Raw genomic sequence first — 114,664 nt, 5'->3', positions numbered from 1 at the left:
GCGACGTCTTCGGACTGGCCGAACATCTCGGCGCGACCGGATTCGTCCAGGCGCTCGAACGGATCGGCGAGGTTGTCGGGCTCGCGCCGAGCGCACCGACTTGGGAACGACCTGCGCGGGACCGGCCGCCAGCCACTCTCGCCGGGCGCTGGCAAGCCCGCCCGGTTCCCCGGCCGGGGTCGCCGACCTGGCGCTACCTTGACCGAACGCGCGGCCTCCCCGATACCATCATCCGAGCCGCCATCGATCAGAATGTCCTGCGCGAGGGCCCGCATGGCAGCATGTGGGCCGCGCACACCGATGCCGCCGGGCGTTTGATCGGATGGGAAGAGCGTGGCCCCAAGTGGCGGGGCTTCTCGACCGGCGGCGGCAAGGAGCTGTTCAGGTTCGGCGATCTTGACCCCCTTCGCGTCTGCATTACCGAGGCCGCGATCGACGCGATGAGCCTTGCCGCCATCGCGGGTCCGGAGACGCGCACTCTCTATGTCAGCACCGGGGGCGGGTGGTCGCCGATGACCGATGCCGCCATCGCCGACCTGGCGCGCCGCCGGGACCGAATGCTCGTCGCGGCGACCGACGCCAACCGGCAGGGCGATGCCTATGCTGAGCGCATCCGCGGCCATGCGGCGGACGGTGGTTGCCGGTTCTCACGGCTGACCCCTAGCTCCGAGGACTGGAACGACCAGCAACGTGCGCGTCGCGGCGAGATGACGGGGAAATAGGAGCGAAGAAGAGGGATGAAATAGCTGCCGCATGCCAGGCCGGCGCGTCAAGGGAAGCTGCGCCCGCTTCGCGGCCCTTGACCCGCCGGACCGGAGAGGCGGCCGCGAGAAGGGGTGATGAGAAGGCATGAAGAGGATGGTCCGGTCGGGTGGACAGGATCGCGCTTGATGCCGACGGACGACAGGAGCCGCAATGATCACCCAATCTTCCTCTCGCAAGATATTCGAGGGCGTCGCGACGCGCCGGGAGATGTTCCAGATGTTCGACCGCCACGGCCAGGCGCCGATGAGGAAGGCACGCCTCACGAGCCGTCTCTATGACGGGGAATGGTTCGAGATCGGTAGGGCCGAGCACGACTATATGTTCGAGATTCTGCCGCCGCTCTGGATGCGCGGGGATATGTTCGCCCTGCGCGAGTTCATGACGGGATCGGTCACCAGCGTGTTCTTCACGCTCTCGATCGACGGGCGCGCCCGGTATTTCCACGGCTATCGCGATCTCTCGGCAAAGGGTTCGCCCGATCGCATGCGCGATGTGATCGTCGAGCGGGAATCCCGCCCGGTGCGGGCCATGACGCGCACCGAGCGCCTCGACCACATCTGGAGCGCGACCCATGGCGACTACCGGGGCTATGCGGACGACAGATGGCCCGAGGCTGACCAGGGCAAGCGAACCGTGCTGGTTTATGGCGGCGGCCGGGGCACGATCCTGAAACTGCTCGACGACCTGACCCACGCCGAGATCGAGGCCAAGCTGCCTGTGCAGCTCAGGCATCTCCCCGAGCCGCTCGCGGCCTGAGGGGAGGGAAAGATGGCGGATTACCACTCTCCGACCGTCGTGCAGCCGGTTATTTCGGGCACGGACATGACGCCGCTTGAACGCCTGTTGCGCGGGCTCGTGTTCGACACCGACGAGCAGGACGGCGGCATGTACCTCCATTCCTGGTGCGGGCCAAGCGATGTCGTCACCCTGCCGATCGGCGATCTGCACGCGGCTTGGGAAGCCGCGCCGTTGAACGAAAACACCTGCGTCGGGACACACGTCGCGGCGTTGCTCGCAAAGCACGACGCGGAAGCCGGCGACGATCCACTGGGCGATATCGACATCGATCTCACTGAGTCCGGCAACGGCTGGGACCGGATGTTCCAGGACATTGTGCGCCGTTCGGCGACGATCGACGAGATCGTCGTGACGACCTCGTTTACCTGCACGAAGATGCGGCCTGACGGATTTGGCGGCAGCGTCATGCTGATCACCGCCGACGCCATACGCTACCGTTCAACGACCGAGATTCTCGAAGAGTTCTAGGTCGAGGCGGCGAGGGCCGGCGCTCTCGGCCAGACACTGCCTGCCAAGGGCGCATAGACCGCACCGCCCCTGCAATCTGCGACAGCCCGGCCACGGGCCGGGCTTCGTATGTCCGCTCCTCCCAACTTCGCGATCGCCACCCCGCCGGACCTCTCCGGTGGGGCGGCGGCGCGCGCCATCACCTCAAGGAGATACTTTCCATGAGCCACGACGATCCCTTCACGCTCGACCTCTTCGGCAACACCGCACTCTCGTCCGGCCTCAGCCTTGACGTTACCGCCCTTTCCGCGACGTTCGAGGACGGCCCGAACGATGACGATCCCTCTCCGCTCTCGCCGGCGCCGGCCGCGCTGGCCACGCCGGCGGCGCAGCCGACGAGGCTTCCGGCCACAAAGGCCGAGAACTTCCATCTCTCCGGCACGCGCGGCCTTGCAAAGTCGTGGCGCGATCGCGCCCGCGACAATCTCGCGGCGATCCGGCTCGCCGCCGATCTCCTTGAGGAGCAGCGCCCGGCGACAGCCCAGGAGCAGGCGGCGCTGATCAAATTCACCGGCTTCGGGGCGTCGGACCTCGCCAATGGCGTGTTTCGCCGGCCGGGGAAGACGGTTTCCGCAAGGGCTGGGAGGAGATCGGCGCAGCGCTGGAAAGCGCCGTCGACGCCGGCGACTATGCCTCGCTCTCACGCTGCACCCAATATGCCCATTTCACGCCCGAATACATCATCCGGGCGATCTGGGCCGGGATGCAGCGACTCGGCTGGCGTGGCGGGTGCGTGCTCGAGCCAGGGATCGGAACCGGCCTGTTCCCGGCGCTGATGCCCGAGGGCCTGCGCGACGTCAGCCAAGTGACGGGGATTGAGATCGATCCCGTCACCGCCCCCGAATCGCGCGGCTTCTGCAGCCACGCGCCAAAATCCTCACCGGCGATTTCGCCCGCGCGAACCTGCCACGGCATTTCGATCTGGCGATCGGCAATCCGCCATTTTCCGACCGGATCGTGCGCAGCGACCGGGCTTTCCGGACGCTCTCGCTCAGGCTGCACGACTTCTTCATCGTCAAGGCGATCGACCGGCTGAAGCCCGGAGGCCTCGCCGCTTTCGTCACCTCGAGCGGCACGATGGACAAGGCGGACGCCCGCGCCCGCGAGGAGATCGCCGGCATGGCCGACCTCGTTGGAGCGATCCGCCTGCCCGAGGGCAGTTTCCGCGCTGAGGCCGGCACGGACGTCGTGGTCGATGTCCTGTTCTTCCGCAAGCGCCGGGACGATGAAGCCGCCGGCCCCGCCTCCTGGCTCGATCTTGTCGAGGTCCGTCCCGCAACGGAAGACGAGGGCGCCATCCGCGTCAATCGCTGGTTTGCCGACCACCCCCACCTGGTGCTTGGAGACCACGCCCTGCGGCGCGGTATCTACGGTCCCGACGAGACCTATGCCTGCCTGCCGCGCGCCGGCGTCGATCTCGACGCGGCATTGTCCGCAGCCATCCTCGCCCTTCCGGAAGCACTTTACGATGGCGAGCCTGAAATCATCGAGGCCGACGCCGGGGACGAGGATGCTTGCGCGTCCGATCTCGCCACTGGGGCCGCGGACATTTCAATCCGCGAAGGCAGCTACTTTGTGGCCAAGAACACCGCCCTGATGCAGATGGTCGACGGCGAGGCCGTGACGATCACCGTCCGCAAGGGCAGGGGTTCGGACGGCGTCCCGGAGAAACACGCCCGCATCATCCGCAAGCTGATCCCGATCCGGGACGCGCTGCGCGAGGTGCTGAAGCTTCAGGAGTTCGACCGGCCGTGGAAGCCGGCGCAGGTGAAACTCCGAATTGCATGGTCGAACTTCGTGCGCGCGTTCGGCCCGATCAATTTCACCACCGTCTCGACCAGCGATGACGAGGAGACCGGCGAGGTGCGCGAGACGCACCGCCGTCCCAACCTCCAGCCGTTCCTCGACGATCCCGATTGCTGGCTGGTGGCGTCGATCGAGGACTACGACCTCGAAACCAATACGGCCAGGCCCGGACCGATCTTCACCGAGCGCGTGATCGCGCCTCCGCCTCCGCCCGTCATCGCCAGCGCCGCCGATGCCCTTGCCGTGGTGCTGAACGAGCGCGGGGCTGTCGATCCGGACCACATAGCCGAGTTGCTGCACCGCGACGCCGGCGAGGTGATCACTGAGCTGGGCGACGCCATCTTCCGCGATCCCGCCGATGGCTCATGGCAGATGGCGGACGCCTATCTCTCCGGCGCCGTGCGCTCGAAGCTGGAAACAGCCAAGGCCGCCGCGGCGCTCGATCCGGGCTTCGCTCGCAATGTCACCGCGTTGCAGGCGGTTCAGCCGGCCGACCTTCGTCCCTCCGATATCACCGCCCGGCTCGGGGCGCCGTGGATTCCGGCCGCCGATATCGTCGCCTTCGTCAAGGAGATGATGGATACCGACATCACCATCCATCACACGCCGGAACTGGCGTGCTGGACGGTGACCGCCTACGGCCTGCAATATTCGGCCGCCGGCACGACCCAATGGGGCACGCATCGCCGCAATGCCGGGCAGTTGCTGTCGGATGCCCTCAATTCGTCCATTCCGCAGATTTTCGACACCGTGAAGGACGGCGATGTCGAGCGGCGCGTCCTCAACACGGTCGAGACGGAAGCGGCGAAGGAGAAGCTGCAAAGAATCAAGACGGCGTTCCAGAACTGGATCTGGTCCGATCCCGACCGCACCGACCGGCTGGCGCGGCTCTACAACGACACATTCAACAATATCGTCCCCCGGCATTTCGACGGGAACCATCTCCAGCTTCCAGGCGCCTCGGGCGCCTTTTCTCTTTACGGGCACCAGAAGCGGGCGATCTGGCGCATCATCTCGGCCGGCTCGACCTATGTCGCCCATGCCGTCGGCGCCGGCAAGACGCTCTCGATTGCCGCCGCGGTCATGGAGCAGCGCCGGCTCGGGCTCATCAACAAGGCGATGCTGGTCGTTCCCGGCCACTGCCTGGCGCAGGCTGCGCGCGAGTTCCTGGCGCTCTATCCGAATGCCCGGATCCTCGTTGCCGACGAGGCCAATTTCGTCAGGGAGAAGCGCCATCGCTTCCTTTCGCGCGCCGCGACCGCCAACTGGGACGCGATCATCATCACGCACTCTGCATTTCGGTTCATCTCGATTCCCTCGGCCTTCGAGAGCCAAATGATCCAGGACGAACTCGAAGCCTATGCCGAGCTGTTGACCAAGGTCGACCGCGAGGACCGGCTGTCGCGCAAGCGGGTCGAGCGGATGATGGAGGGACACAGGGAGCGGCTCCAGGCGCTCTCCACCCGCAAGGACGATCTGCTGACCATCTCCGAGATCGGCATCGACCAGATCATCGTAGACGAGACGCAGGAGTTCAGGAAACTCTCATTCGCCACCAATATGTCGACGCTGAAGGGCGTCGATCCGAACGGTTCGCAACGCGCCTGGGACCTGTTTGTCAAATCCCGCTTCGTCGAGACGAAGAACCCGGGCAGGGCGCTCGTGCTCGCTTCCGGCACACCCATCACCAACACGCTGGGCGAGATGTTCACCGTGCAGCGGCTGATGGACCATGCGGCCCTCGCGACACGCGGACTGCACGAGTTCGATGCCTGGGCGTCGACCTTCGGCGATGCCTCGACGGAACTCGAATTGCAGCCATCGGGCAAATACAAGCCGGTCACGCGCTTCGCCCAGTTCGTCAACGTCTCCGAGCTGATCACGATGTTCCGCTCGTTCGCCGACGTGGTGCAGCCGGCCGATCTTCGCACCTATGTGAAGGTGCCGGAGGTCATGGGCGGCAAGCGCCAGATCATCACCGCCGAGCCGACGCCGGCGTTCAAGGCCTATCAGCGTCTGCTCGATCAGCGCATCAAGGCCATCGAGGAGCGCGAAGGCCCGCCGCAACCGGGTGACGACATTCTCCTCTCCGTCATCACCGACGGCCGCCATGCCGCGATCGACCTGCGCCTGGTCATGCAGGCCATGGACAATGAAGAAGGCAACAAGCTCAACGCGCTTGTCAAAAACACCTTCCGAATCTGGCGGGAAACGGCCGAGACCGAATATGCCCGCAAGGACGGCAAGCCCTTCGACAAGCCGGGCGCCGGGCAACTCATCTTCTCCGACCTCGGCACCATCAATGTCGAGACCTCGCGCGGCTTCTCGGCCTATCGCTGGATCCGAGACGAACTGGTCCGTCTCGGCGTACCGCCGTCCGAAATCGCCTACATGCAGGACTTCAAGAAGTCGGAGGCCAAGCAACGGCTGTTCAACGATTTCAACGCCGGTAAGGTCCGCATCCTGATCGGGTCGTCGGAAACCATGGGCACCGGCGTCAATCTGCAGGCGCGCCTGAAGGCGCTCCACCATCTCGACGTTCCGTGGCTCCCGTCGCAAATCGAGCAGCGCGAGGGCCGCATCGTGCGCCAGGGCAACCAGCATGAGGAGATCGGGCTCTACGCCTATGCGACGCTCGGTTCGCTCGACGCTACCATGTGGCAGAACAACGAGCGCAAGGCCCGCTTCATCGCGGCGGCGCTCTCCGGCGACACCTCCATTCGCAGGCTTGAGGACATGGGCGAGGGGCAGGCAAACCAGTTCGCCATGGCCAAGGCGATCGCATCGGGCGATCAGCGCCTGATGCAGAAGGCCGGGCTCGAGGCCGAGATCGCCCGTCTCGACCGGCTCCATGGGGTGGGAACAAGAACTGTTCCCGCAGACACGCTAAGACCGAACGAAGCACGAACGCGCGTGATTGATCTGTAGATGAAGCTTCCCGGCCGGTTGAAAACATTCGGCTGATGGCGACCAATTTCCCTTGAAGTCGGTGTGTGGCAAGGGAGAACGCAAATGGGGAGAAGACGGCTTGTCAGCTCAAAGGAAGCGGCGATACTTCTGGCCATAGCGACAGACGAGGATAGTCTGATCCGCCACTTTACACTCGACCCGGCAGATCGGTTGGAATGCGAACTCCGCCGCCGACCGCAGAACAAGCTGGGCTTCGCGGTCCAACTCTGCACTATGCGCCAAACGGGGCGGCTCTTGTGGGATAATGAGGAGCCACCCGCGGCTGTGCTTACCTATCTTGCGGATCAGCTCGGCATCGACGCGCGCCTCTACGCCTTGTATGCGAACCGAATACAGACGCGTTTCGATCACAGTCGGTCTTTGATGGCCTATCTCGGTCTCCGGACCGCCTCTAGGGCCGATCGTCGCGCGGCTCTTGTGGCTGCAGTCGATGCGGCGGCCAATGGCGATCACGGGTTACCGATCGCGACAGCAGTCATTGCCGAGTTCCGGAAGCGACACGCCCTCCTTCCCTCGCTGCATTCCATCGAGAAGATCGGTCTCGGCGGTCGCGCGATAGCCCGCCGACGAGCTGAGAAAGAACTCGTCGAACGTATCCCGCCCGATCAGCTTAGATCATTGGACAGGCTGTTGGAGGTTGACTCGTCGATCGGCCAAACGCGCTTTCATTGGCTGCGCTCGGCGCCGGAAGCACCGGGCGCGTCGAACCTGATCGGGCTGACCGAACGGATTGCCTTCCTGCGCACGCTGGAAATCGATCCGACACTGCAGATGCGCATATCATCCGGACGGTGGGACCAGATGATCCGTGAGGGGAACGCCACGCCAGCCTGGCTGGCCAGCGATTTCAACTCTAGCCGCCGGCACGCTCTGATCGTGGCGCAGGTCATCAAGCTCGGACAAAAGCTCACCGACGATGCCGTGACGATGTTCATCAAGCTGATGGGTCGGCTGTTCTCGCGAGCCAATAACCGCAAGAAACAGCGACACATGGAGTGTAGGCCGGATACCGCCAAGGCGCTGCGCATGTTCCTCGACACGATTACCGCTCTGCAGTCTGCGAATGACTATGGCCGGAACGCATTGGAGGTTCTCGACCAGAAAGTCGGCTGGCATCGGCTGCTGAGCATGAAGCCTGAACTCGAGTCGATGGTCGAGGGTAACGAGGCGTCACCCTTGGCCTTGGCGGCCGAGCAATATGCGACCGTCAACAAGTACGCAGGGGCGTTCCTGCAGGCGTTCACGTTCGAATCGGCGCGGCGACACGATCCGCTTCTTGCGGCAATTTCGCTGCTGAAACGGCTCCATGCCGAGAGGCGTCGGACACTCCCGGATCGCGTCCCGATCACCCATTTCAGCCGAGCTGATCGTCGGCTCATCTTCGAACACGGAAAGCCTGATCGCCGTCTCTACGAGATTGCGACGCTCGCGGCTTTGCGAGACCGGCTTCGATCTGCGGATATCTGGGTCGATGGCAGCCGATCGTTCCGACCGATCGACGAGCATCTGATGCCTCGGTCAACGTTCACAACCATGAAGGAAGAGGATCGGCTCGGATTGGGCGTCCAGGGTGACGGCGCGGCTTGGCTTGCCGAAGCGCGCCAGATGCTCGACTTCAACCTGAAGCGCCTCGCGCATAGAGCACGGTCCGGAAAGCTCGAAGGTGTTCGTCTTGAAGCCGGGACGTTGATTGTGACGCCGACTGCCGGCGAAGTCCCTGCTGCCGCCGAGGACCTGAATGCCGAAATCAGCGATATGTATCCAATGGTCGAGGTTCCCGACCTGTTGAGGGAAGTGCATGAATGGACCGGCTTTGCGGATTGCTTCACGCATGTTCGCACCGGCGACGTCCCAAGAAATGTCTCGGCCATGCTGGCCGGCGTACTGGCGGATGCGACCAACCTTGGTCCGAAACGGATGGCCGGCGCGTCCAAAGGCATCAGCGCTCACCAGATCAGTTGGATGCGAACCTTCCATGCTCGGTCGGAGACCTACCGCGCGGCGCAGGCCTGCGTGACGGACGCACACAGCCGCCATCCGCATTCTCGCCTTTGGGGCAATGGCACGACGTCATCATCTGATGGCCAATTCTTTCGCGCGAGCGACCGAGCCGCAAAGCGCGGCGACGTCAATCTGCATTACGGCAGCGAACCCGGCTCAAAGTTCTACAGTCATCTTTCCGATCAGTACGGCTACTTCAGCATCTTGCCCATCAGCCCGACCGAAAGTGAGGCGGCTTATGTGCTCGATGGGCTATTCGATCAGGACACGGTCCTCGACATCCAGGAACACTTCACCGATACGGGTGGCGCGAGTGATCACATCTTCGGCCTGTTCGCCCTCATAGGCAAACGCTTCGCGCCGCGACTGCGCAACCTCAAGGACCGGAAATTGCACACCTTCGAGAAAGGCGATGCACATCCGGCACTATCCAGCCACATTGGCGCCCCGATCAACACCACACTGATACTCGATCACTGGGATGATCTCCTCCATCTGGCGGCGTCGATCACCACGCGATCCGTGGTGCCGTCCACAATCCTGAAGAAGCTGTCCGCATCTCCGAAGGGGAAAGCCAACTCGCACGAGCGCTGCGCGAGCTCGGCTCGCATCGAGCGCTCGCTCTTCATGATCGAGTGGTACTCAAGTCCCGCACTACGCCGGCGTTGCCAGGCCGGCCTCAACAAGGGTGAGGCGGCACATAAGCTGAAGCGCGCCGTCTTCTTCCACGAGCGTGGTGAAATCCGTGATCGGTCGTTCGAAAGCCAGGCCTTCCGCGCCTCCGGCCTCAACCTCGTCGTCAGTGCGATCGTCCATTGGAACACGGTTTACATCGAACGGGCCGTCACCCACTTGCGCAGCATGCGTCGCGAGATTCGGGATCACCTGCTCAGGCACATCTCGCCCCTGAGCTGGGAGCACATCAACCTGACCGGCATCTACACCTGGGATGCAGAACATCAGATGCCCGAAGGCTTCCGGTCGCTCCGACTTCCGGCTCGGTTACGCCACGCCGCATGACGTTCACGCTCCGTTCGACCTTAGCGTGTCGCGGGGAACAGTTCTTGTTCCTGCCCCAAAGCGCCACTGTATCGCGGCTGGGGCCGTGACCACCCGCCGCGCTTATGGTGATATCGAGACGCTGCTTAATTCCGGGAATGCGGAGCGAATGGCCGAGCCGCTGGCAGGCTAGGATAGCAAGATCACCACTTTGACCGACTGGCACAAAACCGCGCCTTAAGTCACCCGGGAAACACTCCCGCGAACAGCCCCATCAGCGCCGTGACCAACGCGGTCGCACCTAGCACAACCAACAACGGCAGCGCGACCTCTGCCCGAACCGCTTCGCCATCGCGCGCCTGATACATCGGCACCACGATGCGCAGATAGACCGCCAGCGCCAGCACGCTGTTAAGGATCCCGATCACCGCCAGCCAAAGATAGCCCGCCTCGATCGCGGCTCCGAACAGCAGCACCTTGCCGACAAAGCCGAAGAGCGGCGGAATACCGGTCAGCGACAGCAGGAACACGACCATCGCCACACCGATCAATGGGCGCGCGCGGCCGAAGCCCTTGAAGTCGTCCAGATTGCGGCCCGCGATCACTATGACTGCAAAGGCTCCAAGGTTCATCGCCACATAGGCCGCGCCGAACACGATCACCGAAGGCAGGGCCAACGGACTGGTGCCAAGCGCCACAATCCCCAGCATGAAATAGCCCGCCTGCGCCACCGAGGAATAGGCCAGCAGCCGCACGACATTGCTCTGCACCAGGGCGGCCAGATAGCCGAATGACATCGTCACCGCCGCGATCAGCGCGACGACGACGGGCCAGCCGGTAGCGACAGGCAGATCGCGCAGCACCTGCGCAAAGGCAAAAATCGCCGCCACCTTGGTGATCACCGACAGAAAAGCCGCGACCGATACCGGCGCGCCGTCATAGGCGTCGGGTGCCCAGAACTGGAACGGCACCAGCGCCGCCTTGTAGCCCAGTCCGATCAGCACCGCGACCAGCCCCGCCAGCGCGATCAGCGGCTTGCTTTGAAGCGCACCAAGCTCGGAAAAAGCGTCGATCCGGCACCACCGAACCAGAAGGTCAGCCCGTAGATCATCACCGATCCGGTGACGGCGCCGAACACCAGATATTTCATCGCCGCCTCGGTCGCCGCATCGTCGCGCGGCCAGGCTACCATCGCGAAGGAGCCCAGACCCGTCAGCACCACGCCCAGCACCAGCAGCATCATGTCGCCACCGCCCGCCAGCATCAGCGCCCCAAGCGTCACAAGACAAAGCAGCGTATAGACACTTCCCTCGCGGTCCTTCCCGGCAATCTCGGCCCGCGTCATCAGAAGCGCCAGCGCGGTGCCTGGCAGCAGGATCAGCTTGGCCCAGCCCGACAGCAGATCGACTCGGTAGGTGCCGCCAAAGACGCTGGTGTCGGCCTCCAGCAGCGGCAACGTCAGCGCGGTGGACAGGCCCAGCCCGATCAGCCCGAATGTCAGTGCCAGACGCGGCGCACGCAGCATCTCGGCCACCAGCATCAGCACGACCGTCGAGGCCAACATCAGTTCGGGAAACAGAAAGGACAGGTCGCGCGCCATCAGAGTTGCAGCGCCCGCATCGTCACGTCGATCATGTTCAGCAACCAAGACGGCGCCACCCCGATCAGGATGATGAGGACAAGCAGCGGCACGATGGCCAGCATCTCGCCCCGGTCCAGATCGGGCATCGCCGCCCATTTCTCGTTTCGCTCGCCCAGAAATACCGCCGCGATCGCGCGCAGATAAAGCCCCGCCGTCACCACGATGGCGATGATCGCCACGATGGCCCAGGGCTGGGCATTCAGTGTGGCCAGGAAGATCTGAAATTCAGCCGGGAAATGCGCCAACCCCGGCAGCCCGAGCGAGGCAAAGGCCGACAGCACGAAGGCCCAGCCCAGCCATGGCACCTGCCCCAGCAGCCCGCCGAACGCGGTCATCTCGCGTTCGTGGGCGCGCGACTGCAACATGCCGACGAGAAAGAACAACGCCCCGGTGACGATGCCGTGGCTGACCATCTGCAAGGTCGCACCATTGAGCGCGACCGCCCGCAAGTCAGGGTCCAGCGTCAGCGCCGCCACCGCGACGCCGATCACCACATAGCCCATGTGGTTCACCGACGTATAGGCGATCATCTTCTTCAGATCTGACTGCGCCAGCGCCACGAAGGCACCGTAAAGGGCGCTGAATACGCCAAAGGCCAGCACCACCTGACCGGCCTGCGCAAAGGCGTCGGGCGTCATCTGTAAGGCGAAACGCACAAGGCCGTATGTGCCGAATTTCAGCATCACCCCGGCGAGGATCACGCTGCCCACGGTCGGGGCCTGCACGTGGGCCGCGGGCAGCCAAGTATGCACTGGAAAGGACGGGATCTTGACCGCGAAGGTGAACAGCATCGCGATCAGCGCCAGCATCGCCGCCAGCCCAGTCAGTGGCGGCGCCTCGATCCACAGCCGCATGTCAAAACTTCCCGTGGCCAGATACAGCCCGATGATCGCCAGCAACAGCGGCAGCGAGCCTAGCAGCGTGTAGATGAAGAACATCAGCCCGGCGCGCTGGCGTTCTTCATAGCCCCAGCCGACGATCATGAAGTACATGCCGACCAGCGACACTTCAAAGAAGACGTAGAACAGGAGCGCGTCCAGCGCCGCGAAGGTGCCGATCGACGCGGTCTCCAGCATCAGCATCAGCGCGACAAAGACCGCCGGGCGGTCGGTGATCCGCGCCGCATAGATTGCCGACAGGAAAAACAGCAGCGAGGTCAGCAGGATCAGCGGCAGGCTCAGCCCGTCGACGCCAACCCGGAAGGCGGCACCAATGGCCGGGATCCAGGCGATTTCCTCGACCTGCGCGAAACCGTCCGGCAGCGTGCCCCGCGCCCAGATCGCCAGCGTCACAACGAAGGTCAGCCCGGTGGTGGCGATGGAAACGCCATGGGCGATGCGCGCCGACTTGTTTGGCAGGGCCATCAGCAGCACGCCACCAAGAAGCGGTAGAAAGACGGAGATCGAGAGAAGGGGCATGGCGGGGTCGTCTTTCTTCAGGAGGACATCGGTAAGATCAGCAGCACCGCCGCGATGACGGCAATGCCCATGACTGTCAGGGCGAGTTCGCGGTGGATCAGCCCGCTTTGCAGCAGGCGCAGGCGGCGGCCGGCGGCGATTGTCCGGGCGACAAGGCCGAAGATCAGCCCGTCGATGCCATGGGTGTCGGTGTTTTCGGCGCCGTCGCCAAGGCGCAGGTTCATCCGGCCCACCTGAAGGGTCGCGGCATAAAGCCGTTTGTCTGAACGCTCGGCACTGGATGCGGTGCCAAGGCTCAAGATCCGCACAAGGCCAAGTTGCGACGCCAGCAGACGCCGTTCGAATCCTTCACAGGCGGCGGCAAAAGCCAGCGACGGGCGCAGCACCAGCCCGTCCATACCGCCCGCGACGGCAAAGCCGCGCTGCGCCATCGGCAGAACCGGCCCCATCAGGCGGGCAGGTTGGATGAACCAGCCCAGCACCAGGCCGCTCAGCGCGGCGGCAAGCCCGAGGATCATCGCGGCCCCTTCCGTCGGCAGCTCGGACTCCAGCAGATGTTCCAGCGGCGCGAAGGCGAACCCAAGCCCCGCCGCCAGCGCCGTCAGCACCGCCATGCCCGCAGACATCCAGCCCATGCCCTTGCCGGAAACCGGCTGTGCCTCGCCGCCCCACAACACCCGCAGTGCGCGCGCCATATAGGCGCCGGTCAAAACTGTACCCGCCAGCGCTAGGGGCGCCAGCCAGATCGCACCCGGAGCGGCCAGAGCGGCGGCGATGATCGCGTCCTTGGAAAAGAACCCGGCCAGCGGCGGAATACCCGCCAGCGCCAGCGCGGCAATGCCGAAGGCAGCAAGGATCAGCGGGCGCGTCCGGCCCGCGCCCGCGACCGCCTCCATATCGGTGCCGTCGCGATCATGCTGGAACACGCCCGCGCCCAGAAACAGCGTGCTCTTGATCGCCGCGTGGGCAATCAGGTGCAGCAGCGCCGCCGCCGGCACACCCGCGCCAATGGCCAACAACATCAGCCCGTACTGGCTGGAGGTCGAGGCCGCCAGCAGCCGCTTCAGGTCCCGCTCGGCCAGCGCGATCAGCCCGGTGACAACCGCCGTTATGCCGCCCACCAGGCCAACGGCCAGAAGCGCACCCGACGGCAGCATCGGCGCCACGCGGATCAGCAGGATCGCCCCCGCCGCCACCAGAGTCGCGGAATGCAGCAAAGCGGAGACCGGCGTCGGGCCGGCCATGGCGCGCTGCAACCAGTCCTGCAACGGCACCTGCGCCGACTTGCCCATCGCGCCGATCAGCAACAGCAACCCGGCGACCAGTGCGGGCGTGCCGCTAATCGCCAATGTAGCCGAGATTTCCGAGGTGCCGGCCCAGCCGATCAGCACAAAAATCCCCAGATAAAGGCCCAGATCGGCGCTGCGGGTGTACAGAAACGCCCGTATCGCGGCATTGGGCACGCCGTCGCGGCCATGCCAGAAGCCGATCAGCAGATAGCTGGAAAAGCCGATCAGTTCCCACGCGGCCAGCACGGTGATCCAGTCGCCCGCCAGCACCAGCGCCTGCATCGCCGCGACAAACAGCAGCAGGATGCCGAAAAAGCGCGGCCTTTCGGGGTCGCTGCGCATGTAACCCACGGCATAGACCACCACAAAAGCCGCCACCGTCGCCACCATGGCCGAAACGATCGCCGTCAGCGGCGTCGCGACCAGCCGCAGCGGCATTTGCGGCAGGCCCGGCAGGACCATCTGCACCGCATTGCCCGCAATCGCACCCGCTAGAACCGCCATCGCCGCGAGGAACCCGAGGCCGACGCCCGCAAGCGCAATCGCTTCGGGTGCGCGGCGCAGCGCCAGCGCCACAAGCCCCGCCAGAAGCGGCGCGAGGAGGGTGAGTGCCAGCATCGTCATCCCTTCAACTCCCGCGCTTCTTCCATCTCGACCGATCCGCGCACCCGGAACCGCGCGATGGCAATGGCAAAGCCGACCGCCATTTCGACCGCCATCACCGCCATCACGATCAGCACGAACATCTGACCGGCAGGTTCATCGGGGTGCAGATAGCGCCAGAAGGCCACCAGATTGACCAGTGCTGCGGCCAAAATCAGCTCGACCCCCATGATGATCATCACCAGGTTGGTCTGGCTGAGCGCGCCGTAGAGCCCGACACCAAACAGCCCCGCGCCGACGCCGAGCGCGATCATCAGCTCCAGGATCATTTGCGCTGCTCCGCGTTGGGGACAATGGCCACCATCGTGGCCGCGATCATCGCCGTGAGGATGGTCAGCCCCGCCGACTGGAAAATGAACATCGACCGGCCCAGCAATTCGCGCCCCAGATCGGCGGCCTGTTCATGCGCGCCGGGCACCGACAGGGCGACCGGACCCCAATCTGGCAGCCAGACCAGCAGCAAGGCGGCCAGCAGCCCAATGCCCCCGGCCCAGAGCGACAGGCGTTTCTGGTGGGTCATGTCCATCTTGCCCAGGCCACCCGGATCCATCATGAACACATCACCATGAAAATCGCCATCACGCTCATTTCCGTGGCCATCATCATGATCTGCAACACGCCCAGAAACTCGGCCTGCATGACCAGGAACATCGCCCCGATCGCGGTCTGCGAGAACAGCAGAGCCAACGCCGAGCGCACCATCGAATGGGTGCGAAAGACCACGACGCCGAACCACATCGCCGCGCCGCCGAAGAACGCCAGAAAGATCATCTGAACCGTCATATCGGCACCACCAGGGCGATCACGCCCACGACAAAGACATTGGCCAGCGCCAGCGAGATCCCTAGCTTCCAGCTCAGCGCCAGATAGCGCGCCTCGCGGATGCGCGGCATGTAGCGTCCGACACTCAGCATAGCCGCAGCCACGGCCAGGATCTTGATCGCGCTCCAGGCCCAGGCGGGCAGCCACGGGCCCAGCCAGCCGCCCAAATAGAAGGTCACCGTCGCCCCCGCCAGCGCCAGGATAATGACCATCCGCGCCAGCCGCAGCACCGCCAGCCGCACGCCGGTATATTCTGCCTCGACCCCGCCGGCCAATTCGCCGGTAGCATCGGGCAGGTCCAGCGGCGGCAGCCAGGCCAGCCCCATCGCCGCCACGACGAACAGGACAAACCCCATCGGCTGGTACAGCACGTTCCAGAGCTGCGCCTGCGAGGCGACGATCTCAACCGTCGAGAGCGACTCCGCCCGCATGGCGACGGCGGTGATCGGCATCACGATCAGCATGGCATAGGCAATGAACTGGCCCAGGAACCGCCAGCCCGCAATCATTGCGTAGGCCCCGTTCGGCCCCCAGCCCGCCATGATCAGCGCCACCAGCACATAGGCCAGCGCAGCGTTCAAAAACAGCGCCCCGGTGGCCAGATCGGTAATGATAAGCTCCGGTGCCAGCGGGATCACCGCCACCGCCATCAGCCCCGCCACCAACAGCAGCACCGGCCCAAGCTCAAAGAACAACCAGTCAGATTTGCGCGCCAGCAGCGATTCCTGCCCCATAAGCGCCAGGGCGGCCCAGGCCGGACCCGTCAGGCTCAGGTGTCCATGCACGGCCCATCGTTCGATGACGGCCAGCGCATAGGCCCCGGCGGCGAGCGACAGGAGAACGACAAGAATGCTCATCCACGCACCTCCCAGGGCGACAGGTCGAGCGAGGCGACGGCGCTCAGGGCATCGCCCAGTTCCCGCTGCGCCGTCACCGTTTCGACAAGGGCGATGTTCACGTCTGTCGGCGTGTCGAGATCGGCCTCGACCACCTTGCCATTGGCCAGCTTCACGCGCAGCGACGCCGTGCCGCGCGGTGTTTCGATGCGAGCCTCGCCCTCGCCCGACACCCTGTCCACATCCGGCACCTGCGGCACAGCAATCATCCCGGCGGCCGCGATCAGGTCGAGGCTTTGGGCGATCTCGTCGCAGCGCAGCCGCAGCCGCGCCAGCGCATCGCCGCCGTTGCGGACGCGCATTTCGAACCCGAGATCCTTCAGCGTTGGATCACCCGTACGGGCATCCGATCCGCCACCCCGCGCCCGGTCCACCGGGCCGCTCGCCGGGGTGTCCTTGCCGATGCGCGCAATCCGTCCCAGCCGCATCCGCATCAGCGGCGCTGCCTCGACCCGGCGGATCAGCCGCCGGATCGCCAGGGCCTGCGCGGCGATCCCGTCAATGTCAGCGTCCCGCACCGCCAGTTGCAACGCCCCGGCCCGCGCGGCAAGCCAGAGAAACCCCGACTGCGTGCCGAACTCGGCCAGCCAGCCCAGATGGCTGACGATCCGCTCGCGTTCCCCGCGGCGGCGCGGCCACGGCGCGCGTTCTGGCCGGGGTCGACGCGGGCGGCCTCCTCGATCGATGCGCAGGCGAGAATGCGATAGGCCACGGGGCTGAGCGGCATCATCGCGGCCAGACGCTCGACGAAATCGACCACCGCCATCGGCGGACCATCCACCAGTTCCGCCCTGCCCACAAGGCTCCTGACCTCGCTGGCCGCCACGGTATCGCCGTCCAGCGTCAGGGTCAGGCGCAGCCCTGCGGGCAGGCCCGGAAAGAACGGCCCGAACGGCACCTCGATCCAGTCCATCTGCAACCCGTCGCTGCTGCGCGGCTGGCCTTCCGTCAGTTCGACCATCGACATGAAATGCGGCTCGATCCCGTCGATAGTGGCCTTGGAGTGGCCGCCATGTCCGGCATGCCCATCGTGGCCGGAATGGTCCTGCTGTTTGCCATGCCCGCCGTGACCGCCATGCCCGTGACCGTGACCGGGACCGTGGCTTTCCACCTCCTCCGCCTTCACCAGGTTCATGCCGCATTTAGGGCACTTGCCCGGTGCATCGCTGATCACCTCGGGGTGCATCGGGCAACTATATGCCCCCGACCCGCCCGCCTTGTCGTCGTGACCGGCATGATCGCCATGCGCGGAGGGCGCGTGGCTTGCGTGCCCATGCCCATGCCCGTGACCGTGGCTTTCCACCTCCTCCGCCTTCGCCAGGTTCATGCCGCATTTGGGGCACTTGCCTGATGCGTCGCTGATCACCTCGGGGTGCATCGGGCAAGTGTATGCCCCCGACCCGCCCGCGTCGTGAGCGTGGCCCGCATGTGCGTGATCGGCGGGGTTTGGCCTGTCCTCCCGGGGCATGTCGTGGCCACCGTGCCCACCATGTCCATCGGACGCTGTTTCGCGCGGCACCAGCGTCATGCCACATTTGGGGCAGTCTCCGGGGGCGTCGCGGACAATCTCGGGATGCATTGGGCAGGTGTATTCCACGCGCACCTCAAGAGCGGCGGCGGTAAACTCCCCGGTGTTTGCGCGAAACGCGCCTGCCGCGACAACGCGGCGCAGATCGGCCAACCCAGAGTGCAGCCCGGCCTGTGTCAGTGGTGCCGAGACGTCCGCATCGGGCAACGGGGCGATGTCGCCCGCGCCCAGTGCAAGGATCGTGCGCGGACGCGGCATCTGTGCATAGGCCACGGCGGCCGCATCGCGCAGCCCTACGTCCAAGGGGCCCGCAATAATCAGCACGTTCGCATGGCGCGGGGTGCCCACAATCCGCAGGTGCGCATTGGCAAGGTCGATCCCCATCGACCGCGCGACAGACGGGCCGGGCAGCACAAAGGCCGTCAGATCGCGCGCCATGGCCGCCGCGACCGCCCGCCTGATCCCGTACATCGCGCCCTCTCGCGCCCCGGCTATGGTCATTGCCGCCTCAACGCGCCCTGGCTCCAGCCATAGAGCAGGCCCAGGAACAGGATTGAGAGGAAAACGCCCATGTCGAGCAATGCGATCAGCCCTTCTTCGCGGTAGACGACCGCCCACGGATACATGAACGCCATCTCCATATCAAAGGCCAGAAACAGCAGCGCATAACCGGCATAGCGCGCATGATAGCGGACCCAGACCGGATCGCGCGACAAGGTACCGGCCGTGGCGGGCACGTCCTTGCCCGGTTCCGAGCGCGTGCGCCCGATGGCCCGGGCGAGCCCGTAGAGGCTGAGCACGAAACCGAACACACCGACACTCAGCCCGAAAAGGATCGCGTATTGGGAAAGCTCGCTCATCCGTGTTATCTCCTTCGGGTGCTCGACTCTCTAAAGTGTTAAGGGTTTAAGCAGAAAGGCACAATCAAACCAACGCCAGCGGCCATGCTGCCGTTATGCTAAGACGCTGCGCGCAACGGATTATTACAGCTCTCCGAAAATTCCGGGCTTGGGACTTCAAGAACACAGGTCTCCAATTGGTTTCTTCCAATTGGGTGGCCGGTGATTTAGCGTTGCATGATTGACGATCCGAAGAAACATGACAGAGGGAAGTCAAATGTGCCTGTCCGCTCAAGTCAGCTTTGCCGCCAGTGTTTTTCTTGTTGGCGGCGGCACGGCCATTTCAATTGTGGCTTGGCGGCGCAACAAACGCTATCTCCCGCTTGCCCTGATGCCGCTTTTTGCCGGACTGCAGCAGTTCACCGAGGGCTTCGTCTGGGTCGGCATGAACGGAAACGATCCCCTGACGGTCTTGTGGGGGGCGATGGGTTTCATCTTCTTCACATGGTTCATGTGGCCGATCTGGGTGCCGTTCTCGGTCTACGTGCTTGAACCGGATGACAGTCCGCGCAAGCGGTTGTTCCGCCTCATGGCGCTGATCGGGCTGGCCTTCGGGCTGTTGCTCTACATCCCGCACGGGCTGAACAGCAGCATGGTCGTGGTCGAGATCAACAACCAGTCACTGGCCTATGAAAAATCCATGTGGCTTGATTTCATGATGCCGCGCTGGCTGACTAATACGATCTATGTGACCCTCATCACCCTGCCACCGGCGCTGTCGCATTACAAACACATGCGCCATTTCGCCCTGACGCTGGGGGCGGTGATCGTGGTCGATATCGCCTTCCTGCAATTCGCATATATTTCGTTTTTCTGCCTGCTGGCGGGTCTCGCAACGCTGCATCTGGTCTACATTATCCTGACTAATAAATGCGCCCGTGAGTGCCCTGAACTATTTGCCTGACGCCGCGGTGCCGACAAGCACATCCCTGTCCCATTCCCGGTATCCAATACGCTGAACCTCGCGCAGCGGTGACCGCGTGCCGTTCGCGGCGCCGGTGCGCAGTTCCACTTCCACCTCCATGATCCGGGCGGCCGCATAGGCCAGCATCTCGCGCACCAGATCCCTTTCGGCCTGCTTTTTGGTCAGACGAACAGCGCCATTCTCTCGTCGGTCATCGTTATTCCATCTGGTTCAGGGTTTCGTAGCCCAAAAAATTGGACGTTGGGCCAAGTAGAACCCGAACGCATGGTTGTTCGTACCCGACGGCATGGGCTGGCATCGGTGACTCGCCCCAAAGCACCATTCTTTGTCTTTGGCCCTAGCCCTTAACGCTCCTACACTTTCACGAAATTTTTTACCGGGGCGCGCTAGGCGCACAGGTATCTATCCTGTTCGACCCAAAGGCGAAAAAGCATCGAGCATTAATTAGGCTGGCTGCTAATCCATTTCCTACACCACAATCGTGCTATCGACCTTCATTCAACAAGCGTGTCAGATTGCGGTTCATGCGGAAACATTTCGCCATCAACATGCCGGCCCTGCGTTTCGCGCGAAATGCACTCGTTTTCAGCCTCCTCGGCCTGATCCCGGTGCTTCTGGCTTACGTGATACTGCCCCCGGCTTCGGCACTCTTCTGCTGGGTGGTGGTCCGCCGCTCAGCAGGTTCTTGCGGCAGGTCGTGACGAACGGTCTTCCGGTTGTCTTCTTGTTGAACTACGTGAGTTTCTTTCTCTTTGCGTGGATTGTTGCAACTCCGGGTCGCAGCTACAAACTCAGTTCCATCGTTCTTGCAGACCTGCCCGTGCGTGTGCTCGGTTTTGTCGGGCTGCATGCCTTGATCTATTTCTTGTCAGCTGATTGGTTCGGATCCTTTGGGGGAGCCGTGCGACGGCCCTGCGGGTCGTTGCGCCGACGCTGGTGCGTTCGTTCCTTTTTGAGAACATCTCGGGCGTCTATCTCTACGCCACGCTGGTGAGCGCGCTGCCGCTCTATGTCACCCCGCATTATTCGCCGAGCCGGCTCGGCGGCGCGCTGGAGGCGGGTTGAAGCCGTTCTTGCCGGCTTCTGGGCACCAGCTTGTTGCCGATGAGGGGGTCGTTTGCGGGAGGGGGCGGAATCCTACGCTAAGGTTTCGGCCATCGGTATTCGCCGGTGAGATTGATGTGCTCCCAGCCGAGCGGCGAGACATGGGCCAGGAGATCGGCCGATAGCAGCTTTCCCTCGCGCTTCTGGGTGGCAACGACGCCGCCGAGCTTCATGGTGTTCCAGAAGATGATGATGGCGGCGAGCAGGTTCATGCCGGCAATACGGTAATGCTGGCCTTCAGCGGAACGATCGCGTATTTCGCCGCGCCGGTGGAAGCTGATGGCCCGTTTCAGCGCGTGATGGGCCTCGCCCTTGTTGAGGCCGATCTGGGCACGACGTTGCAAATCGGCGTCCAGAATCCAGTCGATCATGAACAGCGTGCGCTCGACGCGGCCGACTTCTCGGAGAGCTGTCGCCAGTTCGTTCTGCCGTGGATAGGAGGCGAGCTTGCGCAGGATCTGGCTGGGCGCGACACTTCCGGCCGCTATGGTGGCGGCGATACGCAGGATATCGGGCCAGTTGCGCTCAATCATGGCCTGGTTGATCTTTCCGCCGATCATGGCGCGCAAGTGCGCCGGCGCGGCAGACGGATTGAACGCATAGAGCCGTTTGGACGGCAGATCCCGGATGCGCGGAGCGAACCGGTAGCCGAGAATGGCGCAGGCGGCAAAGACGTGGTCGGTGAAGCCACCAGTATCGGCGAACTGCTCACGGATATGGCGGCCGGTATCGTTCATGAGCAGGCCGTCGAGGATGTAGGGCGCCTCGCTTGCTGTTGCGGGGATTACCCGGGTTGCGAACGGTGCGTATTGATCTGAGACGTGGGTGTAAGCTTTCAGGCCGGGGGTGTTGCCGTATTTCGCGTTGACCAGGTTCATGGCCTCGCCCTGCTCGGTCGCGGCGAAGAACTGACCGTCGCTCGATGCTGAGATACCAGCGCCCCAGAATTGAGCCATCGGTAAACGGGCCTGCGCCTCAACCACCATGGCCAGTGCCCGGTCGTAGGCTTCGCCTTCGGCATGCCACCGTGCGATACGGATCAGTTCCCAGAAGGTGTGGGTGTTTGTGGCGTCCGCCATCTTTCGCAGGCCGAGATTGACCCCTTCCGCGAGAATGACGTTCATCAGTCCGATCCGGTCGGCGCAGGGCGCACCGGTGCGCAAATGGGTGAAGGCCTCGCAGAAGCCGATCGCGGCGTCGACCTCCAACAAAAGATTGGTGATGCGTGTGAGCGGTATCTGCTTGTAAAGATCGAGCACCAGATCCTCGGCACCGTCCGGTGCAGCGGCTTCAAGTTTTTCAATATGCAGGATGCCGTTCTCGATCGACCCGCCGGGAATCGTGCCCATGCGCGCGGCGCGGCCAAGCTCGCGCAACCGGATATCGAGGCGCTCTTGCCGATCTGCCAGCCATTCCTCAGGCCGCAATGGTACAGCGAGACGGCTGCTTTCCGCCACGGCTTGCGCAGGAACGAGAACCTGTTTCAGATCACCGTAGCGCCGGGATCGTACCAGCCAGACATCCCCGAGCGGAACGCGTCGCGCAGATGGAACAGCACCGCGATCTCCCAAAGGCGGCCGTCGCCAGCCGCCTGGGCGCGAAGATGACGATGCCATTTCGAACTCGGCCGCAGGAAGTCGGTATGCGCTGTATCGTTCAAACCATTGCGCAGGATCATCACCGCTTCCACTAGCGGCCTCGCGACCGGCGCGGCCCGAAGGTCGAGTAAACGCAGCATCCGTGGGGCATAGCGCCGGAAGCGATGATAGCCGTCGAGCACATGATTGAGCGGGTCGTCCGCCATGATGGCGGTCAGGCTGGCGGCCGTGGCGACAAGGGCCCTGAAGCCGTCCCAGCCCGATCCATCCGCGATGACGGTTTCCAGCGGCTGGCCGTCATCCTGTGCATCGAGCAAGCTCCCACCGATTTCGGCGAAGGATTTCAAGGCGGCGCGCACCGCGTTCGCTTCATCCGCAACCTTCGCCTGGCAAATCCGTTCCGAGGCCCGGTATAGCCTGCCGACGATCCGATCATGGGTTTCGATCGCGGCGTCGGCGAGCATCGCCTGCCATTCCGACGCGCACACGGCCAGAATCGCAAGCCGCCTGTCCTCCGGGAGATCACGCATGCCGTCGGCATAGTACCGCTCGCCCTGCCTGCGCAGCCGCGTTGCGCGATGAGCGGGAACTCCAGTCAGCAGATCCTCGGGAAGATCGAGACGTTGCAGGTATTCTAGCCGGTCAAGAAGCCGATTCGCAGACAAAGAGTTCGAACCGGGCTCGAACTGCCGCAGCCAGACGAAACGGGTCACCCGATCGTCAACCGTGTCCTCGAGCAATGCCAACAACTGCTCCCGGATGGGCGGTGAAAGGCGGCCGGCAATTCTTGTCTCGATCCGCCGCTCAGCATCGACCAGAGCCGTGGCACAAAGCCGCTCGATCGTGGATGTCGCAGGGAGAACCGTGCGGGTGCGACGGCATTCGATTACGAAGCGACGGGCGATATCGTCGTTCGAAACCGCCAACTCGGCTTCCCGGAACAACCACTCCTTCAGTTCGCGCGCGCCGCGTCCGGCGAAGGTACGGAATCCGTAGAGCCCCCGCAATTCGGCAAGGTGCTCGTGTCGCGTCTCCTCGCGCGCGGCATAATCAACGAGATCGTCGGCGTGCAGACCAAGCTGCGCTCCGATGAACTCGATGACTTCCGCCGGAATCAGCTCACCCGGGGCCAGCACTCGCCCAGGATAACGGAGAACACATAATTGCAGGGCAAAGCCAAACCTGTTGTGCGGGCGGCGGCGCTGCCTGATATGCCCGAGATCCTCGTCGCTCAGCGTGTAGTGCTTGAGCAAATCCGCCTGCGAAGTCGGCAGGCGCAACAGCGCGTCCTTCTGCCGATCGGTTAAAGTGACACGACGCGGCATCCATGTTCCTTTTTCAAAATCAAATGATGTTCAAGATGCTTTGTTTATGAAGCTGGTTGAGATACATTTCCAGCGTACAGTCCAACCCCGGCTACTGCGCTGCCTCAAACCGCCGTTTAAGAAACATGCTGATTGGATACGCCCGTATCTCGAAGGCCGATGGTTCCCAGTCCCTTGACCTGCAGCACGATGCTCTGCGTGCCGCAGGCGTCGAACAGGACAATATCTATGAGGATCGCGCTTCAGGCAGCCGCGACGATCGTCCCGGACTGACCGCATGCCTCAAAGCGTTACGTGTCGGCGATGTACTGGTGGTCTGGAAGCTCGATCGCCTCGGGCGGTCGCTTGCCCATCTCGTCAACACCGTAAAGGGTCTATCAGACCAGAAGATCGGCCTGCGGGTGCTGACCGGAAAGGGCGCCGAAATCGACACTACGACCGCATCCGGCCGTATGGTCTTCGGCATCTTCGCAACCTTGGCCGAATTTGAGCGAGACCTGATCCGCGAGCGCACCATGGCCGGACTCGCAGCGGCCAGGGCGCGCGGCCGTAAAGGAGGCAGAAAATTCGCGCTCTCCAAGGCGCAGGTGCGCCTCGCTCAGGCCGCCATGGCGCAACGCGATACATCCGTCTCCGATCTCTGTAAGGAACTCGGGATCGAGCGCGTCACCCTTTATCGCTATGTCGGCCCCCAGGGCGAACTCAGGAGTTACGGAAAGCGTGTTCTCGGCTTAGCGTAGGATTCCGCCCCCTCCCGCAAACGACCCCTGGAACGGAAGCGCAGCGGCGGATCGTCGCCCTCTGTCAATTCGCACTCAGACTGGCGGACATCTGTTTCTCGGCAATGCGAAGGCGATCGGACGACACGACGATCTGTTCGAAACGGTGTCGAAGAAATGGCGGAGATACCGAAGGCTCGGGCCGACTGGCACGACCTTATCTACCATCCGCCTCTGCGGGCCCGCTGAACCGCGCATCATGGAGAAGCAATCGCCACCGTAATCCGAGCCACGCGCACCGGCAGACGAAGTGGCGCGGCGCGCGCTCCTGGAGCGTTGGCCCCGGCGTCAGTGCTGATCGACCGGAAAGGCCACGTTCTCTATTTCCATGGCACGACGAGAGATTATCTGGAACATCCCGCCGGCGAGCCGACCAGCGACCTGCTGACCTTGGCCCGCGACCGACTGGTGTCGAACTGCGCGCTGCAATCCGCGAGGCGTCGAGCGGGATCCGAGGCGTAACTGTCAACGCACGCATCCGGGAGGGCAAGACGGGCTGATCCGTCGCGATGACCGTCATGCCGCTGCTCGTCACCAAAGTGCGGCTTCCTCCTGGTAAGCTTCACGCCGACCGTGCCGCACCCCGATCCCTCTCCCGGCGAGCGCGCACTTCAGGAAGAGTTGAGGGCGGCCCGCGCCGAATTGCGACTGCATTAGAGTTCCTGCAACTCGCCGAATGCGGCGATGGCTGCCGTTTGGTTAGATGACTTCCGTTTGGTTATAAGGCTTTGCGAAAAACCACCCTCCGCCAAGTAGGCCTGTAGTTTCGCGACCCGGTGTTTTGGCCAAGCTGCTTGCGCTTGACGCGTTAAAACCGATCGGCATCTCGCGGTCCGTCGTGGCATTCGTCGTGGCCCCCAAATGCATGTCGCGATGCTAGCAGATCCACGGCGGGATTCAGCCAAACGACAGCCCGGGGGCGGTTCAAGCGAACGAACCACTACTGCGGGACACGCAACGTCTATCTGTCGAGGCGATCTGACGATTCCGATGTGCGAACCGAAGTTCAACCTCGTTCCAAATAGACCCAAAGTAATGCAGATAGAATGCCGCTTACGACCCCTATCTCAATGAAATTATTCCAAAATAGCATTAAAACATCCCACAGAAAGCTGGCCCCGATCAGCAAGCAAAGCTCACAAAAAGCACTCTGCGAATGACCCGACTGTCTACATACAGTGTGGGGAGAATCAAGCTCAAATTCACAGGCTGAGTAAATATTTTACCGGAGGAGCACGGCGTAATTGTGTTCACGGTTGGATCGAGCTCTCCGGAACGCCTTGGGCGCGGCGGTCAACCGGGCGTTAGAGCGCGATGGGGAGTGCTTTCGCGATAGGGATGGTTTCCGATCGGCCCTGCCGCCCTCGACCGGGTCGACCGGCGGGTTCGCCGCTGCCTGCTCCTGAGCTGGGCGCCTATCGGTGGGGACGCACTGACGGTCGCGGCGGGAGTATTGCGCGAGCCGATTTTGGAGCTTCGTCGTTCTGACGATCGCAACGACCGCGCGCTAAGTCGCGCTAACAGCCGCCCTGCAAGGCGACTTCGGATAATCGTTTTGCTTCAGGAAGTCTGCGCTGGCTTTTTCCCCTGACCGCCAGGCTGATTCACGTATCCCCGATCGGAAGCCGCACTATTGCGTCCAGCCCGCCTCCAGCCCGGTTCCGCAGCAGGACCGTTCCGCCATGCGCCTGAACAATGGTTCGGGCGATGGCCAGACCCAGACCAACCCCGCCCGTATCCCGGTTGCGAGACCCTTCCAGCCGCACGAAAGGCTCAAAGACGGCCTCAAGCTGATCCTTGGGCAATCCCGGACTCGAGTCGGCGATGGTGATGATGACCATTCCCGGTTCTTGCGTCAGGGTAACGTTTGCCACGTCGCCATAGCGGACGGCATTGTCGATCAGGTTGCGCAGGGCTCGGTTCAGCGCGTGAGGGCGAATGGTGACGGGCATCGGCTGCGATGGTGCGAGGTTCGCCCGATCCCCGCCCATATCGCTCACTATATTGGCCAGCAAAGCAGCAAGATCCACCGTGGCTTCGGGTTCCGCCCTGGCGACGCCGCGCGCAAATTCCAGCGTCGCCTCGACCATGGCCTGCATTTCCTCGACCAGCGACTTCAGGCGGACACTGTCCTCGGTTTCGTCCAACATCTCGATCCTGAGCCGCATCGCGGTAAGCGGAGAACGCAGATCATGGCTCAGCGCCGCGAGCATATGTGTGCGCTCGGTCACAAAGCGCGTCAGCCGGTCCTGCATCCGGTTGAAGGCCAGCGTGGTGTCGCGGACCTCTGATGGCCCGGTCATGGGCAGTGGACCAGCATCAAGGCCGCGCCCCAGCCGGTCGGCTCCTACGGCAAGCGCGCGCATCGGGCCCACGACACGCCGAGCCGTCCACCAAGCCACCAGGGCCACGGCAACGGCCATCAACAGCAGCGGCAACAGGGCCTTGGGCGAAAGTTGCGGACCCGGGCGATGGAACATCGTGCGCACATTCAGCCAATCGCCTCTGGCCAGGCGGATCGAAAGCGTCATTTCCACCGCTTCCGTCCGCCCGGCCATCATCGCGTCGTGCATGGGGCGCATTGCCGCTGGCATGCCGTCGGGCATCGGCATGCGAGTTATGGAAATGGCATGAATATCTGCCCGGATTTCACGTTCTGGACTGCCGAGGATTTGCCGGATCTGACCCAGAACAGAGTCTGCATCGTTACCATCGTGCGGTGCTTCAGGGGCAGGTGCCACTTCGAACCGAACCAGGGGTGAATCTGCCGCCCTCAGGATGGACGGGCGCAGATCTGCTGGCGCGTCGTCCAGCAGCAGCACGACATTCGCGGCGCGTCCCGCCACTTCGAAACCCAAGGCCGCCCGCACGGCGAGGTTGCGCTCGTCAGTCAGCAGCAGGAGGCCAAGCCCCTGCGTCGTGACGAGCGCCAAAAGCAGCATAGCCAGCAACTGGCCACCCAAGGACTGCGGGAACAGATTGCCCAAACGGGCGAAGCGCGCCTTCACGGCATCTCCCTTACATCGGCGGCGAGACTGTAGCCGCCTCCCCAGACGGTGGCGATAAGTACGGGCTTGGTTGGATCCGCCTCGATCTTGCGGCGCAATCGGCTGATCTGGTTGTCGATCGTGCGATCAAACACCTGTGCCGCCCGGCCAGAGGTGAGATCGAGTAGTTGATCGCGGCTGAGCACGAAGCGTGGGCGGGTCAGAAACACCGTCAGAAGGCGGAATTCGGATGTGGTCAGCGCGACTTCGGCGCCTTCGGTATCGATCAGTCTTCGCCTGTCGGTATCCAGAACCCATCGGTCGAAAGCCAGCCTGTTCCCGGCAATGTTGTCACCCGGCATCCGCGCCCGTTCGGACCGCCGCAGGATTGCCTTGATCCGGGCCAGGAGCTCGCGCGGGTTGAATGGCTTCGGCAGATAGTCATCGGCCCCGACCTCAAGTCCTACGATGCGGTCGGTATCATCCCCAAGTGCGGTCAGCATCAGGATCGGTATGCCACCCTGGGCGCGCAAACGGCGGCAGACCGATAGGCCGTCTTCGCCTGGCATCATTACATCCAGCACGATCAGATCGAACTGTCCCACCTTCATCGCCGCGTCCATCGCCAGGGCATTTGCCGCGGTCGTCGCACGCATGCCGTTCTTTTCCAGATACTTCGCCAAGGCATCGCGGATCTCGCGGTGATCATCGACAATCAGGATATGGGGCGGACTGGTCATCAGCATATCTCCTGGACCTGACCCTAGCCGATCCTGGGGGTCACGCGGGCGGAAGATTGTCGCAAACCTTCACCGGAACGGTGTTTGCGACAGTTTGATACAAATGGCCGTCCCGCCTGACAAACCTGTGGGACACCTGCACCCCAGATTGACCTCATCGCAGATCAATTCAGGAGTGATAATCATGAAACGTTCAACGAAGCTGACCCTCTCAATCGTTGCCGCCCTTGGGCTTGCGGCGGTTGCTGTGCCCGTCATCGCCCAGCAGGCGCAAATGCAGAATGGCGGTATGATGGGCGATGGCATGGGTATGATGCGTGGGCACGGCGGCATGAGGGATGCCGGCCATCACGGCATGATGGGCGGCGGTATGGGCATGATGATGGATGGGCACCAGAGCAATGCCATGGCCGCCTTTGATACCAACAAAGACGGTACGCTCAGCCCCGAAGAGATGACGGCAGGCATTCAGGCAGAACTCAAGACCTATGACACCGATACCAATGGCAAGTTGTCGTTGGAGGAATTCGCGGTGATGCATGCGGCCCACACCCGGCCGATGACGGTGCGCGCCTTCCAGATGCACGACGCCGACGGTGATGCGCAAGTGACCGAGGCTGAAGTGGCTGCCATGGCTGAAATGATGCAGAGCCACATGGCCGGGCAACAAGGCGGAATGCCGGCAACGGGCAAAGGCATGATGGACAACAACTGATATGAGTGCTGCCCCCGCCGCTTTGACGCAGGTCTGTTGTCGGGGGCAGAACCATCACGTGATAGGAAAATTCGATGATGAACGACTACGGTATGGGCTTGGGGATGGGGTTCGGCTGGCTTGGGACGATCGTCATTCTGGTCCTTGTGGGTCTAACAATCGCCGCCCTGATCAAGTATTTACGAAAATAACCTACAGGGAGAAATCGCCATGAATTATACGTTCAATCGGTTGGTAACCGGGGCGAACTTTGACGAGGTCGACGCCCGCACCCGGAAGGCGCTTGCGGACAAAGGCTTTGGCGTCCTGACCGAAATCGATGTCAAGGCGACTATGAAGAAGAAGCTCGACGTGGACATGCCACCCTATCGAATCCTTGGCGCCTGCAATCCTAAGATGGCGCATCAGGCCATCGGTATCGAGCCGCGCGTTGGCGCGATGCTGCCCTGCAATGTGATCCTGCGCGAGGTTGCAGGCGGGGTCGAGGTCAGCGCGATTGACCCGGTGGCCTCGATGCAGGCGATCGATAATCCTGCACTGCATGCGGTTGCGGGTCAGGTACGCGACCTGCTGGCCGAAGCGGTCGCTGCGATCTGACAGGCAGGCCCGCCGATCTCGGCGAGTCATAGCACGGCGGTAGCCGCGTCCGTTTCGAGCCCGAATTCGGCCGGCGCCTCAACGAGGTGACGGGGCGGCTCAAGGCTGCGGAGGTGCCATCGGTACGGTGTCTTTGGAGGGCGGCGTCCTCCACAAAGCAGGGCAGGGACGTCAAGAGTAGGATCCCGACAAGAAAAGTCCCTTGCGAAAAGCGGTTACGGCTGTGTTTCTCAATTCTGGCTTTGGTTTTGCCCGCGGGCGCCGAGACGGTCTCGGCACCCACGTTCGCGTATCAAGGGGTCTGGAAAGTAATCCCGTTCGGTCCCTTGCCGACTGTGTAGGTGTCGACGACCGACTGGCTTGCGACTGATATCCGCGAAACCGTGCCGTCGATGATATTGGTCACGAAAGCAAAGTCCCCGTCGCTGCTGACGGTCACCCTGTGCGCTCCCCGGCCAGTCCGAATCGTCTTGACGACCGTGTTGCTGGCGGTATCGATGACCGAAACCGCGTCGTCCGGCTCATCGTCGGTTCCCTGGTTGGCGACATAAACGAAGTGGCCGTCCGGCGTCCCATGCACCTGGATGGGTGACCGCCCGACATCAATACGCCCGGTCACCTCGCGCGTTACGGTATCAATGACCGCCATCTGGTTCGCGTCGCGCAGCGAAACGTGACGCGCCTGCCGTCCGGGACGAATCCCAACGGCCATGAGGATGGCCATGGCAAGGGCGAGCCATCGCGACGCATGAAATGCTCGCCTTCCAGATCGCCTACTGGACTGCCCAAAGCTATCGCATCCGAATTCAATCGATTTCGTCCTTCCTCGGGATGCGCAGGTTAAAATGTACGTTGCCATCATAAAAGGAACGCCAATGGTCCAGTTCGTCCAAGATCAAAGAGAGAACCGAATCCAAAAAAGGCAGGGTTGCGGCATGACCTTAAGAAAAGACGCAGCGATCAACCCCAACTCTGATTTACAGAAGAGGACCTGCCAGCCGCGCCAAGTTCTCGCAGATCTTGTAAGCGATCGTGCGCTTTTCCCAAGCGTCGAACGTGAGCGTCTCGCTGGCGCCGAAGCAGCGGATTTGTTCACGTTGCAGTTGAGCCGTGACGCCGCGGTCAAAAGCGACAAAGCTTATTTCAGCGTTCAGGACAAAGGAGCGGATGTCGACGTTGCTGGATCCAAGCAGTGCGATCTCGTTATCAAATGTGACATGCTTGGCATGCAGGAAACGGCCCTTGTAAAGATGCACTTGGATACCGGCCCGGAGGAGTTCGGAATAATAGGATCGCTGCGCGAAGTTCACCAGAATGTGATCCGTCAGGTACGAAACCACCAGGTGGACTTCGACTCCACGCAACACCGCGGTCTCGAGCGCCTGCAGGAAGGCCTCGTCGGGGACGAAGTAGGGGGTCGTGATGACGACACGTTCGCGCGCGCCGTGCACCAGCGCGGTCATGAGGTGTCCAACGCCGGCATCCGGGTAGTCGGGGCCGCTTGGCAGAACCTGCGCGACGACCCCGGCGTCGAGATGATGGTGCGGAAACAAGGCGGGCATGGCCAGCTCCTCGTCGGTTTCCATGAACCAGTCGGCGACAAAAACGGCTTGGAGTTCCGCCGTGATCGGACCGACCACTTGCGCGACCAGTTCTTCATTGGCGATGTTCCGGCCAGAAACGGCATTGGTGATGTTCTGCGAGCCAACATAGCCGATACGGCTGTCGATGATGGCAATCTTCCGGTGATTGCGCAGATCGGCGCGTGCTGACCTGCGCCGGAAAAGGCCGACCCGAAGGGCGAGCCGAACCTCCACCCCAGCCGGGGCGAGCAGCTTCGCCACGCGGTGCGCCCATTGTCGCGACCCGATGGCATCGATCAGAACCCGGCACTTGACACCTCGTCGCGCGGCCCGGTCCAGCGCGTCCATTACGCGCCGGCCGGTCTCGTCGTCGGCAAAGATGTAGAACAGAAGATGGACTGTTAGTTGTGCCTGGTCGATGTCGGCGACGATTCGGTCGATCACGTCCTCATACTCGGAGAGAAGCCTGACGTCGTTTCCGGCGAGCGCTGGGAATTGCCCGAGCTTTTCGATCAGAAGAGCTGGCCCTGCCAGTGTGCCCGGCAGGTCGGGACGGCGGCAGAAGCGGGAATGGGCAATTTCCCTGGACGCGGCCGCGAGGATGGCCGGCAATCTTACAAAGCGTTGGCGACGCCAGCGCGGGTAAGTCGGTCTTCCAATGAGAAGGTAAATGACAAGCGCCGGAATCGGCAGGAAAAATACCAGCAGAAGCCAACTCCGCGCAGCCTCGGGAGAACGCCGCAGGGGTACGACCACAATCATCACGAGACGAATCGACCATTCAACTGCCAGATAGGCGATTGCCCAGGCTTCTCCCCCAATGAACACCACCGTCGTTGTCCTGCCCGCTTTCTGTGCTCTCTCTCAGCCGCAATCGCCCTTGCTGCTGGTAGATCAGTTGCGCTTCCTTGACGTGTATCAACAAACCTTCCGCGATCCCGTGCTAGTCTGCCATATTCGTAACCTCTTATCCGGGTCGCGACTTGAACGGCGAGTGGCAACGGCGGTCACACGACGCCGTGAGCAAATTCCACATGCGTAGGGATCAGGCAGATGAAGGCAAAAGACGTCATGACCGTGGACGTGGTCAGCGTTTCGCCTGACCACAGTGTCAGGCATGCAGCGCGGATCATGCTGGACCACCGCATCAGCGGCCTGCCGGTGATTGACGATGATGGCCGCGTGGTCGGCATCGTGACCGAGGGCGACCTAATGCGCAGGTCGGAACTCGGTGTCCAGGCGCTGGCGCCGGTCGATCGGCAGTTCAGCACGGAGGAGAACAACGCCGGCGCTTACGTGAAAAGCCACAGCTGGAAAGTGGCGGATGTAATGACCTCGGATCCAGTCATGGTCGACGAGGAAACACCGTTGCCTCGAATTGCCGCGCTGATGGCGGAGCGCGGCATTAAGCGCGTACCGGTAATGAGAGGAGAGCACCTAGTTGGGATCGTAAGCCGAGCCGAACTCCTGCGAGTTATCATCACGGCCAAATTCGACGCTACGGCGCCCGGCGACGATGCGATCCGGCGCAGCATCCTTACACGACTGCGAGAGGATGCAGGCATCAAAGGAGATGAGCTGGCTCTCACTGTCGCCGACGGCCTGGTGCATGTATCGGGGGCGGTCTCCTCGCAGAGTGAGCGAGATGCCGTCCGCGTGGTTGCCGAGGGCGTAAGGGGCGTCAAGGGTGTCTTCGACCACCTGTCCCTTGCCTAGCTCCACACAGGCGGCCGATGCTAGGCGAAAGCATCCTTCGAAAATTTGTCAGATGACGTCGTGAGCAACTCCGCCATACATGACGACCTAGCAACGCTACAGCGGGAGACATTCGACTACTTCATCCGTGAAGCGAACCCTGCCAACGGCCTCATCCGCGATAAGACGTCGTTTGCCGGGAGCATGGTCGTCTCCGCGGTCGACATCGGTCGCCGCATCATGGTGCTTCGCGGGATGGGCCTTCCAATGTATGTCTCGCACGCTACGAGCAAACTCGGGTGCAACGGTCTTAACGGAATGGACCAGCCTCCGTCCCGGCAGGACACCTTTCACGCCACGGGCGCTGCAGAGCTCGATAGTTAGGCGGTGGCGGTGATCGGTTCACTCTTGAAGAGTTCGCCGGAGCGAGGCATCGCATGCATGATGACGGAGAGCTTCCGGGCGACAGCGACAGCCGAGCGTTTGAAGCCGATCTTCTCGCGTAGCCTGATACCCCAATTTGCGCAAATCACTCTCACCCCGACTGCGGGTCAGGGTCACGACGGCGGCTTCATAAAGAAGTGAACGCACGTGGGTATCTTCACGCCGGGAGATATGGCCGTCATAATCTACTTCGCCCGACTGATAGCGTCGCGTCGTCAATCCAAGCCAGGCGCGCCGACCGATCGCGATCACGCGTGAAGTTCGCCGAATCCTCGATGGCATTTAGGTAAGCAGTTGCTGTGATCGCCCCAACGCTCCGCAACGGATGCACTGCAGAGTTTCAAGCAAGGCGTTCGCCGAGCGAGCATGGATGCATGCAGCAGTTTTGCCTGTTCCGATTGTTCTCGGAGCGCCCATCATGTTGGGGGATGTAATCGCAGCGAGGGCGGATCTCGGCCACGACAGAAGCAAACGACGCCCCCGCACGGCCGCTTTGGTTAGCCGATGCGGACGATCGTGTCCGACGTAAACTCAAAAGTGGGGATGGCCAGGTTCTCGGGCGCGGGTCCCTTACGAATCCGGCCCGCTGTATCATAATGGGAGCCGTGGCAGGGGCAAAACCATCCCCCGAAGTCGCCAGCCTCACCCAGTGGCACACAACCGAGATGGGTGCAGACGCCGATCATCACGATCCAGTTTTCCCGTCCCTCGCCCGCCGAACGTGCAACGTCGGTGGCGGGTTGCTCACCGACAAGATCTCGCATTTCGGGCTACCGGGTCCTTGAGTTCCTGGAGTTCGACAGCCTGTGCGGCCTGGACCTCTTCTGGCGTTCGGTTGCGCACGAATATGGGGCGGCCTCTCCACTTGGCGGTGAGAGACATTCCTGGTTCCACAGAGGAGACGTCAATCTCGATCGTGGAAAGGGCGCGGGTCGAGGCATCAGGACGCATCTGATCGATGAATGGCCAGGCTGCGCCCGCAATGCCGACGACGCCCGCCATACCGGTCGCCACATAGAGGAAATCGCGTCGCGTTGGTTCACTTGTCGTGGTATCTGGCAAGACACACTCCCTTTGACGCTGCAAGTTCCTGGTTCCGGGCGGCAGATGTGCGGTTCGTAAGGAACTTTCCTAACTGGCAGAGTCTAGGGCTAGAATTAGGCTGAGCCAATAGTTCGGTAGTGCGGCAGCTGAACGCAGCCACCGCTCTATTTGTAAGGATCTTTGTCGAAGCTGATGGGACAGGACCCGGCAGCAGGAGTTTCGTCCGAAGCAGGGTACCGGGTTTTTCGGCTCCGGGGTTCCAACAGGCAGCCACAGAGCCATAGCACCCGCTATGGTCCAACAACCATACACGAATCGGGTGGCCGCAGCGTCGGGTTATCATGTGGGCCAGCGAATTTGATGACGGAGCGGTCCAGGGTTGATGCCGCGATCATCGCCAAGGGACTGGAGATTGAACCTCGCTCGTGCAGCCGCCCATCACGGATGATGCCTCTTGTCCGATCGGCATTCTAAACGCGCGCAGAGGCAAGTTCACCTGCGGCTACGGCGCGCCTCAGGCTCAGCAAGCCGTTAGCCGCAAGGCGCCATCTTAACGGCCTGCTAGACTTTCACTGGACCCTGCAACTCGGCTGGATCGGGTCGCCCGCTGGTCGTCATATAGCGTGCGCCTGTCGCCGTAAGTTGCGCTCTGCGCATAAATCTGCCCCTCCGCACCACACACTGGCGATGTGCCTGCTAGTCTGCAGATGCGACAGCACCCCATGTTGCCAGCCTTGACAGCGGAAGGTATGCCCTATGTTCTTGGACGTGTGCAGCACCGCAGCCGTGACGTTGTGTGGCTCGGATCCTTAAAGCAAAACCCTCGTTATTGCGGAAGTGGCGCATTCGAAAAAAGGTAAAAAATGTCTGGAAAGAAAAGTTTTGGCGGCTCCAAAGTGTCCTCTCGATTGATATCACGTCGCAGTCTGCTCGCTGGGAGCGCGGGGCTGACGGTAGCGGCGGCGATCGGCGGCGGCCGTTGGGCGAGCGCTCAGGAGAATGACTCGGGTCAAGCCTCTGCGGGCACCCAGACCCATGAGGTGCAGATGGTCAACAAGGACCGTGAAGGGCGTCCCATGCAGTTCGACCCGGCATACCTCAAGATCGCTCCAGGGGATTCCGTGAAGTTTGTGGCGACGGACAAAGGCCACAATTCGGAGCCGATCCTCGGAATGGTTCCTGAAGGCGCCGAAATGTGGAAGGGCAAGATCAATGAGGAGATCACATTGACCTTCGATGTAGAAGGGATCTACGGCTACAAGTGCTTGCCGCATTTCGCCCTCGGCATGGTCGGCATCATCCAGGTCGGCGATAGCACTGAAAACCTTGATTCGGCGGAAACAGCCAAACTGCCCGGCAAAGCTAAGCCCCGCATGGCTGAACTAATCGCCCAGGTTGGAGGTGGCGCCACCGCGCCCGCCGATTAGACAGGCCGACTTTCTGCCTTCGAGAGGCCGTGGGTTCGGCGGTCAGCGGGAGGCGAAGCCACCAACGCAACAAGGACCGAGGACAACAATGAACAGATCCGAACGAGATGCCTCCTGGGGACTGCCCAACGACGAGGCGGTGGCGCCTCCCCCAACGTCGGAAGTCAGCCAAGGGGAGGGAATAGAGGGCGCCCCGTCGATTTCCCGGCGGTCGCTTCTTGCCGGATCGGTAGGCCTGACGCTTGGTTCTCTCGCTGTTTCGCAGGAAGCTTCCGCGCAGAATGCTGATGGCACGATCCGTATAGCCGAACATGGAGCCCGCCACGCGAACCGCGCTGGCAGCCTCAGCCAGCGGTTATATTCGTTGCCCAGAGTTGTTGCCGACGATGTGGCTCATGATCCCTCTGTGGTCCCGGCTTCGATAGCGCGCCAAGAAACCGAGATCGTCCGTGTCGATTTGGAAACCGTTGAAAAGGAAGCGCTGCTCGACGAACGCGCCAGCTTCCGCTTCTGGACTTTCAACGGCACGGTGCCCGGCCCGCTCGTGCGGGTGCGGGTTGGAGATACAGTTGAAGTCTATCTCAAGAACCGGGAAGACAGCTGGCTGATGCACAATGTCGACTTTCACGCAGCCACGGGACCTGGTGGGGGAGCGGAACTGACTAGTTGCGCGCCTGGAGAAGCAAAGGCCTTCCGCTTTAAGGCGCTGAACCCGGGGCTCTACGTCTATCATTGCGCCGTTCCGCCCGTAGCCATGCATGTCGCAAACGGCATGTACGGGATGATTCTGGTCGAACCCGAAAGCGGCCTTCCGCCGGTTGATCGGGAATTCTATGTCATGCAGGGAGAGATCTATACCACTGAGCCTTTCGGGTCGGAGGGGCTCCTCAACGAGGATTATGACAAACTGCTCAACGAGCGGCCGGAATACTTCGTGCTCAACGGTCATGTGAGTGCGTTGACGGACCACTACCCGATGAAAGCGAATGTCGGCGAAACAATCCGGATCTTCTTCGGCAACGGCGGTCCCAACCACGTATCCTCATTCCACGTGATCGGCGAGATTTTCGACAGGGTTTATCTCAATGGAAGCGTGACGAAGCCGCCACAGACGGATGTCCAGACGGTCGTTGTTCCTGCCGGTGGATCCGCCATTGTGGAGCTCAAGCTCGAGGTACCCGGAAGATACGTTCTCGTGGACCATTCGCTGTCGAGGGTCGAGCGCGGTCTGGCAGGCTGGCTCGACGTCGAAGGCAAGGAGGCGCCAGACATCTTCGAACCAATTGCATCGTAATAACGCCGTGCGACAGAGTGGCGGCTCCTCCATGGCTGCCTGGGCGAAGGCGAAGGTGGCCTAGCCGCCGAACCTTGTTTGATGTTCTCAAAGTAGAGGGCTAGCCAAGCGCGCAAGGTTCTCAGCCAGCTTGCTTGCGACCGGGCGCTTTTCCCATTCTCTGAGACTCAGCACGTTGCTCGAGGCGAAATATCGACTTTGCTGGCGCCTGAGTTGCTCCACAACGCCCTTGTCAAAAGCGATGAGGCTTACCTCCGCATTGAGAACAAACGAGCGGATATCGACATTGCTGGAGCCAAGTATCGCGATTTCATCGTCAAACGTGATGTGTTTGGCGTGGAGGAAGGCTTGAGCATAAAGATGCACTTGAATGCCGGCGTGGAGAAGTTCGGAATAAAACGATCTTTGTGCAAGGTTCACCAGCATCTGGTCCGTCACATTTGAGACGACCAATCGAACCTCAACTCCGCGCAGAGCTGCTGTTTTGAGTGCCTGCAGAAGGGGCTCATCCGGCACGAAATAGGGGTCGTGATGATCACACGTTCGCGCGCGCCGTGCACGAGCGAAACGATAAGATGTCCAATGCCAGCATCCGGATAATCCGGGCCGCTGGGAAGCACCTGCGCCACAGCGCCACCTCCGGGCGGGTTGTGCGGAAACAGGACAGGGTTGGCCAACTTCTCGTTTGTTTCCATAAACCAGTCGGCGATAAATACAGTTTGGATTTCGGTCGTGACCGGGCCGACGACGCGGGCGACGAGTTCTTGGTTGGCGATACCGCCACCAAATTCGGCGTTGATAATATTTTGGGAACCTAAATAGCCGACGCGACTGTCGATCACAGCGATCTTGCGATGGTTACGAAGGTCGGCGCGGGCCGACCTTCGATGGAAGAGCCCGACGCGCAGCGCGAGCCGTACCTCCACACCGGCGGGAATGAGCAATCTAGCGACGCGGCGCGCCCACCGCCGCGATCCGATGGCATCAATCAGCACCCGGCACTTCACTTGGCGTTTTGCGGCGCGCTGGAGTGCGTCGATTACACGTAGACCAGTCTCGTCGTCGGCAAAAATATAGTAAAGTAGGTGAACCGTCTGTTGGGCCGCACCGATATCGGCAATCATGCGGTCGATGACCTCATCATATCCGGAGAGAAGCTCGAAGTCGTTGCCGGCGACGGTCGGGAACTGCCCAAGCCTTTCCACCAACAGAGCGGGCCCCGAAAGACTGCCCGGCAGCTCAGGGCGGCGACAGTAACGGGAATGAGAAATTTCCCTGGACGCAGCTGCAAGAACGGCCGGCAGTCTGAGAAATCGCTCGCGACGCCAGCGAGGGTAAGTCGGCCTTCCGATGAGGAGATAGATAAGGAGAGCCGGGATCGGCAGCAAAAACACGAGGATAAGCCAACTTCGCGCCGCCTCGGGAGAGCGCCGCATCGGCACGACCGCAACCATCGCCAAGCGGATTGACCACTCAGCCACCACGTACCCAACCGCCCAAGCCTCGCTGATGAGTGCTATCACGCGTCCGTCCTACACCGCTTTTGGCCGGTCCTTCCAGTCTTGGCATTTTGCCCTTCTCTTCATGGCGCCGATCCGGATGGAGTGCAGGGGCTGCGAAGCTCAGGGGCATGGACTCAATCCGGCTTACGCCGATCCTTGGGTCGCGTGTGCTGCTGCTCATATGATCCGCGCGTTATCTTCAGCGGGTCGCTCGCGGGAAAGGTCTGCTCCAGTTCGAGATTTAGTTCTTCGTCGGCTTCGCGCTTCAAGCGCTCGGCTTCTCTCGGGCTTTCCTTCGTCTGTCTTGCCATGTCCATCTCCGTAGGCACCTGGAGTTCCGCTCGAAATCTACCCTGCAGGATCTCTATCAGCGCCAGCGTAACAGCAATCGTAGCGGGACCAAGAACCAGTCCGGAAGCCCCGAACAGGATGATCCCGCCGACCGCGCCGATGAACATCACCATAGTATGCAGCTTCAGTCGGCTCCCCACCAAGGCCGGGTAGAGCAGATTGTCGATGGTCGCTATGATCACCCCGCCCCAAATGACCAGGATGAGCGCCCGGGTCCAGTCGCCTTGGAGGGCGAGAAGAAGAGCAGCCGGCAGCCAGATCACGAAGGCGCCAAGTACCGGCACGATCGCTAACAGCCCCATGACAAGGCCCCAAAAGACCGGTGTCGGCAGGCCAAGCCACCAGAATATCAGGCCTCCGAGCGTTCCCTGAACAGTCGCTACGACTATGGTCCCGATGATCGTGGCGTGAACCGTGTCCGCTAAGCGCCGTACCACGAGCCCCGTTTCTGTCGGCTGCAATGGCGAAAGCTTCGCCACCACGCGCATTGCCCTTTCACGGTCGCGCAGGAAGTAGAAGAGAATGTAGAAGGTGAGGATGAGGCCGATCACCTGACTGACCGAGCCGCGAAGAAGCGAGGTGCTCTGGCTCGTTAGCCAATGGGCAAGACCGCCGAGCGCACCGGCCGGATCGAACCGCTGCTCGAGCCAGGCCGCGGCTTCGGCCAACCTGGGGCGGTTACCGATGGTCTCACGCCAGTCCAGTGTCCGCACCGCGTTCTCCAGAGAGATCGCGCCGCCGGCGGCCTCGCGGACGAGTTGCTGTACCACCAGGAGGAGCATCCCAAGGATCACAATTGCTGCGGCCGCAACCGCGATGAATGCTGCGAGATCGCCGCTGCCAAGACGCGAGTGGAGCCAGCGATGAGCTGGCGCAAGAAGAATACCCAGCACCAGCGCCCAGGTGAGAGAGGGCAGAAAGGGCAGGGCCAACCGGTAGCAGAGAAACAGGCCTAGGCCCGTCAATGCAAGGATCAAGAACACTCTGACGACGCCTGCGTCCAACAATAAGCCTTTGCCGAGTTCGGCGCCAACGCGACGCTGTCTCGGACGTTTCTCCTCAATCGCCATTAGGCCATCTTGCCGTTTCGGCCAACGTTGTCACCCTTCTTGCATCAAAGAAATGCCGTGGACGGGTAGAGCAGCAAGGGGGCGGCAGGCGGCTTTCGTCAGGACGTGCCGTCTCGCTAGATTGAGAAGAAATTGCGCATACGCCGAATTACATCGTGATCGAGAGTTCGGTGTTCTTCCCATAGAGCCACTCTAAGAGGCCGTTTCGAAAAGGGTTGAGCGGTCGAGGTTCGCATGATTCCAAGCGGTTTGCTGACCTGCCTGGAGAATGTCATGTGGACCCCGACCACCCGAGAACAGCATAACCGTCGTGCCCCGCGTTACCAGACCGATCTGACGGATGCGGAATGGTACCTGATCCAGCCGCACCTTCCTGCGGCCTGCAAAATGGGACGGCCACGCGCCTGGCCCATGCGCGAGATCATCAATGCCATTTTCTACGTGCTGCGCGGCGGCATCACCTGGCGTCTCCTGCCCTCGGACTTTCCGCCATGGCCGACCGTCTATCGGTGGTTCGCCGCATTTCGCGACGGCTCGGTCTTCGAGAAGATCAACCACACCCTGGTCATGATGGATCGCGAGCGTTCCGGCCGCGAGGCCAGTCCGTCCGCAGCCATCATCGACAGCCAATCTGTCAAGACCACCGAAGCCGGCGGCCCGCGTGGCTATGATGCGGGAAAGAAGATCAAGGGGCGCAAGCGCCATGCACTGGTCGATACCGATGGGCGGCCGCTACTGGTCGAGCCGCATCCGGCCGACATCCAGGATAGGGACAGCGGCGGACCACTGCTACAGATCTCGCGCCCTCTGCTCCCCTTCATCAAACATGTATGGGCCGATGGCGGCTACAATCATGAGCGCGTGACCAACGCCACCAACATCATCGTCGAAATCGTCAGGAAGCCGCCGGATCAGGTCGGCTTTGCAGTCTTGCCACGTAGATGGGTGGTGGAGCGCTTCTTCGCATGGATCAGCCGCAACCGGCGCCTGGCAAAGGATTTCGAGGCCACCATCAATTCAGCAGCAACCTTCCTCTACGCCGCTTCCGTCATGCTCCTCGTGAGGCGACTGGCGCGCCAGTCATGAGTTTCGAAACCGACTCTTAGTGCATGATCGGCTTTCCGGCTATCGCTTGGGCAGATGATGGAGTCGATCCGCGTGGCATCGCAGGTATAACGATTGCCTGCGGTGCTGGCGGTTTGTATCCGAGTGATGAGTGCGGCCGCTCCGTATTGTAGTAGCGCCGCCACGCCTCGATGATGACCTTCGCCTCGGCGAGGCTGTAGAAGATCTCGCCATTGAGCAGTTCGTCACGCAGCTTCGAGTTGAAGCTCTCGCAGTAGCCATTTTCCCAAGGGCTGCCTGGCTCGATGAAGGCAGTCCTGGCCCCGACCGCAACGATCCACTCCCGCACGGCCTTGGCTATGAACTCCGGTCCGTTGTCCGATCGAACATGGCCCGGCACACCGCGCAGGATGAACAGGTCCGACAGAACGTCGATGACGTCGGTCGAATTGAGCTTGCGATCGATGCGGATCGCCAAGCATTCCCGGGTGAACTCATCGATGATGTTGAGCATGCGGAACTTCCTGCCATTGTGCGTCCGGTCCTCGACGAAGTCATAGGACCAGACATGGTTGGGATGCTCGGGTCGAAGCCGGATACACGATCCGTCATTCAGCCAGAGACGGCCTTTCTTCGGTTGCTTCTGGGGAACCTTCAGCCCCTCCCGCCGCCAGATGCGCTCGACACGCTTGGCATTCACCGTCCAACCCTCGGACCGCAGCATCGCGGTGATCCTGCGATAGCCGTAGCGGCCGTAGCGTGAGGCCAGGCGAATAATGTCAGCCGTCAACGCCTCTTCATCCGACCTGCCTTCCGGCTTCTTGCGCTGGGTCGAACGGTGCTGGCCGAGAGCCTTGCAGGCAAAGCGCTCCGAGACACAGAACTTCGCCATGACATGATCGACGCAACGGCGACGGCGGGCGGGGCTCAGAAGTTTCCCGCAGCAGCCTCTTTCAGGATCAGCTTCTCGAGCGTCAGGTCCGACACCGCCTTGCGCAGCCGGTCGTTCTCTTTCTCAAGCTCTTTCAGGCGCTTCACCTGGTCGCCCTTCAGGCCACCAAACTCCTTGCGCCACCGATAATACGAGAACTGCGTCACACCTATTGAGCGAACCGCTTCACCAACCGATCGACCTTGCGACAACAAGACATCGACCTGGCGCAGTTTCGCGACAATCTCTTCGGGCTTGTGCTTCTTCTGGGGCATTCCAACGTCCTCTCTAAAGGCTCAATAGCCTACTTCAGGGAGGACCACTTTTCAGGGGGCAGACCAACGACCCTGATCCTACCTCAGACAGACTGAGCGTCCTTGCGTCCAGATCACTTACTGAATGGTAGTGGCGGATAACTGAGATCACGTGCTGTTGGGATCAACGAAGAAATGTCTGACCGTTGCGTGATCTCGCAAATTCTCCGGTCGATACGGCTTCACATCGCCCATTTGAGGCACGACTCTAGCTGCGAAGCGATCTAGCACCGATGGGTGCAACGTCGCCGCCTCATTCACCGACCGGACCTTAGTCCGCCAAGTAAGCTTGTCGGAAGTCAGCCGGCGAAGCCACGCGGGCTGCATGTTCAAGACCTCTTGGCGCTGATCGTGCTGCAGGCCGAGCGGATCAGGCCAGGTAGTCAGCAACCCTTCTCGGATCGCTATCTCCGACACGGCCTCGCGTAGTTCCTCCATCATCCAACGTAGTGGAATGTCGGATAGACGCGCTTCTTCTTCGGCATAACTGCCGCCGATGTCAGAATGATCGCCAGCGAACCACACTTGCCTCATCCAATCGACGTTCCCACGCTCGTTGTTTCACTCCACGTCCTCTGGGCGTCCCCAAAGCACGCGGGGAAACTTGGCGCGAGCCTCATCAATCGCGAGTGCATGCCGAAGATGCGGAATTTCCTTGTCGACATACCGGTCATAATTCTTGCTCGACCACGCAGCGAGATGACCGTGCTGCCACAGCGAAGGCCAGTTCAGCGGATTCCAGAGCGCCGGGTGGCGGTAGGGGTCGGGGTAGAAGTACTTCCATTGACCGCTCAGGAGCCGGACCACCCAAATGAGCGCAGCGATCAGTGGAGCGAATATCAGCAGGCCCGCGAACCAACCTAGAAGCCACCATGCGAGCGCGGCGAGAAGTGTGAGTGCGCCCACTCCAGCAATTGCGGCCGCGGTCGCAACTCGGCTGCCCAGCGCAGCTACCGTGTCGAATACCCCAACGAATTCGGGCTGCACGTTGCCTTGTGGTTCCCCGTCGACGCCTATGCCCTCGCAACCATATTTCGCGCGGAAACGAGCGGCCTTCTCCTCGCGCTCATCTTCGAACTTGTCGCGCGGATGGCCAGCTCCATGATTGTAGACGAACTTGACCGCATCGGTAGCGATCTTCCGTAGCTCCGGGCCATAGCGGGGGACCGGGTGCCCGCTACTATCATGCGTTGGCACACCGCAGAGGTTCATCACATTCGCCAGCGATCGCACGGTGTACGCGCCACGGCTGAAACCGAACAGGCAGACTTTGTCGCCGGGTTCGTAGTGGGCGATGATCGCGGCGTAGCAATCGATCACGTTCTCATCAATCCCGGTGCCGACGGCGGCTGCGAGGGTGTTGCGAAGCCGCCTGAAGGTAAGCCCCCGGTCTCGCCAGCACCCAAGCCGGCATCATAGAAAGCGAATTGCCGCTTCGGATCGATTGGGGAATCGGGACCGGGTCGCATCGCCCTGTACATTTTGTAGACGTTACTTAGCCGCTCGTCCGGCTTCATGCCGCCAATTTGCCCAGTTCCGTCAGAAAAGATCAGAATTGTCTTCGGCATGTCTAACCTTATCAGAGCTACACGCGCGGAAGCGAGCGATGCGATCACGACATGCGATTCGGACTGTCCGGATGTTCTGTAAAAGTTCTTGCGGCCAATACGTCGCGGGCGTAACTACCGTGCTCATCGAATACAGCATCGTCCGCGGCAGTCACGGGGCCGACACCGGACAGTCTGGTATTGGGTGACGACGCCCCAATAGCTGCTATTGAATGCAAGCTGATTTCAGGGACGGTTTCTGCCTCCGCCATTCGCGGTCAGGCCGCGCCAACCAAGAGCAGCCGTTTCTTAGCGCTCGAGTCCGCATCGAGAGATACTGGACGCTTCAATGGCAGCAATCAGAGCAAACCAGACCAGCCGCCATTGCTCTTTAGCGCGCGATGAGTTTGTGTGACGACAGAAGCTAAAGTGAATTAGCTGCACTTCGAGGGACGCAATGACGTTGCCGGCAGTACTGTCAGATCTGATCGCTTACGACGCTGACACACTGCGAGTCACCAGCCGCGAGAGCAAGCGCCTCGAATTTAAGCAGGCATTCGTTCGGAACAACCTACCGGCGTATGAGCGCACGATGGCTGCTTTCGCCAACGCTCAGGGCGGCGTCATCGTCTTCGGCGTCGACAACAACCCGCGTGTCATCGTCGGAACTCCGCCAGCGGACATCGCTGATGAGGCTGACATCACGACGTTGCTACGCCAGGATTTCGCACCGGAGCTGGCTTTTGAGAGCAGGACGTACGAGGTCGACGGCAAGACGTTGTTCGCCATCTCCGTCGAGCCGGCTCTCGATCGACCGCTAATCTGTACGAAGACGCGGAACCGCGCTTACACCGATGCGGCTGGTAAGAAAGTGACCGAACCAGTAATCACCGAGGCGGCGATATACTATCGGTACACAGCGCGCACGTCTGCAATCGGGTATCCTGAACTAAAGGCACTGCTGGACGACCGTGAGCAGCGCCGTATGACAATGCTGTTGGAGACGATCGAGGCAGTCGAGCGCGTAGGCGTCGAGCGGGCCGGCGTCGTGGACATCACGACGTTCGGCGACGCGAATAGATCCACCAATCTCTATGTATCGCAGGAGACCGCCCGGTCGATGAACTTCATCGAGGAGGGGCGCTTCACTGAGAAGGAGGATGAGGGCTCGCCGGCGTACATGGTCGTCGGCAAAGTCTCGTTAGGTGAAGTCATACGGGCACCTCTCGAAGACGCTGATAAGAATCTTCCTTCCGAAGCCGCTGCGGCGCTTGCCGATGTCGTGCATGAGGTGTGCGGCGACGAGGTCACGCTAAACCAGAGCGGTGTCCTTCCTCTGCTCAAGGCATTCGAGCTAATGGAGCTGCCGCACCATGAATACGATGCAAAAGTGAAGCGGCGATATATCACCCGCACCGGCATTACTGCATTGAAGGATGCGATCCGAGCCGATCCGCTCAAGGCACTGCATAGCTTCGCCTCTAAGAAGACGATCGAAGCGTACTTGGCCAAGCTGCCAGCAGCAGTCCCCGCCATGTCTGGTCCTATGACTTTGTCGAGGGGCGGACCAGGCATGCCATGATCCGACAGTTGCAAGGTGCACGTCCAATGCCTGGGACTTCGACCGTTACTTTCAGTGTACGCCGACCTGATATTCGACGGCATGGACAAAGCACGTGAATTCAAAGAAAATCTGCCGCGGGACGCTAAAAACGTCTCGACAGCATTGAGATGTAAAGACCTCGGCGTTTCGGAGCGTAGATCAAATCTGTCGGGCCGCAGGGCGTCCTCCAGCTTCACCAAAGCGTGGCGCTGGTCTGTGCTTGCCGTCGCCCGCAAATGCACCGGACTTGTGAGCCAGATCTTCGATGATCGGGCATTCGGGTCTGTCATCGCCAACACAGTGATCGGCGAGGTGTTCGAGTGTCCGGGTCATGGCTTCCAGTTCGATGATTTTTGCTTTCAGTTCAGCAATGTGCGAGAGGGCCAGCGCCTTGACATCGGCACTTGCTCTGCTGCGGTCTTGCCAAAGAGTGAGAAGTCCACCGATCTGCTCGACCGTAAAGCCCAGATCGCGTGCCCGCCGGATGAAGCGGAGCGTATGAACGTCCTGGTCTTCGTAGTTCCGGTAGCCGGCATCCGTTCGATATGCTTTCGCGATCAGGCCGGTGGTCTCGTAGTAGCGGATCATCTTCGCCGAGACGCCGGAAGCCTTCGCTGCCTGCCCAATATTCATCGCTGTCCTGTCCTTCCATTACGCGGCTCAAGCCGCATTCGCCTCGTCGGGTGTGAAGAATACGTCCGCATGAAGATCCTGTGTCCGCAGTCCCCGGTCGCTCAATATCTGGAAAGCTGCGTCGACCATGGCCGGCGGGCCCGCGACGTAGGCTTTCCAACCATCAAGGTCACGTAAATCTTCTGCGACGGCATCGGTCACAAAACCGGTACGCCATATGCTCTGTGGCGAGGCATCCGACAAAACGGCACTAACACTAAGATTGTGGTGTCGCCTCGACAATGTTTCGAAATGGTCTACGAGATAGAGGTCGCGTTCTGATCGCGCTCCGACGTAGATATGGATCGGCTGCTTCATGCCGTGCTCGAGCGCGGTTTCGACGATTGACTTGATCGGCGCTAGGCCGGAACCGCCGGCGATGCAGAGGATCGGTCCGGTATGCATCTCACGTAGATAGGATGAGCCGAAGGGTCCGTCGACCTGGAGCGTGTCACCGACTTTGAGGTTCAAGGCTATGTGAGTGCTCGTTTCGCCGCCTGGAACGCGGCGAACATGAAACTCAAGCTCCTGTTCGCCAGGTTTGTTGGCCATTGAATAGTCGCGCGACGGGGCGCCGGGAAGGGTCAGGCGGGCGTATTGCCCTGCGGTAAACGCGAATGGCCCGCCATCCTCGATAGCCAGCCGGATGCGCTTGATGTCATGCGTGGCGTCGTCGAGTGCTACGACGCGGCAGTGCAGCTTGCGGCGCGGATGGTCGGCTGTCTCGGCGCTGCCGCCCAGCCATGCGATACGCGAATCCACCTTTGGCAATGCCCGGCAAGCAAGCACGAAACCCTCCGCCTTTTCCTCATCGGAGAGTGCAAACCGGGTATGTTCAAGCAAATCGACCTGACCGGAGACGAGACGAGATTTGCAAGAGCCGCATCTGCCGGAGCGGCAACCGTGAGGGTAGGGGATGCCTTCCGCTAACGCCGCTTCCAGGATCGTGCGGCCCTCAGGCACCTCGATCTTGCGGCGGGCTGGTAAAATGTCGACGCGTCTGGTCATGGCAAAGGCTCCGCTTCATGCAGCTTTCGAAGCGCCGAGAGCGCTTAGGATGCCCGGCTTCTGCGCGGCGAATGTTCCGAAAAGAATCCGGTCGCCGATGATGGTGATCGGCGCCACGCGAACACCGGTTCTTGTCTTGGCCTCCTCGGCGATCGCGGGATCGGTCAGATCCTTCTCGACGAAAGGAATGCCTTGCGCATTGAGCCAGGCTTTCAGTGCGTGGCAGTCGGGGCAGGTCGGTGTTGTGTAAACGACGATCCATGCGTGCTGTTGGCTGTTCATATCGAAACTCCTCGGGGATTGGGGGCAGCCCGCCGGATGGCGGCTTCAGACAGTCATTCGGCCGGAACTGGATGAGGCGTGCCGAGCCGCCCTTCCTGGGCGCCGATCGGAACCGGCGCCCGGAAGGACTTCAGGCGCAGCGCATTGCCGAGCACGAAGACGCTGGAAAGTGCCATCGCGCCTGCCGCGATGACCGGCGACAGAAGCATGCCGTACGTCGGATAGAGAACTCCCGCGGCGACCGGGATCAGAAGCGTGTTGTAACCGAAGGCCCAGAACAAGTTCTGGCCGATGTTGCGAAGGGTCGCCTTGCTGAGCGCAATGGCGTTGGTGACACCACGCAGGTCGCCGGACATCAGCACCACATCAGCCGATTCGATCGCCACATCCGTGCCGGTGCCGATCGCGAGGCCGACATCAGCCTCGGCAAGCGCCGGCGCGTCGTTGATGCCGTCGCCCACGAAAGCGACCGCGCGCCCGCCCTGCCTCAGCCGCTTCACCGCGTTGACCTTGCCGTCGGGCAGTACGTCGGCAACAACTTCGTCGATGCCGAGCTGACGTGCAATGGCGTTTGCCGTGCCTCCATTGTCGCCCGTGATCATCGCCACCTTCAGACCAAGCCCGTGCAATGCCCTGATCGCATCTGGCGTGGTCGGCTTAATCGGATCGGCGACTGCGATCACCGCAGCCGGCTTGCCGTCTATGGCCGCGTAGAGCGGGCTCTTGCCCTCGCCAGCCATGCGTCGGGCTGCCGGCAGCAGATCGGATACATCGTAGCCGAGCTTCGTCATGTACCGGTCGGCACCGACCTCTACTCGGTGACCCTCTACAATAGCCGAGACGCCGAAGCCGGGAAGCGCGTCGAACGTTTCAGTCGCGGCAAGCGACAGTCCGCGCTTCCTTGCGCTGCCCACAATTGCTTCCGCAATCGGATGCTCGGAACGCGCCTCCACTGCCGCAATCAGCGCCAGGGCCTCATCTTCCGTGTACCCATTCACAGTCACGAAGTCGGTGAGCTCGGGCCGGCCCTTGGTGAGCGTGCCGGTCTTGTCGAGGGCTATGACGTTCACGTCGCGCAGCGCCTGCAGTGCCTCGCCCCGGCGGAACAGCACGCCCATTTCCGCCGCGCGGCCCGTTCCGACCATGATCGATGTCGGCGTTGCCAGACCCATGGCGCAGGGGCAGGCAATGATCAGCACCGCGACAGCATTCACAAGCGCGAAAGTCAGTGCCGGGTCAGGGCCGAAAACGAGCCAGACCAGGAATGTGAGTGTAGCTGCTGCCATGACCGCCGGCACGAACCACATCGTGACCTTGTCGACGATTGCCTGGATCGGCAGCTTGGAACCTTGCGCCTGCTCGACCATGCGGATGATCTGCGCGAGGACAGTGTCCGCGCCGACCTTTTCCGCACGAAAGGAGAATGAACCTGTCTTGTTGATTGTGCCGCCGACGACTTCGGCGTCGACACTCTTCGCAACCGGGATCGGTTCGCCTGTGATCATGCTTTCGTCGACATAGCTCGAGCCTTCGACGATTAGGCCGTCGACCGGGACTCGCTCGCCCGGACGGACCTGAACGACGTCGCCCGGCTGAACCTCCGTAAGCGGGATTTCGACTGCCTCGCCATCGCGCAGAACACGCGCTGTCTTTGCCTGAAGCCCCATCAGTCGCTTGATCGCTTCCGAGGTTCTGCCTTTCGCACGCGCCTCAAGGTAGCGGCCGAGCAGGATGAGGGTCACGATTACGGCGGCCGCTTCGTAATAGACATTTGCGGTGCCCTGCGGGAGGACACTGGGAACAAATGTTGCGACAAGAGAATAGCCGTAGGCGGCCGCTGTCCCGAGCGCCACCAGGGAGTTCATGTCGGGTGCGCCGCGCAGGAGCGCGGGCACGCCCTTCTTGAAGAACCGCAGGCCAGGGCCGAACAACACCAGGCTGGTCAAAGCGAACTGCAGATACCAGGCTTGCGGATGGCCGATCGTCGTCATGACCCAGTGATGCATGCCCGGCACAACGTGGGAGCCCATTTCGAGCACGAACACCGGCAGGGTCAGAACAGCCGCAACCAGAAGATCGCGGCGAAGCCCCTGCGTTTCCGCTTCCCGCCGCTCTCCTTCGATGTCGGCAGGGGCGTTGTCCGTGAGCGGGCGCGCTTCGTAACCGGTGGCCTCGACGGCTGCCACGAGATCGCCGAGGGTCAGCGCGCCGGGGACATATTCCACATGGGCGCGCTCGGTCGCCAGGTTGACGGTAGCACTCGTTACGCCGGAAAGGCGGGCAAGCGCTTTCTCAACCCGACCGACACACGACGCGCAGGTCATGCCGTCAATCGCCAGTTCGGTCGTTTCCCCGCGAACGGCATACCCCGAGCTTTCAATCGCTCGCACAACACCGGCGACATCCGGCTCACCTGAAAATGTGACTTCCGCACGTTTTGTCGCAAGGTTGACTGAAGCAGCGGCAATGCCTGGCGTTGCTTTCAATGCTCTCTCGACGCGACCGACGCACGACGCGCAGGTCATGCCTTCGATGGGAATCGTGATTGTTCCATCGCTCCCGGGGAAACGTGTTTCTTTGCGCTGAAGCGCGTTTGTGGCAGCCATTGCATCCACTCCTGTTGAATCGAATGGACGGAAGGTGGGGCTTCCAACGATTGGAAGGTCAATGGGGCGCCGGATCTTTTTTCACCTTGACCTTACCACGGTGGCAAACCCTAGCTTTTGACGAGTGAGCAATAAGGAGACCACCAAAATGCTTCGTTTCAACATCCCCAACATGACCTGCGGCGGCTGCGCCGGTTCGGTTACCAAGGCCCTGCAGAGCGTCGATGCTCAGGCAAGGATTTCGGCCGATCCGGGCTCGCGCGAAGTCACGGTAGAGAGTGCCGCTGATGAGCAGCGTTTCCTCGCGGTTCTGGAGGAAGCTGGCTATCCGGCGGTACAGGTAGCAGGCTGAGGACGCCAGTCGGCCGCAGGCGTCGCGGTGGATGTTCAATGTGTCCGCCGGTGTGATTGCGCCCATTTCGATGTGTGAACCGGAATGGACGCAACCTGCTCGGGCGCTGGGATCGATGCTTCCGGACCTGCCGGGTGCGGAAGCATCTCAACTTTGGCAAATCTGGGCGACAAAATCGCGCGCTCTCGAAGTTTGGGGCGAGCCGAAGAATTCGTTGGGCGGGGCCTTCTCCACGATCCGGCCCTCGGCCATGAACACCACATCATGACAGACGCGCCGAGCGAAGCCCATTTCGTGCGTGACCACGATCATCGTGCTTCCTGCTTCGGCCAACTCCACCATCAGTTCGAGCACGCCGCCGATTGCTTCAGGGTCAAGTGCCGACGTCGGCTCGTCGAACAGGAGTACTTCCGGCTTCATGGCCAATGCACGCGCAATGGCAACTCTCTGCTGCTGACCGCCAGAAAGCGATGCGGGCATTTTGTGCGCGTGCCCAGCAAGACCGACCGTTGCAAGCAGCGACGCCGCGCGTGTCTCCGACTCGTCGCGCGAGAGCCGCATATTGATTCTTGGCGGGAGAGCGACATTGTCGAGCACCGTAAGATGCGGAAAGAGATTGAAGTTCTGAAAAACCATGCCAACCTTCCTGCGCAACGCGACGAGGTCTCGTGCCCTGTGGCCGACGGGGTTGGCACCGAACCGAACCTCTCCGGTGTCCCAATCTTCCAAGCCATTCAGACAGCGCAGAAGCGTGGACTTGCCGGAACCGGACGGACCGCAAAGCACGAGGCATCGACCACGTCCTACCGTCAACTCTATGTCGACCAGAGCTTGAAAGCCGCCGAACGATTTCGACAGCCCTTCAACCGTGATTGTAGGAATTTCGTTTTCCGGCAAAGCTCATACCCCCGCAGCTCTAGATTGGCCCTCGCCGAGACGGCGCTCCAGACTGTCGCCGACACGCGTGAGAAAGAAACAGAAGCTCCAATAGACTAGACCGACAAACACATATCCTTCTGTCGCCAGTCCAAGCCATTGGGGATCAGCGATCGCTGCGGTGACAATGTTGAGGAAGTCAAAAAGGCCGACGACCAGGACATAGGTGGTATCCTTGAAGAGCGCCACCACGGTATTGAGGATGCCGGGTAGCACCGCTCTGATCGCCTGAGGGATGAGGATGTATGCCTGCGCGTTCCAGAATGTGAAGCCGAGCGCGGCCGCGGCTTCACCCTGTCCCTTGCCGATGCTTTGCAGCCCGCCACGGAACACCTCCGCGAGGTAGGACGAGGTGTACAGCGAAATCCCGATCAGTGCCAGCGCGAGACGGGGAAATTCCGTTCCCGGCGGCAAGATTAGCGGCACCATAACCACGGCGATAAATAGGACCGCGATCAGTGGTAAGCCACGCCAGACCTCGATGAAGACAGTTGCGAGCACATACAACGCTGGCAAGCGTGACATGCGGGCAAGTGCCAGTAGGAAACCAATGGGGAAGGCCGATACGAATGCCACGGTTCCGACGTAGACGGTCATCGTCATGCCTCCCCACTGGGTCGTGGGGACGAGCGTCAGTCCAAGCAGTTCGCCATGCAGGATCAGGGTCGAGAAGACTGGATAAGTTGCCAATACAAATACGACGATCGGTGTGCGCCATCGGAAAGCGGGGCCGAGGGCCAGGCCCAGGGCGATGATCGGTGCCAGTAGCGCGACGGCGGCGCGCCAGCGCTCCTGTGAAGGGAAGAACCCGAAGGCAAACTGCGGTAGCCGGCTTATTACAAAGGCCCAGCATGCTCCATCCGGATCGCAGCCTTGCCGGTTTTCGGCTGACCAGGTCGCATCAAATATGGCCCACTGCAGGAGCGCGGGAACCAACATGGCCAAGGCCAGCAGGAAGATCGCCCATACTGCCATGCTGAAGGGACGGTCGCGCAGTGTTTTGAAGGCGGACCATGCCAGGTTCGGTTTGGGTCCGCCAGGGGCCGGCTCCGGTGTAATGCAACAGCGTCTATCGTCATCGCTGCTTCAACCCTTTTCGACTGTTGTATGCCGCGGAGGCCGACCCAAGCGCGACGTTGATCGTCAGATATACAAGCGCCGTCAGGATGACGATCTCGACAGCGCGGCCAGTCTGGTTGAGCGAGGTGCCGAGGAAGACGTTCACGAGATCGGGAAAACCTACAACCGTCGCCAACGAGGAAGCTTTTACAAGATGCACGTATTGATTGGTGATTGGCGGAATCATCAGGCGCATTGCCTGCGGCAACACGATGCGGCGTTGGATGAAGCCATGCCTGAAACCGAGCGCACGGGCCGCTTCAACCTGCCCCTTGTCGACGCTGATTATCCCCTGCCGGACGATTTCGGCGATGAAGGCGGCATTGTAGACGACAAGCGCGACAAGCAAGGCCACCAACTCGGGCATGAGCTTTATACCGCCGTTGAAATCGAACCCGCCTAGTTTTGGGCGTTCCCACTCGAGAAGTACTGCTGCGGCCAGCATCGAACCTGCGGCAAGCATGGCTGCGACCAACATAGGTGCTCTTTCTCGTGCCCGGCTGACTGGTACGCGAGGGCGCGTCAGATAGGCAGCTACAGCGGATACCAATCCAAGAACAAATAGGCCTGCAGCAAACGTGGTGTTTGGTCCTGCGAGGGGAGCGGGAAGATAGATGCCGCGATTGCTGAGAAAGAAGCCGCCGCCGAGGTTGAGGGCGTCGCGCACAACGGGAAGCGATCGTAGCGCCACCGTTTGCGTGAAGATAAGGATCAGGAGGAGCGGAACGTTGCGGACCGCCTCGACATAGACTTTTGCCATGACCCGGATAGGTCTGGCCGGCGCGCTCCGCGCAAGCCCGACGGCGACGCCGAGGAGGGTTGCCAGAACGAGCGCCATGCTGGCCACGAACAAAGTGTTCAGGATGCCGGCTATATAAATCCGCCCGTATGTCGCCTCGGCGGTCATCGGGATCAAGCTGAAGCTCATGGAAAAGCCGGCTTCTTGCCAAAGGAAGCTGAATCCGCCGGTGAGCCCGGTCGCCTCCAGGTTGCGCACGACATTAAGGCTGAAATAGCCGAATGCGAATGCAGCGCAGAGAACGACCAGAACCTGATAAATGAGCGCACGACGGCGCCGTTGCACTCGTCGCTCACGGTTGTTGAATCGCTTCCCCATTGCATCGTCTATCGCGGATGGTGGAGAAGGGCTCACCGCCTCGGCCAAGGTTGACACGGCTCAGCGCACCGGGGAGCGTAGAGCAGGCCGCCTTCGGACCAGAGTTTGTTTCTCCCGCGCTCGACGTTGGCTTTGCTCTTGGAGCCGAGGGTGCGCTCGAACAACTCTTCGTAATTCCCGACAGCCGAAATGACGTTGACGGCCCAGTCGTTTTCAACGCCCATCATCGCGCCGAAACCACCTTCCGAACCGAGAAGACGTTTAACTTCCGGCTTTGATGCGGTTTCTGCCATTTCGACTGCGTTAGCTTGAGTAATTCCCAACTCTTCACCGATAATCAGTGCATAAAGTGTCCATTCGACGACATCCTCGAATTGCGGATCGTCTTGGCGCACCACGGGCCCCAGCGGCTCCTTGGAAATTATGTCCGGCAGAATGACGTAGTTGTCCGGTTCCGAGAGGCCGAGACGATAGGAAGCAAGGCCGCCAACTTCGTTGGTGTATGCGTCACAGCGGCCAGCCTCGAGATTGGCTGTGCTTTGGTCAGGGGAGCTTACGGTGATCGGCGTATATTCCAGGCCGTTGGCGCGGAAATAGTCCGCCAGATTGAGCTCGGTGGTGGTGCCCGAGGTTACGCAGATCGAGGCTCCGGATAGCTGAGCCGCTTCTGCAATGCCGCTATCCTTGCTGACCAGGAACCCCTGTCCGTCGTAGAGGTAAACTCCAGCCCACTCAAAGGCGAGATCGTTGTCGCGCGAAAAGGTCCACGTTGCCGACCGGGCGAGCATGTCGACGCTTGACGACTGGAGCGAGGCAAAGGCATTCTTGAACTCGAGCGGAACGAAGTTCACCTTTGTGCCGTCGCCAAGAACGGCGGCCGCGACCGCTCGGCAAAAATCCGCCTCGAAGCCCGTCCAGTTACCCTGGTCATCAAGCGTGCTCTTGCCGATCGACGTGCCGGTGCTGACGCCGCAGTTCAGCTCGCCCCGCTGCTTGATGGTATCGATTGTGACGCCAGCATGTGCGGTAAACGGCATCGCGATTGCGGCAGCCGCAAGGTATAGAGGCTTCAGTTCTTTCATATCCATCTCCTCCATTGCGCCGTTTAGCACTTCATCTACTCGGTCGTGGCGCTGCGACCAGTCGCGCGGTTCTTACTGGGCGGCATTCTCGAATTGGCGCATGTACCGTTCGAGGCCGAGTTCCAGATCGTCGCGGAGATCCTCCGCTGCTTCCAGTCCGATACTTATTCGTACGAGCGGGCCTGTATCTGCCCAGTTCGAACTGCTCCGCATCGCGCGCATGTCTGCCGGCGCCACCAGGCTGTGCAGTCCACCCCAGCTTGCGCCGATGCGGAAAATGCTGAGCTGTTCGAGAAACGCGGCCAAGTTGTTGGAGTACCTGGGGTCAAGCAGGACCGAGAATACGCTTCCGGCACCTGCAAAGTCGCGAAGCCATATCGGGTGGCCTGGGTCGTTGACCAGGGCCGGGTGCAGAACTCGAGTTACCCCATCACGCCCGTCGAGCCATCGTGCGAGTTCCAATGCCGTGGCCGATTGCCGATCCATGCGCACGGATAGCGTTCCAAGACCACGTAGCGTGAGGTAGCAGTCGTCGGGCGAGACGCCGTAACCCAGAGCCTTCATCCGGTCCTTGAGCCGCCGGAAGCGCGATTGATCTGCAACGGCGACTGATCCCATGAGGACATCGGAATGGCCGCTCACATATTTCGATAGGGCCTGAACGGCATAGTCTACGCCGTGCGAAAGAGCTTGGAATCCAAGTGGTGAGGCCCACGTTGCGTCGGCCGCCACCTCTGCGCCCCGGGCATGGGCGGCTGCGACGATGGCCGGCACATCCTGCATCTCCATTCCAAAGGACCCCGGAGCTTCTACCCATACCAAGCGGGTCCGGTAGGATATGAGGGTGGAGACGTCCGCATCCGGTGGGTAGAAGGTCACGTCGATGCCCAGAGGCGCAAGCAGGGCGTCGGCTGCCTGCCTGGCCGGCCCATAGGCGGATGTGGGAATCAGCACCCCATCGCCCGCCTGAAGAGCGGTCAGGTTTACAAGCGTGATTGCGGCCATGCCGGATGGCGTGATCAACGCCTTCTCAGCGCCTTCCAACGTTGCGATCGCCTTCTCGAGGGCACGCAGGGCGGGGTGGCCGTAGAGGCCGTATGCATAGCCGTCGTAGAACGCACGATGGCGGTCAAGGAACTCGTTCACCGTGTCGAAAACGATGGTCGATCCGCGATGCACCGGCACGGTCAGTGCGGGAAAGGGAAGGTCGCTGGCATCGACATGCAGCAATTTGGTGTCACGCTTCATGGGCTATCGGCGTTCCTGTGTTGGACAGGACCAACATCCGGCAACCCTGGCATGATTTCAAATACTGAAGTGTTCGGACTCTATGCAGAAACCTGATATAGATCCTGAATGAACTTTCGTCAGATCGAAGCCTTCCGAGCCGTAATGATCTGTGGCACCGCGAGCCGTGCCGCCGAAATGTTGCGAATTTCACAACCCGCCGTCAGTAGGCATATCGCTGAACTCGAGGCATCTGCACGGCTAACGCTGTTCGAACGGTCCAGAGGGCGCCTGAAAGTCACTGCCGAGGGCAAGGCCTTTTTCGAAGAGGTGACCAGAGCGTTTACCGGTATCGAAAGGCTACGGTTTGCTGCAGAGAACATTCGCAGCTTCGTCGGTGCCCGCTTGCGAGTCGTAAGCATGCCGGCGCTTGGGCATGCTTTCCTTCCAAGGGTGGTTGGCAGGTTCGCGAGGCAGTTCCCGAATTCCTCGGTGCTGTTGCAGGTACGAAGTTCGGAATTCGTTCGCGAGGAGATCGCGGCGGGCAATTACGATCTCGGCTTCGCCGCCGATGAAATCAACTCCGCCGGGGTTGAAGTGCAGCCTTTTGCCAGTCCCGACGCAGTCTGCCTCTTGCCCCAGGGGCATCGCCTTGCTGGCTATCAAACGGTCAGGCCGGTCGATTTTGACAACGAGCGGTTCGTGACCTTGGCAAATGAAGACGCTGCGCGCAGCCGTTTCGACCGCATTTTTGCGGAGGCAGGCGTTCGTCCGAAGATTGTCAGCGAGACGCAGTACTCGTTGACGGTCTGCAATCTGGTGCGCAACGGCGTCGGTATTGCTCTTGTCAATCCGTTCTCGCTCGATGGTCTCGATCTTACCGGTATGGCGCTCGTGCGCTTTCGTCCTTCCGCGCAATTTAGATCCCTGCTGGTGCGCCCACCAAACGCGCCCCAATCACGGCTGGCGGACGCGTTCCTCGGGATGGCCGAGTTGGAACGCGACAGGCAAGCCGCTGGCTGGCTTTAGTCGTATCATAACGTAAGAGGCCACCGAGCTGCGCAGAACCTTGCGACAATAGGAATTGGCAAAAGAGATTTGCAAGAATCCGATTGACCTTCCAGTAGATGTAAGGTCTAGCCGTTGCCCTCTTTGTAAGGCGTGGCCAGCGCGTCGTACATGTGTTTGGTACTGAACTCCCGTAAGCAGACTCAAGAACTGGCAGCGACGGACGTCGACTTGCTATCGACGCGAACAAGCCGATCCGCCAGGCCACGCAACCTGAGTTCGGAGGAGATATTGTTATGTTCGTCCAGCCCATAGACTACATACTCGCAGTATGGTTCCTCCTCGCTGCCCTGAGCACCGCCTATGTCGCGTGGGACCAGTTCCAACACAATCCCGAGCCGCCCGTCATGAAGTGGGGCTTCGTGCTCGTGACCCTCTACCTCGGACCGGTCGGACTGCTGCTTTATGTTCTAGCGGACAAGGAACCGAGACCCGGTACGCACGAGCAGTTCATCAAGCCGCTCTGGAAACAGGGCCTAGGCAGCACCATCCATTGTGTCGCCGGCGACGCGACCGGCATCATCATCGCCGCGGCCGTGACGGCGATCATCGGCCTGCCGATGTGGGTCGACATCATCGTCGAGTATATGGCGGGCTTCGCGCTCGGCCTGTTCATTTTCCAGGCGCTGTTCATGAAGCGCATGATGGGCGGAAGCTACTGGGAGAATGTGCGAAAATCGTTCATCCCGGAATTCATCAGCATGAACGCGATGATGGCCGGCATGGCACCGGTCATGGCGGTGCTGATGATGGGGCGCGATATGCGCGCCATGTGGCCCGGCGAGTTGCTGTTCTGGGGCGTGATGGCACTCGGCATCGGCGTCGGCTTCTCGGTGGCCTATCCCTTCAACGTCTGGATGGTGTCCAAGGGTATGAAGCACGGGCTCATGACCGATCGTGGCGGCGCGGCGGGCGCCGCGCACCACCGCGGCGCGCACCATCATTCGCCTGCCGAGGCGAAGTCGGCTGGCGGCTACTCGAGCGGCAGCAACGGCGAAAGCCGCCTTTCGCTGGCCTTCGCGCCCACGAGGACGCAGATCACGGCGATGGCCTCCTTTACGACGCTGATGCTAATCGGAGGGTTTGCCTATCCGTTCACGCAGGTGAACATGGCGCTCAGCGCCCACGACGTGGGCGACGTTATCATGCCGCCCGGGATGATCATGGATTTCGACACTCCCGGCGATGCGATGCGTGACATGGCCGCTGTCGATCCTCGCCGCGTCGCATATCGCGCCGGACCGGACGAAACAGGCGGCCGCCCTCTCGAGCCACGCGTCGAGGATGGCGTCAAGGTCTTCGATCTCGAGGCCGCCGTCATACGATGGCAGATTCTACCCGGAGAGTATGTTGATGCGCTGGCTTACAACGGACAGGTTCCCGGCCCGACGTTGCGCGTCACGGAGGGCGACAGAGTTCGCATCAACGTCACAAACAGCCTACCCGAGACCACGACAGTTCACTGGCATGGGCTGATATTGCCCAACGAGATGGATGGGCCGGCCCATGTAACGCAGGAACCGATCGCACCGGGCGAGACGTACAGCTACGAATATGACGTGGGCCAGCACGGCACCTACTTTTACCACACGCACGATCATGTCGACCGCCAGCAGTCGCTGGGCCTCTATGGAACGCTTATCATCGATCCCCGCGAGCCGGGCGATGAGATTGAAGCTGACGCCGAATATACCGTCCAGTTGCAGGAATGGCTTAAGCGCGAGTGGCTGACCTATCCGGCGATGCCAATGGAGGGTGGTTTGCCGAATTTCTTCACGATCAACGGCAAAGCCTATCCCGCGACAGAGACGGTCAAGCTGAAGGTTGGCGAGACGCTGAAGGTCCGCTTCGTCGGCTCGCACACGATGGCAATCCATCCGATGCATATTCACGGCGGGCCGTTCCGGGTCGCCGCCGTCGATGGCGAGACGCTGCCCGAGAGCAACCGCTACCTCGCGGATACCGTCAATGTCGGACCAGGCCAACGCTTTGACGTGCTGTGGCCAGCGCGGCAGCCAGGAAAATGGCTGCTCCACTGCCACATCCCTCACCACACGACAAACAACAACGTCGAAATGGAAGGCGGCGGCGGTCTAATGCTGGTGATCGACGTCTCGGCAGACTGAACGAAAGGCTACGACAGTGGCGTCGGAATTCAGGTGATGGGATGCGGCGCTCGCATCGACTGTCTGGCGCAATTCCCCGCCGGGGCGAAACGCGCCGTTAGGCTTTGTCGCGTAGTTGGAGAAGCATGACCGATGAAAAACCCGCGATTATTCTCAACGGCCGAAACCAGTTCCTAGCCGCAGCGATGTTCGGCCTGCTGGCATTGGCCTTTCTTGCTGACATGCATGCGATTGATCGCTTGCTGCTGGCAGGTCTCGGAGACCCAGGCAATGTTCGGCAGGGATCGGGCATCGTCCACGCGTCGGCATGGGGTCTTACGATGCTCGGAAGTCCGCACTTTTTTGTGCTGGCCTCGGCGATCCTTGTCGGAACCCTGTTAGCTCGACGAGAAATTGATCGAGCGATCTTTGCCGTGCTCACATTGGCCGGAGGGGCGGCCTTGGCATACCTGACCAAAACGGCGTTCGGTATCGCCAAACCCCACCATCTGCCAGGATCAGAGGAGATTGCAGCGACAAGCTTCCCAAGCGGCCATGCAGTCCTTTCCTTGCTCTTGGTATCCACGCTGCTTGTTCTGTGGCCTTCGCCCGGGCGAATTCTACAGGGGGCGGTGTGGATATTGGCGGCAGCAATCGTGCTCGGCGTCGGCGTGAGCAGGGTATTCCTGGGCACGCACTGGCCGTCGGATGTGTTGGCAGGCTGGCTTTTCGCCCTCCTCTGGATCGCTGCCGTTCATCGCGGCACATCCCGTCTCGGAAGGCCTGTTGGCCAAGGGTAACAGCAACCCCGTTCCGTCGTCCAAGGTCTAACATGGATTCCAAGGCGGGCGGGTTTTGCCGCCCGCCTTGGAAGTCATCAGAAGTAGCGGGTAAAGCGCATGAAACCGGACACCGTACCGCCGAGGCCGTCGATTTTGCTGTAGGCAAGCTCGTTGCGGACCTCGAAATTGGTGACCGGCGTCCAGACGGTCGACAACTCGGCAGCGTACGCATCCAGGTTCGTCGTCACGAGACCAGCGTGCAAATTCCGGTAGTAGTGTGCACCCACGGAAGCCGACAGGTTGGACGTAAATTGGTGCTTGTAGGACGCAAGCGCTGACCACTCTGCGCTGATCTTGTCGAACTGCCCGCGCGAATAATCGTTCGCGTTGCTGGCATATGATCCTACAACACGCACTGACGAGCCGGTGGCATTCGGAAGGTTCCACTGCAAGCCGACTTTAGCGGCGTATCCGTCCGAGCCCAGGAAGTCCTCGTCGTAGCCGAATTGCGCCCAGGCGCCGCCCCATCCCTGATTTACGCCGACTTTTGCAACGGCATCTGGAATGTAGCCGTTGCCTGCCAGGGCATCGTCTTCCAGTGAAAGGGTTGCGAAATAGCCCGAGCCGAACGTATGCGTGTACGAAAGCTGCGCCCGCTGCATGTAGCCGTAGCCGAGGCCAGCCCACGAGTGGGTGCCAGGGTAGTTGGAAACGCCCCCTGCCTGAGTCGACGTCCAGGCGGATTCTGTATACCCCATGCGCAAGCCGCCCAGTTCAAGATAGGCTTGGTCAATGTAGGCAGGGCCGTCGCTACCCCCGCCGAGGCCATTTGTTCCGTCCCAATTCGCTTCGACGCGGACATAACTGCGTAGCGTTCCCCAATCGGTCTGAGACCGGGCATCGAAATTGACACGCGTCCGCACGGTCTTGTACCAGCCGTCGGTAAGCTCGCCCCCAGGATGAAAGGTGAGCGGCGGCGTATCGCCTGGTCCGCGACTTTCAGCGCCGATCTGATAATAGACGTAGCCGCCGATCGAAAGACACGTTTCGGTGCCGGGAATATAGAAGAAGCCGGCCCCATAGGTGTCACATATACGGACATACTCGAGGGGTTCGGGCTCGGGCACGGCGTAGACGGTCGGGTCCGCGGCATATGCCTGGGATGCGCCCATAAGCGCGGCAACCGAGCTAAGCATAAGTTTGGTATTCATGGTCCTACCTCCAGATTGGGATTGAAGAGCACGACGCGATTTCAGGAAACGAACCGCGTCGAATGGGACTAGGCCGGGCGAGTTTTTCAGCAGGCTTGCGTGAACTTTACATTGCTGTAAGGGACGCTCGCGGCATTCGTTGGGAACAAGTAGTGTTGCCCATCTGCAACGCAGGCGCGCGATGCACCGCACCATGCCGGTGCTCTTGGTCCGCATTGGTTGCATGGTGGATGCCCGTCGACAGAGGCGGTACCGGTAAGATACAGCCTGCTGTTAAGCCCGTTCGTTTCGTGTATCCGAACTGACGCCGAGCCAAGCCCGAAGAACAGAGATGCGCCCCTGCGCGGTGTTTAGGCGACCACCCGAGTAGCCGCACAATTCGCACCCGATGCTGCTTGGACCCCAGCGCGTGGGTGAGGTCGAGGCTTCTTACACATCTGTAAGATTCGGGACAAACAGCCACAAGAAATGCGGCCTAGCATAAGCCGGTATCCGATGTTGACGCAGCATCCCTGCCTCGTCGACCAAATTGCCCGCCTGTGTGTCTGACCTCCACAGGCGGGCTTTTTTTTGGTCTTCGGTAGATCGGCGTGAAAGCGTCAGGCATGAAGCTTGGTCGGAAACACTACGCGCACGGCCAAACCTGGCGCGCGATCCGTCAGGATAACATGTCCCCCGTGCAGATCGGCAACAGCCTTCACCAGGCTCAGGCCAAGGCCGGTTCCTTCGGTCGTCCTGCTCTTTTCCAAACGGTAGAATCTCTTGAAAACCTTGGTACGTTCTGCCTCCGGGATCCCGGGGCCATTGTCGGCGACCATGAGAAAGGGCCTGCCCTGATGGCAGCCGCTGGCAAGGCGGATTATGGCGCCTTTCTGTGTGTGACGAATGGCATTGGCAATTAAGTTGGCGCACATCTGGCGCAGCAAATCTTCGTCGCCCCAGACTTCCGATCCGCCTCTATCTCCTCCTGGAAGCAAACTCAGTTGCTTGCCCGCTTCGTCCGCGATCGGTTCATGGATTTCATACATTTCCCCCAGAAGTAGCTCAAGGCTCACGAGACCGAAACGCCCGCGGCGCGCACCGGCTTCTATCTGAGAGATCCTCAGCAATGCCTCGAAGGTGGACGAGATCTGAAGAACTTCGGCAAGTGCCCCTTCGAGACGCAACCGAGCTGCGGTGTCCGACCCAGATTTGTCGATGGCATCTTCAAGCGTGAGGCAAAGCCTGCCGATCGGTGTTTTCAGATCGTGGGCAATATCAGTGGTCACTTGTTTCATCGCGGCCACGCTGGCTTCTAACTGCTTTAGGGAGACATTGACTTCGGTGGCTAGGACATCAAGATCGTCCTGTCTGGCTGATACCGGAAGTCTTGTCCCAAGTTGTCCAGCGCCGACGAGTTTCATGGTTGCCGACAACGTTGCGATGCGACGGCGCGTACGGAATGCCAACAGCGCTCCTCCTCCAAGTCCAGCGCCCAGAACGACAGCGGTTGCCCAGCCAAAGCTCAACAAAGCGATCCGTCTCAGGCGATTCGTATCGTCGTAGTTGACGCCGATCACCAACTGCAGTTCGCCAAGAGATCCTCGATAGAGCCTGTAGTTCGTGGTGGATCCGTCCTCGTTCTCGCCGGTAAAGGTCGAAAACCCCTGTGGAACGGAGGGTACCCGGAAGTTTCCCGCGAGGAATTCTCCATCGGAACCGCGAGGAGATAGAGCGTTTCCTGGCCGCGGATTGCGGGACCGTGACTGCCGATCATTGCGGCAGCACCTTCTATTCCACGGGCTTCATATGCTGACTGGATTTCGCGGTAGCGCTCCATAACATGGGAATCCAGCCGTTCGTAGAGATAGGCCGCAACCATGTTGTAGGCGACGACATTTCCTCCGGACAGCGAAGCCAGGAAAAGTGCTACGTACAGCGCCGCAAGACGAAAGGGAGTGCTGCGGACCAGTCTACCGAGGTGCATGCAGACTGTATCCGGTGTTACGAATCGTGTGGATCAACTGAACTGCGAAAGGCTTGTCAATCTTCGCTCGAAGGCGGCTGACATGGGTCTCTACAACGGTGCTCTGCGGATCAAAATTGAAGTTCCAGATCCGTTCCAGCAACATCGTTTTTGTCAGGACGCGTCCTTCATTTTGCATCAGGAACTCCAGCAACGCGAACTCGCGGGGGAGCAACTCGACGCATCGTCCGGCCCGCTTTGCGACTCGCCTTACCAAGTCGAGCTCCAGATCTGCCACTCGCAGAACGGTTTTTTGGTGAGCGATGGGTGGCCGCCTGCCGACCGCATTCAAGCGCGCTAGCAATTCGCTAAAAGCGAATGGTTTGGCAAGATAGTCATCGGCACCTGCGTCAAGGCCTTCTACCCGATCCTCAAGCCCACCCATTGCGGTCAACAGGATAATTGGCAACTTGCTGCCGGCTGCCCGCAAGCTGCGAACTAAGGAAAGGCCGTCGAGGCCTGGGATCATTCGATCGACAATAGCGGCATCGTATGGCTCTCTGAGTCCTGCCGCCAAAGCATCCCTACCGTCACGTAGTACGTCCGTTACATGACCCGAGGATGCGAGGCCGCTCGAGATATAGTCACTCGTCCGCTTGTCGTCTTCGACCAGCAAAATCCTCATATTAATCGCCCTGTTTCGGAGATAGCCTCCTCGGTGATGACCTCGTGCTATGCCCGAGCTGGATGCCTAGCTCGGGTGGGCGTATCCGTTTGCATTTTTTGTGATTTTTTGGCGATCGGAGTCGCTGTAATTCGAAGAACCACCGCCCCGACGGGGGCGGTGGTTGAACGCCAATGGTGACTATTTCAGATCCGTAATCGTCAGCTTTCCGCGTACGCGGTCGGCCACGAACTCGATGTTGCCACCTTCTTCCAGCCTGTCGAGCATGGCCGGGTCCGCGACCTTGAACACCATGGTCATGGCCGGCATGTCGAGATTCTTGAGCTCTTCGTGCGTCACAGTCACCTTCTCTTGGTCGGCCTTGATCTCCTTGACGGTGCCCTTCGTGTATTCTTGCGCCATGACCGGAGCGGCAATGGAGGCGGCTATGGCTGTGGCGATGATGAACTTGGTTTTCATTCTTTGTGTTCCTTCTAGTGAAAGTTACTTCGCAGAAACTTCGACGGCGCCGTGCATGCCGGATTCGTAGTGGCCAGGTATCAGGCACGCGAATTCGAAAGTACCTGCGTTGGAGAATGTCCAGACGATGTTGCCGCGCTTGCCCGCTTCGAGGCGAATGGCATTGGGGTCATCGTGCTCCATCTCAGGAAACCTCATCATCAACGCCCTGTGCTCGGCGTTCTTCTCCTTCTGGTCGAGCACGAATTCGTGGTCGAGCTCTCCTTTGTTCAGGATGCTGAAGCGGACGGTCTGCCCTTCTTTGACCTCGAACGTATTGGGCTGAAAGAGCATCTGGCCGTCTTCGTTTTCGAACATGGTGACGTTGATCGTTCGCGTTGCCTTCTTCGCGTCTCCTGGCATTCCGACCGCCATTTCTTCGTGGCTACCAGAATGGCCTGGTGAGGCGACGGCCACGCCTGCGGAAAGGATCAGTAGTGCGACGGATGCGATTACTGTCTTCATTCGGTCTGTCTCCATTGTTGAAGCTGATGTTGTCGGTCTGTGCGGGTCAGTCGTGGCCGCCGTGTCCGGCTGCTGGTTCTGACGCCGGCTTGGCCGGTGCCTGAGTCTTCGCGCCTGTTGTGCTTGAAGCGGCAGGCAAGTCGCCTGTCCATTCGTAGGCAACGGTTCCTGGCGGGTGCTCATAGTCACCCGGATCCGAGTAATCGTCGGAGGCAATGCCCTCGCGAACCTTAACCACCGAGAACATTCCGCCCATTTCGATAGCACCGAACTGACCCCATCCCGTCATCATCGGGATGGTGTTATCGGGCAGCGGCATCGACATCTCGGCCATGTCCGCCATACCCTTGGTGCCCATCGGCATGTATTCGGGTTGCAGGCGCCGGATCATTGCCGTGACGCGCGATTTGTCAGCGCCGATGAAGGTCGGCACATCGTGTCCCATGGCATTCATCGTATGGTGAGACTTGTGGCAGTGGATCGCCCAGTCGCCCTCATGGACGGCGTCGAACTCATAGGCTCGCATCGCGCCCACGGGAATGTCGATCGATACCTCCGGCCAACGCGCTTCTGGCCTCACCCATCCCCCGTCGGTGCAGGTAACCTCGAAGTCGTAGCCATGCATATGGATGGGATGGTTGGTCATGGTGAGGTTGCCGACCCGGACGCGTACCCGGTCGTTTCTCGAAACCACCAGGGGATCGATGTCCGGAAATATGCGGCTGTTCCAGCACCACATATTGAAATCGGTCATCTCCATGACCCGCGGCACATAGGAACCGGGATCGATATCGTATGCGTTGAGCAGGAAGACGAAGTCTCGGTCTACCCTCATAAATTGCGGGTCTTTCGGATGGATGACGAAAAAACCCATCATACCCATTGCCATCTGAACCATTTCGTCGCCATGCGGGTGGTACATGAAGGTACCGCTCTTCACGAGGTCGAACTCGTAGACGAACGTCTTCCCTGCGGGGATGGCGGGCTGTGTAAGTCCTGCCACCCCGTCCATGCCACAGGGTAGGATCATGCCGTGCCAATGGATGGTGGTATGTTCCGGAAGCTTGTTGGTCACGAAGATGCGTACCCGGTCACCTTCGACAGCTTCGATCGTCGGGCCTGGCGATTGGCCATTGTATCCCCAAAGATAGGCGGTCATCCCGTCGGCCATTTCGCGTTCAACGGGTTCGGCGACGAGATGGAACTCCTTGACGCCGTTGTTCATTTTGTGGGGCAACGTCCAGCCGTTGAGGGTGACGACCGGCTGGTAATCCGGACCGGATGTCGGAACCAACGGTGACTGCGTCGAAGCGCTTTCCATTATCGGCGCGTCTGGCAGGCCCATGGCTGAGGTCTTGGTCCATGCCGCAGCACCAACGACGGTGGCGCCGGCACCAAGCAATTGTCTTCTATTCATCATAGCTCCAACCTTTCTCAATGGCCTGCCGCTTCGCCCGCATCGGCGACTGCCTCTGGTTCTCCGCCACCGGTCTCCGCGCCGCCGGAGCGGCCTCCGTAAATGGTTGGAGCGAGATTGGCCTCGGCGAGCCAGAAATCGCGCTTCGCATCGACGGAGAGCAGGACAGAATCTATCTTGGCGCGCGTATCTGCCAGCAATTCGAAGGTGCTGGTGATCATGCCGTTGTAAGTCAGCAGAGATTGTTCCTCGATCGTTGTACGGAGGGGGAGACGTTGTTCCGGTAGTGGCGCGCTATGTCATAGGTGGACTTATACTGGTCGTAGGCTGAGCGAGCCTCTGATCGCACCGTTACAGCCCTTTCCGCGAGACGGTTGGCTGCTGCCATGTAGTCCAGTTCAGCGCGTCGCATGCGTGCTCGGCCGCTGTCGAAGATTGGAATTGCAAACTCGACCTCCAGGTCCAGGTCGCCCGAAACTGACACTTTCCGTTCACCGTCCTCTCGTTCCCCCTCGGCTTCAAAGCCGGCTACCAAAGCGATATCGGTCATATACCGGGTGACATCGGTCAGACCATACTGCTTGGCCAGCGCCTCAAGTTCCAGAGCGGCTGCCTTCAGGTCTGCGCGATGACCGAGGGCGTCGGTTTCAATGGTTTCGATACGGGCGAGTGATTTCGGCAGCGGGGGCAACCGGTTTGGAACCTCGTATTCTACATTCGCCCCCAAAGCCCCATCAGGCGGGTGAGTTCGGCCTTGGCGCTCCGGGCCGCGAGCCGAGCTCGCGCTGTCTGCCCTGCCAGCTCAGCGTAGAAGACGTGTTCGCGCGCCTGACCGGATTTGTTCAGAGCCCCAGTCTCGCCTAGTCTGGTCGCTAGTTCCGACGCAGCATCGGCGGCTGCCTTGGCCTGATTGAGATAGGCAACACGCTCCCACGCCGAGGCGGCTTCGATCCAGGCGCGACGAGTATCCGCGGCCAATGCCAATGTCGCGACCGCCGCATCAAGCTGTGCCTTGCGAAAGCGGGTGTCCGCAATGTCGATGCGCCTGTCCCGCGTCACGAGCGCAAAGATGTTGTTTACGATCATTCCCTCGACAGCTCGGAAGGCACCGAGTTCGGGCGCGCCCAGGCCGAGTACGCCGATCGAAGCCGTCGGATTGACGAACATGGTTTCCTGCCATGCGTCGGCAGCTGAAAGTCCAAGCTCGGCGTAGGCAGCCTGAAGCCCCTTGTTGTTCAGAAGAGCGACCTGCACGGCCGTGTCGGCGTTGATCGTTTTGCCTCGGACCAAAGCCTGGACTTTCGAGCTTGTCGCGTCGGCAGTCTGCTTGTCTTGGATCCAAACGGCATTCTTGCCGGTGGCCGTCCGTGTGGTGGCCTCTACCGTGCTGAACCCGGCGAACGCGTCCGCGTAGACGGCCTCCTGGGCGGTGACTGCACACCCGCCCGCGACAAGAGGGAGGGCAAGGATCAATGCTGTTCTCGCTGTGCGGTTCATCGACCACCTCCCGGTCTCTGAGCATCGTTTTGCTCCCGCCACGGGCGAGGCTCTACCGGGGTGCGGTGCGTGTAGGCGCCAATCGGATTGTGGTGATGAAGCGGGCTTACCTCATAGGGCAGTTCGGGTGATCGAGTCGGTGTGACGTCAGTCGGCAAAGTCGCTGCACAACCGCCCATGAATAGCGGCAGCGCGACCATCGAAACGGTCATTTTCATGTGAATTACCTGATCGTTGAATTCGAGGAGTCCTGCCGCGGACAAAACTCCTGCGGTCATTGACTCGGCAAAACGAAATTCAGATCAGGTATTCGGAGGCCGGTGCGGAAGGACCCACTCGCCTGGCGCCACATTCGTATCGACGAGCATGTGGGTGACAACTATCGGTTCGCGGGATGCAAGCCCGTAAAACGGGACGATACAGGCTACGCCCGCACAGAAAAGGTCACAACACTTCTCTGCTGTGGCCGCAAAGGGCAACGCGGCACCGTCGGCTTCACTTACCGTGTCTTCAGCGGTTTCCCCCGCGAATGCCCATGTACTGAGGCGGGATGGCCGTTGGTGTCGGCAGATATCGTCATATGATGGTCCGCGTCGGCGAATGTAAAGTTTGCAGACGCTACCTGCGCATAGGGGGCAGCAAACAGCACAAGTGCTAGGAGCAGCCTGGCCGCAAGTCCCAGAAGTCGTGTCGATATCCGGCGCGATTCACCCATGGCTAATGCTATGCTGGAAGCTCCGTCGTCGGTCAAGGAGTCGTCCTTTACATTTCTGTAAGGTGAAAACGTGGCGGCAAGCGACGCTCTGACACCCAAAATGCCACAGGTTCATGTTCACAAGGTTGGGGATTTATGCTCGGCGACGCCAAACCTTGATCAAGGGAAGCGACGGAATGAATGCCGTGGAGTCGTCGCTAGGCTCGGGCGCCCACATCGTCCCAAGTCTGCAGGGTCAGGCCATTGACCCTGCACGTTATTGCGATCGATATTGCCGGGCATGTTTTCCAGCTAAGGCCGGCAGGCGTCGCACCCGATTGACAGCCGGTCCCGTCTCAAATGTGAACGCCGTTCAGCGACCGCCGAGACGCTCCCGAACCTGTTGCTTGGGGTTCATGATGGAAACCGTACCGTAGCGTTCGTTTGTGCGCTCAACCAGCCCATTGGCGAGGACACGAAATGATATCTCGGGATTGGACCTCGAAGTAGCAGTTTCTCCCGGTTGTCCGTGACCCTGCAGGATGGCATTCAATCTTGATGTTCCCTCGGCGAGTGGCTCGATCGCCAGAGCAGTGGAACTCATGGAAATCAGGGCGAGCGACACGAAAATAAGCTGCTTCTTCATTTGGTCTATCCTTTTGAGGGCACGTCAATGTGCCGAGGAAAGATCCTAGGTTGGGACATTTTCCGTGAGCTTCCATGAAGTATAAAATAATGTAATGTTCTGTCGGCTCGGCTGTGCGAGCCTGCCATGCGATCTCAAGGTGTGAGTTTGAGGCTTATTGCAATGAGAACCGGCCGCCGAACGGGTCGATCGGCAGAGCTTCGCCAACGATGGCACGCTTGAGCCAACCGCCTTTCCACGCCAGCCGGCACGCCGTGTCCGCTATGTGCGAGCCTGGCTGAGGGCTCGTACGACAATCGCGCTGCTTTCTGCCGGTGAGCACGCCGCTTAGGAGCGCCGCGAACCGCGCGGCGCCTGTGGGCTGGCCGGCCGCCTCGGGTTTTTCGACGTCATTGACACTCCGCCTCGATCCAAACGGGTTTCATCCGGGTTTGTAACCTCATCGCCGCAGATGAGTTTGTAAGCCTTGGCGGGACAAGCATGGCAGCAGCCATCCCGTTCCAAGCGCTCGAGCGCCATCAGAAGATGCTCCGCTACCTGCAGCCGTTGCTCAGTGAGGGCAATGCGGAATGCATCGAGAATCGCTTCAGCGAGAATTCTGTCGTCGGAGGCCATGGATTCCTCCTTTGGCAATCGCGTGTGTTCGTCCCGAACATGCCATGGTCCACCTTCCACCGACTGTAAGGTCAATGCTTTGTTTCGATCGAACGGGAAGGCGAATTACAGGCCGCCCCGCTATCGTTGGTCAGATTGGCGGCGGATGAACGCTTCGAAGGTGCTGAGAGAACACCATTTAGGCGATCAATTGCCATTCGATGGAGGTACAAAGGCCAGGGCCGAAAGGCTGGTTGTTGTGTACCAGCGGGCGAGATCATGACGATCCCTCTTTCTGTTCCCTGCGACTTATCTCCTTTTGATAATCGCGTTCGCGTTCTGGCCAGGTGCTCTTTATGTAATCGAGCACCGCCCGGATGTCGCTGTCCGGCAGAATATCGCCAAAACCCGGCATGTCGCTCTGGTAGCCGCCGCCGACAACAGCGGCAGTCCCTTCCCTGGTAATACGGTAAAGCACGCCGTCGGGGTGGTGCCAGGTGTGGCCTGTGGCGTCGTGCGGCGGCGCGGGCAGACGCCCAGTTGGGAGCGGTTGCTTCCAGTCCGGCTGGCCCTCGAGGTTGGCCCCGTGGCAGGAGGCGCAGTGCTCGGCGTAAAGCATGCGGCCGCTCATGATATCCTCCTTGGCGCCGCCCAGCGGCAGCCTGCCAGTGACCGCTAGCAAAATGACGGCGAATGCGCCGACGGCGACAGCGACCAAGGTTAGGGGATGTTTCATGAGCGCTACTCCCGCGCATAGATACCGGCGACGGTGCCGGATTTCGAAATCTCGAGGATTTCAAACGGGCGTTCCTTGGCGCCGCCCATACCGGGCGAACCGAGCGGCATGCCGGGCAGCGTCACGCCCTTGATGTCAGGGCGCCCCGTCAGCAACTTCGAGACAGTCGCGACCGGTACATGGCCACTTACGGCGTAGCCTTCGATGATCGAAAGGTGACAGCCTTGCACGTCGTCGGGCACCCCTGCCTCGCGGCTCATGGAGGCGAGTTGATGGGTCGGCTCTACGGTTACGGTGAAGCCGTTCTGCCGCAGGTAATCGGCGTAGCTCTCGCAGCAACCGCATTGCGGATTCTTGTAGAGCATCACCTCCTGCGCTTCGGCCGTGCTGGGCAGGAAGGCATAGATTGAAGCAGTGGTGGCGACCGTGGCGGCGAGTACGGTGAAGGTCAGATTGCGCATGTCTTGCTCCTTTTCTGATTTGATCAGGCAACCCGGATGACGCTGGTCATGCCCGAGGCCTGGTGTTCGAGGATGTGGCAGTGAAACATCCAGTCGCCGGGATTGTCGGCGACAAATGCGATCTCGATCCTTTCGCGCGGCGCCATCAGCACCGTGTCGCGCCATTCGCGGTGACTTGTTGGCGCGCCGTCGCGCGAGATTACCCGAAACGAATGTCCATGCAGGTGGATGGGGTGATGCCATGCGGTTGCGTTGGTCATCGCGAGCACGCAGCTTTTGCCGCGCGGCAGAGCGAGCATGGGCTCTAGGACATGGCCCTCCGCCGCGACGCCGTTGACCAGCCAGATCCCGCCGCCGCGCATCATGGCGCCCATTCCGTCCACAGTTCCTCCGGAGGCGGTGGCAAGGCCCATCTCTTGCATCACCATCGCGCCCATCATTCCGCCGGTAAACAGCACCTCGTGGCGCAAAGCATTGGCGAAATCGGGCTCGGCAAGTGGGTTGGCGGGCAATTCCAACGGCCAATCGGGCACAGCCTCGCGCAGCGGTTCATCTTGATAGGCAATGGTGAGGAGATTGTATTCCAGCCCGGTATAAAACGTGTCCTCGATGGTGAAACGCTCGCCTGGGCGCCCCGTGCAATCGAGGACAATGTCGGCACGCATGGCGGGGCCGAGGACGATCCGGCCCGCCTCCTGTGAGTGTGGCGTGACCGGTTGACCGTCGAGTGCGATCACAACCGGCTGATGGTCTCTGAAGTCGAGACCGAATATTCGCGCATTGGCGGCGTTGATCAGCCGTAGGCGAATCCGTTCGCCGCGGCGTACCTCAAACGTTTCGGGCACCTGGCCGTTGATGGTGACGATGTTGCCCATCCGCCCGTTATGGGCTGCGTCATGCGGGTGTCCGAAATCGTCGCTGGCATCGCCTTGATGTGTTAGCCGCCAGTCATCCAGCACCCAGACTAGGTCCCGGTCGACGGGGATGGGGTTAGCCTCCTCGATGACCAGGGCGCCGTAAAGCCCCCGGTCCACCTGTTCGAAGCTGCGCTGGTGGGGATGGTACCAGAAGGTACCTGCGTCAAGTGCGTCGAATTCATAGGCGAAACTGTCGCCTGTCGCGATTGGCCTCTGGGTAAGATGTGGCACGCCGTCCATGGCGTTTGGTGTCCGGACGCCATGCCAGTGCACTGTGGTTTCCTTCGCCAGCCCGTTCTCGACCATGATGCGCAGGCGGTCGCCTTGTCGGACCCGCAATTCCGGTCCCGGCACGGTTTTGTTGTAGGCCCAGACCCCGGTTTCCTGTTCCGATCGCGGGTTGAGACTCGCCGTCCCGGTGGCGGCCCGGAGGCGGAATTGTCTTACGTTCGGCGCAGCCGCACCAGGGCTCGTCGTCGCCCACGGCAGGACGGCTGTCGCCAGTAAGGAAGTCAGGAAATTGCGGCGCGACAGCGCCGGCATGCAAATGTCGTTCATGGCAATGATCCCGGAAATGCGTGAGTGCGCGGCGATGGGCGATCGCGAACCGATCAACAACGCCACTTGCTGCGCACGAACGTGGCGCGAAGCGGTGATGTTCAAACGTTCTGGTTGGCGCCTGCAGCGGAATCTAGCGGGGAGGGTGGTGTTCAGGCGGGCCGGTACGGTCCGGCATGCCGCGATCGGACATCGCCGGGGTAGGCGATCTTTCTGGCAGCGGGAGTTCGGACCCCCGAATGGGCAGCGCCACTGAGGACGCGACACAGACCATCTCGCAGGTGTCCGCAATCGAATCCATGTCCACGCATTCGGTACAGCCGGACATTTGATCTACCTGGCCAAGGGCCAACTTGACCAATGGCGTTGCGGTGGCAGCGCTACTCGCCGCCCCGCTGGCGGAGATAGCGGCAAACAAGATCAGAAGCGCGGCGCATAGGTGTCGCATCGTCGGACAATTACCTTCGATTGCCGGCCGTGTCGAGAACATTGGCCCGTCGTACCGAGCATTCGCAGACGGTGGCCCGGCCAGATCGCAGGGTGACCGGATAATGCCGTAAGTCGGCGACCTTGGAACATCTTTGGCCGATGGTGGTTTCTCACATACCCATATGGGGTATCGACGAGAATGGATGCGGAACGCAGAAAATCGAAAGTTGCTCGCCTCAACCGGATTGCCGGCCAGGTGCAGGGCATATCGCGCATGATGGCGGAGGACCGCTACTGCATCGACATCCTGCACCAGATCCAGGCCGTGCGCGTGGCGCTTTCGCGTGCTGAGAACGAAATCCTTCGCGACCATGCAACCGAATGCGTGGCGAGCGCGATCGCGTCCGGAAATGCGGCCGACCAGAAGCAAAAGGTCGACGAGTTGATCAATCTTTTCGACCGCTCGAAAGGTTGATCCCGCGAGAGGCGGGACGAAAAGCAGGAGCATTTGAATGTCCTATGTCCGTTTTGGACTGATGATCCTCACCTCCACCGTGGTGATGTTCATCCTCATGTACCTCAACACCTATGCGTGGGAGCACGTCTTCTTTTCGGAGACTCGCACCTATATGGCGGTCCTGATGGGCGCGACGATGGCGATCATTATGCTCGCCTACATGCTGGGGATGTACAAGAATACGTCGCTGAACATCGCCATCTTCGTTGGGGCGGTAGTCGTCTTCGCATTGTCGCTTTGGCTGGTGCGCAGCCAGGTCACGGTTTCCGGGCCGAGCTACATGCGCGCGATGATCCCGCATCATTCAATCGCCGTCATGACGTCCGAGCGGGCGCAGATCCGCGATCAGCGTGTGCGCAAGCTCGCTGACGAGATCATCGAGGCGCAGCGGCGGGAGATCGCCGAGATGCGCTATCTCATCGCTGACGTCTCGGGTGGCAATGTCGCCGACGACGTCTACCAGGACCCTCCAGCCGAGCCGGGTGACGTAGAAGATGCTCTTTCGAATTTGCTCGTTTCCACACTCGATCTGGCGCCGATGAGCGAGGCGGAGGCATCACAAGTGATGGAAGGGGGCGCCAGTTGCACGTTCAACCGCAGTCCCGAATCCGAGCCGATCCTCTGGGCCGGCGAGGATGGCGCAGCCGCCAAGCTGAACGGCGTTCTGCTCGCGCTGGATGCGGCGGGCGATCCCCAAGGCGAGGCGGCCGGGTTCACCACGCCCGGCATGACAGTCAGCGTCCGGCGTCTCGGCGACGAAGGCGACTGGCGCGCCGATGCCGAACTCGTTTTTGAGCTCGAGCGGGGTCTGAGTGTCGGATATCGCGGCTTCTATACGTGCAGCGGTTGAGGCTTGTATCAATTGCCCGATCCGCGCGCCGACGGGCAGCGAAGGGAATTCAGTCATGGCACTAGATCGAAATGCAAAGAAGGCCACGCTCTACAGGATGGTCATGCCGGACCATCTTTGTCCGTATGGCCTGAAATCCAAGGATCTTTTGGAGCGGAACGGTTTTGACGTGGAAGATCGGCACCTTGAGACTCGTGAGCAGACCGACGCCTTCAAGCGCCAGCATAGGGTCGAGACGACCCCGCAGACCTTCATAGATGGACAGCGGATTGGCGGGTACGACCAGTTGCGGGAATATTTCGGAGAGCATGTCGAAAACAAGGACGAAACCAGCTACCAGCCCGTCATAACCATCTTCTCGGTCGCGTTTCTCATGGCGCTTGCTTTCAGCTGGGCGGCCTTCGGAACCGTCCTGACCATCCGGGCCATCGAATGGTTCGTCGCGATCAGCATGACCATACTCGCCGTGCAGAAATTGCAGGACGTCGAAAGCTTCTCGACGATGTTCCTGAACTACGACCTGCTGGCCCGTCGCTGGGTCCGCTACGGATATCTCTACCCTTTCGGCGAAGCGCTGGCGGGTATCCTGATGATCGCCGGCGCGCTTATGTGGATAGCTGCTCCCGTTGCGTTCTTCATTGGTACCATTGGCGCGACTTCGGTCTTCAAAGCTGTCTACGTTGATAAACGCGAGCTGAAATGCGCCTGTGTGGGCGGTTCGAGCAACGTGCCGCTCGGCTTTGTGTCCCTAACCGAAAATCTGATGATGATGGCAATGGCGATCTGGATGCCGTTGAAGGCGTTTTGGGCGGGTTGATCGCCCTGTCGAGCAGAATTTCGATCGGTGCTGGAGTTCGATTCTTCACTGATCAAGTGCGCATTTTGATTTGTTGCGTTCTCTTCCAAGCAGAAAAGCTCGCCGGTCTCGGATCAAATGTCGTCCAGCGGCCAGATCGGCCGCCTTATGTGCTTGTAGAGGCGAGCGAGGAAGTTTTTGGTCGAAAGCGCCCCGGTATCGACCTCGATCACGTTGCGGGCAATCGGCTCGAATGCGGCGCGGAAATGCTGCATCGACTTGACCACAAGCGTGGATTTGCGGTGGGGGTCCACGCCCAGTGACGTGAACTGCGCCAGATCGGTCGCCTGCCCGTTATTGGTGATCACCACGACTTCAACGCCATCGATCCGCAGAAGCGCGCTGAGGCCGTGGTTGCGCCATGTGCCGCCGCCGATCGGGCCGTAGGCGATGAAGTGGCCGCTGGAGAGCGTTACGACCTCCCCGGTCACATCCAGAGGCGCCCCGCCGATGGACGGGTCCACCTTGCCGCCCAGCTTCAGGCGCACCGTGTTGCCGACGCCCGCTTCCTGCGCTTTCAAAGCCGCTTCCGGATCGCATATGGCATGGAAACCGACATTGGTCAGCCCGGCCTCGAGGATCGGGTGGAGCAGGGTGGTCGCGTCGCCATAGGCGCTCGATCCGCCGCCGGCCGTCACGATCCTCACACCCGACGCGCTGCGTCTGCGACACGAGCCGCAGGCCGACTGCGCTCGCTACGACAGTCTCAGGAGGCCAAGCTGATGGAACGCACCCAGGTTCTGGACCTGATGGGAACGCTGAAGCTCTACGGCATGCGCAGCGCCTACGACGAGATTATGGCCACCGCCATCAAGCGCCAGCACGAGCCGCCGAGGGTCGTCGGCGACCTGCTGTCGGCCGAGATCGCCGAGAAGCAGGCGCGTTCGATCAAATACCAACTCACCGTCGCCAAGCTGCCGCTGGCCAAGGACATAGACGACTTCGACTTCGCCGACACGCCCGTCAACGAGACGCTCGTGCGCGACCTCGCCACCGGCGCCTTCGTCGCCGACCAGCGCAACGCCGTGCTCATCGGCGGCACCGGCACGGGCAAGTCGCACCTGGCCATCGCGATCGCCCGCTCCCTCATCCGCAATGGAGCCCGCGGCCGCTTCTTCAACGTCGTCGATCTGGTCAACCGCCTCGAGACCGAGCACCGTGCCGGAAAGCAGGGACGCCTCGCCGACTACCTCACCCGGCTCGACTTCGCCGTGCTCGATGAACTCGGCTATCTGCCCTTTGCCCAGGCCGGCGGACAGTTGCTCTTCCACCTGATCAGCCGGCTCTACGAACGCACCTCGATCATCGTCACAACCAACCTTGCGTTCGGCGAATGGCCCGCCGTCTTCGGCGTCGCCAAGATGACGACGGCGCTGCTCGACCGCCTCACCCATCACTGCGAGATCATCGAAACCGGCAACGAGTCCTGGCGCTTCAAGAACCGATCTCAAAGCTAAAGCCAGGGAGCTCAACCCACGCGCCCGACCGGGTTGCGCAACCCCGACCAGCTCCACCCGGTCGGGCGCTCACCGTCGAGCCCTACGAGGGGGTCTCGATTGCACGCCGATCCAGGGTCCCCATTCCGAGCCGATTGACACCGGCTGCTTGAACGGACCACGCGTGCGATCCACATCGTCGTGGGGTCGATACTTGCGGTAGTGGCTGCAAACACGATTGCCGCATAGGGCCGGCGTCAGGTCTTCCTCGCCAGGGCCATCAAGGTCCACCCGAGGCCGAGCCGCTCCTTCAGGCTTTCGAACCGGTCTCCAACGAGCAGCCGGACCGGCCTGTTCAGCGTTCGGGAATTGATCAGCCGCATCACGCCCTTGTTCGCCCTGGGCGAAACAGAGAAGAGCTCCTTCACGGCAAAATCGCGTTCGAGCAGGCCCGCGAGTTCACGCCGATCGAGCCACCGCCGTAGCTGGCCGGGCCCAGGTGGAAGCACCCGGTTGAAGCGCTCCAAAACGACGCGGTTCTGCGTAGCCAGCATCAGGTAACCGTCCGGCTTCAGCAACCCCGCTACCTTTTCAGCGAACGCCTGCTGATCTGCAACATGCGACAGAACCTCCAGCGCGACCACGACATCGTATGCACCGCCGTCAAATGCCAGCTTCATGAAATCCCCGGCTACGAAGCGTGCTCCCGGCACCCGCGACCGCGCCCTGTCGAGCACTTCATCGGAAAGATCGGTTCCGGTCACGCGTCCGTAACGCAGCAATTTCGGGCACAGCCAGCCCGTTCCGCATCCGACCTCGAGAATATTGAGGTCGCGTCGACCAAGACGCTCCAGCCAACCGAGGACCACCTCTGCCTGACGGAGGCTGACATCCTGTACGGACCTTTCGCGGTTTTCGCTGTTCCAGCCATTCCAGAAATGTCTCTGTTGCGCCAGCGGCTCGCTATCTGTGTCCACGGTGAACCGTCTCCATGGGGAGGGTTTGGGAAATAGTATGCCTCCCGCGGCGCTTGGACAGCTACCATTCCGAGGCGTGCGTCCACCAATCGGCTTAGGCAGCCGCCTGCTTTGTCCCGTCGTTCGCCTTGCCTAGAGAGAGATCAGGCTTTACGTCCAGTGCGAGGCTGGCGCCGAAGAGGAAGTCCCGAACCCTGTTTGCGATTGCAAGAACATTGCTGATTGCCGCGCGCTGCGTCGCCGTTGCTGCCTTCGCGTTCCCCGTTGGACCGGGCATGGCTGACGCCCATGGCGTCGCGATCGGCGATATGGGAACGACGGATAGCCATCACGGCTATTCCCATGGGGACGACCTCGACGAGGCGCACCCCGAACACCACGGCGCCGATCACAGCCATGACACGCCGACCGACCCAAATCGCGTCCATCATGCCTTGAAACTGGTCCCGGAACCGCGCCACGCGGCGACATACCCAGCTTACCTCGCGATCGGACCGGCGCCCGGTGAAAGACCTCCCAGATCGCCTACAGCGAGCTCAAGCGCATGATCTGATAATACCGCTTACGTACGGTCCGCCATCCCCAGTGACTCAATATCGGGGAAGTTGCGCCGAAGATGGTGGGTGGGCCAGCGACGTTGGCTTTCCCACCATCGAGACCACGCAAAGCTTCCGCGACAACATCGAAGTGAGCAGAAGATTCCTGGATACCCATTGGTCTTCAAACGTAATCGCAGGTAGCTCTTTGCCCTTCTCCGGACCGCTGTCGTACACTGCTGGAACGCGCGTTTTTCAAGTGTCTTGGCGCGCGGTTAGGGCTCGTTCCTTCAGGGGTGTCCCGTTGCGGCGCAGATACGTTTTATGCGTTTAGGCGCCGGATCGGGGATCTTCCGGCCTGCGCCTCCAATGCTTTGTGAAAGGTGGAGAGCCGCAAGGACATTCTTACAGCTCTCCAAAGGTGACGTATAAATCTTATGACAGTAAATACTCCATATATCAATAACGGTGTCTTCTAATGGTTTTAGATGCTAAGTACAGACAAAATCTGTTCTCCTTGCTGCATTGCGCTGTCTTTAACGGCTTTATTTTCTGTGTTTATCTCTGATTGGATCAATGGCGCATTATCTATTGCGTTCCGCGTCTGGTTCATGAGTATATCAACCTCGAAACATTCGATGTGCTGCCGATACTCGCGCTGGTTGTACCGCTCCAGTAGATCGTCATTCTTCGCATTGTAGCTCAGCGATATCGTCGGTAGCCCCATCATGAGTGCGCAGACGACGTTGTGATAGCGGGACGCGACGACTAGCGTTGCGTCCATCATCGCTTCCATCACCGCATGGAGTGATTCCGTATTGCACGTTTCGACTTGGTCGCAAGTGTGGGGTTTGAGGCGACTCAGAAGATCGCTAATTGCAGTTGCGTCGAGCACGTCGCCAGTAATCAGCCGCACACGGTAACCCTCGTTAACGAGCTTCGTCACATAGGAGGCAAGCTTGCCCAAATAGCGCTCGTATATGCTTGGGCCGCTGGAGTCGGATTTCTTCCATCCCTGGTAATACATGACGCCCAACACGATGGTTAATCGTTCTGAGGATGCAGATCGCGACGGAGTAGGAAGATTAAACGCCAAATCAGGATAGCATTGGTCATCTATAAAATTGCCTCCGATTTCATGCATATATTTTCTAGAACTTTCGTCGCGATAGGATATGTAAGACGCGCATTTTACTGATTTCTTGAACAGAAATCGACTCAATGGATGCATGATAGGTCCTGCGCCGACGCTAACAAAAGCGATAGGTATACCAAGTACCTTTGCTGCCACACACCAGCGAAAGAGAACGAATGGCCACCCGGAGGCTGTTTCCTGAAAATCATCAAGGATGCCGGTCCCGGGGATAACAAGGACCTTCACACCGCGCAGCTTTATAAATATTTGCGCCAGACCTAACGTCATGCGGGGCAGTCCGGCCAGCGCTCTGTCGACAAGCGCAATGCGCCCGTGTAGCTCTGAACCGCCTACAGAGATACTGGGCACTGCGTAGCGCTGTGAAATCACAGCCGGCGCTGGGCAGATGCAGATTAGTGGGCTTGTAGGTAGGACCGCCTGCAAATAGTTTAACATAGATTCAAGAGAACCGTCGTTGCCGCTGTTGCCGCAGCCGAATAAACCAAGTAATGCGATAGTCATGACAGATATCCTCCGAATTTCTTTACGAAGGATTCGCTAACCAACGTAGATTTCTGTTGATAATGCCTGTATTCATTGTGCGAAATAGATCGCACTGGTAGGAAATAATTGATCTTCGAATCATTGATGCTATAGGATCGATTCGGAAATATCCTCATTGATCCAGCCAAAACGAACGTAGCTGTCATCGTATTTTTTCCCGTTTAGATTCGTTGAAGTCATAAGCCTTCGGGAATCCAAACGGGGTGGCTTCTTGATTGCAGCGAAAGTTTGCCGAGATAATTTCTGCAGTGTAGGACGCGGTCGCACATGACGGAGCTGCGGAAAACTCAGCAACGAAGCCGCCCCTGCTGATGGGACCTCATGAGATTGGTTGGCCGAGTGCGCGTGGCCGCCAGACTGTTCGCAATTTGTACCGCAGGCCGAACTGCGCTCGTGATCATGATGTTCATTGGCAGTATGCCGGTGGGGATCTCCATAGATTGCGTGCACATGGAAGCTAGGCCCAATTGGTTGAAATGTGCCAATCGCCATGATCAACATCACTCGCGTAATGAAAGCATGAAGAGAACGTGCTGCAGGTATCGCCATCAAGTATCAGCCAGTAGGCACACAAACTGCATCCTAGCCTTCTACTCCGGCGATGGCATCTTGACTATCGGTAGACGTTTGCTAATCCCTTCGGCTGGGTACGATATAGAGCATCACGGCACTGGTTCGGCCCGCCGGCGTTGTGCGAAAGCCATGCCCAGCAGTGAAGTCAAAGGCGTGCCACAAGCAGCCGGCGCGGCTATCCGCTATCTTAGAGCCCGTCTCGAAAGGGTTGAGTAGCTGGCGCGGTCGTGATTCCGAATTTGGTGTCGAAGCCTATTCGGAGAGACCTGATGTGGACGCCAGCTACCCGTCGCCAGCATAGCCGAGAGAACCTCCGCTACGAAACCGACCTGACGGATCGGGAGTGGAATTTGATCGCGCCGATGATGCCACCTGTGGCGAAGACGGGGCGGCCGCGCCGATGGTCGCTGCGCGAGATCATGAACGCGATCTTCTACGTCATGCGCGGCGGCATCGGCTGGCGGCTTCTGCCGTCAGACTTCCCGCTCAGAAGCACGGTCTTCCGCTGGTTCCGCCGCTTCCGCGATGAGTGCCTGTTCGAGAAGATCAATCATCGACTGCTGATGCTGGACCGCGAGCGCTGCGGCCGGGAAGCCTCGCCCACAGCCTCGATCATCGACAGCCAGAGTGTGAAGACGTGCGAGAGCGGCGGGCCGTGCGGCTATGACGCCGGCAGGAAGATCAAGGGCCGCAAGCGTCACGCGCTGGTCGACACCGACGGTCGGGCGTTGGTGCTGTTTCCGCACCCTGCAAGCATCCAGGACCGCGACGGTGCAGGCTCGGTTCTGCAGGCCTCGCGGCGACCGTTTCCCTTCGTCGGCAAGGTCTTCGCAGACGCGGGCTATCAGGGACCGCGTGTCGCGGAAGCTACCTCCATCGCCGTCGAGATCGTGAAACGGAAGCCCGTTCAGGTCGGCTTCGCCGTCCAGCCAAGGCGATGGGTGGTCGAACGCTTCTTCGCCTGGATCAACCGCAACCGAAGGCTCTGGAAGGACGCGGAGGCCACTATCGAATCCACCACCGCATTCCTCTACGCCGCAGCAGTCATATCCTCGTCAGACGCATCGCGCGCCACTCATGAGCAGTTTCGGCGCGGACTCTAAGACGTTCAATAGCTCCAATGCGAGCAAGGATCCCACGAAATACTACGACAAAAAGTATTCGCCACACAGGTCGTAGCCAAAGACAAGGCAAACGTGAAGTTCGATGGGTTTGAGCCTCTCCTGGACGCCATCGTGAGTGTCATCAATCATCACAAAGCGAAGGTGGTGCCGATCCCTGCTCCGGCGGTCACGATCAGCGCCACAGCTCCTTAGAACAAACACATCAATTACCTCGCAGGTTAAGTGCGATCGGTTGCGTACATCTCATTGGCGGGTGACATCTGCCCCGCCCTCTTGGCAAACGGCTGCTTTCAGCATCTGCTATCTACCGATTGAACGGCAGAAATGGCGGCGCAAAGCTGCCATGGCAGTTTTCGGCCCGGCCCGCTCCCGAGTTACCCAAAACCGCTCGCGGGACGTCACAATCAAGAAAGTTTCTGACCGCTCGGTTGATCGCACGGAAGGCTTGCCATCTACTGACACTCTCCAGTCGAATGTGTGCCGGCAAGGGAGAGGATCGTATGACAAAGCTGAAAATCAGTGCCGGCGGGGCGTTGGTGGCTTCCCGACGGCTGTCCTGGTCGGCCCTTGCTATTTTCTTCCTAATGTCAGTACAGGCGGCTGCCCAAGCGGTCGAAGAGCCCACCGCACCTGAGCAGGCGGTGACCATCGAGCCTGTGGCGCGCGACGAAGCGATTGAGGAGCGGATTAGCCGCATACTGGAAGCGACTGGCTGGTATCGTAGTGTCAAGATCGCTGTCGACGAAGGAATCGTGTTCCTTGACGGAATCGCGGGTTCTCGGGAGCAGCGGACGTGGGCGCGCGATCTGGCAGCGCGGACCGAGGGGACGGTTGCAGTGGTGAACCGGATTGATGTGCGCGAGGAGGTAAGCTGGAATCTCGCGCCCGCCTTATCGGAGATCGAGGCGCTGGCCCGCAGGATCGCCGTTTCGCTGCCGCTGATCGCGCTTGCGGTGCTGATCCTGCCGCTCGCGTGGTGGCTGTCGAACGCGATCGCCTCGCTTATACGCCGGGTGCTCGCGCCGCGTGTCGAGCAGGACTTCCTGCGCAACGTCATCGCACGGGCGATGGCAATACCGGTGCTTCTGGTCGGCGTTTATCTCCTGCTTCAGCTGGCCGGGCTGACGGGGCTCGCGGTCTCGCTGCTGGGGGCGCCGGTGTGATCGGCATCGTGCTGGGATTTGCGTTCCGGGACATCGCCGAGAACTTCCTGGCAAGCCTGATGCTCAGCATCCGCCGGCCTTTCCGGCAAGGCGACGTTATTGGTGTAGCGGGATTCGAAGGCGTGGTGCAGACGATGAACACGCGATCGACAATTCTTCTGACGATTGACGGCAACCACGTGCAGATACCAAATGCGACCGTTTTCAAGAGCACGATCGTGAACTACACGGCGGGTCCGGCGCGGCGCGTGACGACGGACGTCGGCATCGGCTACGATGCGTCGATCGGTGACACCCAGCGCCTGATCGTGGAGGTCTTGCGCGGCCACGAAGCGATCCTGAACGAGCCGCCACCCATGGTGCTGGTGGATGCGCTGGGGCCTGCGACAGTAAGCTTGAAAGCGCACTTCTGGATAGACGGACGTACGCTTTCACCGCACAGGGTGCGGTCCTCGGCACTTCGGCTCATCAAGCGGGCGCTCGTCGAGCACGGTGTTTCGATGCCCGATGAAGCACGCGAGGTTATTTTTCCGCAGGGGGTGCCACTTGTGCGTATGGACGATACGCGCTCGAACGTCTCGCCTGTCCAGACCTCAGCTGCGGCTCAAGGCAGACCTGCGGCGTCGACAGCCGAGCCGGATACGGAGGCAACCTCGGCCGAGGGCGGGCTGGGCAATGAGATCAGCGAATTGCCGCAGGACATTGCAAACGCAACCATTCCCGAGGCCGCGTCAGGCAACCTCTTGTCGCGCCAAGTGCCACGACGCGATCAATAATGCGACCTATATGTGACCCGGCCTAGGTAGCAAGCCGCCTAATTTGCATCTTCGAGTTGGGCGTACGCCCAGGTCGCCACCATCATCAACTATGAACTCGATTTGAGGGTGTGACGCTACGCTTTAATCATCCGTCCCCACCAATGCCAGCATGTCGGGCGAGCGTCTGGAGGTGAAGCTAAGACTGAGCGGATCGTTTAGCCAAGCGCACGCCCGGACCGCCGCCGTTCTCAGGAATGAATTCTATTCCGCTGGCTTCGAAAGCTGCACGGATAGCGAGCAGGGTAGCAGAATGCGCAGATTTGCCATTCTCGATACGAGTGATCGTAGCCGCGGTCACTTGAGCATTCGCAGCTAGATCTCGCACCCCCATCTTAAGGCTGCCCGCGCCATACGAATTTGATCAGGTGATATCAAATTATATCCTTGACATAATATCTTCGGTGGTCAGAATGCCCTCTTGCAATGCAGCCGTGCAGGATGGGCAAACATCCAGCACGGCCTGACCACGCCCAAGCTGTCTGGAGCTCGGATCATGGCTGATTCCGACAATACCACGACTTTGCCTTCCGTCACGCCTTCACAGACGAGTCGGACGGCGTCTACGATCTGCTTTGCGGACTGCGGAGCAACCCCCACTGACCCGGTCTTGTCGTTGTCCCGCGCATGGTCAGAGGCGCATACCGCGATGGCGGAACAGTGCCTGAGGCAACAGCGGCTCGAGACCGAGCTGCTGGAGTGCGGACAGTCCTCCCAGAACGTCGACGGAAAGCCTGCCAGAAGGGCAGGGGGCCGTGGCGGCATAATGCAGGCCTATGCAAAAGCAAAAGCGGCCGAGGCCTTGGCAGTCGCGCGCGAGCAAGAACTGCTGGAGCGCCTCCCCATGACCCCCGCGCACTCCCTTGCCGGCATCGCTGCCAAACTCACCGTCATTCTGACCGAGCTCGAGGACAATACAGACCTGACGGATTTTCCGGCGCCGCACCTGCGCTCCGCCCTGGAGGATCTCCTTCGTCTGATGGGGCAAGCAAACGTCGATGCATCTCCGCTTCCGGACAGCGACCAGGAGATCGCCGACGACCTTTACCACGCGTGACATCAAACAATTCAAAGGGAGAGGTGGAAATGGCACCACAGGCATTGAGGAGAATGGGGCTGTTGGGGATCGCGGCGGCGCTCGTTCTAAGCTGGAACGGGAACGCGACGGCCGAAACGACCAACGAACGGATCCTGCGCGAAGGCAGGATCGTTGTCGGCATCCACAACCGCTCGCCCTGGGGCTTCCGCGACGACAAAACGGGCGAGCCCACCGGCTGGCACCCCGATATCCTCAAAGCCGCCTTTGCCGAACTGGGTGTTACCAACCTGGAGTTTCAGGTGACCGAGTTCGGAGCCCTCATTCCGGGCCTGCTGGCGGGCCGTTTCGACGCCGTGGCGTCGGGTCTCGCGATTACGCCCGATCGTTGCAAGCAGGTCGCGTTCGGCGCACCGGACCTGCAGGCTCCTGACGCGGCTATCGTGCTCGCGGGCAATCCGAAGGACATCCATGGCTATGCCGACATCGCCGACGATGAAACCATCATCATGGGCGCCGGGCGCGGCAGCGTGGTGACCACCAATGCGAAGGCAGCAGGCGTGCCTGAGACCCGCATGCTGCTATTTCCCGATATCGAATCCAACCTCTCTGCGCTGCGCGCCGGACGTATAGACACAGCACTCATGGCCTCGCCGACGGTTATCGGGCTTCTGGCCGGCAACGCGCACGGCCTCGAACGAGCCCTGCCATTCGATGTGGGTCAAGCAAGTACAAATTTCGCGGCGATCGCCTTCCGTAAGGAAGATGTCGACCTGCGCGCCCTCTACGACGAACAGCTGGCCAAGCTGAAAGGCACCGAAGCCTTCGCTGCGATCATGGGGAAATACGGCTTCGGCGAAGCGGAAGCGGTGCCGCCGGGCATCACCGCCACCGACCTTTGCAACAGAGAGCCGTGAGACGCAGATGACGCTGATCGATATCTGGCTGGGCATTTTGCAGGGGCTCGGTACAACGGCCGCCGTCACCGCCTATGGTCTGGTCTTTGCCATTCCCTTTGCGCTCGCATTCGGCGTCGCCCAATACCTCACCGGGGGCGTCGCGCGGCTGCTGTCACCGGCGTCATCGAATTCTGGCGCAGCTCCGCCGTCATCATCCTGCTGTTCGTTTTCTACTATGCGCTGCCCGTCGTCGGGATCACCCTGTCGGCCATGACGGTGAGCGCCATGGTGCTTGGCCTCAATGCAGGAGGCTATGCCAGCCAGGCGGTGCGCGCCGGTCTCCAGGCGCTTCCGTCAGGCCAGAGGGAGGCCGGTGCAGCCCTCGGCCTGTCACGCCCGGCAATCCTGCTCCTGATCGAACTGCCGCAGGCGCTGATCACGATGAGCCCGACCTTCGTCAACACAGTCATCCAGCTGGTAAAGGCGACGGCCCTGGTGTCGCTCGTGACTTTGACCGACATGACGTTCCGCGCCAAGGAAATCGCGCAGGTCGAATACAAACCCGTCGCGATCTACACAGCACTCCTCCTCGCCTTCTTCGTCGTCTGCTATCCGATCGCGCTCGCGGGACGCTGGCTGGAGAGGCGTGTCGCAGCACCCGGGAGCCGCGCTGATGGGATTTGATCTGGCCTTCGCATTGTCCAGCGTACCGATAATCCTAGGCGCGGTGGGCACGACCCTGTTCGTTGCGCTCGTCAGTTGCATTGGTGCAGCTGCAACCGGCTTTCTCTTCGAGATGGTACACCGGGTCGGTGGCATCGCCGGCCTCACGATTGGTTTCGTGATCGATTTCATCAGGTCGACGCCGGTATTGGCGTGGCTCTATTTTCTTTACTTCGTCCTCCCGTTCTACGGCATTCGCCTCGGCTCCATGACAGTCGGCGTCATGGGTCTCAGTCTCTATTACAGCGGCTATCTGGCCGAGGTGTTCAAGGCGGGGATCGATGCCATCCCGAGGGGTCAGTCGGAAGCAGCGCGTGCGCTGTCGCTTAGCCGGCGCGATGCGGTCATCCATGTCATCGCGCCGCAGATGTTGCGAAACATCGCGGCTCCGCTCGGCAACTACTTCGTCTCGATCCTCAAGGCGACGCCTTACCTGGCAGTGCTCGCGGTTCCGGAAATGCTGGGCCAGGCCTTCGATATCGCCTCGGAGACGTATCGGTATACCGAGCCGCTGGTCGTCGCCGGCATCATCTTCCTGGTGCTGGCGCTCGCCATTTCCCACGGCGTCAAACGTCTGGAACGGCGGCTCCTCGCGGTGGGCGCACGATGACCATGACGCCGCCGATGGAATGCTGGTCGACGAAGATCCACGAGAAATCAGGAGAGGGCATGAGCACACAATCGGATACCATCGTCGACATCCAGGGTCTCAACAAATGGTTCGGCGCCCTGCACGTGCTGAAAAACGTCGACCTGACAGTTGGAAGCGGTACGCGCGTCGTGGTGTGCGGGCCGTCGGGTTCAGGCAAATCGACCCTTATCCGCTGCATCAATGGGCTGGAAACCTATCAGCAGGGCACGTTGCGTCTTGCGGGGACGATGCTCGGTCTCAATGCCAGGGAGACGGCGCGCGCGCGGCGCCAGACCGGGATGGTGTTTCAGAGCTTCAACCTGTTTCCGCATCTGACGGTGCTCTCCAATTGCACGCTGGCGCTGCGGCGCGTCGCCGGCCGGAGCCGCGCGGAAGCGGAAGACATCGCCATGGCCCATCTGGAAAAGGTCAGAATACCTGAGAAGGCGAAGTCCTATCCCGGCCAGCTCTCCGGCGGACAACAGCAGCGCGTGGCGATTGCACGGGCACTGTGCCTCAACCCTCGCATCATGCTCTTTGACGAACCGACATCGGCGCTCGATCCGGAAATGATCAAGGAGGTCCTCGACGTCATGGTCACGCTGGCCCGCGACGGCATGACGATGGTCTGCGTCACCCATGAGATGGGCTTTGCGCGGGAAGTCGCTGACCAGGTCGTCTTTATGGACGGGGATGCATCCTCGACAGCGCATCCTCCCGCGACTTCTTCGGCTCGGCGGGACATCCCCGCTCGCGGCTTTTTCTCGAAAAGATCCTGAAGCACTGAGAGGACGTCAATGACAGGTTCGACGCAGGTTTGGACGCCGCTCGATTTCGAGGCGGATGGGAGGCAGTGCGACTGGCTGCGCGTGCCCCATTCAACGGATTTATCGGGTTACGGCGTGGTGCCAATCCCGATTGTGTGCATCCGAAACGGTGCAGGGCCCACGGCTCTTCTTGTCGGTGGCAACCATGGCGACGAATATGAGGGGCAGGTTGCGCTTGCGCGCCTGTGCCGCGAGATCGAAGCAGCGGATGTTCGCGGCCGGATCATCATTCTGCCTTCACTGAACACGCCCGCCGTCGAGGCGGGCCGGCGCGTGTCACCTCTGGACGACGGCAATCTCAACAGATCGTTTCCGGGCGATCCGGTTGGCGAGCCGACGGCGATGATCGCGCATTATGTCACCACGGTGCTTCTCGCCATGGCCGATGTCGCCATCGACCTTCATGCCGGTGGTCGCTCGTGCCACTACCTCCCGTGCGCCTTGATCAGAAGTGGTGGCGGGCCAGACGAAAATCGTGAGCTTACCGACCTTGCGACCGCGTTCGCTGCCCCGATTACCTCCATCAGCGATGGCTCAGGTGGAGGCGGCATGACAACGTTTTCGGCAGCAGGCCAGGGCCTTGGTGTGCCGGTGCTCACCGCCGAACTCGGCGGTGGGGCCACCCTCTCGCGGGCGGGCCTTGCCATTGCAGAGCAAGGGTTGCGGCGTGTCCTGCAGCGTTATGGAATTCTGCAAGGCGAGGATTCCGGCCCCGCATCGCCCACCCGCTTCATGCGCGTGCGGGGCAGGGGCGCCTTCGTCTACGCGATGCGCAAGGGCCTGTTCGAACCGGCGGCGCGTATGGGCGAGGTCGTGCAAGCTGGCCAGCTCGCCGGGGTCATTCACACCATCCATCGGCCGTGGGAAGCGCCGGAACCGGTCGCATTCACCGAAGGAGGCATGGTTGCCTGCCGGCGCGCGCCGATGCTGACCGAGCCAGGTGATTGCCTCTACAAGCTTCTGGTCGACGTCGATCCGGGCTGATCGCCACAAACGCGCTCGACGGGGGCGATCATGAGCCTTTGTGGACCGATGCGTCCGTCGAAAATCCGCCCCGTGGGCGTCAGGCCGCAGGCAAGGTTCAAATGGAAAGCAGCGAGATTGGCGACGTTCACGCTCGACATCACATGTGTGACATCCGGCCGTTCCCGTGAGATCCATTGCGCGGCGAGGCGGATCGCAGCCTTGCCGTAGCCGCGCCCTTGCAGGCGTGTGTCGATCCGCAGATTGTTCAGCGTCATGCAGCCTGCCTCCGCCCAGACGGGCAGGGCTGCTTTTTCCCGTGCAACGATGAACCCCACCACCCGGTCGCCATCGGCGAGTGCAAAGGGGGTCTGGCGCGGCGGGGAGGCTCGTAGCTGATCGAAGATGTCGCCAATTGGCCCACCGGCGTAAGCCGCCTTGTCGGGGTCGACGGCGATGTCGGCAACAACAGCCTCATCGTCGAGCCCAAGCACACGCAATGTGACTGTCATCTCTCCCACTCCGAACGGTCAGACTGATCATCATCCTGGCATCCAGTCATGCAGACCAGTCTCACGGAATCCGGGGATTGACCGACTATGGCGTCACGGGTGCGAAGGGCATCCTGACGGCGCGGATGAGATCGCGGCCGGCGGCCTCAGGTAGCGATTCTAATGAACGACCTTCGGGCGGCACCGTCGGGAACCGTCATGCCGGCGATGGTAAATCGATCACGACCGGCCGGTCGATGCGGTAGGCGCGGCGAGTGCTCCCGATTGCATCCGGCGTGACATCGATCAACAGCGCGATGATGTCGCCGTCCTCGTGCTGCACGACATCTCCCAGCTCAGCAATGCTCCATCCAAGGGCACGCAGACGCTTTGGCCAGAACGATTCACAGACGACACTGATCTGGCGAATGCCGAGTTTCAGGGCGACCTCGAGTAGGCCGCAGAGAACAACGCCGGCGACCGGCGACGGGGAGCCGCGGCTGCGCAGGGCGGGATCGATGAAGAAGCGCGTCCATTCATAGATATCCGACGCCCGCGGTGGCCCCGCGACTGCGAGTTGCGGAAACACATCGCCCAGGAGGTGAGGCTGTAAGGTCGGGACGAGACGCGAGCCGCCGACGATCTTGCCGGCGCTATCGAGCGCCATCAGGTAGATGGCATGTTCGGTGTCGAACGCATCCATTTCGATGTTGATGGGTCGTGCCACGGAACGCCATTGTCGTCGCTTCACATATATGTCGTAGCGGATGCGAAAATAGCGCTCCAGCAAGACCCTGTACTGTTTCCTGTTGGCCCAAGTGACCACGTGAATACGAACCATGACGCCTCCAGCCAAATGGAGGCGTGGTAGGCGAATGCGTTCGGAAAAAGCATCCCGGAATTTCGGTATAGCTAAATCTGAATTTCATGCCTTCGCAGTGCTTTCACGATGGCATGGGCCACATTGATGGCGTTCAGCTTCTCGCGGATGTTGCGATGATGGCTCTCCACCGTATTCGTCGTTACGCCGAGGATGCAGGAAATATCGTCGGCCGATTTACCGTCTGCGCTCCATTGCAGGAGTTCGCGCTCCCTCGGCGTCAGGGGCTTACACTCCTCGGTACCCGGTCTGCTTTCCAAGCAGCTTATTTTACGAAAGAGGTGAACACACAGCGCTTCGAACAGAGGCATCGTGCCGGGTGGTATCTCCATCCGATCGCTTGCTGCCGTCACCACAGCCGGTCCAGACAGCGGCATATGGATTGGCACACATAAGCCGTCCTTCATGCCAAATTCGGCGGCCTCGTCCATCACCAGACTGGCACGTGTTGTCAGACGACCAGCGCGCAGTTCATGCCAGAGGAACGGCTCGGCCGCGAGACGGCTGCGTGCGGCGCAAGGATCGTAAAGGAAGTGCCCCTCGGATTCGTAGCGGGCGAACCATTCGCTCGCCCACCCGTCATGAAGGATCTCACGATGCCATTCGCTGTCCTGAGGGACCGGCAATCCCGTGATCAGAAAACGCTGCAGGCCGTACCGATGAGAACGCCCTGAAATACTTCGAGTGCGCGATCAGACGAAGTTGAATCGTCGATCGCCGATATCGCAGCGAAAAGCTCTCCAACGGCAGCGTTGTTCATCGATAAACCTCGACATGCCCCGCAGCTTCAACCTGAACACCCCACTTCTTCAACCTAAGCGTGTTCCGCAACCGGCTTCAACGCCGCGGACGTCGATTGTCTACTGTAGGAGTCAAGGAAGGCACTATTTTTTGGTCGGCATGCCGCAGGTTGTAAACGCGGAGCTTCAGTTCCGTGAGCCACGCGCTGGCTGCTTGGTTGAGCGTCCAGTGTGACGCTTCGGTGCTGTTGCAGTGATGAGGTCCTTCGGCTCAACGTCCAGCGCCTTCGCCAGGGCTGCCAGCGTATCCAGCGTAGCGTTTTGCCGGCCGGCTTCCACGCTGCTGATATACGCCCGCGTGCGCCCGCGGCGAAAGAAAGCTGCTCCTGAGACAGCCCTTTTCCCCGGCGGAGCCGTTGCACGTTCAGACCCAACACAGCGCGAAGATTCATCCTGCAAGCAGTGCGCCGATGCACACTATGGTGCGACACACTCTAGTGAACATTCCGCATTGACAGCGGCATCACCGCCTGTTTGAACCGAGGCGTGGATGAACGATCCTGCACGGAGGAATTGCCATGGCCAGTCAACCCCTTAGCACGCTTCGCGCAGGCCTCTCGGAACCAAATTCCGCACACCCTCGGAAGGCAAAAATCACTGGAACCGATATGGCCGTGGTGCCGGGGGAGGCACCGTCGTCGGGCTCACCTGCATTCGCTGCGGCAGGTCCTATCCGGCCACGGTCGAGATCGATTCAAGGGGCTGTCCGGCCTGTCACGAAACCGCGCCGGCCAATCTCAGACCCGTCTATGCCTCAACCGCTGATCCGCTATCGATCGCGGCGAATCCACCGCGATCGTTGTGGCGCTATGCCCATGCTCTGCCTTGCTCGGCGGAAGACGCCGTTTCGCTCGGGGAAGGGCAGACGCCCTTGGTTGAAACGAGCCGGATCGGCCGACTATTGGGAGTTGCGAACCTCTTCATCAAGGACGAGGGCCGTAACCCGACCTGGTCGCACAAGGACCGGTTTTCAACGGTTGCAGTGTCGGTGGCCAGGGCGCAGGGAGCAAAGGTCGTGGCGACGGCTTCTTCCGGTAACGCCGGCGCCTCACTGGCTGCTTACGCTGCGCGCGCGGGTCTGCGTTGTGTTGTCGCCACCTTTGGCGGCTCCGCTGAAGCGATGCTGGCGCAGATCAGGAAGTACGGCGCAACGGTTCTGCCGCTCGCCAACAAGATGGATCGATGGGCCTTGCTTGCCCAAGCAGCGGAACGCCATGGCTGGTTCGTGGCTTCGCCCTATCAAGCGCCTGTCGTTGGCAGCCACGCCCTGGGCATCGAGGGCTACAAGACCATCGCTTATGAAATCGTCGAGCAGTCGGGCGGCATTGCCCCCGACTGGTGCGTGCTCCCCGTCTGTTACGGAGACGCACTGTCGGGTGTTTGGTCGGGATTCGAGGAATTGTTTGCGCAGGGCGCGATCCCGCGGCTGCCGCGAATGGTGGCTGCCGAGGTGCATGGCTCTCTGGCGCAGGCGCTTGCCACAGGCAGTGACAGGCTCGAAGAGCGTAGGATGGAATTCGAAAGCCGCGCCATTTCGATCGGCGCCCCGCGCAGCACCTACCAGGCTCTGAAGGCGCTGCGCGACTCCTCCGGAAGCGCGGTTCCGGTGAAGAATGACGGGCTGGTCGAGATGCAGGAGCGCCTGGCACGCATGGAGGGCATATTCGCTGAACTGGCGTCGGTCACGCCCCTGCTGGCGATCGCAGAATTGCGCAGGCAGCGCGTTATCGCCGATGACGACCGCGTTGTGGCAATCGTCACCGCCAGCGGCCTGAAGGACCTCGATCAATCGGTCACGAGCCCCACGCACAAGACGATTTTTCAATCTACCGGCGAGGCTTGGGAATGGCTCCGCGACAAGGATACCGGACTGCTTGAGACGCCGGCAATGCCTGCCGCCAGTCGCGCAGAAACCTTTAGTGCATAGATTGCGCTTGGCGCACCTGATCGAGGCTGCGTCTTGCCCAGGCAAATCGCGTCCACTCTGTCTCCGACGCGGGCTCGAGGGTGGTCAGCATTCGGGGTTTGGAAGGCGATGCACTTGGCCATCCAGGAAGCGAGGCAAGCCAGGCGTCGTCAAAAACGGTATCGGCGTAGCGGTGGCCCTCGTCCGGCATGATGACTGCGACGCGGGCCCCGGGACGATTGTCGGCGGTCCACCTGGCGACGAGTGCGGCAGCAGCACTGGTCGGACCCTGGAATATGCCATGTTCGCGTAACAAGTCGCGAGCGCCCCTGAATGCCGGGTATGCGCCAACCCAGTGCACTTCGTCGACAAGTTCGTGGTCTAGATTGGCGGGCAATACACTGTTGCCGAGACCACGCAACAACCGGCGGCCGACAGGTTGCCCGAACAGGATGCTGCGGTGCGTGTCGACCGCGATGATGGACATCTGCGGAAAGATCATACGCAAAAATGCTCCTGTCCCGCATAGCGAGCCGCCGCTTCCCACGCAGCCTACAAGGCAGTCAATCCTGCCCATCGATCGCACGAGCGTTTCGGCCAGACCTGCATAGGACAGCGCGTTTTGGGGATTGTCATATTGCCTTGGCCAGAAGCAATGCGGTTCCTCGCTGCGAATGCGCTGCAGTTCCTGCAGACGCCGCATCTGATCGCCATTGCCGTCGGGATCTTCGGTTACGATCATCCTGGCACCGCTCCCTTCCAGGCGCGCTCGATACTTTGCGTCGATGAGGCTCGAAGCGGTGACGAGCGTGAGCCGGTATCCGCGCGCCGCCGCCAGCAGCGCGAGAGCCATGCCGAATGTTCCGGATGTTGACTCGACGATGCGGTGGCCGGGCCGAAGTGAGCCGTCCGCCGCGGCACGGTCCAGGATGTATCTGGCCGGCATGAGCTTCATCAGAGGGAACACCGCTGCGACCAGATTGTCAGACAACACCGCAATGCGCGGGGTCTCGAGCTCACGGAAGTAGTCGGCGTCCAAAGCTACCATCTCGCGCCGTCGTCATTTATCGGGTGAAACGCGACATCTCCAAAACCCAGCCGCTTTGCCAATCCCGCGACCCGACCAGCGCGCTGCCGCAGGTTCTTTGCGGTGCGGTCGAAAATAATGCCGATCAACGAGCCGCTATGGGCGACCTGAACGCCGCAGGCGCCGGCGTCTTCGGCAATGGCCATGACCTGGTCGAAATGCTCCTTGGGCAGATGCCGCTGACTGATCCGTGCGCTGGCGGTTGCCGCACGGCCAAGGCAGTTGGGATCCTGATAGCGTACGGCATGGGCGACCACCCCCGCAGGACACGGAATTGCTGGATTTCCGCTTGCTCGTAGCGTGCAGGAGGCAGATTGAGTGTGTCTATCGGCAGTCCGTCACGGGTCTTGAACCCGACCAAGAGCAGGGGCGGCAACGCACCGCCAAAGTGCTCCAGAACGACGCCCTGTCGCTGCGCGAAGAGCAACGCCTGTTCGCCGAAGGCGATGGCATCGCTGGCTTTTTCCGCGGCGACCGCCAACTGGCTGATTCGCGAAGGCTGAAGGTGTGCACAGTAGGCATCCGCAACCGCTCGAATAACGGCAACGACATCGGCAGTGGAGGAACCATAGCCGTGACCGATAGGGATGTCGCTTACGATCTCGACCGCACCGCCTTCGGCGATAGCCAGATGATCGAGCGTGCGCCGCGCCGCCACGCCGGCCTTTGCCCTGCCATACGGGCGCACCGCGATGTCAGTTGACCGGGTGGCAATAAATGTCGCTCGCGACATCATCGCCGGGAGAGGCAGGGTAACCAGTCCGCGATGAAGCCGTCCGTTCCCGACTTCGAACACGCCTTGCAGAAGCTCTCCGTGATGAGCCATCGCAGTGCCGACGCCCTCTAGAGATAACGGTTCATTGATCCGCGACAATCTGGAGACTGCAAGCACGATACACTCCCGGTGTTGCGCGTCGGAGATGATCGTGGCGTCGACGGTAACTGGGTGCCGTCACGGAATTCCGGCATAGACCAGGTTTTGATCGCGCGGTTCACTGGCCCGACGGATGCAGCGCAGCCGGAATGGCACCATTCTCTCCCGTACGGGAGGTCCTCAGCGACCGCCAGTATCCCCTCGCGCATTGCGGACGTGGACTTTGGACTCAGCACGGTAAGCAAAGCATGCTTGGACTATTCACGCGATCCGACAAGACGATGTCGTCGAAGATCGCAAGTCACAAGCGATCTCGGGCTGAACGGATCGCACTGGATAGGCGTCATGAGCAGACGAAGTTGCGTCTGCGCTATCCAATGCTGATCTACTATCGCTGGCGTGAGAAGCGCGCTTATTCGCATCTGCTTTCATCCAAGCCGGCAACTGCTGAAGATGCGTACGAAAAGCTGATCTACGTGATGGCGCTCATGACTTCCAAGGCGGCACCCTTACGCCTCAATGACGTGCAACAGGCGGTCACGACCTTGCGCCCCTTCGGGTCGCATTTGGCCGAAGCTCTCGGTTCGAGATCGCGCCGTTCCCTGTAACCAAACAGCGCGTCGGCACGGCCGCATGCGGGGCCGGCAACCGGCATTCGTGCTGCTTGCTACCGGGTCAGGCTAAACCAGTGCCGCGTGACATTGCCGTCATGCTGTCTGATGTCGAAATAATAGGGATCCTGCCGCAAAGGGCGTGGCATCGTGACGGTTTGCTCACAGCCTGTTCGCCCGCCGGATCGTGAGTCGCAGATGTTTCGGACCTGGACGCAGATATTCTGCTGGCGTCCGCCGTGGTTCTCGAAGCCGGATGCGGCGCTCCAACCGGCCGGACAGTCGTCATACGCCTCATAGCCAGGTTTACCCGTGCCGGCTTCGGGGCAAGTGGGCCAGGAGAACCCCCAACTGTTCATCGCCGAGATAAGTCGGTGCATTGGTGGATGACAGGCAGGAATGCTGCGCCATGACGGCTCTGAAGACGATGCACAAAGAAGCACCTCGCATCCCCACTCGCTCGCTGCTGCACGGTCGGTGAATGAACTCAGCGTGGCCGTGGAGATGATGGCGGCAATCGAAAACTGCCAGACACGGTGCATGTGCCGTCTCCTTTGATCGACTAAGCAGCTAACGGTCAGTTCGTCGGGGATGCCTTCGCGCATCCTGAAACGGCGGGGAGATTTCGAGACCGCGCTCGGCAAGCAGATTGAAATCGGCGATCGGTTGGCGAGACAGCGTCCGGTCGGCGGCTTTTGCGCGCCACTCGTCCATGTCGAGCACGTAGGTTGCCCACATGCCGTACCGGGCCGACATGGCGTGCTTCTGCCATGCCAGATAGTGCGCGGGTGCCTGCCCAGTCGCCCGGGCCCAGCCGACCCGCACCATCTCCAATGCGAGGTCGCGGCCGTTCACGGTGCAGCGGCCGCGAGGAACGCCATCGCCATCGTTGCCTTGCACGACGCAGTTCACGCGAGCAGGACCCACCGACCGCTTCAACCACGCCTTCGCCAACGGACCGCAAGGCACCGGCTTAAGGATCGCATTCTCGCCGTGCCGGCGCGCATCGTAGGACCATTGGGGAAGTTCACACGTGTCGATCGAGGCCAAGCGCACCGCCAGGCCGTTCTGCGGAAACCACAGAGTATGCCCATCGACGATTGTTGCGCGGCCAGAGATTTCGGTCACATGGCCGCGGTAGGGAACTGAACCGATCCCGACCGAAGGTTCTCGACCGCCCTGCAACAGATCAGCCGCATGGGAAGCACCGGTAAAGGCGATCACCAGCAGCGCGACCATGCCCGACCTGACGCCGACGGCTCGCGTCATGGCATGGACTCCCGCCCTGCCATGCTCTGGAGAGGGGGAGGGACGTTCATTGCGCAGCGACCCTCGGGTCCGCCCACATGCCGTAGCCGCGGCGACCGATAGCCTCGGCCTCCTTGAGGTCGGGGCGCGCCAGCGACCCGTCAGGGCGCTTGGCGATACGGTGGCTGCCGAGCGAGACCAGTTCTTCCTCGAACATGTCGATCGTGTCGAGGCTGCCTGGATAGTGATAGTAGCCATAACAGGTGGCATTCTGTACGGACCCGCCGCTCTCGCTGACAAAAGCCCTGCAGAAGATGACCCGCGGTGACTGCAGAAGGGTTTCCAGCCCGTGTCGAGCGTAGTCGTCGCAGGTGCCCGCAAATTCCTCCTTCCGGTTGACCATGTCGCCCTCACACGGCTCGATCCCGAACAGGCGCACGGTCAAATTTGCGGCGACGCGAAAAGCGGTTGCCGAGATGGCCTTGAAGCCCGACGCGGAGGCATAGCCTTTGCGCTCTGACACCTGTCCATGACCGTCATAACATTCCATGACCAGCACCGTCCTTCCGGGCGCCGCCAATGAACGAATGTACGCTTCGTCCACAGGCTCGGCCGCATAAGCTGGCAGAAGCGCGCTAATCGCCAACAGGCAACAGGCTGTTCGTCTCATTGAGAGTCGGCTCCAACGTCTGATCGTACCCGACACTGGTACGCCTCTTTTGCGATTGCAAGAAAAAATCACAATCAAATTGACATTGTTTTTCTCTCGCCTATCGATTCCCACATTCGACGTCCAGTTCCGGGATGCAACATGGCGAAGCAGCCATCATCACTCTCCGCCGCGCCGCTGATAGCGGTGACCATCATCACAGGTGGCCTTTCGCTTGCTTCGGTTCACGCAATGCCGGCCGAGGCTCTGGTTGAACCCTCGACAGGCCACGTCCCGCCAGGCGCAGTTGCATTGCAAGGTCGTGGGCTGCCGTCCCCTGACACGGTTGACGAAGCGCGCTGGGCGAGGCAGCAGGACGACTACGTGCCGAGCGAATCCGGTCAGGTCATTCGTAGAGGCGAGCCTACGGGTGCCAGGGGAGCGACTTCGACCGGCGCGACCGGCCCGGAGACGGTTCACAACCATATTGGTAGTGAAACTGACAGCGATTTACGATGCGATCATTCACCCGTATCACCCGAACAAATCGCCCGTCTCGTCATCGAGGCGGCACAGCGACATCAGGTCGATCCCCGATTTGCCATCGCTGTCGCAACGGCCGAGAGCCGGCTCGAGCGACAGCACAGCTCGACAACCGATGCGATCTGGCCGATGCGGCTACCACCTGATACCGCCGAGCGGTTCGCCGTCACCGACATCTGCGACGCCGCGCAAAGCATCGATGTCGGGGTGCGCTACCTGCGCCAACTGACCGACGAGTTTCACAGTCCGCTGCTGGTCGCTGCCGCCTACCACGCTGGCGAGAGCCGCGTGCGGGAGCATCGCGGCATTCCCCCAATGCCGGATACCGTCGAATTCGTCGCCCAAGTCCTCAATGCCAAATTGAGCCTTGCGGGCAGCAGCCCAACCGCATACGCGCTGCCGCCCTCACCGAATGAGGGCCACGGTTCTGGGGATGCCAGCGGGGTCATCACGTTGCGCGAACGCCGACAGTGGGTCGGCGGGGTCATGCATTTCTAGCCGGAGGTCACAATGAACGAAATTCCCAATTTGATGAAGACCCAGGTCGTGATGCGCCCGCTAGCGGTCAGCGCAATCCTGCTCACCAGCCTCGCCATCGCGGAACCCGCCTTTGCGCAGAGCTCCAGCGCCTTCGCACCGCTCGAGACCGCCGTGCAGATGATCGTCGATTTCATCACAGGACCATTCGGACGCCTGCTGGCGATCATCGCGGTCATCGCGCTCGGCTTCCTCGCCTTCGCGGGGCGGCTCTCCTGGTTCACAGCCGGAGCGGTCGTGCTCGGCATCGGTCTGGTCTTTGGAGCACCTGCGATTGTCGACGAGATGATCGCGGCCGTCGGAAGCTGACCATGACCAGGTTCGCCGACGAGAAACCTCAACTGACGCCGCTGATCATCGGCCTGACCCGGCCACCCATGATGTGGGGCATCCCGCTGAACGCCTTCTACATCATCGTCGGCTTCACGCTGATCGCCTTCCTTGTGAGTTCGAGCTTCTGGTCGGTACTGATCGCACCGCTGATCTACCTCGCGCTGTTTGCGCTTTGCACGAGCGACATGCGCGTCCTCGACATTGCCCAGGTGGTTGGGCGTCGAACGCCGCGAACGCGGAACCGGCTGTTCTGGCGCACGAACTCCTTCGGACCTTGATCATGCTGAGCGTCGTTGCCGCGGAATTGGGGTTCGGGCGAGAAAGCCGGCGCGATCGGCCGATGTCGTCGCACATTCCGTATCTCCGCCATGTCGCCGATACGGTGATAGGGCTCGAAAGCGGCTCCATCGCATCCGTGATCAAGCTGGACGGACTGTTTTTCCAGACGGAGGATCAAGCCGAGCTCAATATGCGCGCCGTCGTGCAGAACACGATGATCCGTGCGCTCGGCTCCAGCCGCTATGCGCTTTGGTCGACGGTCGTGCGCAAGGAAGTGAAGCCGACGATCGGCGGCAGCTTCTCCGACCCGTTCTGCGCGCTTCTTGACGAGCGCTACATGGCGTCGCTGGACGCCAAGCGCATGTTCACCAACGAGCTCTATTTGACGATCGTTCGCTCCGGCATGCGCGGCGCGCTTGGGGTTGCCGAGATGTTTTCCCGCCTTCTTGATCGGTCTGCCGGTGCCGACGTGCGACAGCAGCGTATGCACGAGCAAATCAACGAGCTCGAAGAGGTCGTCGGCAACGTCACGCGTGAGCTACAGAAATATGGTGCCCGGCCGCTCGGCATCGTCTATCGCAACGGCGATCCCTATTCTGAACCTTGCGCCTTTTTCAACACCTTGCTGACCTGCGGCCTCGCGCGCGACATGCGTCTGCCGCGCATGGGCATCCGCAATTATGTCGGCACATCGCGCCTGCACTTTTCCAAGCGCACGATGCAGGCCCAGGGGCCGACGGACGCCGACAACCGTTTCGGTGCGATGCTCTCGATCAAGGAGTATCCGCCGTTCTCCGGGCCCGGCATGCTCGACGGTCTTCTGCAGAGGAACCACGAGTTCATCTGCACACAATCGTTTACGCTCGCCGACAAGCCGATCGCCCAGGAGCGCATCTCTCGTCTGCAGCGTCAGATCCATGCCTCGGATGAATCAGGCAGCACCGTCGAGACCGACATCGACTTGGCGCTGAACAGCCTGCTCAACCAAGAGGCGGTGTTCGGCTATCACCATTTCAGCCTGCTTTGCCTGTCGCGCGAGCTCTCCGAGCTCGACAAGGCTGTAGCCGAGCTCGGCTCCTGCCTGACCGACATGAACATCAACTGGCTTCGAGAAGACCTCAATCTGGAGGCGTCCTTCTGGGCGCAGCTGCCAGGCAATCATGCCTACATCGCGCGTTCCTGCATGTTGTCGAGCGCAAACTTCTCCGGGTTCTCGTCGCTGCACAATTTCGCGACGGGGCAGGGGAGCGGGGTCCACTGGGGCTTGCCGATCTCGATCCTGGAGACGACGTCGCAGACGCCCTACTGGTTCAACTTCCACCAGCGTGACATCGGCCATTTTCTGGTGACCGGTCCGACCGGGTCCGGCAAGACAGTCGTGCTGACATTCCTGCTCGCCCAGGCGTTCCGTATTTCGCCGGAACCAAAGGCCGTCTTTTTCGACAAGGATCGTGGCGCCGAAATCTTCGTGCGCGCCGTCGGAGGCGCCTACGAAGTGCTGCAGCCAGGCGTCGCAACCGGCTTCAATCCGCTGCAACTCGAAAACAATGCCGCCAACCGCGAATTCCTGCATCGCCTGCTCAAGGCCATGCTCGATCCGTCTGACGACAGCGGCTTCTCCCAGGAAGAAGATGACACGCTCGAGAGAGCAATCGGCCGCATATGCCAGGAACCGGTCGAGCAGCGCACGCTCGCCAACCTGTCCGGTCTCCTGATGGGTCGGGCGCGATCCGACGCGAACGATCTCCAGTCACGCTTACGCCCTTGGTGCGAGGGCGAGAAGGCCTGGCTCTTCAACGCACCGCGCGATGTTCTGTCGTTTTCCGGTCGGAGAATCTTCGGCTTCGATATGACCCACATTCTCGATAACAGCGAAGTGCGTACGCCGGCGCTGATGTATCTCTACCACCGGCTGGATGAGTTGCTCACCGGCGAGCCGGTCATGATCTTCATGGACGAGGGCTGGAAGCTTCTACAGGACCCGCTCTTTTCCAATTACATCGTCGACAAGATGAAGACGATCCGCAAGCTCAACGGGATCGTCGGTTTCGGCACCCAGTCCGCGGCCGACATCGCCCGTGCGCCGCAGTCCCATACACTGATCGAGCAGTCCGCGACGACCCTGCATTTTCCCAATCCGCGCGCCGATGAAGAAAGCTACGTCCGCCGCTTCGGACTGACTGCAAAGGAATTTTCGTTCATCCGCAATACGCCGCCAGAGCGGCGCACCTTTCTGATCAAGCATGGCAACGACTCCGTCATTGCTCGCCTCGACCTATCCTCAATGCCGGACCTGGTACGCGTGATGTCGGGTCGTAAGGAGACGATCGAGCAGTGCGCGGCACTGCGCGAACGCCTGGGCGACGATCCGGCGAAGTGGTTGTCCGAATTCTGCGGATGGGGGCGTGCGGCATGATCATGCTGGACATCGTTCCTTTGGCTCTCCTGCCGGCCATCGCCGTGTCGCCCGCCTTCGCAGATATTCCGACCCTCGACGGCACGGTGCTCCACGAACGCGCCGATCGCGACCGCAAGACAGGCGAGATCGAAAAGGTCGACGAGGCCCGTTACATCAACAACCAGAGCGTAACGTGCTCAATGTACCGGCATGGCCACAAGGGCGATCCGATCGGCGCGGCGAATGCCAATCCGGCGATTGCTGGAATGGTTCGGAGGATCGCACGCGAGGAGGGAATAAACGAGAACCAGTTCCTGGCGCTCGTCTATCAGGAAAGCCGATTCAATCCGTGCGCTCACTCATCCGCGGGCGCGATCGGACTGGCCCAGCTGATGCCGGGCACGGCCGGGGATCTTGGCGTCGATCCGCACAATATCGAACAGAACCTTCGCGGTGGCGCGCGCTACTTCAAGCAACAGCTGCGCCGCTACGACGGCAATGTCCTGCTGGCGCTCGCAGCCTACAATGCCGGCCACGGCAATGTGAGCAAATATGGCGGCATTCCTCCGTTCAAGGAAACGCGAGGTTATGTGGCGAGCATCACCCAAAAGTGGCTACCGGCCTTCGGCGGCTCCGACAAATCGGGCATTCCCCTGAATTACGGCGGCGGCAGCGCTTATGAAAGCGCCCGCGCCAGCACGATCAACGCAATGGGCCTGACTGCAGCGGTCGCGGATGGATCCAACGACGTTTTGTCCTGGCTGCACCAGTTGGGAGCGATGGGAACCGGCACGATTCAGGACAGCTGGGACCACAACTCCGGAGCGCGCGGTGCCAATGTCGAACTGATGAACCGGCTGATCCAATTGGGTACCACATTCGCGGATCTCATCAATTCCAACAACGCGATGACGCTCGGCGACATGTCGGGGGCGAACCGCTCGACCGACTACCGCGGCCAGGAAGAGGACGATGGACGACAGGTCGCCGGCCAATGCGAAGCGCGGCAAGGCTTCGACTGGGATGACGCTGCCACGGCTTGTGTACTGCGTATCGACGCGCAGGCCGAACTGCTTCTTGAAACGCACTGATTGAGGAGATCAACGTGAACCGAGCACTGGCTATTCTGACGCTGATCGGCACGGCCTGTTCGCCGGCTGCAGCCGACATTCCGGTCATCGACAAGAGCAACTATGCCGTCGCGCGTGACACCGCCGAAAAGACGGCAAACATCCTCGACACCAACAAGGAGATCCTCACAACAGTCGAGGACACGCTCAAGGCAGTGACCGGAGAGCGCGGCGGTGATGCCGGTCCGCTAAAGGACATCGCCATCGGCAACGGTTTCAGCGTGTCGTCGATGCCTTCCTTCAACGACCTCCTCAAAGGCGGGACTGCCGATTTCGGGTCGCTCGATCCCAAGATCGTGGAAGCCGTGACGCTCTTCATCAACGGGCTCCAGCTTGTCCGTTCGCTGTCCGGCAAGGAGGACGGTTCGCTTTCCAGCGACAAGTCCTACGAAGAACTCATGAAAACGGTGATGGGCGTGTCGGCGCTGATCAACGGATCCCAGCAGGCGGTCGAGGCGCGTCGCTCCGCGCTCGAAACCGCGGGCGGCGAGATCGGCAAGGCTGGGGACATCAAAGGCTCAATCGACCAGAACACCCAGCTTCAGGTGCAAACCGGGCTCACTCTCAACGAGATGATCGGCGTCCTCAATGCGGGGGTGCAGTCCCTGCATGCCGAGAACCAGCGCAAGCTCACCGACATGTCGAACACCCGCAAGGCATTGCGCTACGAATGATGGGCCGTGGATGGATCTTGACCGCTGCATTGCTCTTTGTAGCCATCGTCGCCAGCGGATGCGGCACGCCGCGCGAAAAGACCGCTCCGTGCAAGAGGCCTGCTCACATTGCGAGCTACGCGCCGCTAGGTGAATGCGGGGCCATGCACGCGCTCAACACCGACCGGGCCGCCGCGTTGGCGGCGATCCGGGAACTGGCGCCGACGAACGACGAATAGGGCAGGGCGGTGGAAGACTTCATTGGCCAATTGCTGAATCGGATCGACGCGTCGGGACAGAACTTTGCACAGCGCGCCTATGAGGCACTGAGCCAGGACCTGGAGCCGCTCCTTCGCCTTTTGTTCATTCTCGTCGTCCTGTTCTATGGCGTTAAGCTCTTTCTTGGAACGGCGCGTCTCAGCGTTGCCGAAATCATCGGCAGGCTGGTACGCGGCTTCGTCATCCTGGTGCTGGTCGGCACCTGGTCGAATTTCAACGCCCTCGTTTATCAGTGGTTGACTGAGGTCCCTGAGGCGGCGGGTCGAGCTATTCTGTCTGCCTCCGGCACCGGCGTCGCCGAGCCCACCCATGGGCTTTCCCAGATCTGGAAGACGGCCAATGTCGCGGCGGCGGCCTTCGCCGAGCAGGCCGGCTATCTGTCGGTACTCCCGGCTCTGGTCGGCATGATCATCATGGTGTTTGCCGGCGTCTTCGTTGCAATTGCCCTCGGCATTCTCGTGCTGGCGAAAGTGATCCTTTGGGTGCTGTTGGGCACTGCGCCGATATTCATTTCCTGCTTCTTTTTCGATGCAACACGCAACTACGCCATTGGTTGGCTGAACCAATCGCTGCTCTACGCGATCATCCCGCTGTTCGTTTATGTCATCGCCGCCTTTCTGATCGCCGCGATGGAGCCGGAACTTACGGCGATCGACGCCATCTCAGGCGATCGGGAACTGAAGCTCAGCGACTTCGCAGCCTTCATATTGTTGTGCGTCGCCGGCGCATTTGTTCTGTTCCAGGTCCAGACGCTTGCGCAGGGAATTGTCGGAGCGTTTGCCACTGCGATTGGTCATGAGTCTCGCCGGCACGCCTACCGCGGCGTCTATCTGAGCCGCGAGGCCATCGGGCAATCCGCCCGCCAGACGCAGACCGCGTTGCATCGCGTCCAGGCCCGACTGCATGCGCCGCCGAACGGCGCGGGCGCCTCCATGCAGCGCGCGATCGCATCCAACGGCACCCCACCACAAACATGAAGGCCAGTCGAGGCTTGACCGTGAACGGCAGGGATTGAACAGGTATGGCTGAAAAGTCCGAGACCGCGCTGCGCTCCTATTTCCAACAGGGAGACGTCTGGGAGCAGGAGATCTTCAAGCGCGCAAAACGTTCGGCGCGCGTTGCGTGGTTCTTCTCGATCGTCTTTGCCGTAATTGCCTTGCTCAGCCTTGTTGCGGTCGTGCTGATGCTGCCCTTGAAGGACTTCGAGCCCTACATCGTCACGGTCGACCAAGCTACGGGCTATATCGAGGTCAAGTCAGGACTGACGCGGCCCGCCAATTTGACCGAACAGCAGGCTGTTACACAGGCCAATGTCGTGCGGTACATCCGAGCGCGGGAAGGCTACGACCCGTACGCCATCAAGGAGAATTTCGGGATCGCGGCGCTGCTCTCCACAGACGAGGCGGCACGTGAGTTGCAGGCGCTCTACAGCGCAGCAAACGCCAAAAACCCTGCCAAGGTCTATGGACGGCTGAAGCGGGTGCTGGTCGATATAAAGTCGGTGACCTTCCCGAACGCCAGCACGGCGATCGTCAGATTCTCGACCAACGAACGCAGCGACACGGAATCGATCGTCCGCCATTGGATTGCGGTCGTCCGCTTCCGCTACACCGATACGCCAATGCGCAACGAGTGGCGCTTCGAAAATCCGCTCGGCTTCCAGGTCTACGCCTACCGCCGCGAGCAGGAGACAGTGACCTCAGAGGATGCCCGATGAGGCGCCGTTTGTTCGCAACCGCGCTCGCGCTGATGAGCCTGTGCCTTCCCGCATCGGGCGCACAGATGCCCAAGGGTGGCAAGCTCGACGCCCGCGTGACCAGCGTCACCTATCAGGAAAACAACGTCGTTCAGGTGCACGCCACCTACGGCATCTCGACCATGATCATCTTCGACGAGGACGAAGAATTCGAAACGATATCGCTCGGCGACACGGAAAGCTGGCAGGTTGTGCCTGCAGAGGCGGGCAACATTCTCTTCGTCAAGCCGATTGCCAAGGATGTTGCTACCAACATGAATGTCGTGACCGACAAGCGTATTTATTACCTTGAGCTGCATGACTTCGCGCCGGACGCCGACCGTAAGGTTTTCGGAATCCGCTTTCACTATCCTGAGAAGGAACTGAACACCGCGCTGCGGCGGGAGGCCGAGCAGCGCGCCGCATGGCCCAACATCTCCGGCATCGACAAGGCCAAGGTCAACATCGACTACTCGTTTTCCGGCGACGCGCGGCTGAAGCCGCTGATGGTCTTCGACGACGGCAAAAAGACCTTCTTCAAGTTCGGCGCAAGAGTGCCTGCGATCTTTGCGGTGACCTCCGATTTTTCCGAAACCCTGCGGAATTTTCGACGGGAAGGGGACTACATCGTCATCGATGGCACGGCCACGCAATTCACCCTGCGCGACGGCGACCAGTGGATCTGCATCTTCAACCTCAGGGTGGCGGATTTTGGTGCGCCCGACCCTGCCATCCTGGGACCGGTCGAGGATAACACGGCGACACGACGGCTCAGGAGCGGCAACCGATGAAGCGCTCACCCGAACTCGAAGCGTTGGCCGGCAATGATGATCCCGTCGTCGCGGACAGTTCCGTGCGCGGCAAGCACCTGGCGGGCGGTGCAATCGTGATCCTCATCGGACTGGCGGCGGCCTATCTTGTTCTCGCCAGTGAGCGGACACCGGTGCGCGATATGCTGGAAGGGGACGAGGAGTTCAAGACGACGACATTCCGGCCCCCGTCCTTCGTCCGCGAGGGCGATGACGCGCCTGACCCGGAACTTGCGGCGCCGGAGATTGTCCGGATTCCACCACCTCCGCCGTCGCCTTCGACGGAAGACGTCGACACGACGCGGTTTGAAGTTCCTCCGCCGCCTGCGCCCGATGCGTTGCCTACGCCCCCTGAAACGGCAGAAGTGGCTGCGGAAGAGCTTCCTTCACGCTTTCAGTCGGACCTGGTGGTGATTGATCGTTCCGCCTCTAGTGGCGGCGGGACTTTCACAGCTGGAGAAGGGGAGGGGCTCACTGTCGCAGGCGAGGATCGCAGCAGCAAGTTCCTTTCTGCCGCCGTCGGACTTGGCGACCGCGGCGCCAAGGCGAGGAAGATCGAGCGGATCGACGCGCTGGTTCCTGAGGGGACACTGATCCCCGGCATCTTGGAGACAGCGATTATCAGCGACCTGCCAGGGCAGGTAAGAGCGATCGTTTCGCAGGATGTCTATTCCTTTGATGGCCGCAGGGTGCTGATCCCGACCGGCACGCGGCTGATCGGGGAATACCAATCCGAGATCATGCGCGGTCAAACACGAATATTCGTCGTTTGGACGCGCATGCTTCGCAATGACGGCGTCTCGGTCCGCCTGAACTCAATCGGCGCCGACAGCCTGGGGCGGGCCGGTTTGCCCGGACGCGTCGACAAGAAATTTCGCGAGCGATTTGGCGCCGCCATCTTGTTGTCCATCGTTGGCGCCGGCGCCAGCTACCTGACGGGCTACGGCAGCGAAGCTGCAGGTGGAGCCGGCGACGACGCGCGGAATGCGGAAGAACGCGCCCGGGAGACACTGGCTCAGACATTCACCGATATGGCCAATGAGGCTTTGACCGATTCACTGCGTATCCCACCGACCATCAGCGTGAACCAGGGAGAACGTATCTTCGTCTTCGTCCGGCAGGATCTCGATTTCTCCGCGCAATACGAAGACCCCGTCACCGAGGCATTGAGAGATATCCGTCGTGAACGTGGCCTTCCCTGAGCTTACCGCGAACAACCGACACTATTTTCTGCATCGAGCGCTGGCTCCGCTGAAGCGATTTCTCGACGATCGCGCCGTCGTCGAAGTTTCGGTCAATCGGCCGGGTCAGGTCTATGTCGAGCGGCTCGGCTCGGCCCACATGGAATTTCATGCGGTTCCCGAGCTCACGACAGCTGAGATCATGAATATCGGAGAGCGTGTCGCGGCCAGCACCAACCAGTTCATCAGTCCCGCAAGCCCGATGCTGAGTGCGGCCCTCCCGACCGGTGAGCGTATCCAGGTCGTTCTGCCTCCCGCAGCGCCCGATGGTGGCACGCTGTCGATCCGCAAGCAGGTCGTTGGCGACTTCACTCTGGAGGACTACCGCGATCAGGGGTCGTTGGATGAGGTGGCGGTCGCGCTGGGTGGCCTAAGCGAGATCGAGCAGGCCTTGATCGACCATCTCTCGGTCAGGAACATCTATGGTTTCATTCGCACCGCAATCGTCAATCGCGTCTCGATCCTGATCAGCGGCGGCACGTCCAGCGGAAAGACGACCTTCTTGAATGCCTGCCTCAAATCCGTGAATAAGCATGAACGCATCATCACGCTGGAGGACACGCGTGAGCTCTTCCCGCCGCAGAAGAACGCCGTCCATCTGCTTGCGTCGCGCGGCGACCAGGGGACAGCCAGCGTGACGATCCAGTCCTTGCTCGAGGCCTCGTTGCGTATGCGGCCCGATCGGCTATTCGTCGGCGAAGTCAGAGGCTCTGAAGCCTTTGCATTTCTGCGAGCGATCAACACTGGCCATCCGGGCTCGATGTCGACGGTTCATGCCGACACGCCGCTCGGCGCCTATGAGCAGCTCGCCATGATGGTGATGCAGTCCGGCCTGTCAGCCGCCTATCCGAAGGCCGATCTGATCTCATACATTCAAAGTGTCATCCCGATCGTCGTTCAGTTGCGCAGGGAAGGGGGCCGACGGGGCGTCTCGGGGATCTTTTTCGCACGCGCAAGAGCGGAAGCGCCGTGACCGGCCCGCTGCGCTTCATCTATCTCGGCTTCTGCATGGCTGTCGCAATCGCAGTCTGGGTGTTGGCCTACGGTCTCGGATTGCTGTTGCTCTACGGCGACGGCCGTGTCTTGCAGACAATCATCACCACCAATCCGCTCGTGCCTTTCCATCAGCTCATCGCGTATAGCGACAGCGGCAGTCTGCGCATAGTTGCCCTCGGCGCGATTGTTCCTGCTGTTCTCGTTGCAAGCATCGTCGCCGTTACCGGTCTGCGCCCGACGTCGAACCCGCTCGGGGATGCACGCTTCCAGACGGCAATGTCCCTGCGGCAGGGCAGGTGGTTCCGCCGAAAAGGCAAGATCCTTGGCCGCTTCGGTCGCAGAATCCTTCGCGTCGATGATGATCGCCACCACTTGATCATCGGGCCAACCCGGTCGGGGAAGGGGGCTTGTTATGTCATTCCTAACGCGCTCTGCCACGAAGGCTCGTTGATCGTCACCGACCTCAAGGGCGAGATTTTCGCGAGCACGGCAGGCTACCGCAAGTCGAGGGGTAACCAGGTATTCCTGTTCGCACCCGGATCTAGGCGGACCCACCGCTACAATCCGCTCGATTTCATCCGTCCTGATCGCGGCGACCGCACCACCGACATCCAGAACATGGCAGCCATTCTCGTCCCGGAAGTGACCGAGTCAGAGAATTCGATCTGGCAGGCGACAGCCCAGCAGGTCATCGCCGGTGTCATCAGCTACATCAGCGAGAGTGTCTGGTACGACGGCCGGCGCAATCTTGGCGAAGTAACAGCCTTCTTCAACAGCGGCGTCGATCTGCAGGCGCTGATGACGCTCATCAAGAAGCGCGAGCCAAACCTGTCCCGCTTTACCGTAGAAAGCTTCAATGCCTACATCGCCCTTTCAGAGCGCGCTGCTGCGTCGGCGCTCCTCGATATCCAAAAGGCGCTGAGACCATTTCGCAATGAGCGCGTGGTCGCCGCAACTTGCGTTACGGATATGGATCTGCGCGCGCTGAAGCATCGACCGATCTCTATTTACCTCGCGCCAAACGTCACCGATATCACGCTTTTGCGGCCTCTGCTCGCTCTCTTCGTACAGCAAACCCTCGACGTGCTCTTGCTAGAGCATCGTCAGCCATCGGTGCCGGTCTTTTTCCTGCTCGACGAGTTTCGTCAGCTCAAGAAGATGTTGGAGATTACGACCAAGCTTCCCTATGTCGCCGGCTACAACATCAAGATGGCCTTCGTAATCCAGGACATAAAAAATCTCGATGAGATCTACGGCGAAACCTCACGACACTCTCTGATAGGCAATTGCGGTTACCAGCTCGTTCTCGGCGCAAATGACCAGGTGACTGCGGAAGCGGTCTCGAAAAGCCTGGGCAAGCGAACCGTGCGCTACAGAACCGAATCCCGCACGATCGAACTGATGGGTCTGCACCGCCGCACCAAAGTCGAGCAACTACGCGAGCGCGATCTCATGATGGCGCAAGAGATCAGGCAGATGCCGGGAGACAAGATGATCATTCTGGCAGAAGGACAGGGGCCGCTCTTTGCGGACAAATTGCGGTTCTTTCGGACCGCGCCCTTCAGGGCCTTGGAACAGTTTTCCCGTGCCAACGTGCCGGTTGTGCCAGCGACAGAGTTCATGCCGACGCTGCCGATGCCCGCGACCACGACCGGATACGGTGGGGAGGAAGTGCATCCCATTGACGGAAAAGCCCGCCGGACGGCGTCCAGCCCGCAAATGCGCAGCGGTGAGGTCCTGAAAGACGGCTCATCAGAGCTTCCGCTACACGTCGGCACCCATCAAGCCGGCGAACACAGAGAGCACCTCAAAGCCATCGAGAGGCGCTTCGTCCCGGCAGCACGCAGGTTGAGAACGCTGGTGACGGCACACTCAAAACCATCCAGCGATTGTGGATGGTCGAAGATCTTTGACGAGACCATTCCGGATGAGGTGGCTGACGGGATAGGGACCAGCTGACCCACGTCGTGAACGAGAGCGTACTCGGAATTGAAGCCAGACGCGTTGGTGCCACTTCCCGAGCATGAGCTATAGATTACTCCTCTATGCCTCATAGAATCTCCAGTTGTGAGTTATGCGGCGCGCTCTGGTCGCCTTCTTGGCCAGCGACAACTCGGCATCAGTTACATATCTGCGTCAGTTCCATAATTCAGCTTATGCGACTTTTGCGAGTAGCGTCCGTTTAATGATGCGCCACGTGAGCCAGTTAGACTGGATCATCGGCTTCACCCAGACCAGCTCTTGAAGGCGATCTTCCGAGCCGTACGGCTGGGAAATTCCGCGTGAGGCCGTTCATCCTTCATGCCCGCCTCCTACCGTTCGCGATCGTCGCGATCGCGCTCGTGACGCTGTTCAATCTCGTGTTCGATCTGGCGCAGTCGCGGCACGTGCTGCTGAGGCGGATCGGATCGGACGGGTTCGGCCGCGGACCTGGTGGAGGCCTCTTGCTGTCCGTGTCCGTCGCGCTCTTCAGACGCGCAAAGAACGTCTAAATCCGCCTCACGGACATGATCTGCCTCGGTAGCTCTCGAGGGCGATCCATTTAAATCCTTGCCGTCGCTCGCCACGGACGTCTGACCGGCGAAATGGTGTTCGCGGTCGACATTTCGATTGGCTTCACGCCGCGCAAGTTCAATCGCCTCGATGGCTCGTTGCAGCTCCTGGTCCGACTTGGCGACCTCACGCATATATTGGTTGTCGCCATCGACGGCCATTTCCGCCGCGCGGTTGATTTCACGTGCGAGACCATCCTGGTAGCTGGCGCCATAGGACCGCGGCAGGTCTCCGACATAGATCCTGGACAGTCCTTCCCGATAGCGCTCGACCTCGACCAGGACCTCATTCGCCCTCTCAACCGCGTAGCGGCCATGTCGAGCCACCGCCGCTTCCCAGTCGGTGTCGGATCTATCCGGTGGTTCGTGCCTGTGATCCTGAGGCTGCTCATCCCGATGTCGATCAGATTGCCGTTCGCTGACCTCGAGATATTCGCGCCGGATATCGACCACCTCACGCGCTGCGGCCGCAACCTCATTGAAGTCCGCCTGCTCAGAAGGCTCGAGCGACCGCTCGACCGACGCAAGGACCGCTGCCACCCGCTTTTCGTAGGCTTCGAACTCCGGACGTGTCATCTCGCGCATCTGTCGACCCTCACCGTTTAAGAGCTGATAAATTTCTATCATATCGGCTTTGTTTTTGACAGATTGCACCGCTTCTCTTTCGAAAACATGACCGGTTTGATTGATCTCAGCCATACCTTCCAGGCGTGTCGCGTGCAGTTTTGCAAACGTCCCCTCGGACATGCCCGTCTCGGCATTGGTGAGATCGTTCCATGCCTCCGCTGCCCGAGCCGCGTATTGACGGCTGCGATCGGTGGTGGCGAGGTTGATCTCGTTGGAGCGCTTTGCCTGATAGCGGGCGTGAGCGGCCTCGCTCGTACCCACATATTCGGTTCGGTCGCGGTAGCTGACCGGACGGACCTGATTGCGACTATAGGCCGAAGCGCTGGCGAGTTCCCGCCGATCGGTCAGCTCCATGTCGAGGCCTTGTTCCCGCGCCTTCTCCGCCATTAGGGAGCGCCATTCCCGGAACAGCTTGGGGCTGGTGACAATGCGATCTCCGGTCTCCGATCGCATCGTGATGATGGCATGGGCATGGACGTGAGGGCGCTTGCCACCTTCGGCAAACTCCTTCGGGTCGAGTGCCGGATCGTGAACGGCGAACACATATCGATGCCCCGCGAACTGCTTGCCGAGAAACTCGCGCACGGCGCTTTCGAAGGGAGCCGCATCCGTGCCGGCGCGGGTCGAGACGATCAGGTGCATAACGTCCCTGCCCTTTCGACTGTGCAGTTCCTTGCGCCACTCCTTCTGGACGAGATCGCCAGCCTGCGTTGCATCGTCGATCAGCCGGCCGCTCTCGTCGCGAACCTTCCCGCCGACTGACACGACCAGTTCCCGAACGCGCGCGGTACCCCATTCGACACCGTTGCCGTAACCATGGAAGCGAAACCGTGCGTCGACGACCCGGCCGGCGTTGCTGTCGTGATGGCGCTGCTGCACAATCTCGGCAGCTTTTCGGTCCCCGGTCAAGCGCTCGCCTTTCCCGCTGCGCAAGACGACGACACCGTTCACATGGATCTCACCCGGATTTCGTTCGCGCGCCGAATAGACGAATCGTCGGTCGCCAAACCCCGACAGCAGGATCTCGCGCAACTGATCATTCTGGTCGAAATCCTGCCGCAACGATGCCGCATCGATTGCCACCTGGAACATGGCAAGATCCCGGCTTGCCGCCCGATTGTCGAACAGATGTTCCCATTCGGCCCGCTGCTCGGCGAGCGCACCTTTGCCCACCACACGTTCGCCGCGCTCGTTCTCGACGGCAAGCGCCCCGCCCCGCGACGTGTAGCTCATCATCGCGCCGGCGCGGGCTCCGCCGCCATAGGAGGCAAGCTTGACCACGGCCGGCTGACTGCCGCGCGCCAGGGCCGCAAACCGCGTCCGCATCGAGCGTTCAGTCGAGCCTACGCCCTCGCCCGATGGGCGCGGCTGGCCGCCGCCACGCCGCCGTGCCTTCCCCAAGCCACGTGCGCCCTCGGCCAGCGGCCGCGCTACCCCTCCCCTTTTCGGCTCATCCCAGTCGCCGCTATCGAACCGACCAAGCTGCATCTCATGCACAAGCATGGCGCGGCGGCGCTCCCACTCCGTCTCGAAAGCGCCTGGAAAGAACTCCATCACGCACCTTCCCCACGCCGACGCGCTGCCGCTCGCCGGGTCAATTCCGCGAGCTCGGAAGCGAGCGCTGTCGTCACCCCATGGGCATCCTTGATACTGCCTGTCAGGTCTCCTTCGTCAGGCACTTTGCCAGTGTTGATGGCGCGGCTGATTTGATTGAGGTTCCCGCCGATCGCACGGATGCCGTCGGCGAGTAGGCCGAACACGGCCCGATCTCCTTCTGCGAGGAAGGGCAGCACACCGGCGCCCTCCATGGCAAGAGACCGGACGAAAGCCGAGACAGTCATGTCTGCAGACCTCGCGGCCATCTCGAGGGCGTCGAACTCGGCCCGCGAGAAACGGATGTGAACCACCCGCTCCTTTCTGTTCGACTTTGCGGAGAGGACGCGAGCCATCGCTACGCTTGGCCTTTGATCGTGGTGATCGCGGCCGCAGGCCGCGGATCGAGGGCTTGTCCTCGATCGTCAGGAAAATGTATCACATTTTTCCGTATCCTGCCAACTCATATATAGCATTGATTTTTCGCATTCTGGATCATTAGTCCATTTTTCAATGCAAATATGATTGTGTTTTTGCATCCTTCGCGTATTTCTAGTGCGATGTGAATCCACGAGCACACCGACATGGATTCCTGTGCGAGTAGAAACACATTCCATGGAGCTACCGATGACCGTCGTAATCGCCGCCATCAACGGGAAGGGAGGTGCTGGCAAAACGACTGCGTTGATGAACATCGCCGGTGAGTACGCGCTGCGCGGAGGCCACGTTGCCATGATCGACATGGACGCCCGCAACAACCTGATGCGGTGGTGGACCGACTGTCAGGAGAAGGATGCGCAGCCCGAGGGCATTCACGTCTACAGTCACAAGACGGCACGAGGGTTCGAGCGCTGGATGGACGAACACGGCCCAAAGTTCGATCACGTGCTGATCGACACGCCTGGCGAGGACACATCGATCGTCGACCCGGTGATTGCTTCGTCGGATCTGGTGATCTCGCCAATCCAGCCGTCGAAGCGTGAAGTGCTAGGCGCCATCGATAGTTTTGAAAGCGTTCGGCGTATCAACGACGTTCTCGGCAGCGAATGCCGGCATGGCGTGTTGCGCACGCGGATCACCGTAACCGTTCGCCATACCGAACTCTACCGCAAGATCCGGCCGATCATCGAGGACAAGGTCGGAACCTATTTGTTTCGGACTGAAGTGTTTGAGCGCAACGTCTACAAGGATATTCATAACGGCATCGGCACATTGCAGATGCTGGAGGTGACAGAGGCGATCGCCAAGGCACGGCGGGAGATCCGCGCGCTGGTCGAAGAAGTTGACGCACATCTCGAAGGCGCGTCGAAGTCGGAGCGTGCGGCGTGAGCGGTAAGGAAAATCTGTCGCTCGAGGAATTTGCCATCGCCCCTCGAAAGCCACGCTCAACCCCGACGCTGTCGGCACCGGACCAGGTCGAACGCCCGGTTGCTATGGAAGTGATGTCGGAACGGGCGACGGAAGCAGACGACGTGCAGTCGGAGACGTCGAGTCGGGCGAGCAAGGCGTTACGACAAATGAAACGGGCTCGCATGAAGGGTGCAAGCCACTTCGTGAACGTCAACCTGGATCGGGATACGAAGCGCCGGCTGAAGCTGGCATCCTTCAACCTGGAGACGTCGATGCAGGCCCTCATGGAGAGGGCTATTCAGCAGTATCTGGACGCGAATGGATTTTGAGAGAAAGGTGTGTCGCGCGGGGGCTTCCAGCACGTGTCAAGTTGAAGTCGCATCTGGATTCCTGCTAGGATCACTATGGTTTTGCATCTGATTTTTCCGGGTCTGGGGCAATTTCGGGGAATCTCGCGGCTCTTTTTGGCGGGATTCGGCAGTGAGCGGGTTCGGGCGAGCCAGTCTATGGCGATCAAGGACATAAAGACATACATCGACAAGCGCGGCCTCGTCGAAACAAGCGATTCCGAGGTCGACAAGCCGATCTGGCGCAGACCGGGCTTCAACGGGATTCGCAGCCTGTTGGAAATGGAGGAGGAGCTCAGTCGCTTCCTGCGGGAGCGTCGCGATGGGCTGAATCTCAAT

Annotated in this window: 106 protein-coding genes and 11 pseudogenes (2 of these 117 cut by a window edge); 52 read left to right on the top strand and 65 right to left on the bottom strand. The window is 60.9% G+C overall.

What is annotated here, in order from left to right:
* The 5 genes and pseudogenes from HK436_RS24860 to HK436_RS24840 form a co-directional block, all read left to right on the top strand.
* Positions 1–722 carry the 3' portion of a DUF3991 and toprim domain-containing protein gene (locus tag HK436_RS24860; RefSeq protein WP_173194554.1) on the top strand. It extends 190 nt beyond the left edge of the window, so 722 of the gene's 912 nt are visible here — the last part of the coding sequence; the start codon falls outside the window, past its left edge; it ends in the stop codon at positions 720–722.
* 193 nt (positions 723–915) lie between these two features.
* On the top strand, positions 916–1,521 hold the full coding sequence (locus tag HK436_RS24855) for a DUF1419 domain-containing protein (protein WP_173194347.1): 606 nt from the start codon (positions 916–918) through the stop codon (positions 1,519–1,521).
* A 12-nt stretch (positions 1,522–1,533) separates the two neighbouring features.
* The gene (locus tag HK436_RS24850) at positions 1,534–2,031 is read left to right on the top strand and encodes a hypothetical protein (protein ID WP_173194345.1); all 498 of its coding nucleotides are present in this window, start codon (positions 1,534–1,536) and stop codon (positions 2,029–2,031) included.
* A gap of 200 nt (positions 2,032–2,231) precedes the next feature.
* Positions 2,232–6,804, top strand: a pseudogene (locus tag HK436_RS24845) (helicase-like domain-containing protein).
* 84 nt (positions 6,805–6,888) lie between these two features.
* Entirely contained in the window at positions 6,889–9,867 is a 2,979-nt protein-coding gene (locus HK436_RS24840; RefSeq protein WP_244649391.1) for a Tn3 family transposase, read from the top strand.
* 221 nt (positions 9,868–10,088) lie between these two features.
* On the opposite strand, the gene HK436_RS24835 is transcribed toward HK436_RS24840, so the two are convergent.
* The 12 genes and pseudogenes from HK436_RS24835 to HK436_RS24795 form a co-directional block, all read right to left on the bottom strand.
* Positions 10,089–10,868, bottom strand: a complete 780-nt coding sequence (locus tag HK436_RS24835; RefSeq protein ID WP_446685693.1) for an NADH-quinone oxidoreductase subunit N — start codon at positions 10,866–10,868, stop codon at positions 10,089–10,091.
* 5 nt (positions 10,869–10,873) lie between these two features.
* The gene (locus HK436_RS32545; RefSeq protein ID WP_280515818.1) at positions 10,874–11,446 is read right to left on the bottom strand and encodes a proton-conducting transporter transmembrane domain-containing protein; all 573 of its coding nucleotides are present in this window, start codon (positions 11,444–11,446) and stop codon (positions 10,874–10,876) included.
* On the bottom strand, positions 11,446–12,906 hold the full coding sequence (locus HK436_RS24830; RefSeq protein ID WP_040344977.1) for a complex I subunit 4 family protein: 1,461 nt from the start codon (positions 12,904–12,906) through the stop codon (positions 11,446–11,448). The genes HK436_RS32545 and HK436_RS24830 overlap by 1 nt, the downstream gene beginning before the upstream one ends.
* A 17-nt stretch (positions 12,907–12,923) precedes the next feature.
* The gene (locus HK436_RS24825; RefSeq protein WP_061979518.1) at positions 12,924–14,819 is read right to left on the bottom strand and encodes an NADH-quinone oxidoreductase subunit 5 family protein; all 1,896 of its coding nucleotides are present in this window, start codon (positions 14,817–14,819) and stop codon (positions 12,924–12,926) included.
* A complete protein-coding gene (gene nuoK, locus HK436_RS24820) occupies positions 14,816–15,127 on the bottom strand; it encodes an NADH-quinone oxidoreductase subunit NuoK (protein WP_003164308.1) in 312 nt (103 codons plus the stop codon). The genes HK436_RS24825 and nuoK overlap by 4 nt, the downstream gene beginning before the upstream one ends.
* Positions 15,124–15,411: a hypothetical protein gene (locus HK436_RS30665; RefSeq protein ID WP_206680572.1), complete on the bottom strand. Its 288-nt coding sequence runs from the start codon at positions 15,409–15,411 to the stop codon at positions 15,124–15,126. Before HK436_RS30665 ends, nuoK begins: the two co-directional genes overlap by 4 nt.
* Entirely contained in the window at positions 15,408–15,641 is a 234-nt protein-coding gene (locus HK436_RS30660; RefSeq protein WP_206680571.1) for an NADH-quinone oxidoreductase subunit J, read from the bottom strand. Before HK436_RS30660 ends, HK436_RS30665 begins: the two co-directional genes overlap by 4 nt.
* Complete coding sequence (locus HK436_RS24810; protein ID WP_040427768.1) at positions 15,638–16,537, bottom strand: NADH-quinone oxidoreductase subunit H; 900 nt, start codon at positions 16,535–16,537, stop codon at positions 15,638–15,640. The genes HK436_RS30660 and HK436_RS24810 overlap by 4 nt, the downstream gene beginning before the upstream one ends.
* Complete coding sequence (locus tag HK436_RS30655; RefSeq protein WP_206680570.1) at positions 16,534–17,106, bottom strand: NADH-quinone oxidoreductase subunit D-related protein; 573 nt, start codon at positions 17,104–17,106, stop codon at positions 16,534–16,536. The genes HK436_RS24810 and HK436_RS30655 overlap by 4 nt, the downstream gene beginning before the upstream one ends.
* Positions 17,037–18,044 (bottom strand): heavy metal-binding domain-containing protein, encoded by a 1,008-nt coding sequence (locus HK436_RS33780; RefSeq protein ID WP_376769213.1) that lies wholly within the window; start codon positions 18,042–18,044, stop codon positions 17,037–17,039. Before HK436_RS33780 ends, HK436_RS30655 begins: the two co-directional genes overlap by 70 nt.
* Before the next feature lie 45 nt (positions 18,045–18,089).
* Positions 18,090–18,167: pseudogene (locus tag HK436_RS33775) on the bottom strand (heavy metal-binding domain-containing protein); the annotation flags it as partial.
* Positions 18,168–18,601: 434 nt separating this feature from the next.
* A complete protein-coding gene (locus tag HK436_RS24795) occupies positions 18,602–18,964 on the bottom strand; it encodes an NADH-quinone oxidoreductase subunit A (protein WP_061979516.1) in 363 nt (120 codons plus the stop codon).
* Between the two features lie 256 nt (positions 18,965–19,220).
* Here HK436_RS24795 and HK436_RS24790 point away from each other — a divergent pair, with 256 nt between their 5' ends.
* The gene (locus HK436_RS24790; RefSeq protein ID WP_061979515.1) at positions 19,221–19,907 is read left to right on the top strand and encodes a DUF6629 family protein; all 687 of its coding nucleotides are present in this window, start codon (positions 19,221–19,223) and stop codon (positions 19,905–19,907) included.
* Here HK436_RS24790 and HK436_RS24785 read toward each other — a convergent pair.
* Positions 19,908–20,122: pseudogene (locus HK436_RS24785) on the bottom strand (IS256 family transposase); the annotation flags it as partial.
* A 742-nt stretch (positions 20,123–20,864) separates the two neighbouring features.
* Here HK436_RS24785 and HK436_RS32535 point away from each other — a divergent pair.
* Complete coding sequence (locus HK436_RS32535; protein ID WP_280515813.1) at positions 20,865–20,993, top strand: hypothetical protein; 129 nt, start codon at positions 20,865–20,867, stop codon at positions 20,991–20,993.
* A 77-nt stretch (positions 20,994–21,070) separates the two neighbouring features.
* On the opposite strand, the pseudogene HK436_RS24780 reads toward HK436_RS32535, so the two are convergent.
* Positions 21,071–23,955, bottom strand: a pseudogene (locus tag HK436_RS24780) (Tn3 family transposase).
* 125 nt (positions 23,956–24,080) lie between these two features.
* Between HK436_RS24780 and HK436_RS24775 the strand changes: the two are divergent.
* Entirely contained in the window at positions 24,081–24,695 is a 615-nt protein-coding gene (locus HK436_RS24775) for a recombinase family protein (protein WP_160788003.1), read from the top strand.
* Between the two features lie 1,643 nt (positions 24,696–26,338).
* Here HK436_RS24775 and HK436_RS24770 read toward each other — a convergent pair.
* Together HK436_RS24770 and HK436_RS24765 are read right to left on the bottom strand one after the other, a co-directional pair.
* The gene (locus HK436_RS24770) at positions 26,339–27,742 is read right to left on the bottom strand and encodes an ATP-binding protein (RefSeq protein WP_173194342.1); all 1,404 of its coding nucleotides are present in this window, start codon (positions 27,740–27,742) and stop codon (positions 26,339–26,341) included.
* The gene (locus HK436_RS24765) at positions 27,739–28,461 is read right to left on the bottom strand and encodes a response regulator (protein ID WP_173194340.1); all 723 of its coding nucleotides are present in this window, start codon (positions 28,459–28,461) and stop codon (positions 27,739–27,741) included. Before HK436_RS24765 ends, HK436_RS24770 begins: the two co-directional genes overlap by 4 nt.
* A gap of 184 nt (positions 28,462–28,645) precedes the next feature.
* Here HK436_RS24765 and HK436_RS24760 point away from each other — a divergent pair, with 184 nt between their 5' ends.
* Together HK436_RS24760 and HK436_RS24755 are read left to right on the top strand one after the other, a co-directional pair.
* Positions 28,646–29,176 (top strand): EF-hand domain-containing protein, encoded by a 531-nt coding sequence (locus HK436_RS24760; protein ID WP_173194338.1) that lies wholly within the window; start codon positions 28,646–28,648, stop codon positions 29,174–29,176.
* Positions 29,177–29,386: 210 nt separating this feature from the next.
* Positions 29,387–29,773, top strand: coding sequence for a DUF302 domain-containing protein (locus HK436_RS24755; RefSeq protein WP_173194336.1), 387 nt, complete (start codon positions 29,387–29,389; stop codon positions 29,771–29,773).
* Between the two features lie 292 nt (positions 29,774–30,065).
* Here the strand turns inward: HK436_RS24755 and HK436_RS24750 are convergent, their stop codons facing one another.
* Both HK436_RS24750 and cls read right to left on the bottom strand, forming a co-directional pair.
* Positions 30,066–30,497: a YncE family protein gene (locus HK436_RS24750; RefSeq protein ID WP_244649390.1), complete on the bottom strand. Its 432-nt coding sequence runs from the start codon at positions 30,495–30,497 to the stop codon at positions 30,066–30,068.
* A gap of 253 nt (positions 30,498–30,750) precedes the next feature.
* Positions 30,751–32,187 (bottom strand): cardiolipin synthase, encoded by a 1,437-nt coding sequence (gene cls, locus HK436_RS24745; protein ID WP_173194331.1) that lies wholly within the window; start codon positions 32,185–32,187, stop codon positions 30,751–30,753.
* A gap of 222 nt (positions 32,188–32,409) precedes the next feature.
* On the opposite strand from cls, the gene HK436_RS24740 reads away from it, so the two are divergent.
* A complete protein-coding gene (locus HK436_RS24740; RefSeq protein ID WP_173194330.1) occupies positions 32,410–33,072 on the top strand; it encodes a CBS domain-containing protein in 663 nt (220 codons plus the stop codon).
* Between the two features lie 60 nt (positions 33,073–33,132).
* Entirely contained in the window at positions 33,133–33,435 is a 303-nt protein-coding gene (locus HK436_RS24735) for a hypothetical protein (protein WP_173194328.1), read from the top strand.
* Here the strand turns inward: HK436_RS24735 and HK436_RS24730 are convergent.
* Positions 33,432–33,808 (bottom strand): annotated as a pseudogene (locus tag HK436_RS24730) (transposase); the annotation flags it as partial. The gene HK436_RS24735 and the pseudogene HK436_RS24730 sit on opposite strands and share 4 nt — an antisense overlap.
* A 184-nt stretch (positions 33,809–33,992) precedes the next feature.
* Positions 33,993–34,497 (bottom strand): annotated as a pseudogene (petA, locus tag HK436_RS24725) (ubiquinol-cytochrome c reductase iron-sulfur subunit).
* Positions 34,498–35,402: 905 nt separating this feature from the next.
* Between petA and HK436_RS24720 the strand changes: the two are divergent.
* Both HK436_RS24720 and nirK read left to right on the top strand, forming a co-directional pair.
* Positions 35,403–35,966 carry a pseudoazurin gene (locus HK436_RS24720; protein WP_173194326.1) on the top strand — a complete coding sequence of 188 codons (564 nt, stop codon included), beginning with the start codon at positions 35,403–35,405 and terminating at the stop codon, positions 35,964–35,966.
* A gap of 88 nt (positions 35,967–36,054) precedes the next feature.
* A complete protein-coding gene (nirK, locus tag HK436_RS24715; RefSeq protein WP_173194324.1) occupies positions 36,055–37,260 on the top strand; it encodes a copper-containing nitrite reductase in 1,206 nt (401 codons plus the stop codon).
* 87 nt (positions 37,261–37,347) lie between these two features.
* Here the strand turns inward: nirK and HK436_RS31785 are convergent, their stop codons facing one another.
* The 3 genes from HK436_RS31785 to HK436_RS24705 form a co-directional block, all read right to left on the bottom strand.
* Positions 37,348–37,776 carry a phospholipase D-like domain-containing protein gene (locus HK436_RS31785; RefSeq protein ID WP_312860728.1) on the bottom strand — a complete coding sequence of 143 codons (429 nt, stop codon included), beginning with the start codon at positions 37,774–37,776 and terminating at the stop codon, positions 37,348–37,350.
* Positions 37,695–38,783: a phospholipase D-like domain-containing protein gene (locus HK436_RS33220; RefSeq protein ID WP_312860727.1), complete on the bottom strand. Its 1,089-nt coding sequence runs from the start codon at positions 38,781–38,783 to the stop codon at positions 37,695–37,697. Before HK436_RS33220 ends, HK436_RS31785 begins: the two co-directional genes overlap by 82 nt.
* 113 nt (positions 38,784–38,896) lie before the next feature.
* Positions 38,897–40,183, bottom strand: coding sequence for an AI-2E family transporter (locus HK436_RS24705; RefSeq protein WP_142589629.1), 1,287 nt, complete (start codon positions 40,181–40,183; stop codon positions 38,897–38,899).
* Between the two features lie 273 nt (positions 40,184–40,456).
* Between HK436_RS24705 and HK436_RS24700 the strand changes: the two genes are divergently transcribed.
* The gene (locus HK436_RS24700) at positions 40,457–41,269 is read left to right on the top strand and encodes an IS5 family transposase (RefSeq protein WP_173194093.1); all 813 of its coding nucleotides are present in this window, start codon (positions 40,457–40,459) and stop codon (positions 41,267–41,269) included.
* A 16-nt stretch (positions 41,270–41,285) separates the two neighbouring features.
* Here HK436_RS24700 and HK436_RS24695 read toward each other — a convergent pair.
* From HK436_RS24695 to HK436_RS33760, 4 genes and pseudogenes are all read right to left on the bottom strand, one after another.
* Positions 41,286–42,454 (bottom strand): IS3 family transposase gene (locus HK436_RS24695; RefSeq protein WP_173193951.1). Its coding sequence is split into 2 segments (ribosomal slippage): positions 41,286–42,190 and positions 42,190–42,454, totalling 1,170 coding nucleotides; the frame shifts between segments, so codons are not numbered across the junction.
* Positions 42,455–42,601: 147 nt separating this feature from the next.
* Positions 42,602–43,027 (bottom strand): phospholipase effector Tle1 domain-containing protein, encoded by a 426-nt coding sequence (locus HK436_RS33770; RefSeq protein WP_368805180.1) that lies wholly within the window; start codon positions 43,025–43,027, stop codon positions 42,602–42,604.
* Between the two features lie 27 nt (positions 43,028–43,054).
* Positions 43,055–43,855 (bottom strand): annotated as a pseudogene (locus tag HK436_RS33765) (T6SS phospholipase effector Tle1-like catalytic domain-containing protein); the annotation flags it as partial.
* Positions 43,810–44,061, bottom strand: coding sequence for a phospholipase effector Tle1 domain-containing protein (locus HK436_RS33760; RefSeq protein ID WP_206680568.1), 252 nt, complete (start codon positions 44,059–44,061; stop codon positions 43,810–43,812). The gene HK436_RS33760 and the pseudogene HK436_RS33765, both read right to left, overlap by 46 nt.
* Positions 44,062–44,497: 436 nt before the next feature.
* Here HK436_RS33760 and HK436_RS24685 point away from each other — a divergent pair, with 436 nt between their 5' ends.
* On the top strand, positions 44,498–45,622 hold the full coding sequence (locus tag HK436_RS24685) for an AlbA family DNA-binding domain-containing protein (RefSeq protein ID WP_173194322.1): 1,125 nt from the start codon (positions 44,498–44,500) through the stop codon (positions 45,620–45,622).
* Positions 45,623–45,802: 180 nt separating this feature from the next.
* On the opposite strand, the gene cueR is transcribed toward HK436_RS24685, so the two are convergent.
* From cueR to HK436_RS24665, 4 genes are read right to left on the bottom strand one after another with little or no spacing between them, the layout of a single operon-like run.
* The gene (gene cueR / locus HK436_RS24680; RefSeq protein WP_173194320.1) at positions 45,803–46,276 is read right to left on the bottom strand and encodes a Cu(I)-responsive transcriptional regulator; all 474 of its coding nucleotides are present in this window, start codon (positions 46,274–46,276) and stop codon (positions 45,803–45,805) included.
* Positions 46,277–46,303: 27 nt separating this feature from the next.
* A complete protein-coding gene (locus HK436_RS24675) occupies positions 46,304–47,323 on the bottom strand; it encodes a 2Fe-2S iron-sulfur cluster-binding protein (protein WP_173194318.1) in 1,020 nt (339 codons plus the stop codon).
* Between the two features lie 15 nt (positions 47,324–47,338).
* Positions 47,339–47,605, bottom strand: a complete 267-nt coding sequence (locus tag HK436_RS24670) for a glutaredoxin family protein (RefSeq protein ID WP_173194316.1) — start codon at positions 47,603–47,605, stop codon at positions 47,339–47,341.
* Between the two features lie 53 nt (positions 47,606–47,658).
* Positions 47,659–50,130: a heavy metal translocating P-type ATPase gene (locus HK436_RS24665; protein WP_244649430.1), complete on the bottom strand. Its 2,472-nt coding sequence runs from the start codon at positions 50,128–50,130 to the stop codon at positions 47,659–47,661.
* 229 nt (positions 50,131–50,359) lie between these two features.
* On the opposite strand from HK436_RS24665, the gene HK436_RS24660 reads away from it, so the two are divergent.
* The gene (locus tag HK436_RS24660; RefSeq protein WP_173194312.1) at positions 50,360–50,563 is read left to right on the top strand and encodes a heavy-metal-associated domain-containing protein; all 204 of its coding nucleotides are present in this window, start codon (positions 50,360–50,362) and stop codon (positions 50,561–50,563) included.
* A 147-nt stretch (positions 50,564–50,710) separates the two neighbouring features.
* Here the strand turns inward: HK436_RS24660 and HK436_RS24655 are convergent, their stop codons facing one another.
* The 5 genes from HK436_RS24655 to HK436_RS24635 form a co-directional block, all read right to left on the bottom strand.
* Entirely contained in the window at positions 50,711–51,460 is a 750-nt protein-coding gene (locus tag HK436_RS24655; RefSeq protein ID WP_194248642.1) for an amino acid ABC transporter ATP-binding protein, read from the bottom strand.
* Positions 51,461–51,463: 3 nt separating this feature from the next.
* Positions 51,464–52,474, bottom strand: a complete 1,011-nt coding sequence (locus tag HK436_RS24650; protein ID WP_173194310.1) for an amino acid ABC transporter permease — start codon at positions 52,472–52,474, stop codon at positions 51,464–51,466.
* Between the two features lie 100 nt (positions 52,475–52,574).
* Complete coding sequence (locus tag HK436_RS24645; RefSeq protein WP_173194309.1) at positions 52,575–53,783, bottom strand: amino acid ABC transporter permease; 1,209 nt, start codon at positions 53,781–53,783, stop codon at positions 52,575–52,577.
* Entirely contained in the window at positions 53,768–54,817 is a 1,050-nt protein-coding gene (locus tag HK436_RS24640; RefSeq protein WP_173194307.1) for an amino acid ABC transporter substrate-binding protein, read from the bottom strand. Before HK436_RS24640 ends, HK436_RS24645 begins: the two co-directional genes overlap by 16 nt.
* A gap of 72 nt (positions 54,818–54,889) precedes the next feature.
* Entirely contained in the window at positions 54,890–56,065 is a 1,176-nt protein-coding gene (locus tag HK436_RS24635; RefSeq protein ID WP_173194305.1) for a trans-sulfuration enzyme family protein, read from the bottom strand.
* A gap of 108 nt (positions 56,066–56,173) precedes the next feature.
* Here HK436_RS24635 and HK436_RS24630 point away from each other — a divergent pair, with 108 nt between their 5' ends.
* The 3 genes from HK436_RS24630 to HK436_RS24620 all read left to right on the top strand — a co-directional run bounded on the left by HK436_RS24630 (position 56,174) and on the right by HK436_RS24620 (position 60,017).
* Positions 56,174–57,073 carry a LysR substrate-binding domain-containing protein gene (locus HK436_RS24630; protein WP_173194303.1) on the top strand — a complete coding sequence of 300 codons (900 nt, stop codon included), beginning with the start codon at positions 56,174–56,176 and terminating at the stop codon, positions 57,071–57,073.
* Between the two features lie 275 nt (positions 57,074–57,348).
* Complete coding sequence (locus HK436_RS24625) at positions 57,349–59,238, top strand: multicopper oxidase domain-containing protein (protein WP_173194301.1); 1,890 nt, start codon at positions 57,349–57,351, stop codon at positions 59,236–59,238.
* A gap of 125 nt (positions 59,239–59,363) precedes the next feature.
* Positions 59,364–60,017, top strand: a complete 654-nt coding sequence (locus tag HK436_RS24620; protein WP_173194299.1) for a phosphatase PAP2 family protein — start codon at positions 59,364–59,366, stop codon at positions 60,015–60,017.
* Between the two features lie 77 nt (positions 60,018–60,094).
* Here HK436_RS24620 and HK436_RS24615 read toward each other — a convergent pair whose 3' ends face one another.
* The 12 genes and pseudogenes from HK436_RS24615 to HK436_RS24560 form a co-directional block, all read right to left on the bottom strand.
* Entirely contained in the window at positions 60,095–61,210 is a 1,116-nt protein-coding gene (locus HK436_RS24615; protein WP_173194297.1) for a porin, read from the bottom strand.
* A gap of 599 nt (positions 61,211–61,809) precedes the next feature.
* Positions 61,810–62,769, bottom strand: a complete 960-nt coding sequence (locus HK436_RS24610; RefSeq protein ID WP_312860756.1) for a sensor histidine kinase — start codon at positions 62,767–62,769, stop codon at positions 61,810–61,812.
* Positions 62,770–63,162: 393 nt separating this feature from the next.
* A complete protein-coding gene (locus HK436_RS24605; RefSeq protein WP_173194295.1) occupies positions 63,163–63,840 on the bottom strand; it encodes a winged helix-turn-helix domain-containing protein in 678 nt (225 codons plus the stop codon).
* Between the two features lie 180 nt (positions 63,841–64,020).
* On the bottom strand, positions 64,021–64,299 hold the full coding sequence (locus HK436_RS24600; protein ID WP_173194293.1) for a copper-binding protein: 279 nt from the start codon (positions 64,297–64,299) through the stop codon (positions 64,021–64,023).
* A gap of 24 nt (positions 64,300–64,323) precedes the next feature.
* Complete coding sequence (locus tag HK436_RS24595; RefSeq protein ID WP_173194291.1) at positions 64,324–64,803, bottom strand: cupredoxin domain-containing protein; 480 nt, start codon at positions 64,801–64,803, stop codon at positions 64,324–64,326.
* A 46-nt stretch (positions 64,804–64,849) separates the two neighbouring features.
* Positions 64,850–66,223 carry a multicopper oxidase family protein gene (locus tag HK436_RS24590; protein ID WP_173194289.1) on the bottom strand — a complete coding sequence of 458 codons (1,374 nt, stop codon included), beginning with the start codon at positions 66,221–66,223 and terminating at the stop codon, positions 64,850–64,852.
* 14 nt (positions 66,224–66,237) lie between these two features.
* Positions 66,238–67,717, bottom strand: a pseudogene (locus HK436_RS24585) (TolC family protein).
* Between the two features lie 1,067 nt (positions 67,718–68,784).
* Positions 68,785–69,057 carry a hypothetical protein gene (locus tag HK436_RS24580; protein ID WP_173194287.1) on the bottom strand — a complete coding sequence of 91 codons (273 nt, stop codon included), beginning with the start codon at positions 69,055–69,057 and terminating at the stop codon, positions 68,785–68,787.
* A gap of 327 nt (positions 69,058–69,384) precedes the next feature.
* Positions 69,385–69,672 carry a hypothetical protein gene (locus HK436_RS24575; RefSeq protein WP_173194285.1) on the bottom strand — a complete coding sequence of 96 codons (288 nt, stop codon included), beginning with the start codon at positions 69,670–69,672 and terminating at the stop codon, positions 69,385–69,387.
* Between the two features lie 256 nt (positions 69,673–69,928).
* Complete coding sequence (locus HK436_RS24570) at positions 69,929–70,387, bottom strand: c-type cytochrome (RefSeq protein WP_173194283.1); 459 nt, start codon at positions 70,385–70,387, stop codon at positions 69,929–69,931.
* A gap of 5 nt (positions 70,388–70,392) precedes the next feature.
* The gene (locus tag HK436_RS24565; RefSeq protein WP_173194281.1) at positions 70,393–70,848 is read right to left on the bottom strand and encodes a DUF411 domain-containing protein; all 456 of its coding nucleotides are present in this window, start codon (positions 70,846–70,848) and stop codon (positions 70,393–70,395) included.
* Between the two features lie 23 nt (positions 70,849–70,871).
* Positions 70,872–72,614 (bottom strand): multicopper oxidase family protein, encoded by a 1,743-nt coding sequence (locus tag HK436_RS24560; protein WP_244649388.1) that lies wholly within the window; start codon positions 72,612–72,614, stop codon positions 70,872–70,874.
* A 337-nt stretch (positions 72,615–72,951) separates the two neighbouring features.
* Between HK436_RS24560 and HK436_RS24555 the strand changes: the two genes are divergently transcribed.
* From HK436_RS24555 to HK436_RS24545, 3 genes are read left to right on the top strand one after another with little or no spacing between them, the layout of a single operon-like run.
* Positions 72,952–73,227 carry a metal-sensitive transcriptional regulator gene (locus HK436_RS24555; protein ID WP_173194280.1) on the top strand — a complete coding sequence of 92 codons (276 nt, stop codon included), beginning with the start codon at positions 72,952–72,954 and terminating at the stop codon, positions 73,225–73,227.
* A 37-nt stretch (positions 73,228–73,264) separates the two neighbouring features.
* Positions 73,265–74,119 (top strand): DUF6692 family protein, encoded by an 855-nt coding sequence (locus HK436_RS24550; protein ID WP_173194278.1) that lies wholly within the window; start codon positions 73,265–73,267, stop codon positions 74,117–74,119.
* A 55-nt stretch (positions 74,120–74,174) separates the two neighbouring features.
* A complete protein-coding gene (locus HK436_RS24545; protein ID WP_173194551.1) occupies positions 74,175–74,936 on the top strand; it encodes a glutaredoxin family protein in 762 nt (253 codons plus the stop codon).
* Between the two features lie 113 nt (positions 74,937–75,049).
* Here HK436_RS24545 and HK436_RS24540 read toward each other — a convergent pair whose 3' ends face one another.
* Complete coding sequence (locus HK436_RS24540; protein ID WP_194248641.1) at positions 75,050–75,613, bottom strand: MlrC C-terminal domain-containing protein; 564 nt, start codon at positions 75,611–75,613, stop codon at positions 75,050–75,052.
* Positions 75,614–75,697: 84 nt separating this feature from the next.
* Here HK436_RS24540 and istB point away from each other — a divergent pair, with 84 nt between their 5' ends.
* Complete coding sequence (gene istB / locus HK436_RS24535; RefSeq protein WP_173194274.1) at positions 75,698–76,432, top strand: IS21-like element helper ATPase IstB; 735 nt, start codon at positions 75,698–75,700, stop codon at positions 76,430–76,432.
* Positions 76,433–76,668: 236 nt separating this feature from the next.
* On the opposite strand, the gene HK436_RS24530 is transcribed toward istB, so the two are convergent.
* The 3 genes from HK436_RS24530 to HK436_RS24520 form a co-directional block, all read right to left on the bottom strand.
* Positions 76,669–77,388 carry a class I SAM-dependent methyltransferase gene (locus HK436_RS24530; RefSeq protein WP_173194272.1) on the bottom strand — a complete coding sequence of 240 codons (720 nt, stop codon included), beginning with the start codon at positions 77,386–77,388 and terminating at the stop codon, positions 76,669–76,671.
* Between the two features lie 143 nt (positions 77,389–77,531).
* A complete protein-coding gene (locus tag HK436_RS24525) occupies positions 77,532–77,786 on the bottom strand; it encodes a hypothetical protein (RefSeq protein WP_173194270.1) in 255 nt (84 codons plus the stop codon).
* Between the two features lie 622 nt (positions 77,787–78,408).
* Positions 78,409–79,581, bottom strand: a complete 1,173-nt coding sequence (locus HK436_RS24520; protein WP_173194268.1) for a polysaccharide pyruvyl transferase family protein — start codon at positions 79,579–79,581, stop codon at positions 78,409–78,411.
* 884 nt (positions 79,582–80,465) lie between these two features.
* Between HK436_RS24520 and HK436_RS24515 the strand changes: the two genes are divergently transcribed.
* The 3 genes from HK436_RS24515 to HK436_RS24505 all read left to right on the top strand — a co-directional run bounded on the left by HK436_RS24515 (position 80,466) and on the right by HK436_RS24505 (position 83,259).
* Positions 80,466–81,277, top strand: a protein-coding gene (locus HK436_RS24515; RefSeq protein WP_244649387.1) for an IS5 family transposase whose coding sequence is annotated in 2 segments (ribosomal slippage) — positions 80,466–81,243 and positions 81,243–81,277 — 813 coding nt in all. Because the reading frame shifts where the segments join, the coding sequence is not laid out codon by codon here.
* 543 nt (positions 81,278–81,820) lie between these two features.
* Positions 81,821–82,483, top strand: coding sequence for a BON domain-containing protein (locus HK436_RS24510; RefSeq protein ID WP_173194264.1), 663 nt, complete (start codon positions 81,821–81,823; stop codon positions 82,481–82,483).
* Positions 82,480–83,259 carry a mechanosensitive ion channel family protein gene (locus HK436_RS24505; protein WP_173194262.1) on the top strand — a complete coding sequence of 260 codons (780 nt, stop codon included), beginning with the start codon at positions 82,480–82,482 and terminating at the stop codon, positions 83,257–83,259. Before HK436_RS24510 ends, HK436_RS24505 begins: the two co-directional genes overlap by 4 nt.
* 178 nt (positions 83,260–83,437) lie before the next feature.
* Here HK436_RS24505 and HK436_RS33755 read toward each other — a convergent pair.
* Positions 83,438–83,652, bottom strand: a pseudogene (locus HK436_RS33755) (transcriptional regulator).
* 142 nt (positions 83,653–83,794) lie between these two features.
* Between HK436_RS33755 and HK436_RS24500 the strand changes: the two are divergent.
* The 7 genes and pseudogenes from HK436_RS24500 (at position 83,795) to HK436_RS24475 (ending at position 88,398) form a co-directional block, all read left to right on the top strand.
* On the top strand, positions 83,795–84,355 hold the full coding sequence (locus HK436_RS24500) for a hypothetical protein (protein WP_173194260.1): 561 nt from the start codon (positions 83,795–83,797) through the stop codon (positions 84,353–84,355).
* Between the two features lie 29 nt (positions 84,356–84,384).
* Positions 84,385–85,251 carry an ectoine/hydroxyectoine ABC transporter substrate-binding protein EhuB gene (ehuB, locus tag HK436_RS24495; protein ID WP_173194258.1) on the top strand — a complete coding sequence of 289 codons (867 nt, stop codon included), beginning with the start codon at positions 84,385–84,387 and terminating at the stop codon, positions 85,249–85,251.
* A 7-nt stretch (positions 85,252–85,258) separates the two neighbouring features.
* On the top strand, positions 85,259–85,507 hold the full coding sequence (locus HK436_RS33215) for a hypothetical protein (protein ID WP_312860726.1): 249 nt from the start codon (positions 85,259–85,261) through the stop codon (positions 85,505–85,507).
* Complete coding sequence (locus HK436_RS24490) at positions 85,417–85,917, top strand: amino acid ABC transporter permease (RefSeq protein ID WP_312860755.1); 501 nt, start codon at positions 85,417–85,419, stop codon at positions 85,915–85,917. Before HK436_RS33215 ends, HK436_RS24490 begins: the two co-directional genes overlap by 91 nt.
* Positions 85,907–86,566: an amino acid ABC transporter permease gene (locus HK436_RS24485; protein WP_173194256.1), complete on the top strand. Its 660-nt coding sequence runs from the start codon at positions 85,907–85,909 to the stop codon at positions 86,564–86,566. The genes HK436_RS24490 and HK436_RS24485 overlap by 11 nt, the downstream gene beginning before the upstream one ends.
* A gap of 59 nt (positions 86,567–86,625) precedes the next feature.
* Positions 86,626–87,374 (top strand): annotated as a pseudogene (locus HK436_RS24480) (amino acid ABC transporter ATP-binding protein).
* A gap of 10 nt (positions 87,375–87,384) precedes the next feature.
* Positions 87,385–88,398, top strand: coding sequence for a succinylglutamate desuccinylase/aspartoacylase family protein (locus HK436_RS24475; protein ID WP_173194254.1), 1,014 nt, complete (start codon positions 87,385–87,387; stop codon positions 88,396–88,398).
* Here the strand turns inward: HK436_RS24475 and HK436_RS24470 are convergent.
* The 4 genes from HK436_RS24470 to HK436_RS33210 all read right to left on the bottom strand — a co-directional run bounded on the left by HK436_RS24470 (position 88,365) and on the right by HK436_RS33210 (position 90,827).
* Entirely contained in the window at positions 88,365–88,889 is a 525-nt protein-coding gene (locus HK436_RS24470) for a GNAT family N-acetyltransferase (RefSeq protein ID WP_173194252.1), read from the bottom strand. The genes HK436_RS24475 and HK436_RS24470 overlap by 34 nt on opposite strands.
* Before the next feature lie 196 nt (positions 88,890–89,085).
* Complete coding sequence (locus tag HK436_RS24465) at positions 89,086–89,709, bottom strand: acyl-homoserine-lactone synthase (RefSeq protein WP_173194250.1); 624 nt, start codon at positions 89,707–89,709, stop codon at positions 89,086–89,088.
* Positions 89,710–89,780: 71 nt separating this feature from the next.
* Positions 89,781–90,374, bottom strand: coding sequence for a LuxR family transcriptional regulator (locus tag HK436_RS24460; RefSeq protein ID WP_244649386.1), 594 nt, complete (start codon positions 90,372–90,374; stop codon positions 89,781–89,783).
* Between the two features lie 300 nt (positions 90,375–90,674).
* Positions 90,675–90,827, bottom strand: a complete 153-nt coding sequence (locus HK436_RS33210; RefSeq protein ID WP_312860725.1) for a helix-turn-helix domain-containing protein — start codon at positions 90,825–90,827, stop codon at positions 90,675–90,677.
* A 496-nt stretch (positions 90,828–91,323) separates the two neighbouring features.
* On the opposite strand from HK436_RS33210, the gene HK436_RS24450 reads away from it, so the two are divergent.
* Positions 91,324–92,475 (top strand): threonine synthase, encoded by a 1,152-nt coding sequence (locus HK436_RS24450; RefSeq protein WP_312860754.1) that lies wholly within the window; start codon positions 91,324–91,326, stop codon positions 92,473–92,475.
* Here HK436_RS24450 and HK436_RS24445 read toward each other — a convergent pair.
* The 3 genes and pseudogenes from HK436_RS24445 to HK436_RS33205 form a co-directional block, all read right to left on the bottom strand.
* Entirely contained in the window at positions 92,465–93,502 is a 1,038-nt protein-coding gene (locus HK436_RS24445) for a PLP-dependent cysteine synthase family protein (RefSeq protein WP_173194248.1), read from the bottom strand. The two genes, HK436_RS24450 and HK436_RS24445, sit on opposite strands and share 11 nt — an antisense overlap.
* A complete protein-coding gene (locus tag HK436_RS31765) occupies positions 93,496–93,798 on the bottom strand; it encodes a hypothetical protein (protein WP_312860724.1) in 303 nt (100 codons plus the stop codon). The genes HK436_RS24445 and HK436_RS31765 overlap by 7 nt, the downstream gene beginning before the upstream one ends.
* A gap of 248 nt (positions 93,799–94,046) precedes the next feature.
* Positions 94,047–94,274 (bottom strand): annotated as a pseudogene (locus tag HK436_RS33205) (GHMP family kinase ATP-binding protein); the annotation flags it as partial.
* 422 nt (positions 94,275–94,696) lie between these two features.
* Between HK436_RS33205 and HK436_RS24435 the strand changes: the two are divergent.
* Positions 94,697–95,023 (top strand): hypothetical protein, encoded by a 327-nt coding sequence (locus tag HK436_RS24435; protein WP_173194246.1) that lies wholly within the window; start codon positions 94,697–94,699, stop codon positions 95,021–95,023.
* Between the two features lie 59 nt (positions 95,024–95,082).
* On the opposite strand, the gene HK436_RS24430 is transcribed toward HK436_RS24435, so the two are convergent.
* From HK436_RS24430 to HK436_RS24420, 3 genes are all read right to left on the bottom strand, one after another.
* On the bottom strand, positions 95,083–95,568 hold the full coding sequence (locus HK436_RS24430) for a hypothetical protein (protein ID WP_173194244.1): 486 nt from the start codon (positions 95,566–95,568) through the stop codon (positions 95,083–95,085).
* 28 nt (positions 95,569–95,596) lie between these two features.
* Positions 95,597–96,265, bottom strand: a complete 669-nt coding sequence (locus HK436_RS24425) for a thermonuclease family protein (RefSeq protein WP_173194242.1) — start codon at positions 96,263–96,265, stop codon at positions 95,597–95,599.
* Positions 96,266–96,341: 76 nt separating this feature from the next.
* A complete protein-coding gene (locus tag HK436_RS24420) occupies positions 96,342–96,944 on the bottom strand; it encodes a hypothetical protein (RefSeq protein ID WP_173194240.1) in 603 nt (200 codons plus the stop codon).
* Positions 96,945–97,307: 363 nt separating this feature from the next.
* On the opposite strand from HK436_RS24420, the gene HK436_RS24415 reads away from it, so the two are divergent.
* From HK436_RS24415 to HK436_RS24355, 13 genes are read left to right on the top strand one after another with little or no spacing between them, the layout of a single operon-like run.
* Positions 97,308–97,964 carry a lytic transglycosylase domain-containing protein gene (locus tag HK436_RS24415; RefSeq protein WP_312860723.1) on the top strand — a complete coding sequence of 219 codons (657 nt, stop codon included), beginning with the start codon at positions 97,308–97,310 and terminating at the stop codon, positions 97,962–97,964.
* A 12-nt stretch (positions 97,965–97,976) separates the two neighbouring features.
* Positions 97,977–98,312, top strand: a complete 336-nt coding sequence (locus HK436_RS24410) for a TrbC/VirB2 family type IV secretion system protein (RefSeq protein WP_512770959.1) — start codon at positions 97,977–97,979, stop codon at positions 98,310–98,312.
* 2 nt (positions 98,313–98,314) lie between these two features.
* Positions 98,315–98,614, top strand: coding sequence for a VirB3 family type IV secretion system protein (locus HK436_RS24405; RefSeq protein WP_173194236.1), 300 nt, complete (start codon positions 98,315–98,317; stop codon positions 98,612–98,614).
* Positions 98,615–98,616: 2 nt separating this feature from the next.
* Positions 98,617–101,031 (top strand): VirB4 family type IV secretion/conjugal transfer ATPase, encoded by a 2,415-nt coding sequence (locus HK436_RS24400; RefSeq protein WP_173194234.1) that lies wholly within the window; start codon positions 98,617–98,619, stop codon positions 101,029–101,031.
* Positions 101,028–102,104, top strand: coding sequence for a lytic transglycosylase domain-containing protein (locus HK436_RS24395; RefSeq protein ID WP_376769205.1), 1,077 nt, complete (start codon positions 101,028–101,030; stop codon positions 102,102–102,104). The genes HK436_RS24400 and HK436_RS24395 overlap by 4 nt, the downstream gene beginning before the upstream one ends.
* Positions 102,105–102,118: 14 nt before the next feature.
* Positions 102,119–102,817, top strand: a complete 699-nt coding sequence (locus HK436_RS24390; protein WP_312860722.1) for a type IV secretion system protein — start codon at positions 102,119–102,121, stop codon at positions 102,815–102,817.
* Positions 102,817–103,035: a hypothetical protein gene (locus HK436_RS24385; protein WP_173194546.1), complete on the top strand. Its 219-nt coding sequence runs from the start codon at positions 102,817–102,819 to the stop codon at positions 103,033–103,035. The genes HK436_RS24390 and HK436_RS24385 overlap by 1 nt, the downstream gene beginning before the upstream one ends.
* Positions 103,036–103,044: 9 nt before the next feature.
* Entirely contained in the window at positions 103,045–104,052 is a 1,008-nt protein-coding gene (locus HK436_RS24380) for a TrbL/VirB6 family protein (RefSeq protein WP_173194232.1), read from the top strand.
* A gap of 44 nt (positions 104,053–104,096) precedes the next feature.
* Positions 104,097–104,792 carry a VirB8 family type IV secretion system protein gene (locus tag HK436_RS24375; RefSeq protein ID WP_173194230.1) on the top strand — a complete coding sequence of 232 codons (696 nt, stop codon included), beginning with the start codon at positions 104,097–104,099 and terminating at the stop codon, positions 104,790–104,792.
* Complete coding sequence (virB9, locus tag HK436_RS24370) at positions 104,789–105,601, top strand: P-type conjugative transfer protein VirB9 (protein ID WP_173194228.1); 813 nt, start codon at positions 104,789–104,791, stop codon at positions 105,599–105,601. Before HK436_RS24375 ends, virB9 begins: the two co-directional genes overlap by 4 nt.
* Positions 105,598–106,821, top strand: a complete 1,224-nt coding sequence (virB10, locus tag HK436_RS24365; RefSeq protein WP_173194226.1) for a type IV secretion system protein VirB10 — start codon at positions 105,598–105,600, stop codon at positions 106,819–106,821. Before virB9 ends, virB10 begins: the two co-directional genes overlap by 4 nt.
* Positions 106,802–107,833, top strand: a complete 1,032-nt coding sequence (virB11, locus tag HK436_RS24360) for a P-type DNA transfer ATPase VirB11 (protein ID WP_173194224.1) — start codon at positions 106,802–106,804, stop codon at positions 107,831–107,833. The genes virB10 and virB11 overlap by 20 nt, the downstream gene beginning before the upstream one ends.
* 35 nt (positions 107,834–107,868) lie before the next feature.
* Complete coding sequence (locus HK436_RS24355) at positions 107,869–109,815, top strand: type IV secretory system conjugative DNA transfer family protein (RefSeq protein WP_194248654.1); 1,947 nt, start codon at positions 107,869–107,871, stop codon at positions 109,813–109,815.
* Positions 109,816–110,168: 353 nt separating this feature from the next.
* On the opposite strand, the gene HK436_RS24350 is transcribed toward HK436_RS24355, so the two are convergent.
* Positions 110,169–112,589, bottom strand: coding sequence for a relaxase/mobilization nuclease domain-containing protein (locus HK436_RS24350; RefSeq protein ID WP_173194220.1), 2,421 nt, complete (start codon positions 112,587–112,589; stop codon positions 110,169–110,171).
* Positions 112,589–112,942: a plasmid mobilization protein gene (locus tag HK436_RS24345; RefSeq protein WP_312860721.1), complete on the bottom strand. Its 354-nt coding sequence runs from the start codon at positions 112,940–112,942 to the stop codon at positions 112,589–112,591. The genes HK436_RS24350 and HK436_RS24345 overlap by 1 nt, the downstream gene beginning before the upstream one ends.
* 313 nt (positions 112,943–113,255) lie before the next feature.
* Here HK436_RS24345 and HK436_RS24340 point away from each other — a divergent pair, with 313 nt between their 5' ends.
* The 3 genes from HK436_RS24340 to HK436_RS24330 all read left to right on the top strand — a co-directional run.
* A complete protein-coding gene (locus tag HK436_RS24340; RefSeq protein ID WP_173194216.1) occupies positions 113,256–113,957 on the top strand; it encodes a ParA family protein in 702 nt (233 codons plus the stop codon).
* Positions 113,954–114,307 carry a hypothetical protein gene (locus HK436_RS24335; protein WP_173194214.1) on the top strand — a complete coding sequence of 118 codons (354 nt, stop codon included), beginning with the start codon at positions 113,954–113,956 and terminating at the stop codon, positions 114,305–114,307. Before HK436_RS24340 ends, HK436_RS24335 begins: the two co-directional genes overlap by 4 nt.
* Before the next feature lie 177 nt (positions 114,308–114,484).
* Positions 114,485–114,664: the start of a helix-turn-helix transcriptional regulator gene (locus tag HK436_RS24330; RefSeq protein ID WP_173194212.1), read on the top strand. It continues 324 nt past the right edge of the window; only the first 180 of its 504 coding nucleotides appear in the window; its start codon is at positions 114,485–114,487; the stop codon falls past the right edge of the window.

Origin of the sequence: Neoaquamicrobium sediminum (assembly GCF_013240295.1) — a bacterium.
Lineage (GTDB): Bacteria > Pseudomonadota > Alphaproteobacteria > Rhizobiales > Rhizobiaceae > Aerobium > Aerobium sediminum.
Note: the sequence above shows the minus strand (reverse complement) of the source record. Positions and strands in the feature narration are given on the sequence as shown.

Excerpts from the sequence above, each read along its gene's own strand:
- virB9 (WP_173194228.1), top strand. The coding sequence starts at position 104,789 with ATGAGGCGCCGTTTGTTCGCAACCGCGCTCGCGCTGATGAGCCTGTGC.
- istB (WP_173194274.1), top strand. The coding sequence starts at position 75,698 with ATGGAACGCACCCAGGTTCTGGACCTGATGGGAACGCTGAAGCTCTAC.
- HK436_RS24405 (WP_173194236.1), top strand. The coding sequence starts at position 98,315 with ATGACCAGGTTCGCCGACGAGAAACCTCAACTGACGCCGCTGATCATC.
- HK436_RS24485 (WP_173194256.1), top strand. The coding sequence starts at position 85,907 with ATGGGATTTGATCTGGCCTTCGCATTGTCCAGCGTACCGATAATCCTA.
- HK436_RS24630 (WP_173194303.1), top strand. The coding sequence starts at position 56,174 with ATGAACTTTCGTCAGATCGAAGCCTTCCGAGCCGTAATGATCTGTGGC.
- ehuB (WP_173194258.1), top strand. The coding sequence starts at position 84,385 with ATGGCACCACAGGCATTGAGGAGAATGGGGCTGTTGGGGATCGCGGCG.
- HK436_RS24830 (WP_040344977.1), bottom strand. The coding sequence starts at position 12,906 with ATGCCCCTTCTCTCGATCTCCGTCTTTCTACCGCTTCTTGGTGGCGTG.
- HK436_RS24575 (WP_173194285.1), bottom strand. The coding sequence starts at position 69,672 with ATGGCCTCCGACGACAGAATTCTCGCTGAAGCGATTCTCGATGCATTC.
- HK436_RS32545 (WP_280515818.1), bottom strand. The coding sequence starts at position 11,446 with ATGGCGCGCGACCTGTCCTTTCTGTTTCCCGAACTGATGTTGGCCTCG.
- HK436_RS24400 (WP_173194234.1), top strand. The coding sequence starts at position 98,617 with ATGCTGAGCGTCGTTGCCGCGGAATTGGGGTTCGGGCGAGAAAGCCGG.
- HK436_RS24625 (WP_173194301.1), top strand. The coding sequence starts at position 57,349 with ATGTTCGTCCAGCCCATAGACTACATACTCGCAGTATGGTTCCTCCTC.
- HK436_RS24580 (WP_173194287.1), bottom strand. The coding sequence starts at position 69,057 with ATGAAGAAGCAGCTTATTTTCGTGTCGCTCGCCCTGATTTCCATGAGT.
- HK436_RS24425 (WP_173194242.1), bottom strand. The coding sequence starts at position 96,265 with ATGGTCGCGCTGCTGGTGATCGCCTTTACCGGTGCTTCCCATGCGGCT.
- HK436_RS24720 (WP_173194326.1), top strand. The coding sequence starts at position 35,403 with ATGTCTGGAAAGAAAAGTTTTGGCGGCTCCAAAGTGTCCTCTCGATTG.
- HK436_RS24385 (WP_173194546.1), top strand. The coding sequence starts at position 102,817 with ATGGGCCGTGGATGGATCTTGACCGCTGCATTGCTCTTTGTAGCCATC.
- nirK (WP_173194324.1), top strand. The coding sequence starts at position 36,055 with ATGAACAGATCCGAACGAGATGCCTCCTGGGGACTGCCCAACGACGAG.
- virB10 (WP_173194226.1), top strand. The coding sequence starts at position 105,598 with ATGAAGCGCTCACCCGAACTCGAAGCGTTGGCCGGCAATGATGATCCC.
- HK436_RS30660 (WP_206680571.1), bottom strand. The coding sequence starts at position 15,641 with ATGACGGTTCAGATGATCTTTCTGGCGTTCTTCGGCGGCGCGGCGATG.
- HK436_RS24790 (WP_061979515.1), top strand. The coding sequence starts at position 19,221 with ATGTGCCTGTCCGCTCAAGTCAGCTTTGCCGCCAGTGTTTTTCTTGTT.
- HK436_RS24760 (WP_173194338.1), top strand. The coding sequence starts at position 28,646 with ATGAAACGTTCAACGAAGCTGACCCTCTCAATCGTTGCCGCCCTTGGG.
- HK436_RS24565 (WP_173194281.1), bottom strand. The coding sequence starts at position 70,848 with ATGCGCAATCTGACCTTCACCGTACTCGCCGCCACGGTCGCCACCACT.
- HK436_RS24545 (WP_173194551.1), top strand. The coding sequence starts at position 74,175 with ATGGCACTAGATCGAAATGCAAAGAAGGCCACGCTCTACAGGATGGTC.
- HK436_RS24755 (WP_173194336.1), top strand. The coding sequence starts at position 29,387 with ATGAATTATACGTTCAATCGGTTGGTAACCGGGGCGAACTTTGACGAG.
- HK436_RS24600 (WP_173194293.1), bottom strand. The coding sequence starts at position 64,299 with ATGAAAACCAAGTTCATCATCGCCACAGCCATAGCCGCCTCCATTGCC.
- HK436_RS24650 (WP_173194310.1), bottom strand. The coding sequence starts at position 52,474 with ATGGCAGTATGGGCGATCTTCCTGCTGGCCTTGGCCATGTTGGTTCCC.
- HK436_RS24640 (WP_173194307.1), bottom strand. The coding sequence starts at position 54,817 with ATGAAAGAACTGAAGCCTCTATACCTTGCGGCTGCCGCAATCGCGATG.
- HK436_RS24750 (WP_244649390.1), bottom strand. The coding sequence starts at position 30,497 with ATGGCCATCCTCATGGCCGTTGGGATTCGTCCCGGACGGCAGGCGCGT.
- HK436_RS24850 (WP_173194345.1), top strand. The coding sequence starts at position 1,534 with ATGGCGGATTACCACTCTCCGACCGTCGTGCAGCCGGTTATTTCGGGC.
- HK436_RS24590 (WP_173194289.1), bottom strand. The coding sequence starts at position 66,223 with ATGATGAATAGAAGACAATTGCTTGGTGCCGGCGCCACCGTCGTTGGT.
- HK436_RS24420 (WP_173194240.1), bottom strand. The coding sequence starts at position 96,944 with ATGAGACGAACAGCCTGTTGCCTGTTGGCGATTAGCGCGCTTCTGCCA.
- HK436_RS24825 (WP_061979518.1), bottom strand. The coding sequence starts at position 14,819 with ATGACGATGCTGGCACTCACCCTCCTCGCGCCGCTTCTGGCGGGGCTT.
- HK436_RS24375 (WP_173194230.1), top strand. The coding sequence starts at position 104,097 with ATGGCTGAAAAGTCCGAGACCGCGCTGCGCTCCTATTTCCAACAGGGA.
- HK436_RS24700 (WP_173194093.1), top strand. The coding sequence starts at position 40,457 with ATGTGGACCCCGACCACCCGAGAACAGCATAACCGTCGTGCCCCGCGT.
- HK436_RS24595 (WP_173194291.1), bottom strand. The coding sequence starts at position 64,803 with ATGAAGACAGTAATCGCATCCGTCGCACTACTGATCCTTTCCGCAGGC.
- HK436_RS24795 (WP_061979516.1), bottom strand. The coding sequence starts at position 18,964 with ATGAGCGAGCTTTCCCAATACGCGATCCTTTTCGGGCTGAGTGTCGGT.
- HK436_RS24775 (WP_160788003.1), top strand. The coding sequence starts at position 24,081 with ATGCTGATTGGATACGCCCGTATCTCGAAGGCCGATGGTTCCCAGTCC.
- HK436_RS24430 (WP_173194244.1), bottom strand. The coding sequence starts at position 95,568 with ATGCACCGTGTCTGGCAGTTTTCGATTGCCGCCATCATCTCCACGGCC.
- HK436_RS24340 (WP_173194216.1), top strand. The coding sequence starts at position 113,256 with ATGACCGTCGTAATCGCCGCCATCAACGGGAAGGGAGGTGCTGGCAAA.
- HK436_RS33215 (WP_312860726.1), top strand. The coding sequence starts at position 85,259 with ATGACGCTGATCGATATCTGGCTGGGCATTTTGCAGGGGCTCGGTACA.
- HK436_RS24670 (WP_173194316.1), bottom strand. The coding sequence starts at position 47,605 with ATGAACAGCCAACAGCACGCATGGATCGTCGTTTACACAACACCGACC.
- HK436_RS24555 (WP_173194280.1), top strand. The coding sequence starts at position 72,952 with ATGGATGCGGAACGCAGAAAATCGAAAGTTGCTCGCCTCAACCGGATT.
- HK436_RS24395 (WP_376769205.1), top strand. The coding sequence starts at position 101,028 with ATGATCATGCTGGACATCGTTCCTTTGGCTCTCCTGCCGGCCATCGCC.
- HK436_RS24570 (WP_173194283.1), bottom strand. The coding sequence starts at position 70,387 with ATGAAACATCCCCTAACCTTGGTCGCTGTCGCCGTCGGCGCATTCGCC.
- HK436_RS24355 (WP_194248654.1), top strand. The coding sequence starts at position 107,869 with ATGGCTGTCGCAATCGCAGTCTGGGTGTTGGCCTACGGTCTCGGATTG.
- HK436_RS33760 (WP_206680568.1), bottom strand. The coding sequence starts at position 44,061 with ATGCCGAAGACAATTCTGATCTTTTCTGACGGAACTGGGCAAATTGGC.
- HK436_RS24765 (WP_173194340.1), bottom strand. The coding sequence starts at position 28,461 with ATGACCAGTCCGCCCCATATCCTGATTGTCGATGATCACCGCGAGATC.
- HK436_RS33780 (WP_376769213.1), bottom strand. The coding sequence starts at position 18,044 with ATGCCCCGGGAGGACAGGCCAAACCCCGCCGATCACGCACATGCGGGC.
- HK436_RS24500 (WP_173194260.1), top strand. The coding sequence starts at position 83,795 with ATGGCTGATTCCGACAATACCACGACTTTGCCTTCCGTCACGCCTTCA.
- HK436_RS24615 (WP_173194297.1), bottom strand. The coding sequence starts at position 61,210 with ATGAATACCAAACTTATGCTTAGCTCGGTTGCCGCGCTTATGGGCGCA.
- HK436_RS24810 (WP_040427768.1), bottom strand. The coding sequence starts at position 16,537 with ATGAGCATTCTTGTCGTTCTCCTGTCGCTCGCCGCCGGGGCCTATGCG.
- HK436_RS24605 (WP_173194295.1), bottom strand. The coding sequence starts at position 63,840 with ATGAGGATTTTGCTGGTCGAAGACGACAAGCGGACGAGTGACTATATC.
- HK436_RS24525 (WP_173194270.1), bottom strand. The coding sequence starts at position 77,786 with ATGGCTGTGATCGGCGCCGTGGTGTTCGGGGTGCGCCTCGTCGAGGTC.
- cueR (WP_173194320.1), bottom strand. The coding sequence starts at position 46,276 with ATGAATATTGGGCAGGCAGCGAAGGCTTCCGGCGTCTCGGCGAAGATG.
- HK436_RS24470 (WP_173194252.1), bottom strand. The coding sequence starts at position 88,889 with ATGACAGTCACATTGCGTGTGCTTGGGCTCGACGATGAGGCTGTTGTT.
- HK436_RS24465 (WP_173194250.1), bottom strand. The coding sequence starts at position 89,709 with ATGGTTCGTATTCACGTGGTCACTTGGGCCAACAGGAAACAGTACAGG.
- HK436_RS24620 (WP_173194299.1), top strand. The coding sequence starts at position 59,364 with ATGACCGATGAAAAACCCGCGATTATTCTCAACGGCCGAAACCAGTTC.
- HK436_RS24510 (WP_173194264.1), top strand. The coding sequence starts at position 81,821 with ATGACAAAGCTGAAAATCAGTGCCGGCGGGGCGTTGGTGGCTTCCCGA.
- nuoK (WP_003164308.1), bottom strand. The coding sequence starts at position 15,127 with ATGATCCTGGAGCTGATGATCGCGCTCGGCGTCGGCGCGGGGCTGTTT.
- HK436_RS24855 (WP_173194347.1), top strand. The coding sequence starts at position 916 with ATGATCACCCAATCTTCCTCTCGCAAGATATTCGAGGGCGTCGCGACG.
- HK436_RS24665 (WP_244649430.1), bottom strand. The coding sequence starts at position 50,130 with ATGACCTGCGCGTCGTGCGTCGGTCGCGTCGAGAGAGCATTGAAAGCA.
- HK436_RS24685 (WP_173194322.1), top strand. The coding sequence starts at position 44,498 with ATGACGTTGCCGGCAGTACTGTCAGATCTGATCGCTTACGACGCTGAC.
- HK436_RS24660 (WP_173194312.1), top strand. The coding sequence starts at position 50,360 with ATGCTTCGTTTCAACATCCCCAACATGACCTGCGGCGGCTGCGCCGGT.
- HK436_RS24475 (WP_173194254.1), top strand. The coding sequence starts at position 87,385 with ATGACAGGTTCGACGCAGGTTTGGACGCCGCTCGATTTCGAGGCGGAT.
- HK436_RS33770 (WP_368805180.1), bottom strand. The coding sequence starts at position 43,027 with ATGAGGCAAGTGTGGTTCGCTGGCGATCATTCTGACATCGGCGGCAGT.
- HK436_RS24675 (WP_173194318.1), bottom strand. The coding sequence starts at position 47,323 with ATGACCAGACGCGTCGACATTTTACCAGCCCGCCGCAAGATCGAGGTG.
- HK436_RS24705 (WP_142589629.1), bottom strand. The coding sequence starts at position 40,183 with ATGGCGATTGAGGAGAAACGTCCGAGACAGCGTCGCGTTGGCGCCGAA.
- HK436_RS24520 (WP_173194268.1), bottom strand. The coding sequence starts at position 79,581 with ATGACTATCGCATTACTTGGTTTATTCGGCTGCGGCAACAGCGGCAAC.
- HK436_RS30665 (WP_206680572.1), bottom strand. The coding sequence starts at position 15,411 with ATGATGGATCCGGGTGGCCTGGGCAAGATGGACATGACCCACCAGAAA.
- HK436_RS24635 (WP_173194305.1), bottom strand. The coding sequence starts at position 56,065 with ATGAAGCGTGACACCAAATTGCTGCATGTCGATGCCAGCGACCTTCCC.
- HK436_RS24445 (WP_173194248.1), bottom strand. The coding sequence starts at position 93,502 with ATGGTAGCTTTGGACGCCGACTACTTCCGTGAGCTCGAGACCCCGCGC.
- HK436_RS24740 (WP_173194330.1), top strand. The coding sequence starts at position 32,410 with ATGAAGGCAAAAGACGTCATGACCGTGGACGTGGTCAGCGTTTCGCCT.
- HK436_RS24350 (WP_173194220.1), bottom strand. The coding sequence starts at position 112,589 with ATGGAGTTCTTTCCAGGCGCTTTCGAGACGGAGTGGGAGCGCCGCCGC.
- HK436_RS24435 (WP_173194246.1), top strand. The coding sequence starts at position 94,697 with ATGTCGTCGAAGATCGCAAGTCACAAGCGATCTCGGGCTGAACGGATC.
- HK436_RS24410 (WP_512770959.1), top strand. The coding sequence starts at position 97,977 with ATGAACGAAATTCCCAATTTGATGAAGACCCAGGTCGTGATGCGCCCG.
- HK436_RS24840 (WP_244649391.1), top strand. The coding sequence starts at position 6,889 with ATGGGGAGAAGACGGCTTGTCAGCTCAAAGGAAGCGGCGATACTTCTG.
- HK436_RS24550 (WP_173194278.1), top strand. The coding sequence starts at position 73,265 with ATGTCCTATGTCCGTTTTGGACTGATGATCCTCACCTCCACCGTGGTG.